The 112,665-nt window shown below is 65.0% G+C and carries 103 protein-coding genes, 1 tRNA gene and 2 pseudogenes (2 of these 106 cut by a window edge); 54 read left to right on the forward strand and 52 right to left on the reverse strand.

Annotation, left to right across the window (positions count from 1 at the left end; genetic code table 11):
• The 6 genes from PanNE5_RS10705 to PanNE5_RS10730 form a co-directional block, all read left to right on the forward strand.
• A protein-coding gene (locus tag PanNE5_RS10705) for a DUF2889 domain-containing protein (protein WP_017232936.1) crosses the window boundary here: on the forward strand, positions 1-22 show its 3' portion. Its footprint begins 665 nt before the window's first position; 22 of the gene's 687 nt are visible here — the last part of the coding sequence; its start codon lies off the left edge, out of view; the stop codon is at positions 20-22.
• Entirely contained in the window at positions 19-1,185 is a 1,167-nt protein-coding gene (gene sucC / locus PanNE5_RS10710) for an ADP-forming succinate--CoA ligase subunit beta (RefSeq protein ID WP_017232937.1), read from the forward strand. Before PanNE5_RS10705 ends, sucC begins: the two co-directional genes overlap by 4 nt.
• An 82-nt stretch (positions 1,186-1,267) precedes the next feature.
• Entirely contained in the window at positions 1,268-2,149 is an 882-nt protein-coding gene (gene sucD / locus PanNE5_RS10715) for a succinate--CoA ligase subunit alpha (protein WP_017232938.1), read from the forward strand.
• Positions 2,150-2,304: 155 nt separating this feature from the next.
• Complete coding sequence (locus PanNE5_RS10720) at positions 2,305-3,033, forward strand: TerC family protein (RefSeq protein WP_150563621.1); 729 nt, start codon at positions 2,305-2,307, stop codon at positions 3,031-3,033.
• Positions 3,034-3,262: 229 nt separating this feature from the next.
• Positions 3,263-3,787 carry a pilin gene (locus PanNE5_RS10725; protein WP_017232940.1) on the forward strand — a complete coding sequence of 175 codons (525 nt, stop codon included), beginning with the start codon at positions 3,263-3,265 and terminating at the stop codon, positions 3,785-3,787.
• 294 nt (positions 3,788-4,081) lie between these two features.
• Positions 4,082-5,878, forward strand: a complete 1,797-nt coding sequence (locus PanNE5_RS10730) for a PglL family O-oligosaccharyltransferase (RefSeq protein ID WP_261939731.1) — start codon at positions 4,082-4,084, stop codon at positions 5,876-5,878.
• Positions 5,879-5,960: 82 nt separating this feature from the next.
• On the opposite strand, the gene PanNE5_RS10735 is transcribed toward PanNE5_RS10730, so the two are convergent.
• Positions 5,961-6,803: a hydroxymethylpyrimidine/phosphomethylpyrimidine kinase gene (locus PanNE5_RS10735; protein WP_017232942.1), complete on the reverse strand. Its 843-nt coding sequence runs from the start codon at positions 6,801-6,803 to the stop codon at positions 5,961-5,963.
• Positions 6,804-7,020: 217 nt separating this feature from the next.
• Here PanNE5_RS10735 and PanNE5_RS10740 point away from each other — a divergent pair, with 217 nt between their 5' ends.
• The 7 genes and pseudogenes from PanNE5_RS10740 to PanNE5_RS10770 all read left to right on the forward strand — a co-directional run bounded on the left by PanNE5_RS10740 (position 7,021) and on the right by PanNE5_RS10770 (position 13,130).
• A complete protein-coding gene (locus tag PanNE5_RS10740) occupies positions 7,021-7,191 on the forward strand; it encodes a rubredoxin (RefSeq protein ID WP_006400971.1) in 171 nt (56 codons plus the stop codon).
• Positions 7,192-7,431: 240 nt separating this feature from the next.
• Positions 7,432-8,820, forward strand: coding sequence for a hypothetical protein (locus PanNE5_RS10745; RefSeq protein WP_261939732.1), 1,389 nt, complete (start codon positions 7,432-7,434; stop codon positions 8,818-8,820).
• A 144-nt stretch (positions 8,821-8,964) separates the two neighbouring features.
• Positions 8,965-9,534, forward strand: coding sequence for a YqgE/AlgH family protein (locus tag PanNE5_RS10750; RefSeq protein WP_017232134.1), 570 nt, complete (start codon positions 8,965-8,967; stop codon positions 9,532-9,534).
• The gene (gene ruvX / locus PanNE5_RS10755; RefSeq protein ID WP_017232133.1) at positions 9,531-9,959 is read left to right on the forward strand and encodes a Holliday junction resolvase RuvX; all 429 of its coding nucleotides are present in this window, start codon (positions 9,531-9,533) and stop codon (positions 9,957-9,959) included. Before PanNE5_RS10750 ends, ruvX begins: the two co-directional genes overlap by 4 nt.
• Before the next feature lie 98 nt (positions 9,960-10,057).
• Positions 10,058-11,011: pseudogene (locus PanNE5_RS10760) on the forward strand (aspartate carbamoyltransferase catalytic subunit); the annotation flags it as partial.
• Between the two features lie 7 nt (positions 11,012-11,018).
• A complete protein-coding gene (locus PanNE5_RS10765) occupies positions 11,019-12,287 on the forward strand; it encodes a dihydroorotase (protein ID WP_026131631.1) in 1,269 nt (422 codons plus the stop codon).
• Between the two features lie 12 nt (positions 12,288-12,299).
• Positions 12,300-13,130: a lysophospholipid acyltransferase family protein gene (locus PanNE5_RS10770; RefSeq protein ID WP_017232130.1), complete on the forward strand. Its 831-nt coding sequence runs from the start codon at positions 12,300-12,302 to the stop codon at positions 13,128-13,130.
• 124 nt (positions 13,131-13,254) lie between these two features.
• Here the strand turns inward: PanNE5_RS10770 and PanNE5_RS10775 are convergent, their stop codons facing one another.
• From PanNE5_RS10775 to PanNE5_RS10800, 6 genes are all read right to left on the reverse strand, one after another.
• Positions 13,255-14,262, reverse strand: a complete 1,008-nt coding sequence (locus tag PanNE5_RS10775; RefSeq protein ID WP_315973481.1) for a symmetrical bis(5'-nucleosyl)-tetraphosphatase — start codon at positions 14,260-14,262, stop codon at positions 13,255-13,257.
• A gap of 96 nt (positions 14,263-14,358) precedes the next feature.
• Positions 14,359-15,450: an MraY family glycosyltransferase gene (locus PanNE5_RS10780; protein ID WP_017232128.1), complete on the reverse strand. Its 1,092-nt coding sequence runs from the start codon at positions 15,448-15,450 to the stop codon at positions 14,359-14,361.
• Positions 15,444-16,586 (reverse strand): glycosyltransferase family 4 protein, encoded by a 1,143-nt coding sequence (locus PanNE5_RS10785; protein ID WP_017232127.1) that lies wholly within the window; start codon positions 16,584-16,586, stop codon positions 15,444-15,446. Before PanNE5_RS10785 ends, PanNE5_RS10780 begins: the two co-directional genes overlap by 7 nt.
• A 19-nt stretch (positions 16,587-16,605) precedes the next feature.
• Positions 16,606-17,736 (reverse strand): glycosyltransferase, encoded by a 1,131-nt coding sequence (locus tag PanNE5_RS10790; RefSeq protein ID WP_261939733.1) that lies wholly within the window; start codon positions 17,734-17,736, stop codon positions 16,606-16,608.
• Entirely contained in the window at positions 17,733-18,869 is a 1,137-nt protein-coding gene (locus tag PanNE5_RS10795; RefSeq protein WP_261939734.1) for a glycosyltransferase family 4 protein, read from the reverse strand. Before PanNE5_RS10795 ends, PanNE5_RS10790 begins: the two co-directional genes overlap by 4 nt.
• 4 nt (positions 18,870-18,873) lie before the next feature.
• Complete coding sequence (locus tag PanNE5_RS10800) at positions 18,874-20,091, reverse strand: oligosaccharide flippase family protein (RefSeq protein WP_261939735.1); 1,218 nt, start codon at positions 20,089-20,091, stop codon at positions 18,874-18,876.
• A gap of 358 nt (positions 20,092-20,449) precedes the next feature.
• Here PanNE5_RS10800 and PanNE5_RS10805 point away from each other — a divergent pair, with 358 nt between their 5' ends.
• From PanNE5_RS10805 to waaA, 4 genes are all read left to right on the forward strand, one after another.
• On the forward strand, positions 20,450-21,847 hold the full coding sequence (locus PanNE5_RS10805; protein ID WP_017232124.1) for a phosphomannomutase/phosphoglucomutase: 1,398 nt from the start codon (positions 20,450-20,452) through the stop codon (positions 21,845-21,847).
• A gap of 252 nt (positions 21,848-22,099) precedes the next feature.
• Positions 22,100-23,068: a lipopolysaccharide heptosyltransferase I gene (gene waaC, locus PanNE5_RS10810; RefSeq protein ID WP_232424512.1), complete on the forward strand. Its 969-nt coding sequence runs from the start codon at positions 22,100-22,102 to the stop codon at positions 23,066-23,068.
• A 5-nt stretch (positions 23,069-23,073) separates the two neighbouring features.
• Positions 23,074-23,961, forward strand: a complete 888-nt coding sequence (locus tag PanNE5_RS10815; RefSeq protein ID WP_026131630.1) for a Kdo hydroxylase family protein — start codon at positions 23,074-23,076, stop codon at positions 23,959-23,961.
• 3 nt (positions 23,962-23,964) lie between these two features.
• The gene (gene waaA, locus PanNE5_RS10820) at positions 23,965-25,272 is read left to right on the forward strand and encodes a lipid IV(A) 3-deoxy-D-manno-octulosonic acid transferase (RefSeq protein ID WP_261939834.1); all 1,308 of its coding nucleotides are present in this window, start codon (positions 23,965-23,967) and stop codon (positions 25,270-25,272) included.
• A 12-nt stretch (positions 25,273-25,284) separates the two neighbouring features.
• On the opposite strand, the gene PanNE5_RS10825 is transcribed toward waaA, so the two are convergent.
• Genes PanNE5_RS10825 through PanNE5_RS10835 form a run of 3 tightly spaced genes read right to left on the reverse strand, consistent with a single transcriptional unit; the run spans position 25,285 to position 27,057 of the window.
• The gene (locus PanNE5_RS10825; protein WP_017232120.1) at positions 25,285-25,608 is read right to left on the reverse strand and encodes a rhodanese-like domain-containing protein; all 324 of its coding nucleotides are present in this window, start codon (positions 25,606-25,608) and stop codon (positions 25,285-25,287) included.
• Between the two features lie 33 nt (positions 25,609-25,641).
• The gene (locus PanNE5_RS10830; protein WP_026131629.1) at positions 25,642-26,310 is read right to left on the reverse strand and encodes a protein-L-isoaspartate O-methyltransferase family protein; all 669 of its coding nucleotides are present in this window, start codon (positions 26,308-26,310) and stop codon (positions 25,642-25,644) included.
• 60 nt (positions 26,311-26,370) lie between these two features.
• Entirely contained in the window at positions 26,371-27,057 is a 687-nt protein-coding gene (locus tag PanNE5_RS10835) for a TetR/AcrR family transcriptional regulator (RefSeq protein WP_017232118.1), read from the reverse strand.
• Positions 27,058-27,155: 98 nt separating this feature from the next.
• Between PanNE5_RS10835 and PanNE5_RS10840 the strand changes: the two genes are divergently transcribed.
• The 4 genes from PanNE5_RS10840 (at position 27,156) to PanNE5_RS10855 (ending at position 29,847) form a co-directional block, all read left to right on the forward strand.
• Positions 27,156-27,938 carry an SDR family NAD(P)-dependent oxidoreductase gene (locus PanNE5_RS10840; RefSeq protein ID WP_261939736.1) on the forward strand — a complete coding sequence of 261 codons (783 nt, stop codon included), beginning with the start codon at positions 27,156-27,158 and terminating at the stop codon, positions 27,936-27,938.
• 5 nt (positions 27,939-27,943) lie between these two features.
• On the forward strand, positions 27,944-28,207 hold the full coding sequence (locus tag PanNE5_RS10845; protein ID WP_150563639.1) for a YkgJ family cysteine cluster protein: 264 nt from the start codon (positions 27,944-27,946) through the stop codon (positions 28,205-28,207).
• 68 nt (positions 28,208-28,275) lie between these two features.
• Positions 28,276-28,917 carry a DUF1439 domain-containing protein gene (locus PanNE5_RS10850; RefSeq protein ID WP_261939737.1) on the forward strand — a complete coding sequence of 214 codons (642 nt, stop codon included), beginning with the start codon at positions 28,276-28,278 and terminating at the stop codon, positions 28,915-28,917.
• A gap of 87 nt (positions 28,918-29,004) precedes the next feature.
• A complete protein-coding gene (locus tag PanNE5_RS10855; RefSeq protein WP_017232116.1) occupies positions 29,005-29,847 on the forward strand; it encodes an undecaprenyl-diphosphate phosphatase in 843 nt (280 codons plus the stop codon).
• Between the two features lie 48 nt (positions 29,848-29,895).
• Here the strand turns inward: PanNE5_RS10855 and trmB are convergent, their stop codons facing one another.
• The 11 genes and pseudogenes from trmB to PanNE5_RS10910 form a co-directional block, all read right to left on the reverse strand.
• Positions 29,896-30,696 carry a tRNA (guanosine(46)-N7)-methyltransferase TrmB gene (gene trmB / locus PanNE5_RS10860; protein ID WP_261939738.1) on the reverse strand — a complete coding sequence of 267 codons (801 nt, stop codon included), beginning with the start codon at positions 30,694-30,696 and terminating at the stop codon, positions 29,896-29,898.
• A 286-nt stretch (positions 30,697-30,982) separates the two neighbouring features.
• Positions 30,983-31,855 (reverse strand): DUF2894 domain-containing protein, encoded by an 873-nt coding sequence (locus PanNE5_RS10865; RefSeq protein ID WP_261939739.1) that lies wholly within the window; start codon positions 31,853-31,855, stop codon positions 30,983-30,985.
• The gene (locus PanNE5_RS10870; RefSeq protein ID WP_261939740.1) at positions 31,848-32,516 is read right to left on the reverse strand and encodes an OmpA family protein; all 669 of its coding nucleotides are present in this window, start codon (positions 32,514-32,516) and stop codon (positions 31,848-31,850) included. Before PanNE5_RS10870 ends, PanNE5_RS10865 begins: the two co-directional genes overlap by 8 nt.
• On the reverse strand, positions 32,513-35,539 hold the full coding sequence (locus PanNE5_RS10875; RefSeq protein WP_261939741.1) for a DUF802 domain-containing protein: 3,027 nt from the start codon (positions 35,537-35,539) through the stop codon (positions 32,513-32,515). The genes PanNE5_RS10870 and PanNE5_RS10875 overlap by 4 nt, the downstream gene beginning before the upstream one ends.
• Positions 35,520-36,317, reverse strand: coding sequence for a DUF3348 domain-containing protein (locus PanNE5_RS10880; protein ID WP_261939742.1), 798 nt, complete (start codon positions 36,315-36,317; stop codon positions 35,520-35,522). Before PanNE5_RS10880 ends, PanNE5_RS10875 begins: the two co-directional genes overlap by 20 nt.
• 73 nt (positions 36,318-36,390) lie before the next feature.
• Entirely contained in the window at positions 36,391-37,347 is a 957-nt protein-coding gene (locus tag PanNE5_RS10885) for an endo alpha-1,4 polygalactosaminidase (protein ID WP_261939743.1), read from the reverse strand.
• 136 nt (positions 37,348-37,483) lie between these two features.
• Positions 37,484-37,557: transfer RNA gene (locus tag PanNE5_RS10890), tRNA-Gly, on the reverse strand.
• A 486-nt stretch (positions 37,558-38,043) separates the two neighbouring features.
• Positions 38,044-38,751 carry a VIT family protein gene (locus PanNE5_RS10895; protein WP_261939744.1) on the reverse strand — a complete coding sequence of 236 codons (708 nt, stop codon included), beginning with the start codon at positions 38,749-38,751 and terminating at the stop codon, positions 38,044-38,046.
• Between the two features lie 103 nt (positions 38,752-38,854).
• Positions 38,855-39,200: pseudogene (locus tag PanNE5_RS10900) on the reverse strand (transposase); the annotation flags it as partial.
• Between the two features lie 91 nt (positions 39,201-39,291).
• Positions 39,292-39,879, reverse strand: a complete 588-nt coding sequence (locus tag PanNE5_RS10905) for a hypothetical protein (RefSeq protein ID WP_261939745.1) — start codon at positions 39,877-39,879, stop codon at positions 39,292-39,294.
• Positions 39,880-39,908: 29 nt separating this feature from the next.
• Positions 39,909-40,469, reverse strand: a complete 561-nt coding sequence (locus PanNE5_RS10910) for a hypothetical protein (protein ID WP_017234817.1) — start codon at positions 40,467-40,469, stop codon at positions 39,909-39,911.
• 437 nt (positions 40,470-40,906) lie between these two features.
• Here PanNE5_RS10910 and PanNE5_RS10915 point away from each other — a divergent pair, with 437 nt between their 5' ends.
• Positions 40,907-41,695 (forward strand): deaminated glutathione amidase, encoded by a 789-nt coding sequence (locus PanNE5_RS10915; RefSeq protein ID WP_017234818.1) that lies wholly within the window; start codon positions 40,907-40,909, stop codon positions 41,693-41,695.
• 99 nt (positions 41,696-41,794) lie between these two features.
• Here PanNE5_RS10915 and PanNE5_RS10920 read toward each other — a convergent pair whose 3' ends face one another.
• The 3 genes from PanNE5_RS10920 to PanNE5_RS10930 form a co-directional block, all read right to left on the reverse strand.
• On the reverse strand, positions 41,795-43,624 hold the full coding sequence (locus tag PanNE5_RS10920; RefSeq protein WP_261939746.1) for an EAL domain-containing protein: 1,830 nt from the start codon (positions 43,622-43,624) through the stop codon (positions 41,795-41,797).
• A gap of 446 nt (positions 43,625-44,070) precedes the next feature.
• Positions 44,071-44,262, reverse strand: a complete 192-nt coding sequence (locus tag PanNE5_RS10925) for a hypothetical protein (RefSeq protein ID WP_017234820.1) — start codon at positions 44,260-44,262, stop codon at positions 44,071-44,073.
• A gap of 380 nt (positions 44,263-44,642) precedes the next feature.
• Complete coding sequence (locus tag PanNE5_RS10930) at positions 44,643-45,419, reverse strand: NAD(P)H-dependent oxidoreductase (RefSeq protein ID WP_261939747.1); 777 nt, start codon at positions 45,417-45,419, stop codon at positions 44,643-44,645.
• 106 nt (positions 45,420-45,525) lie between these two features.
• Here PanNE5_RS10930 and PanNE5_RS10935 point away from each other — a divergent pair, with 106 nt between their 5' ends.
• Positions 45,526-46,419 carry a LysR family transcriptional regulator gene (locus tag PanNE5_RS10935; protein WP_261939748.1) on the forward strand — a complete coding sequence of 298 codons (894 nt, stop codon included), beginning with the start codon at positions 45,526-45,528 and terminating at the stop codon, positions 46,417-46,419.
• 3 nt (positions 46,420-46,422) lie between these two features.
• Here the strand turns inward: PanNE5_RS10935 and zapE are convergent, their stop codons facing one another.
• A complete protein-coding gene (zapE, locus tag PanNE5_RS10940; RefSeq protein WP_261939749.1) occupies positions 46,423-47,457 on the reverse strand; it encodes a cell division protein ZapE in 1,035 nt (344 codons plus the stop codon).
• 232 nt (positions 47,458-47,689) lie between these two features.
• On the opposite strand from zapE, the gene PanNE5_RS10945 reads away from it, so the two are divergent.
• Positions 47,690-48,547 (forward strand): arylamine N-acetyltransferase family protein, encoded by an 858-nt coding sequence (locus tag PanNE5_RS10945; RefSeq protein ID WP_261939750.1) that lies wholly within the window; start codon positions 47,690-47,692, stop codon positions 48,545-48,547.
• A 108-nt stretch (positions 48,548-48,655) separates the two neighbouring features.
• Here the strand turns inward: PanNE5_RS10945 and PanNE5_RS10950 are convergent, their stop codons facing one another.
• A complete protein-coding gene (locus PanNE5_RS10950) occupies positions 48,656-49,894 on the reverse strand; it encodes an MFS transporter (protein WP_017234825.1) in 1,239 nt (412 codons plus the stop codon).
• Positions 49,895-49,992: 98 nt separating this feature from the next.
• On the opposite strand from PanNE5_RS10950, the gene PanNE5_RS10955 reads away from it, so the two are divergent.
• Complete coding sequence (locus PanNE5_RS10955; RefSeq protein WP_083902361.1) at positions 49,993-50,973, forward strand: LysR family transcriptional regulator; 981 nt, start codon at positions 49,993-49,995, stop codon at positions 50,971-50,973.
• 6 nt (positions 50,974-50,979) lie between these two features.
• Here the strand turns inward: PanNE5_RS10955 and PanNE5_RS10960 are convergent, their stop codons facing one another.
• A complete protein-coding gene (locus PanNE5_RS10960) occupies positions 50,980-51,957 on the reverse strand; it encodes a LysR family transcriptional regulator (RefSeq protein ID WP_017234827.1) in 978 nt (325 codons plus the stop codon).
• Positions 51,958-52,098: 141 nt separating this feature from the next.
• On the opposite strand from PanNE5_RS10960, the gene PanNE5_RS10965 reads away from it, so the two are divergent.
• The 3 genes from PanNE5_RS10965 (at position 52,099) to mmsB (ending at position 55,981) form a co-directional block, all read left to right on the forward strand.
• Entirely contained in the window at positions 52,099-53,337 is a 1,239-nt protein-coding gene (locus tag PanNE5_RS10965; protein ID WP_410007575.1) for an ABC transporter substrate-binding protein, read from the forward strand.
• Positions 53,338-53,516: 179 nt separating this feature from the next.
• Positions 53,517-55,016, forward strand: coding sequence for a CoA-acylating methylmalonate-semialdehyde dehydrogenase (locus PanNE5_RS10970; RefSeq protein ID WP_017234829.1), 1,500 nt, complete (start codon positions 53,517-53,519; stop codon positions 55,014-55,016).
• Positions 55,017-55,051: 35 nt separating this feature from the next.
• A complete protein-coding gene (mmsB, locus tag PanNE5_RS10975) occupies positions 55,052-55,981 on the forward strand; it encodes a 3-hydroxyisobutyrate dehydrogenase (RefSeq protein WP_261939751.1) in 930 nt (309 codons plus the stop codon).
• 86 nt (positions 55,982-56,067) lie between these two features.
• Here mmsB and PanNE5_RS10980 read toward each other — a convergent pair whose 3' ends face one another.
• Entirely contained in the window at positions 56,068-56,490 is a 423-nt protein-coding gene (locus tag PanNE5_RS10980; protein WP_017234831.1) for a hypothetical protein, read from the reverse strand.
• Between the two features lie 188 nt (positions 56,491-56,678).
• Between PanNE5_RS10980 and PanNE5_RS10985 the strand changes: the two genes are divergently transcribed.
• The 4 genes from PanNE5_RS10985 (at position 56,679) to PanNE5_RS11000 (ending at position 59,579) form a co-directional block, all read left to right on the forward strand.
• Complete coding sequence (locus PanNE5_RS10985) at positions 56,679-57,593, forward strand: bestrophin family protein (protein WP_261939752.1); 915 nt, start codon at positions 56,679-56,681, stop codon at positions 57,591-57,593.
• 55 nt (positions 57,594-57,648) lie between these two features.
• On the forward strand, positions 57,649-58,005 hold the full coding sequence (locus PanNE5_RS10990) for an ArsR/SmtB family transcription factor (RefSeq protein ID WP_017234833.1): 357 nt from the start codon (positions 57,649-57,651) through the stop codon (positions 58,003-58,005).
• Positions 57,989-58,936: an SRPBCC family protein gene (locus PanNE5_RS10995; RefSeq protein ID WP_017234834.1), complete on the forward strand. Its 948-nt coding sequence runs from the start codon at positions 57,989-57,991 to the stop codon at positions 58,934-58,936. Before PanNE5_RS10990 ends, PanNE5_RS10995 begins: the two co-directional genes overlap by 17 nt.
• 235 nt (positions 58,937-59,171) lie before the next feature.
• Positions 59,172-59,579 carry a DUF4148 domain-containing protein gene (locus PanNE5_RS11000; RefSeq protein ID WP_017234835.1) on the forward strand — a complete coding sequence of 136 codons (408 nt, stop codon included), beginning with the start codon at positions 59,172-59,174 and terminating at the stop codon, positions 59,577-59,579.
• 94 nt (positions 59,580-59,673) lie between these two features.
• On the opposite strand, the gene kefC is transcribed toward PanNE5_RS11000, so the two are convergent.
• Complete coding sequence (gene kefC / locus PanNE5_RS11005; protein ID WP_017234836.1) at positions 59,674-61,593, reverse strand: glutathione-regulated potassium-efflux system protein KefC; 1,920 nt, start codon at positions 61,591-61,593, stop codon at positions 59,674-59,676.
• Positions 61,593-62,339, reverse strand: coding sequence for an NAD(P)H-dependent oxidoreductase (locus tag PanNE5_RS11010; protein WP_017234837.1), 747 nt, complete (start codon positions 62,337-62,339; stop codon positions 61,593-61,595). The genes kefC and PanNE5_RS11010 overlap by 1 nt, the downstream gene beginning before the upstream one ends.
• A gap of 272 nt (positions 62,340-62,611) precedes the next feature.
• Here PanNE5_RS11010 and PanNE5_RS11015 point away from each other — a divergent pair, with 272 nt between their 5' ends.
• A complete protein-coding gene (locus PanNE5_RS11015; protein WP_017234838.1) occupies positions 62,612-62,905 on the forward strand; it encodes a hypothetical protein in 294 nt (97 codons plus the stop codon).
• 57 nt (positions 62,906-62,962) lie between these two features.
• On the opposite strand, the gene PanNE5_RS11020 is transcribed toward PanNE5_RS11015, so the two are convergent.
• The 4 genes from PanNE5_RS11020 to PanNE5_RS11035 all read right to left on the reverse strand — a co-directional run bounded on the left by PanNE5_RS11020 (position 62,963) and on the right by PanNE5_RS11035 (position 68,813).
• Positions 62,963-64,378: an amino acid permease gene (locus PanNE5_RS11020; protein WP_017234839.1), complete on the reverse strand. Its 1,416-nt coding sequence runs from the start codon at positions 64,376-64,378 to the stop codon at positions 62,963-62,965.
• 612 nt (positions 64,379-64,990) lie between these two features.
• Complete coding sequence (locus PanNE5_RS11025) at positions 64,991-65,761, reverse strand: SH3 domain-containing protein (RefSeq protein WP_261939753.1); 771 nt, start codon at positions 65,759-65,761, stop codon at positions 64,991-64,993.
• A gap of 78 nt (positions 65,762-65,839) precedes the next feature.
• The gene (locus tag PanNE5_RS11030; protein WP_017231523.1) at positions 65,840-66,946 is read right to left on the reverse strand and encodes an S-(hydroxymethyl)glutathione dehydrogenase/class III alcohol dehydrogenase; all 1,107 of its coding nucleotides are present in this window, start codon (positions 66,944-66,946) and stop codon (positions 65,840-65,842) included.
• 145 nt (positions 66,947-67,091) lie between these two features.
• Complete coding sequence (locus PanNE5_RS11035) at positions 67,092-68,813, reverse strand: putative bifunctional diguanylate cyclase/phosphodiesterase (RefSeq protein WP_261939754.1); 1,722 nt, start codon at positions 68,811-68,813, stop codon at positions 67,092-67,094.
• Between the two features lie 495 nt (positions 68,814-69,308).
• Here PanNE5_RS11035 and PanNE5_RS11040 point away from each other — a divergent pair, with 495 nt between their 5' ends.
• The 4 genes from PanNE5_RS11040 (at position 69,309) to PanNE5_RS11055 (ending at position 73,366) form a co-directional block, all read left to right on the forward strand.
• Positions 69,309-69,863, forward strand: coding sequence for a YfiR family protein (locus tag PanNE5_RS11040; RefSeq protein WP_261939755.1), 555 nt, complete (start codon positions 69,309-69,311; stop codon positions 69,861-69,863).
• A 134-nt stretch (positions 69,864-69,997) separates the two neighbouring features.
• On the forward strand, positions 69,998-71,230 hold the full coding sequence (locus PanNE5_RS11045; protein ID WP_026131512.1) for a diguanylate cyclase domain-containing protein: 1,233 nt from the start codon (positions 69,998-70,000) through the stop codon (positions 71,228-71,230).
• 81 nt (positions 71,231-71,311) lie between these two features.
• Complete coding sequence (locus PanNE5_RS11050) at positions 71,312-71,902, forward strand: OmpA family protein (protein WP_261939756.1); 591 nt, start codon at positions 71,312-71,314, stop codon at positions 71,900-71,902.
• A 189-nt stretch (positions 71,903-72,091) separates the two neighbouring features.
• A complete protein-coding gene (locus PanNE5_RS11055) occupies positions 72,092-73,366 on the forward strand; it encodes an SGNH/GDSL hydrolase family protein (RefSeq protein ID WP_261939757.1) in 1,275 nt (424 codons plus the stop codon).
• A gap of 18 nt (positions 73,367-73,384) precedes the next feature.
• Here the strand turns inward: PanNE5_RS11055 and PanNE5_RS11060 are convergent, their stop codons facing one another.
• Entirely contained in the window at positions 73,385-74,047 is a 663-nt protein-coding gene (locus PanNE5_RS11060; protein ID WP_017231529.1) for a 2-hydroxychromene-2-carboxylate isomerase, read from the reverse strand.
• Between the two features lie 257 nt (positions 74,048-74,304).
• On the opposite strand from PanNE5_RS11060, the gene PanNE5_RS11065 reads away from it, so the two are divergent.
• On the forward strand, positions 74,305-75,357 hold the full coding sequence (locus tag PanNE5_RS11065; RefSeq protein WP_017231530.1) for a YeiH family protein: 1,053 nt from the start codon (positions 74,305-74,307) through the stop codon (positions 75,355-75,357).
• Positions 75,358-75,479: 122 nt separating this feature from the next.
• Positions 75,480-75,650 (forward strand): hypothetical protein, encoded by a 171-nt coding sequence (locus PanNE5_RS11070; RefSeq protein ID WP_157211307.1) that lies wholly within the window; start codon positions 75,480-75,482, stop codon positions 75,648-75,650.
• 93 nt (positions 75,651-75,743) lie between these two features.
• Here PanNE5_RS11070 and PanNE5_RS11075 read toward each other — a convergent pair whose 3' ends face one another.
• The 5 genes from PanNE5_RS11075 to PanNE5_RS11095 form a co-directional block, all read right to left on the reverse strand.
• Positions 75,744-76,637: a glycosyltransferase family 2 protein gene (locus tag PanNE5_RS11075; protein ID WP_261939758.1), complete on the reverse strand. Its 894-nt coding sequence runs from the start codon at positions 76,635-76,637 to the stop codon at positions 75,744-75,746.
• Positions 76,631-76,825, reverse strand: a complete 195-nt coding sequence (locus PanNE5_RS11080; protein WP_261939759.1) for a hypothetical protein — start codon at positions 76,823-76,825, stop codon at positions 76,631-76,633. The genes PanNE5_RS11075 and PanNE5_RS11080 overlap by 7 nt, the downstream gene beginning before the upstream one ends.
• A complete protein-coding gene (locus tag PanNE5_RS11085) occupies positions 76,816-77,373 on the reverse strand; it encodes a hypothetical protein (protein WP_261939760.1) in 558 nt (185 codons plus the stop codon). The genes PanNE5_RS11080 and PanNE5_RS11085 overlap by 10 nt, the downstream gene beginning before the upstream one ends.
• 126 nt (positions 77,374-77,499) lie before the next feature.
• Positions 77,500-77,847 carry a hypothetical protein gene (locus tag PanNE5_RS11090; RefSeq protein ID WP_017231533.1) on the reverse strand — a complete coding sequence of 116 codons (348 nt, stop codon included), beginning with the start codon at positions 77,845-77,847 and terminating at the stop codon, positions 77,500-77,502.
• 62 nt (positions 77,848-77,909) lie between these two features.
• Positions 77,910-78,122, reverse strand: coding sequence for a hypothetical protein (locus tag PanNE5_RS11095; RefSeq protein ID WP_017231534.1), 213 nt, complete (start codon positions 78,120-78,122; stop codon positions 77,910-77,912).
• A 285-nt stretch (positions 78,123-78,407) separates the two neighbouring features.
• Between PanNE5_RS11095 and PanNE5_RS11100 the strand changes: the two genes are divergently transcribed.
• The 3 genes from PanNE5_RS11100 to PanNE5_RS11110 all read left to right on the forward strand — a co-directional run bounded on the left by PanNE5_RS11100 (position 78,408) and on the right by PanNE5_RS11110 (position 81,644).
• Positions 78,408-79,361 carry a LysR family transcriptional regulator gene (locus tag PanNE5_RS11100; RefSeq protein ID WP_017231535.1) on the forward strand — a complete coding sequence of 318 codons (954 nt, stop codon included), beginning with the start codon at positions 78,408-78,410 and terminating at the stop codon, positions 79,359-79,361.
• Between the two features lie 214 nt (positions 79,362-79,575).
• The gene (locus PanNE5_RS11105; RefSeq protein WP_017231536.1) at positions 79,576-80,229 is read left to right on the forward strand and encodes a DUF4286 family protein; all 654 of its coding nucleotides are present in this window, start codon (positions 79,576-79,578) and stop codon (positions 80,227-80,229) included.
• A gap of 65 nt (positions 80,230-80,294) precedes the next feature.
• Positions 80,295-81,644, forward strand: a complete 1,350-nt coding sequence (locus tag PanNE5_RS11110) for an MFS transporter (RefSeq protein ID WP_150563672.1) — start codon at positions 80,295-80,297, stop codon at positions 81,642-81,644.
• 67 nt (positions 81,645-81,711) lie between these two features.
• Here the strand turns inward: PanNE5_RS11110 and PanNE5_RS11115 are convergent, their stop codons facing one another.
• The 4 genes from PanNE5_RS11115 to PanNE5_RS11130 form a co-directional block, all read right to left on the reverse strand.
• On the reverse strand, positions 81,712-84,474 hold the full coding sequence (locus PanNE5_RS11115; RefSeq protein ID WP_261939761.1) for a hybrid sensor histidine kinase/response regulator: 2,763 nt from the start codon (positions 84,472-84,474) through the stop codon (positions 81,712-81,714).
• The gene (locus tag PanNE5_RS11120; protein WP_232424480.1) at positions 84,471-85,235 is read right to left on the reverse strand and encodes a DNA-binding response regulator; all 765 of its coding nucleotides are present in this window, start codon (positions 85,233-85,235) and stop codon (positions 84,471-84,473) included. Before PanNE5_RS11120 ends, PanNE5_RS11115 begins: the two co-directional genes overlap by 4 nt.
• Positions 85,236-85,661: 426 nt before the next feature.
• Positions 85,662-86,963 carry a UDP-N-acetylglucosamine 1-carboxyvinyltransferase gene (locus tag PanNE5_RS11125; protein ID WP_017231540.1) on the reverse strand — a complete coding sequence of 434 codons (1,302 nt, stop codon included), beginning with the start codon at positions 86,961-86,963 and terminating at the stop codon, positions 85,662-85,664.
• Positions 86,964-87,170: 207 nt separating this feature from the next.
• Positions 87,171-87,971 carry a GntR family transcriptional regulator gene (locus tag PanNE5_RS11130; protein WP_261939762.1) on the reverse strand — a complete coding sequence of 267 codons (801 nt, stop codon included), beginning with the start codon at positions 87,969-87,971 and terminating at the stop codon, positions 87,171-87,173.
• A 314-nt stretch (positions 87,972-88,285) separates the two neighbouring features.
• Between PanNE5_RS11130 and PanNE5_RS11135 the strand changes: the two genes are divergently transcribed.
• From PanNE5_RS11135 to mdoH, 7 genes are all read left to right on the forward strand, one after another.
• Positions 88,286-88,510: a DUF3311 domain-containing protein gene (locus PanNE5_RS11135; protein WP_017234774.1), complete on the forward strand. Its 225-nt coding sequence runs from the start codon at positions 88,286-88,288 to the stop codon at positions 88,508-88,510.
• Positions 88,507-89,982 carry a sodium:solute symporter gene (locus PanNE5_RS11140; RefSeq protein WP_017234773.1) on the forward strand — a complete coding sequence of 492 codons (1,476 nt, stop codon included), beginning with the start codon at positions 88,507-88,509 and terminating at the stop codon, positions 89,980-89,982. The genes PanNE5_RS11135 and PanNE5_RS11140 overlap by 4 nt, the downstream gene beginning before the upstream one ends.
• A gap of 20 nt (positions 89,983-90,002) precedes the next feature.
• On the forward strand, positions 90,003-91,193 hold the full coding sequence (locus PanNE5_RS11145) for an amidohydrolase family protein (protein ID WP_261939763.1): 1,191 nt from the start codon (positions 90,003-90,005) through the stop codon (positions 91,191-91,193).
• The gene (locus PanNE5_RS11150) at positions 91,190-92,461 is read left to right on the forward strand and encodes an MFS transporter (protein WP_261939764.1); all 1,272 of its coding nucleotides are present in this window, start codon (positions 91,190-91,192) and stop codon (positions 92,459-92,461) included. The genes PanNE5_RS11145 and PanNE5_RS11150 overlap by 4 nt, the downstream gene beginning before the upstream one ends.
• A 184-nt stretch (positions 92,462-92,645) precedes the next feature.
• Positions 92,646-93,695 (forward strand): alpha/beta hydrolase family protein, encoded by a 1,050-nt coding sequence (locus PanNE5_RS11155; RefSeq protein ID WP_261939765.1) that lies wholly within the window; start codon positions 92,646-92,648, stop codon positions 93,693-93,695.
• Positions 93,696-94,020: 325 nt separating this feature from the next.
• Positions 94,021-95,580, forward strand: coding sequence for a glucan biosynthesis protein G (locus PanNE5_RS11160; protein WP_410007576.1), 1,560 nt, complete (start codon positions 94,021-94,023; stop codon positions 95,578-95,580).
• Positions 95,577-98,219, forward strand: coding sequence for a glucans biosynthesis glucosyltransferase MdoH (mdoH, locus tag PanNE5_RS11165; RefSeq protein ID WP_261939766.1), 2,643 nt, complete (start codon positions 95,577-95,579; stop codon positions 98,217-98,219). The genes PanNE5_RS11160 and mdoH overlap by 4 nt, the downstream gene beginning before the upstream one ends.
• A gap of 112 nt (positions 98,220-98,331) precedes the next feature.
• Here the strand turns inward: mdoH and PanNE5_RS11170 are convergent, their stop codons facing one another.
• Positions 98,332-99,096 (reverse strand): peptidoglycan DD-metalloendopeptidase family protein, encoded by a 765-nt coding sequence (locus tag PanNE5_RS11170; RefSeq protein WP_017232469.1) that lies wholly within the window; start codon positions 99,094-99,096, stop codon positions 98,332-98,334.
• Between the two features lie 338 nt (positions 99,097-99,434).
• Between PanNE5_RS11170 and PanNE5_RS11175 the strand changes: the two genes are divergently transcribed.
• The 3 genes from PanNE5_RS11175 to PanNE5_RS11185 all read left to right on the forward strand — a co-directional run bounded on the left by PanNE5_RS11175 (position 99,435) and on the right by PanNE5_RS11185 (position 101,535).
• Complete coding sequence (locus PanNE5_RS11175; protein ID WP_010805153.1) at positions 99,435-99,638, forward strand: cold-shock protein; 204 nt, start codon at positions 99,435-99,437, stop codon at positions 99,636-99,638.
• 222 nt (positions 99,639-99,860) lie between these two features.
• Positions 99,861-100,496, forward strand: a complete 636-nt coding sequence (locus PanNE5_RS11180; RefSeq protein ID WP_017232470.1) for a LysE family translocator — start codon at positions 99,861-99,863, stop codon at positions 100,494-100,496.
• A gap of 271 nt (positions 100,497-100,767) precedes the next feature.
• On the forward strand, positions 100,768-101,535 hold the full coding sequence (locus PanNE5_RS11185) for a flagellar brake protein (protein ID WP_017232471.1): 768 nt from the start codon (positions 100,768-100,770) through the stop codon (positions 101,533-101,535).
• Between the two features lie 78 nt (positions 101,536-101,613).
• Here PanNE5_RS11185 and PanNE5_RS11190 read toward each other — a convergent pair whose 3' ends face one another.
• The 7 genes from PanNE5_RS11190 to PanNE5_RS11220 all read right to left on the reverse strand — a co-directional run bounded on the left by PanNE5_RS11190 (position 101,614) and on the right by PanNE5_RS11220 (position 109,486).
• Complete coding sequence (locus PanNE5_RS11190; protein ID WP_085982673.1) at positions 101,614-102,963, reverse strand: hemolysin family protein; 1,350 nt, start codon at positions 102,961-102,963, stop codon at positions 101,614-101,616.
• A 144-nt stretch (positions 102,964-103,107) separates the two neighbouring features.
• Positions 103,108-104,019, reverse strand: coding sequence for a LysR family transcriptional regulator (locus tag PanNE5_RS11195; protein ID WP_017232473.1), 912 nt, complete (start codon positions 104,017-104,019; stop codon positions 103,108-103,110).
• A gap of 124 nt (positions 104,020-104,143) precedes the next feature.
• Positions 104,144-104,971: a dioxygenase gene (locus PanNE5_RS11200; protein WP_017232474.1), complete on the reverse strand. Its 828-nt coding sequence runs from the start codon at positions 104,969-104,971 to the stop codon at positions 104,144-104,146.
• Between the two features lie 47 nt (positions 104,972-105,018).
• A complete protein-coding gene (locus PanNE5_RS11205) occupies positions 105,019-105,423 on the reverse strand; it encodes a DoxX family protein (protein ID WP_017232475.1) in 405 nt (134 codons plus the stop codon).
• 183 nt (positions 105,424-105,606) lie between these two features.
• Entirely contained in the window at positions 105,607-106,857 is a 1,251-nt protein-coding gene (gene glcF, locus PanNE5_RS11210; RefSeq protein WP_017232476.1) for a glycolate oxidase subunit GlcF, read from the reverse strand.
• Positions 106,858-106,865: 8 nt separating this feature from the next.
• Positions 106,866-107,990, reverse strand: coding sequence for a glycolate oxidase subunit GlcE (glcE, locus tag PanNE5_RS11215; protein WP_261939767.1), 1,125 nt, complete (start codon positions 107,988-107,990; stop codon positions 106,866-106,868).
• Entirely contained in the window at positions 107,990-109,486 is a 1,497-nt protein-coding gene (locus PanNE5_RS11220; protein WP_150563709.1) for an FAD-linked oxidase C-terminal domain-containing protein, read from the reverse strand. Before PanNE5_RS11220 ends, glcE begins: the two co-directional genes overlap by 1 nt.
• A gap of 368 nt (positions 109,487-109,854) precedes the next feature.
• Between PanNE5_RS11220 and PanNE5_RS11225 the strand changes: the two genes are divergently transcribed.
• Positions 109,855-110,661: a FadR/GntR family transcriptional regulator gene (locus PanNE5_RS11225; protein WP_017232478.1), complete on the forward strand. Its 807-nt coding sequence runs from the start codon at positions 109,855-109,857 to the stop codon at positions 110,659-110,661.
• Positions 110,662-111,656: 995 nt separating this feature from the next.
• A protein-coding gene (gene oxlT, locus PanNE5_RS11230) for an oxalate/formate MFS antiporter (protein WP_150563682.1) crosses the window boundary here: on the forward strand, positions 111,657-112,665 show its 5' portion. It continues 317 nt past the right edge of the window; only the first 1,009 of its 1,326 coding nucleotides appear in the window; it begins with the start codon at positions 111,657-111,659; its stop codon lies off the right edge, out of view.

A 112,665-nucleotide genomic window follows, 5' to 3' on the forward strand; every position in this document is an offset into this window, starting at 1 on the left:
GCAAGAAGGGAATCACGCATGAAGATTCATGAGTATCAAGGCAAGGAAATCCTCCGAAAATTCGGAGTCGCGGTGCCCCGCGGCATTCCGGCGTTTTCCGTGGACGAGGCCGTGAAGGCAGCCGAAGAACTCGGCGGTCCGGTTTGGGTGGTCAAGGCCCAGATTCACGCAGGCGGTCGCGGTAAGGGCGGCGGCGTGAAGGTTGCCAAGTCGATCGAGCAAGTGCGCGAATACGCCGGCCAGATCCTCGGCATGCAACTGATCACGCACCAGACCGGTCCGGAAGGTCAAAAGGTCAACCGCCTGCTGATCGAAGACGGCGCCGACATCAAGAACGAACTCTATGTCAGCCTCGTGGTCGACCGCATCACGCAGAAGATTGTGCTGATGGGTTCGAGCGAAGGCGGCATGGACATCGAAGAAGTCGCCGAAACGCATCCGGAACTGATCCACAAGGTCATCGTTGAGCCGTCCGTCGGTCTGACCGACGCGCAAGCCGACGATCTGGCCAAGAAGATCGGCGTTCCCGACGCTTCGATCGCTCAAGCCCGCGCGATTCTGCAAGGTCTGTACAAGGCGTTCTGGGAAACCGATGCGTCGCTGGCCGAAATCAACCCGCTGAACGTGAGCAGCAACGGCACGGTCACCGCGCTGGACGCCAAGTTCAACTTCGACTCGAACGCCCTGTTCCGTCACCCGGAAATCGTCGCTTACCGCGACCTGGACGAAGAAGATCCGGCAGAAGTCGAAGCCTCGAAGTTCGATCTGGCCTACATCTCGCTCGACGGTAACATCGGCTGCCTGGTGAACGGTGCCGGTCTGGCCATGGCCACGATGGACACCATCAAGCTCTTCGGCGGCGAGCCGGCGAACTTCCTGGACGTGGGCGGTGGCGCCACGACCGAGAAGGTCACCGAAGCGTTCAAGATCATGCTGAAGAACCCGAACCTGACCGCCATTCTGGTCAACATCTTCGGTGGCATCATGCGTTGCGACGTGATCGCCGAAGGCGTGATCGCAGCCTCGAAGGCCGTCTCGCTGAAGGTGCCGCTGGTCGTGCGCATGAAGGGCACGAACGAAGACCTGGGCAAGAAGATGCTCGCCGAATCGGGTCTGCCGATCATCTCGGCGGACAGCATGGAAGAAGCTGCCCAGAAGGTTGTCGCGGCTGCCGCAGGCAAGTAACCAGAACAGTCGAAGCCGCAGCGGCGCGACCCCAAAGGGGTGTGCGAACGCTGCCCGGCAACCGGATGAAGGAAATCAAGCAATGTCGATTCTGATCAACAAAGATACAAAGGTCATCACCCAAGGTATCACTGGCAAGACCGGCCAGTTCCATACCCGCATGTGCCGCGAATACGCGAATGGCAAGAACGCGTTCGTCGCCGGCGTGAACCCGAAGAAGGCTGGCGAAGACTTCGAGGGCATTCCCATTTTCGGTTCGGTCAAGGACGCGAAGGCACAGACCGGCGCGACCGTGTCGGTGATCTACGTGCCGCCCGCAGGCGCGGCCGCCGCGATCTGGGAAGCCGTCGAAGCCGATCTGGACCTGGCGATCTGTATCACGGAAGGGATCCCGGTTCGTGACATGATCGAAGTGAAGGACCGTATGCGTCGCGAAGGTCGCAAGACCCTGCTGCTCGGCCCGAACTGCCCGGGCGTGATCACGCCGGACGAACTGAAGATCGGCATCATGCCGGGTCACATCCACAAGAAGGGTCGCATTGGCGTGGTGTCGCGCTCGGGCACCCTGACGTATGAAGCCGTGGGTCAACTGACCGCCCTGGGCCTGGGCCAATCGACCGCCGTCGGTATCGGTGGCGATCCGATCAATGGTCTGAAGCACATCGACGTCATGCAAATGTTCAACGACGATCCGGATACGGACGCCGTGATCATGATCGGTGAAATCGGTGGCCCGGACGAAGCCATGGCGGCCGAGTGGATCAAGGGCAACATGAAGAAGCCGGTCGTCGGCTTCATCGCGGGCGTGACGGCGCCCCCGGGCAAGCGCATGGGCCACGCCGGCGCGCTGATCTCGGGCGGTGCCGATACGGCTGAAGCCAAGCTGGAAATCATGGACGCCTGCGGTATCAAGGTGACCAAGAACCCGTCGGAAATGGGCCGTCTGCTCAAGTCGGTGCTGTAAATCCCGTCGGACGACCGGGTCGTGCGCGCCGGAACTGGCGCGCACGAGCGAGGTCATGAAAAGGGAGCCCGGGACATCGGGCTCCCTTTTTTGCTATGGCGTTTCACAAGCCATTCGTTTCCATCGTTGCATGCGTTCCCGAGGATATTCCCGCCATGCTTGCGTTTTTTGCCGAGCTGAACTGGGCTGCGGTCCTGCAGATCATCATGATCGACATCCTGCTGGGTGGCGACAATGCCGTGGTGATCGCACTCGCCTGCCGCAACTTGCCGGCCAAACAACGTTTGCAGGGCGTCGTATGGGGCACGATCGGCGCCATCGTACTGCGCGTGATCCTGATCGCGTTCGCCGTGACGCTGCTCGCAGTGCCGTATCTCAAGGCGGTGGGCGGCGCGTTGTTGCTCTGGATTGGGATCAAGCTGCTGGTGCCCGACCATGAGGCTCACGATAGCGTACAGCCGGCCGACAAGCTCTGGACGGCGGTCAAGACCATCATCATTGCCGACCTGGTGATGAGTATCGACAATGTCATCGCCATTGCCGGCGCCGCGGAAGGGGCCGCCAAAGACCATCAGTTGCCGCTCGTCATCTTCGGTCTGCTCGTGAGCATTCCGCTGATCGTCTGGGGCTCGCAACTGGTGCTCAAGGCCCTGGACCGGTTCCCATTCATCGTGATGGCCGGGGCGGCGTTGCTCGGCTGGATTGCGGGCGGGCTGATCGCGTCAGATCCGGGCATCGGCGACTGGTTGCATCTGCCGGGCGCCGCGGCCGAATATACGCATTACGTAGCGGCTGTGATCGGTGCACTGCTCGTGGTGGTGGTGGGGCGCGTGCTCAAGCGTCGGGCCGATGCACGTCAAATGCGTGCAACCTCTTCGGAATGATCGGGTCCATTCCCGGGGCCGATGTCGTCGGTCCGCGGTGGTTTTTCCATGAGCCACCGTGCTGTTCGGCCGAATCGTCCCGCTTCTGACTAGGACGATTCTCCTCACCCATACGGCCCCGCCCGATTTTGATCTACGGCAGGGCGCTGGCCGAGGGGGGTATGGCATACTCCGCCCACTTCCCCCCGATGTCCCTTTTGTTTTCATTGCTTTCGCAGGGAGTTACACAATGCGTCGTTTCGGCCACCGGACCTCCGGTATTGCCAAGTCTCGGGGTTTCACCCTGATCGAGTTGATGATCGTGTTGGCGATCATCGGTGTGCTGGTCATGGCAGGGGTTCCGTATCTGCAGAGTTATCTGGTACGTGCACGTGTTGTCGAAGGGCTGGGGGCTGCGGCGTCCGCCAAGGCACTCGTGAGCGAGAACGCCATGCACGGCGCGCCGTTCAACAGCGGCTGGCAAGCGCCGAGCGCGACGGACAACGTGAATGCGGTGAGTATCGATGCCGTGAGCGGCAACGTGACGGTCGCCTATACGCAACGTGCAGGCGACGGTGCCCTTGTGCTGGTGCCGACGAGCGCCGCTGCCGATGGCTCGCCCAAGGCGCTGACGGTCGGCAAGGCCCCCGAAGGCCAGATCGTCTGGACGTGTTACGCCCAAGGCCGCGAAGGGGCTCCGAATGGTGCGACGTTGCCGGGTAAGCTGGCGCCGCCGGAGTGCCGTGCGGCGGCGGCCACCGGCAAGTCGGGCTGAGGCCGGCGCTCGGCCGGACGGACTGCGTCGAGCTGTATCGGCGCGACATCCACGCAACGTCTGCCGACGCGGGCCCGGCGCGTGCGTAACGTCGAGCTTGCGTTGATTTGGGGGCGACCTGGCGTTGACGCACCGGCGGCGCAACCTTGACGTGCCCCTCCGCGTGGCGTGCCGAGATGGCGGATTTGTCGACGGCGCAGTCATACGCGTCCGCCGTGAAATGGCTGCCCCTGGGGCAGCCATTTTTCGTTATGCTTGCGCATCTTCCAACGGGTGCATTGCACGGCGGCAATCTTGTTTCCTCCTCTGCTTCTCTCAATGATCGGGCTCACGCTGACCCTGATCTGGGCCTTGCCCTATAACCTCGTCAGGCACACGTATCCGATTTCCACCTTCTATGCGGAAGCGCTGACATTCTCGCTGTTCGCGTTGCTCGGTGCGCTCTCGATGATCGCCGTGTGGCAACGCGACGCACGCGCGCTACGGATGCCTCGCGTCACCTGGATGCCGCTCGCTTTTGTGGCGGTCATCCTTGTGCAGCGTGCCACGATGCCGACCGAGCTGCCGCAACTGATGATGACTGCGCTGCTCTACGGCGTGGCGATGATCGTGGCCGTGAATGCCGGGTTCTGGCTGGCACAACTCGGGTGGCGCGACGTGCTCATGCGATGGAGTGCGATGGCGCTCACGCTGGGGGGGCTGTACGCCGTGGGCGCGCAGGTCTTGCAAGCGTTTCATCTGGAAGCCGACGTACCCTGGCTGGTGGCCAAGTACTCCGTGACGGTCGCGCGCCGACTGTTCGGCAATATGTATCAGCCGAATCACTTGGCAACATATTTGTCGCTTGCCAGCGCGGGGGCGTTCTATCTCTGGTATCAGCGCAAGCTGCCCGCCTGGCTGTGGCTTGTGGTGTGTGCGGCTTTCGATATCGGTATCTGCCTGACCGGCTCGCGTACACCGTGGCTGCAACTGGCGCTATTGTCGGCATTCGGGGCGTGGCTCGTGTGGGTGGCGCGTGCCGAGACGGCGCGCAACATGCGCCGGTCGACGCGCTGGTTCGTGCCCGTTGCCATCCTTCCGTTGCTCGCCCTGATGACGATGTTCGTCGGTTGGGCGAACGTTGCCTGGGGGTTGCAGCTCGACGGCAGTGCCGTGGCCCGCATGCAGCAGGCCGGCCAAGTGGCGGGGCGCTTGAACCTGTGGGAGTACGGTCTGGCGATCTTCCGTGAGCATTGGTGGTTCGGCGCGGGCTGGTCGAACTACATCGACGCACAGTTTGCCTTGGTCGACAAGCTCGGTCCCGTTGAGATGGCCGACAACGCCCATAACGTGCTGCTCGATCTGCTCGCGAAGACCGGCATCATCGGTGCGTTGGCGGTACTGGCGCCGCTGGCGTTCTGGTTCGCGCGCGCGGTGCGCGGCATCAAGGTGGCGTCTGTCGCGCTCGCCTTCGTTCTGCTGGGTATGCTCGCGGTCCACGCCATGCTGGAGTATCCGCAGCACTACGCATTCTTCCTCTTGCCCGCGCTGTTCCTGCTCGGTTTGTGCGAGACAAAAGCGATCGATAGCGTGTCACCCACCGCCGCCGGTGCCATCAATGGCGTGATCGTGCTGTTTGCATGCGTGGCGATTCCTTGGCTCTACCACGACTACCAACGCGTCGAAGTGGCTTATCGCGCCGGCAAAATCGAAGCCTATCGCACGGATCCGGCGCTCTTCTTCACCCCGTATGGCGACTACGCGGTCACGGGGGCGTTGTTCCTGAATCGCGATCAGCTCGACGAAAAGCTGGCGGCGCATCGTGAAGCGCTGGCGCTGGGTGCCGGGCCGACCATGATCAAGCGTTATATCGTGCTGCTCGCCCTCGCAGGGCGCGACGACGAAGCGCTCGAAGACATTCAGCGCCTGAAGAATTACAACTCGGCGATTTTCGATGGGCAGTACGCTGCGCTCGTCCGGATGTTGCGTGAGCAGGGCGATACGCTGAAGCCGTTCGTCAAACGGGTCATCGAGGCGTGGGGGCGGCCGAAGGGCGAGGCCGACGAGGACGCGAGCGCCGCACCGCAAGAGAAGACGTCATCGATGTCATAAAGGCAGTGGCGACTCTGCCCATGAAACACAACGCCCGTGAATTTCACGGGCGTTGTGTTTTGCGGCGCTGTCGCACAACGGCTCAAGCCTTGGGGGTATCGCCTTCGTCGTCTTGATCGGTCTCTTCGCTACGCGCCCAGAAGAAACGGTCGGGGAAATGGCGTCCCATGCCCGGGCGGAATGCGTTCTCCAGGACCTGCTGCAGATACTCTTGCGCTTCACTGACGGCTTCTGGCACGGCGAGGCCGTTGGCGAGCATCGCGGTGACGGCGGCCGCCAACGTGTCGATGGCGCCGGCGACGTTGTGCGGCGGCCGGTCCCACGCGTCCTCGCGCACGACGCCACCCTCGGTGTAGAGCGTGTGCGTGAATTGCGGTGCGTTATTGTCGCTCACCAGAATGAACTCGCAGCCGTTTTCCAACAGGATGGCAACCGCGTCGTCGAGCGAAAGGTTTTCGTTCTCCGTGACGGTCTGTGCCAGCGCGATGGCATTGGCTGGGCTCACCACGAGCACGCTGGCCTGCGGCACGAGCAGACTGGCCGTGGCCTCGCGCAACTCGTCGGCCGAGAGCAGGTGCTCGCCGGCCAGGCCGAAGTCGGGCGCGACCACCAGGGGCGTCTCGTCGTAATCGGCCACGATCTCGGCAATGGCCGCGACGTTCTCCGCATTGACAGCGCTTCCGACCTTGAACGCGGCGACCGGCATGTCTTCGAGCAGCATGCGGGCCTGATCGACGACCCAGTCCGGGTCGACCGGCTGTACGTCGTTGCACGTGCGCGAGTCCTGGGCGGAATAGCCGGTGAGCACCGACACGCCGTAGCCGCCCATGCTCGCGAACGTGAGCAGGTCAGCCTGGACGCCGGTTGCCGAAGTCGGGTCGGAGAGTCCGAAGGTCAGGAGAATGGGAGGGGATTCAGTTTGCATGGAGGCAGGATAGACGGCGATCTGGTCACGCCTTGGGTTCGTTGGTACCATCACGCCTTAAATGCCCGTTTCGGAGCGCTGGAAAGCGTCGTGGGCATCGCCCGCCGGAGAACGAATGCACCGGCAGGTTTCCACGCCACCGTACGACAATTTTGTCCGCGGGGCCCGAAGCGGTTGACAAAGCCATTGTAACGGAACGCTCGTCGCTGAAGAAAGCATGGAATACAAGAGCTGGATGTGCCTCATTTGCGGTTGGATTTACGACGAAGAGGCAGGTTTGCCCGATGAGGGCATCGCGCCCGGCACGCGCTGGGAAGACGTGCCCATCAATTGGACCTGCCCCGAGTGCGGCGCGCGCAAGGAAGATTTCGAGATGGTGCAGATCTGAGGACGGGCGGCCCAGCCGCCGCCTGCTCCTCAAGGTCCTTGCGCGTCCGCCGCATCCACTGCGGTTGTCGCGCGCTCCGAAGTATCGGATGCCCTCGATGCCTCTGATGTACCCGATCGCCGTTTCACCGTCGTTACGGCATGGCGCTCGACGATCTGCCCGGCCTTTGGCCGGGACGGTCACGCAGCGGACTTCCCGCCCAAATTCACGAAGACCGGCCGTATGGCCAGGAGATGGCCTATGGTGACGCCGCAAACGCCTTCCGACACCACCATCAACACGCCCCAAACGTCCGCGCGCGAGACTCGCGACACGCCCTTGTGGCGTTTGCCCGAAGTGGCAGACGCGCTGACCGAGGCATCCGACGCCTGGTCGAACGGTCCGGCGGCCTCGCTCGGCCCGCTGCGACGGGCCAACCGTTTGCTCCAGTCGAGCGGCCACGCCGATTGGGCGCTGCACGGCGAGCGCCTTGTGCAGGCGATCGCCGAAGCGGCCTATGGGCAGCCGGCCAGCCAGGACACCCAGCGCAATGCCCTGCGTCAGTTCGAACGCGACATCTGGCAGGCGGGGACGGCATCGGGTTCATCCCCTGTGGCGGCCGATGATGCCCCTCGCGCTTCCGAACATTGGCCAGGCGCGCCGTCGCTGGGTGAGCTTCGTATGGCAGGCTGGCCGGCCGCGCACCCACGCTTGGACGGTCTGCCGGCGGGCACGGCACCGTTGCGAGCGGACGTCGAGCGTGTGCTGTTGCGACTGCTGCGTCCCGACGCGCAGGCCACCGACACCACGGCGGCCCTCGGTGAACTGGCTGATCTGGCGGCCGATCTCCACCGTGCGGGGGGGACGGCGCCGCTCGACTACTGGCGTCTGGCGGCTGCATGGCTGCGATTTGCCCGTGCGCCGTTGAGTCTGGCCGACAAGCGCCAGATTGGCCGGATGAATATGGCGTTACGCAAGCAATTGACACGTGCTGTTGTGCCGGAGGGCGGGGCCCCTGCCGCAACGCCTTCGTCTGCCACGGCGGGCGTCGGCGCAAAGGGCGTGAACGAGGCCATTCCCGGCCACGATCTGCTCGAGGCGCTCGCCACGTGGCATGCACAAGCCCCGGATCGCTGGCTGGGCGCGCTGCTGACCGATTTCGGCGTACTGCGACATCCCGGCCATCTGCCCGAACCGCTGGTCGATGCCGCACAGGTCGGGCAGAAGCAGGGCACGGGAAGCAGTTCGCGCGATTGGCTGCGCATTGGGCCGCTGGCGGTACGGCAGGACGTCTGCCAGACGTTCCTGAGCCTGGCGGACGAGGCGCTGCCCAATCTGAACGATCCGGCGGTGGCGGCGAAGGTGGCGCAATACTCGGCGGGCATCGGGCTGGCACCGGTCGCGCGGCTCGCGGCGGCGGTGGCGGCCACCGGCGAGCGGCTTGCCGCCTCGCCGCCGGCGGAGCCAGGGGGGCCGGCGGCGCTGGCGATGACGGTCAAGGCGTTGCGCGGCATGCTGCATCAGTTTGCCGCCGATACTTATCCGGAGTCGCGGCCCGACCTGATCGCGGAAATGGCGATGTGGCGCGAGCGTGCGCTGGACGCCAGCGTATTCGGACAGCGGCTCGTCACCGGGCGCGACGTTCCGTGATAAAGTCGGCGCAAAGGCTGCCATTGGCAGCTGATGGCCGTATCACGATGCGGAAAAAGTTCGTCTGCTGACCCGCAGCACCCGCTGCGCAAGGCAACACCCGGGCAGCAGACCGTCAAACAGCTTCCGATAAACTTTGGCCCTATGCCGAACGACCGTATCAACCTCACGAATCAATTCCTCATCGCCATGCCGGGCATGGCCGATCCGACGTTTTCCGGTACCGTCGTGTACCTGTGTGAACACAGCGAAAAAGGGGCGATCGGGCTGGTCATCAATCGTCCCACCGACATCGATCTGCAGTCGCTCTTCGAGCGGCTCGATCTCAAGCTGGAAATCGATCCCCTCGCGCATCAGCCAGTGTTTTTCGGCGGGCCGGTGCAGACCGAGCGCGGCTTCGTGCTGCATGAGTCGACCGGCGCGCCCTATAGCTCCTCGCTGTCGGTGCCGGGCGGTCTCGAAATGACAACCTCGAAAGACGTGCTCGAAGCCGTCGCGAATGGTCAGGGACCGCATCGTTTCCTGCTGACGCTGGGACATTCGGGTTGGGGCGCCGGGCAGCTGGAAGACGAGATCGGCCGCAACGGCTGGCTGACGGTCGCAGCGGATCCGGGCATCGTGTTCGACGTGCCGCCGGCCGAGCGCTTCGATGCTGCGTTGGCGTTGCTGGGCGTTACCTCGTCGATGCTGTCCGCCGACGCGGGTCACGCATGACGGCTGGCAGTGCCACGGTCCTCGCCTTCGATTACGGCGAGCGCCGAATCGGGGTCGCCATCGGCAATCTGATGTTGCGCGAGGCCAGCGCATTGACCGTCGTGGCCAATCTCAATCGTGAAGTCCGGTTCGCCGAGACCGGTAGGCTCATCGCCGAATGGGAACCCGAACTCATCGTCGTCGGGCTGCCGTGCCATCCGGACGGCACGCCGCACGAGATGACCCAGCAAGCCAAGCGCTTCGGCAACCAACTCAACGGACGATTCAACGTGCCGGTCGTGTGGGTCGACGAGCGTTACTCATCGGTCGCTGCCGCCGCGGCGCTGGCCGAGGCGGGCGTCAAGGTTTCGCAAAAGACATCGCTCGACGCCGAGGCCGCTCGCATCATCCTTCAGCAATATTTCGACGAGCATGTTCCTGTCTGATATCCCGAGCGGCATTCCGCCCGCGCGCCGCCAATGCGACGCCACGCAACGCCGACTCGCCCCGGAGCCCCTGCATGGCTAACGGAATCCTGGGCCGGCGCGGCCACCCGCAGCTAAACCGCAACGGTGAGCTGAAGCATTTGCTGACGGTGGAAGGGCTGCCGCGCGCCGTATTGATGCACATTCTCGACACCGCCACGCAGTTCGTCGGCGTGAACGATGCCGATGTGAAGAAGGTGCCGCTGCTACGCGGCAAGTCGGTCTTCAATCTCTTCTTCGAGAATTCGACACGTACGCGCACGACGTTCGAGATTGCCGCTGCGCGTCTGTCGGCCGATGTGCTGAATCTGAATATCAACGCGTCCTCGACGAGCAAGGGCGAAACGCTGCTCGACACCATCGGCAACCTGTCGGCCATGCACGCGGATCTGTTCGTCGTGCGTCACGCCCAATCGGGCGCACCTTACCTGATCGCGGAGCATTGTGCGCCGCACGTGCATGTCATCAACGCCGGCGACGGGCGTCACGCGCACCCGACGCAAGGCTTGCTCGACATGTACACGATTCGTCATCACAAGGGCGAATTTCAGAATCTGACGGTAGCGATCGTCGGTGACATTCTGCATTCGCGCGTGGCGCGCTCCGACATTCACGCGCTCACCACGCTGGGCGTGCCGGAAGTGCGCGCCATCGGGCCGCGCACGCTGTTGCCCGAGGGCCTAGAGCAACTCGGCGTGCGCGTATTCCACGACATGGATGAAGGGCTGCGCGACGTCGACGTCATCATCATGCTGCGGCTACAAAACGAGCGAATGAGCGGCGCGTTGCTGCCGTCGGCGGCCGAGTATTTCAAATATTACGGCTTGACGCCAGCGCGTCTCGCTTTGGCCAAACCCGACGCCATCGTCATGCATCCCGGACCGATGAACCGCGGTGTGGAAATCGATTCGGCGGTTGCGGACGGTCCGCAGTCGGTCATTCTCGAACAAGTATCGTTCGGCATTGCCGTGCGCATGGCGGCGATGAGTATCGTTGCCGCAACGCACGGGTGAGGGCGCCATGAAACTGCATCTGAAGGGCGGCCGCGTCATCGATCCCTCGACCCGAACCGATCGTGTCCAGGACGTCTTCATCGCGGCGGGCAGCATTGCTGCGCTGGGCATGCCGCCGGCCGACTTCGTCGCTGACCGAACCTTCGACGTGACGGGGCTGGCGGTCATGCCCGGGCTGGTCGATTTGGCGGCACGTCGCATGACGGCGGCCAGCGAAGCCGCGGCGGCGCTGGCTGGCGGGGTCACGCGCGTCGTTTGCCCACCCGATACCAACCCTGTGCTCGACGCGCCGGATCTCGTCGAAATGCTGCAGTTGCGCGCCCGTGCCGTGCACCATGCGCAGGTGCATCCGCTGGGCGCCTTGACGGTGGGACTTGCCGGCCGAGAACTCACGGAAATGGCGCAGTTGGCGCGAGCGGGCTGCATCGGACTGTCGCAGGCCAACGCGTCGATCACGGACAACCGCACCTTGTTGCGCGCGATGCAGTACGCGGGCACGTTTGGGCTGACTGTCTGGTTGCGCCCGCAGGACGCCGCGCTGGCGGCCGGCGGCGTGGCGGCCAGCGGTGCCGTTGCCTCTCGTCTCGGACTGGCGGGCATTCCGGTGGCGGCCGAGACCATCGCGTTGCACACGATTCTGGAACTCGTACGTGTGACGGGCACGCGCGTGCATCTGTGCCGTCTGTCGTCCGCGGCGGGGCTGGCGCTCGTGCGCTCGGCCAAGGCCGAAGGGTTGCCGGTGACGTGCGACGTCGCCGCGCATCATCTCCATCTGAGCGATATGGACATCGGCTATTTTGATGCTCAGTATCGACTCGATCCGCCACTGCGAGGGCAACGTGACCGAGAGGCCATCCGCGACGCCGCGCGCGACGGCACGGTCGATGCCATTTGCTCGGACCATACGCCGCTGGCGGTCGACGCACGCCTCGTCCCGTTTGCCGAAGCCGAGCCGGGCGCGAGCGGCGTGGAGTTGCTCCTGTCGCTGGTGTTGAAGTGGGCCGACGAGTCGCGCGTGCCGCTGGTCGATGCGCTGGCGCGGGTGACGTACGGGCCGGGACAGCGGGTTGCGACGGTGGCCCCGGGGGCGGGCCGGCTTGCGCCGGGACAACCGGCAGACCTATGTGTGTTTGCACCGTCGGCACACTGGACGGTGTCCGCGCAGCAGATGCGCAGTGCCGGCCACAACACGCCGTTTCTGGGTTACGAAGTGCCGGGTCGTGTAGGTCTCACGCTGGTGGGTGGCCACGTGGCGCACGAAACCCTCGCCGTCTAGGATGCGATTGTCGTGCTGCTAATCAAAAAAATTCGTCTTGGCTTGCACCTCACACGCGGTCTGCTGACCGCGCTGCTGTTTTTCCCGTTCCTGTCGGAAGCGGCGAAGCATCGTCGCATACGCGCATGGTCGCAAAAGCTGTTGAAGCTGTGCGGCATGCGTCTCGAAGTCGAGCAGCGGGCACCGTTGCCGGACAGCGGCGTGATGCTGCTGTGCAACCACGTGTCGTGGATCGACATCTTCGCGATCAATGCGTGGCAGCCGGTGCGGTTTGTCGCCAAGGCCGAGATTCGCCACTGGCCGTTGGTCGGCTGGCTGTGCGTGCAGACGCGCACCATCTTCCTGCAACGTGAGCGCCGTGCCGACGCCCGCCGCATCATGCATTACCTGTCCGATTGCCTGCGCGATGGGGACATCATCACCGTCTTCCCCGAAGGCACGACCACGGACGGTCGAAGCTTGTTGCCGTTCCACGCCAATCTGCTGCAAGCGCCGGTGGCTACTTCCAGGCCGGTGCAGCCGCTGTGTCTGTTCTATACCGATGCCGAGAGCGGGCGCCATACGATGGCGCCGGCGTATATCGGCGAAACGAGTCTGATCGAGTCCATCGATATGATTCTGCGCGCGCCGCCCATGACGGTGCGCTTGTCGGTGGGCGAACCGCAGCATCCGCAAGACGGTCAGCACCGTCGCGAGTTTGCGCTCGGCGCGCAGCGGGCGGTTGGCGATGCCTTGCAAGGGTTTCTGCCCGAGGCAGTGTTGCCGCAGAGCGGCTCGGTCGGCTCGCGTGACTCGGCATTGGGTGACGAAGACGACGATACGGTGCGGGCCGTTCAGGTCTGACGCGTGTCGCGCGACACAAAAAACGGCGCCCGTGGGCGCCGTTATCGTTCGTCAGGGCGATGACCGTAGCGACGCAGACGTCACTCACGAGACGGGCCGCAAGACGTCGCCCACGCGCGATCAATCAATGGCCTTTGCGCTTCTCAGCTTTGTCCGCTTTCGCCGATTTCCCAGCCCTCTCCACCTTTCCAACCTTTCCGATTTTGCCTACGGCGCCTCTATCGGACTTCTCGGCTTTCGCGGCCTTGGGCGCGTCTTGGGTCCTGTCCACCTTTTTGACCTTGTCGCGCGTCTTGTCGTCAGCCAGTGCAAGCGGATCGCGAATCTGCGGGCAGTCGACCTGAACCAGCTCGCGCGCGGCGGGCGCGCTGGCGAGCTTCACCGCGGATAACTGCCCGCCCCAGACGCAGCCCGTATCGAGCGCGAGCAGATTGTCGCGCATGACCAGTCCGAGCGCGGACCAGTGACCGAACGCCACCGTGACATTGGCTGTGCGACGGTTCGGCGTGTCGAACCAGGGCTTCAACTCGTCCGTGGCCGCGTCGGCCCCTTCCTTGATCTTGAAGTCGATGCGCCCGTCCGCTGTGCAAAAGCGCATGCGTGTGAGGGCGTTGATCGTGAGACGTTGACGGTCTTCGTCGCTCAGATCGTCTTGCCACCGATCGGGCTGATTGCCGAACATGCGCGACAGGAACGTTCTCCAGTCCGGGCCACGCAACTGCCGCTCCACGTCGCGAGCGAGCGTGATGACCTGCGCGGCGTCCCATTGTGGGAGCACGCCGGCATGCACCATCAGATGACCCTGTGCGAAATGCGCGAGCGGTCGATGGCGTACCCAGTCGATGAGGGCGTCGCGGTCGGGGGCCTTGAGAATGTCGTCGAGGGTGTCGCTGCCGTGGGTCTGGCGCACACCGGCCGCCACGGCCAGCAGATGAAGATCGTGATTGCCGAGCACGGCCGTGACGCGATCGCCCAGCGCGATGACCTGGCGCAACGTATCGAGCGAGCGCGGCCCGCGATTGACGAGGTCGCCTGCCAGCCAGAGATCCGCGTCCTGAGGCAGGTGCGCGAGCAGTTGTTCAAACGACGTCTGGCAACCCTGCAGGTCGCCGATAGCATAGATGTCACGCATGGCGGAGGTGGCGCTGTCTCGTCTGTCTAGTTGTCCCGATCATGGGGATGGCGGGTGCCGCGGCTTCGCGTCTGCGATGCGTTGCCCTTGGGGCGTTCACTTTTTGAAAATCAGCCAGCGGGGTGCTTTGAAGCGAACGATGCGCAGATACAGCCAGACATACGTCACCATGAAGGCGACGCAGCACAGTGCGAGCACCAGACTGTGTCGCCAGAACACCGTCGCCGGGATCACTGCCAGCAAGCATAGCAGCCAGAGGTACGGAGACGTCAAGGAGTTGCGTTGCGTCAGCGCGCTTGCCGTGCGGGCGCCGACGGCCCAACGCATCAGCCGCTTGTAGACGAGCATGTGCAGGTGCACGCCATCGGGAATGCCGGGCGACATACCGCGCACGAAGCGCTTGCGATAGATTGAGAAACAGACCTCAAAGGCGGGGTAAATCACCATCAGTGCCGGGTACCACGGCGATACCTGCGGGTTGCGCATGACCAACAACACGGCAATTTCGGCCAGCATGAAGCCGATGAAATACGCACCGCCATCGCCGAGAAAGATCAGTCCGCCGGGAAAATTGAAGATGAAGAACCCGAGGATCGCGCCCACCATGATCATTGAGGTAGTGAGCACAACGGGGTCTTGCACCTGAAACCCGACATAGCCGAGCGAGGCGAACATGATCATCGCGACCATCGCGGCGAGCCCGTTGAACCCGTCGATGATGTTGACGGCATTGGCCATGCCGGCCACGCAGAGCACGGTGAGTGGCACCGACACGGCGGCGAGCATCAACGCGCGGTCGGCCAAGCCGATGTCGATGCGCGTGATATGGATGTCGAGCAGAAGCCAGGCCAGCAGCGCGGCGAACATCGTGCAGATGAGACGCACCGTCGGCGTCACTTTCTTGGTCAGGTCTTCGACAAAGCCGGCGAAGAACGCGGGCAGGCCGCAGGCAACGAGCAGGAGGATATTGCGCGAGACGACGGGATACGAGAAACCGAGCGCCGTGGCGGCCACGATCAGGCCCGCCAGAATGCCGACGCCGCCGATGCGCGGCACCGGACGCACGTGAAACTTCTGCACGCCGGCAACATCGCTATCGCCGGAGAAGCGGGCGTGAACGTGCGCATAGCGGACGATCAGGAGCGTCGCGATGAACGACACGAGCAGGGCGATGGCGAGACTCAGCATGATGCGGGGAGGGATCCGAGAATCCGAAAATACTCTGCAATGACGACATGTTCGTCGAATTCGCGCGCTACTTTAGCACGCCCGGCATCGCCCATCCGGACGAGCTGGCGCGCGGGTATCTGGGCCATGTCCCGCAGGCAGGCGGTCAGTGCGGCGGCGTCGCGTGCACGCACGAGCCGGCCGGTCACCCCATCGTTGATCACGTCGCGGCAACCCGGCACATCGCTCGCGACGAGCGGTCGCCCCATCGCGCTGGCTTCGAGTAAGGTGCGCGAGAGGCCCTCACGGTACGACGGCAGTACCACGCAATGCGCATTCGCAATGATGGGCCGGACGTCGCGGGTCGTGCCGAGATACTCGACGACGCCTTCGCGCTGCCAAGCGTCGACCTCGCTGCGTGTGACGGCCGAGGGATTCTCGACATCGGTCGCGCCGAGCATTTGAAAGGTCAGGTGCGGCATCTCGGCGCGTAGGGCACGCGCGGCCTCCACATACTCCAGCACGCCCTTGTCGCGAAGCAGACGGGCGATGAGGAGAAAGCGCATTGGTTCGGGCGGAGCGTCGGCGGGCGAGTTCGATGTCGGCCACGGCGCCTTGGCGAAGTGAGCGAGATCGACACCCTCTCCCGGCAGCAACCGGGTTTTGCCGATCGCAACAAGTCCGCCTTCGACAAACGCCCGATGGTCTTCGGCGTTGAGAAACCAATTCTCGAGCGTATGACGAAACGCGACGCGGTAGAGCTGTCGCGCCAGCCTCGTGGTCAGCGATTCGCGAATGAAGACGTATCCGAGCCCCGTGGTCATCGACACGCACGGAATATGGGCAAGGCGTGCGGCGATCGATCCGTAGATGTTCGGTTTGATCGTGTAGTGGAAGATCACCGCCGGACGAACTTGCCGGTAAAGACAAAAGAGCCGCCACATCAGCCCGAGATCCTGCAGCGGATTTTGTCCCTTGGCGGCCATCGGGACGCGATGGACGACGCAGCCCATTTCGGCGAGCTGCGTGGCGAACGCATCGTCTGGCGCCGCGACGTGCACCGGATGACCCGCCGCCAGCAGCGCGGCAATCGGGCCACGCCGGAAGTTGTAGATCGACCAGAAGGTGTTGGAGCAGAGCAGGACGGGCGATGTCATTGACAGGGTCGTGGTGTAATCAGGAGCGGTTGCGACGCGTTTCGCGCAGACGCGCATAGACCGCGATCCAGCGCGTCACGACTGCATCGAGAGAGTAATGGGTGATGATGCGCTCGCGATTGGCGACGCCGGTCGCGTGACGCGCGCTCGCGCCGGCGCGCAGGTGGCGAATCAGGGCGTCGCCGAGCGCCTGCGCATTGCCTACTGGCACGAGCGTGTTGCCCGAGACGGTGCCGAGGAGTTCACGCACCCCCCCGCAGTCAGTCGACACGACGGGCAAGCCGCTGGCCATCGCCTCGCCAATCACGAGCGGCAATCCTTCCCAGGCGGACGACATCGCGTAGACGTCCGCGGCACACATCCATTGCGCGATGTCGTTGCTACGCCCGAGCAGCGTAATCGCATGGGCCAGCCCGCGTGCGTCCACGAGCGCCTGCATAGCACCGCGTAGCGGCCCGTCTCCGGCGATCGCGAGGCGTGCTTCGGGCACCGCCAGGCGCACGTGCGAGAACGCGTCGATCAGCGTCGGATAGTCCTTCGCTTCAACCATCCGGCCCGCCGCGAAGACGATGAGCGTCGCCGTCGAGGGCAACGTGGACATGGCCGCGCGCCACTGCGACCGAACCTGCTCATCGGGACGGTAGCGATCCGTGTCGATGCCGTTGGGCACGCTCACGATACGTTCCGCCGGCGCGGCGCGTTGCGCAACGAAGGCGGCCACCGCGTCGTCGCTGACGTTCGTCGTCAAATCCGTCCACCGATCCGTCAGCCGATAGGCCAGCATCCGCAGACGTCCGCCTTCATTGCGGCTGTGCGCGCTCGTCACCAGCACCGGCACCGGGGCAAACCACCGAGCCATGCGAGCCAACAGGTTGGCATGCACCATGTGGGCGTGCACGACGTCGGGCTGCCACGCGCGCAGGTGCGCGACGAGGCTTCGCAACGCACACGCGAGGGACCACGGCGTCTTGCCCGCCTTCAATTCAATGAGCGTGAGCCGCGGCGATTCCGGCAAGGCGATGGCACAGGTGCCCGTGAGCGAGATGAGTGCGACATCATGCCCGCGCGCGAGGAAACCCCGGGCGAGATCGGCCACCTGCGTTTCCGCTCCCCCCAATTGCAGACCGGTGACGAACAGGACAATCTTCATCGCGCGCTCCGCGGTGTCGAACCGCCCTCGGCCCATAGCGCTTCCCAATGCGCCGCAATGGCATCCGCGCCGAAGTCCCGCGCGTGGGCGTAGCCCGCCAGGCCAAGTCTGCGTCGCAGGGAGGCGTCGCCGATCAGCCGTTTGAGCCCGCCAGCCAACCCCTCGATATCGCCGTCGTCAATGATCAGACTGTCGACCTCGTCATGCAACAGCGCGCGGGGCCCCGCATCGGCAGCGTAGGCCACGATGGGCACCGCATACGCCTTGGCTTCAATTAACACGAGTCCGAAACTTTCACGTCGCGACGGGAGACAGTAGATCGCCGCCCGCGCATAGTGCTGCGCGATGTCGGCCACGGCGGGCAGCACCTGCACGCTGTCGCCGACCCCGGTGTCGCGCGCTTGCGCGAGCAGCGCGTCGCGCAGCGGGCCATCGCCCACAATACGCACCTGCCAGCCCGGGGCGTCGCGGGCGATACGCGCCCAAGCGTCGATCAGGCGGTCGAAGCCCTTCTCCGGAACCAGGCGCCCGACGGCGAGAATGCCGCCCTCGCTGCTGGGCTCGGGAGGCGCGTCCGGGATCGCAAGGCCCAGCGGATTGGGAAGCGTGACGAACTGCGCCCGGGCGTGGGGATGATGCGTTCGCCACGCGTCGCGGTCGGCGTCAGTGAGCACGACCACGGCGTCGTACCGACGTGCCGCCAGCGCACGCGCCCATCGGCGGGCGCGTCGGCCGAGGTCGCTGGCGTAGGTGCTGTGCTCCCAGGCGATGCGTTGCAGCGGCAATCCGATCGTGGCGGGCACGGTGTAGAGCGCGAGCATCGGGTCGACGTCGATCAGCACATCGATGGCTTGCTCGCGCACGTAGCGCCGCACCTGCCGAACGATGGACACGTAGTGACGCTTGAACGCCAAGCGCTCGGCGAACATCGCATGGTGCGCGACACCGGGCGCCAACGGGAAGACGGGCTTATGGCCCCACAACGACAGCACGTGCACGCGATGCCCGCGCGCCGCAAGCGCGTTCGCGAGCGTGGCCGTCGCGCGTTCGGCGCCGGCGAAGGCCGCGAGCGTACCCGTGAACAGGCAGAGGGAACGGCCGACGTGGTTGTTCGGGGAATGAGACAGCGTCATCGCATCAGTCTCGCCGGAGCAACCAGACACCGAGCACCAGCGCGGCCGCATACCCCGCGCCGTAGCCAAATGCGCCGGCGAGCGCTCCGAAATGCGGGGCCAGGCCGCGCACGACCGCAAAGGCCACCACGGCCGCACATAGCCACTTCGCGATGACCCAGCGTCCGGCGCCGCGACGAATCAGCGTGAGGTTCAGGGCGGCGTCGGCGAACACCAGAATTCCCATGAGCGCCGAGACGCGAAGAATTTGCGCTGACTCCGCGAACCCGGCGCCATAGATCAGGTGCACGATCCAGGGCGCCAGCAGCGCTATCGGCATCGCCAGGCAAGCGCCGGCGGCGACCATCAGCCAAACCGCACGCACGGTATTGCGTCTCGCGGTGGCGTTGTCGAACGTCTGAAAGATCAATTGCGGCGCCAGCGAATTCGCGATGATCGGCGCCACGAGCACGAAGTTTTCCGTGATCTGCATGGCGGCGGCATACGCGCCGAGTTCCGCGAGCGGGATGAGCGGCTTGAGCACAAGCTGGTCGATGCGCTTGAAGAGGATCATGAGCATCAGGCCGCCCCAGAACGTCATGCCGCTCGAGAGCAGGTCGACCAGCAACGTGCGCCGCCAGATCACAGGCGTCTTCGGCGAATGCTTGAAGTAATACCGAACCAGCAGCGCGGCGGCCACGACGGCCTCGACAGCGTAGACGACCGCGAACGCGGCAACGCCCGCGTGCGTCACGAACAGGAGCGCCACGAGGGCGAGTTTGACGCCGAGCCCGCAGAGGTTGGCCGCGACGCTCGGCCGGTTGAACGTGCGTGCCTGCAACCATGCGATGACAATGCCCGCAGGCTCGCGGAACCAGAGCGCCACGCCGAGCCAGAGGGCAATGGCGACCAGCTCGGACTCGGCAAACCCGATGACGTAGATGGCCAACGCTGCGTAGGCGACGGCCGCAGCGGCCAGGCGCAGCACGAAAGCATGGGCGATGACCGTGCGTTGCTCCGCCTCGGTCTTGCCGACCAGTCGCGGCACCACGACCTCGCTGCCGCACAACAGCGTGAGGGACGCGGCGAGGAACACGAGCGATTGCGCGTACTGAAACAGGCCGAACTGCGCGGCGCCGAGACTGCGTGCCAGTAGGCCGGAGACGGCGATGCCACCGACGATCTGCGCGCCGCGCTCGGTCAGCATCCAGAGGATGTTGCGAATGATGGTGCGATAGGGCATGTGGCGCTCGCGCGGCTCACTCGTTCTCAAGTCAAGATAAGCAAAACCGGCCTCGCAAGGCCGGTGCTGGGGGACGTCACACGCTTGTCACGATGCGCGGACACTGATTGTAGGCGATCGCTGACAAGGGTTTGGAGGGAAATGCCGCAGTGCGGCGAAGTCCCGTATAATTTTAGCGTAATGCAGCCGATCCCGGCCGGTCTTCCTGCCGGGATTTCGCGTTTGCTGCGCGCTCGGCGCTGGCTTTCCGGCCGACGCCCCTCGACATTTCCGTTACGTATGGGTTCGCCCAGGCGATACGCCCGGCCCCTCGCGTCGGATGACGACTTTTTCCCTCGCTTCCGAGAGATCCTCCCCCATGACGCAAACCACGCAAGTTTCACCTGCGATTTTCAAGGCATACGACATCCGCGGTATCGTCGGCAAGACCCTGGATGCCAACGTCGCGCACCTGATCGGACGCGCGTTCGGCACGGCGGTGCGTCGCGAAGGCGGCAACGCGGTCGTGGTCGGTCGCGACGGCCGTCTGTCCGGACCCGAACTGGTCGGCGCGCTCTCAGACGGCCTGCGCGCCGCCGGTGTCGATGTGGTCGATATCGGCGTCGTCGTTACGCCGATGGTGTATTTCGCGACGAACGTCACACTGCATGGCCGCATCGTCGACTCCGGCATCATGGTCACGGGTAGCCACAACCCGCCCGACTACAACGGTTTCAAGATGGTCTTGCGCGGTCGGGCGATCTACGGCGATGCCATTCAGGACCTCGCCACGCTGATCGGCCAGCAGGACTTCGAGACGGGGCAGGGCACGTACACGGCCGACGAGATCGGTGAGTCGTATCGCGCGCGCATCGCGGGCGACGTGCATCTGGCGCGTCCGATGAAGATCGCGGTGGACTGCGGCAACGGTGTGGCGGGCGCTTACGCCCCGGCGCTGTTCCAGATGCTCGGCTGCGATGTCATCGAGCTGTTCTGCGAGGTCGACGGCACGTTCCCGAACCATCACCCGGATCCCGCCCATCCGGAGAACCTCCAGGATCTGATCCGCACGCTGCAGACGACCGATGCCGAGATCGGCCTCGCGTTCGACGGCGACGGCGACCGTCTCGGCGTAGTCACCAAGGACGGTCAGATCATCTATCCGGATCGCCAGTTGATGCTCTTCGCCGCCGAGGTGCTGAGCCGCCATCCGGGCGAGAAGATCATCTACGACGTGAAGTGCACCCGCAACCTCGCGGATTGGGTGCAAAAGCACGGCGGCGAGCCGCTGATGTGGAAGACAGGGCACTCGCTGGTCAAGGCCAAGCTCAAGGAGACGGGCGCACCGCTCGCGGGCGAGATGAGCGGCCACGTGTTCTTCAAAGACCGCTGGTACGGTTTCGACGACGGCCTGTACACGGGCGCGCGTCTGCTTGAAATCCTGTCGAAGGCAGCCGATCCGAGCGCGGTGCTCAATGCGCTACCCAACTCGATTTCGACGCCCGAGCTGCAGATCCCGCTGGCCGAAGGCGAGAACTTCGCGTTGATCGACAAGCTGCGCGAGACCGCCAAGTTCGACGGAGCGCGGGACATCGTCAAGATCGACGGCGTGCGTGTCGAATATGCGGATGGTTTCGGTCTGGCCCGTTCGTCGAACACCACGCCGGTCGTCGTGCTGCGCTTCGAGGCCGACAGCGATGCGGCCATCGCGCGCATTCAAGACGACTTCCGCCGCGCCATCCTGGCCGTGAAACCCGACGCCAAGCTGCCGTTCTGAGGCGAGGCCTGGGGGTCCCAGCGCCGGGCAACCGGCGCGGGACGTCTTAAGGGATACCTGATGGGCGTCGAGTGGACGCCACAAGATACGCCGTAAGGGGACCGCTGCAAGAACGGCGCAATCAACGCTGTTCGGCGGGCCGGGTCGGGGTAAAATCGCGGTTTTGCTCACGAGGCCCGGCCGAACCGCCGGGGCGTGCGGTTGCAGGTTCTGATCGTCAAAGTCTCGTCGCTCGGCGACGTCGTCCATAACATGCCCGTGGTGCAGGACATTGTGCGCCACCATCCCGACGCCCAGATCGACTGGGTGGTGGAAGAGGGCTTCGTCGACCTCGTCAAACTCGTGCGCGGGGTGCGCCGGGTCATTCCTTTCGCGTTGCGCCGCTGGCGCAAGCAGCCGCTCGCCGCACGCACGTGGCAGGAGATCGGCGCCTTTCGCCGCGCCTTGCGCGAAACCCCTTACGACTACGTGATCGACACGCAGGGTCTGATCAAGACTGGCTGGATCGCGCGCACGGCACGCGGCGCCGTGTGGGGGTTGGGCAACCGGACCGAAGGGGCCAGCTACGAGTGGCCGGTGCGTTACCTCTACCGGCATACCGTGCGCATCGAGCCGCACACGCATGTGGTTACGCGCTCGCGGCTGCTGGTGGCCGAAGCGATGGGGTTCAAGGTAACCGACGAGATCGACTTCGGCATTGCCACCGAGCGCGCCGACCACAGCCAGTGTCCGGACTATCCGTATGCGGTGTTCGTGCACGCCACGTCGCGCGACGACAAAACGTGGCCGGAAGACGACTGGATTGCGCTGGGTCGCGATCTGGCGTCGCAAGGGTTGCGGATCGTATTGCCGTGGGGCAGTGCGGCGGAGCGCGAGGTCTCGCTGCGACTGGCCACCGCGCTGGGTGACGACGCCTGGGTGCCGCCGAAGATGAATCTGTCGCAGGTCGTTGGCCTCATCGATCGCGGCGCGATCACCGTTGGCGTGGATACGGGGCTGGTGCATATTGCCGCAGCACTGAACCGTCCCACCATCGAGTTATACAATTTCAGCACCGCGTGGCGCACCGGCGGATTCTGGTCGCCGCGCATTGTCAATCTTGGCGACGCCGCGCACAAGCCAACGCTCGCGCAAGTCCGCGACGCCGTGCGCCAGCTCGCACCGTCGCTGCGGCCTGTGCCGAGCGGCGACGGCGCGCCCCGGGAGGACCGAAGCGCATGAGCCAAATGAATGAAAGCGGCCAGATCGTTACCGTGGAATCCGGCGACTGGCAGGCAGGGCAACTGTCGGTGCCGCGCGAGACGCTGGTGGCCGATGTCGAGGCCGGCAAGGTGCTGTATTTCCCGCACCTGGCCTTCGCGATCGATGCCGCGGAGCAGCGCCTGCTCGATCCGGCCATTGCCGATCCGAAGCGCAAGAACATCAGCCTCGATCCCAAGTCCGACGTGCTGGTCGGCGTGGCCGCCGACGACAGCACGCAGCGCGCCGTCCATGCGCTGGTCAAGCGTTACTACACGCAGGCGTGCAGCCTGATCGACGGTCTGTTGCCCGAGTATCGCGGCAAGTTGCGCGCGGCGCCCACGAGCCTGCGTCTGCATCGCGTTGAAACGCGCCAGACGTCGTGGCGCAAGGACGACAGCCGACTGCACGTCGACGCCTTTCCGTCGCGCCCGAACTACGGCGAGCGCATTCTGCGCGTGTTCACCAATGTCAACCCGGCAGGGCAGCCGCGCGTCTGGCGTGTGGGCGAGCCGTTCGAAACGGTGGCCAAACGCTTCCTGCCGAAAGTGCCTACCCAATGGCCGGGCTCCGCTTGGTTGCAGAACGCGGTAGGCATCACCAAGCGTGAACGCAGCGGCTACGACCACATCATGCTGCATCTGCACGACGGCATGAAAGCCGACATGGACTACCAGCGCGACGCCGAACAGCAGACCATGCCGTTCCCGCCGGGCAGTGTGTGGATCTGCTTCTCGGACCAGACGTCGCATGCGGTGATGTCGGGCCAGTTCATGATGGAGCAGACCTTCTTCCTTCCCGCCGAAGCGATGGTGCACCCCGAGTGCTCGCCGCTGGCGGTTTTGCAACGTCTCACGCATCGGGCGCTCATCTGAATGTTGCTGCGTCTCGTCTATCGCGCGCTCTGGTGGATCGTCGCGCCGCTGGCCGTGGTGCGGCTATGGTGGCGCGGCCGCTTCGAGCCCGGATACCGTCGTCACATCGGCGAACGCTTCGGGTTTTACGACGCGCCGCCCTACACCGGTCGCCCGCTGATCTGGGTGCACGCCGTCTCCGTTGGCGAGACGCGCGCCGCGCAGCCGCTCATCGATGCACTGCTCGAGCGCTATCCATCGCACGGCATCCTGCTCACGCACATGACGCCCACCGGACGCGCGACCGGGGAGACGCTGTTCGGCGATCGCGTGCTGCGCTGCTATCTGCCGTACGACATGGTCGGGCCGATCCAACGCTTCCTGAAGCAATGGCGGCCGAGTGTCGGCGTGGTCATGGAGACGGAAGTCTGGCCGAATCTGATCTTCACCTGCCGCGAGCGCGGCGTGCCGCTGGTGCTGACCAACGCGCGGATGTCGGCGCGCTCGTTCCGGCGTGCAGCGCGCTTCGGCGATGCGGCCAAGCCTGTCTTCGGCGGATTCAGCCGCGTGTTTGCGCAGAGCGATGCCGATGCCGAACGTTTGCGCATGCTGGGCGCGAACGACGTCGACGTGATGGGCAACCTCAAGTTCGACATGACGCCACCGCCCGCGCAGCTTGCGCTGGGGGCGCGCTGGCGCGAGCGTTTCGGCGAGCGCAAGGTCTGGCTGGCCGCGAGTACGCGCGACGGCGAGGAGTCGCTGGTGCTTCAGGCGCGCGCCATGTTGGCGGCGTCCTCGGAGGTGGGGCGGCGTTCGTTGCTGGTGCTCGTGCCGCGACATCCACAGCGCTTCGACGAGGTGGCCGAGATGCTGGATCGAGTGCGAATTCACTACGTTCGTCGCAGCACATGGGCTGACGACGACACGTCGCTGCCCGCGGATGTCGATGTGGTTCTCGGCGATTCGATGGGGGAGATGGCCGCGTATTTCTCGGCGGCGGACGTCGCGTTCATTGGCGGCAGCCTGCTGCCGCTGGGCGGTCAGAACCTGATCGAAGCCTGTGCGGCGGGCACGCCGGTCGTCTTCGGTCCGCACATGTTCAATTTCACGCAGGCCAGCGAGAACGCATTGACGGCGGGCGCCGCGCGACGGGTGAGCGACGCCGGTGACCTTGCGACGGCACTGGCCGAGTTGCTGGTCGACGACGACCGGCGGCTCGCGATGCGCACGGCCGCCATGTTGTTCGCGAAACAGCATCAGGGCGCGACCGCGCGTACCGTCACCGCGCTGGGGCGTTGGCTCGACGCGGGCCTTGCCGTCCCGCAGGACTGACGTCGCGCAGGTTCAGTAGGTCGGCATCGACGGGTCGACCTGGCGCGCCCAGGCATCGATTCCGCCGTCCAGATTAAACAGTTGGGTAAAGCCTTGTTGTTCCAGGAACATCGCGGCGCGAGCGCTGCGCATGCCGTGATGGCAGATGCACACGATCGGCGCTTCGGCGTCGAGTTCCGTCAGACGGGCGGGCACGTCGCCAAGCGGTACGTTCCGGCTCTCGGCGATGCGGCAGGTCTGCACCTCCCAATCTTCACGCACGTCGAGAAGCGTGGGTTGGCCGCGCTCCCCGTCAGCGAGCCACTGGGCCAATTGCGCCGGTGTAATGTTTTGCATGATGGTCGTGTGTCGTTTGGGTCGCGACCCGGCTCAGAACTTGAAGCTCGACGGCTTCGTCGCGACCAGATAGGCCACTTGCGTCTCGAACAGGTTTTCGCGGCGGTATTCGGTCTCGGACACGCGCGTGATGAGCACGGCTTCCATGACCGGGCTACCCCCGATGAACGCTGCCAGACGGCCGCCCACTTTGAGTTGATCGAGGAACGCCTGCGGCAGCTCGACCAGCGCGCCCGAAATGGCGATCACGTCGTAGGGCGCGGCGGCGCTCCAGCCTTGCGCGCCGTCGGCGTTGACGACTTCCACGTTGGTCACGCCATTGGCGCGCAGCGTCTGCTGGGCCGTCTGGGCGAGGTTGGCGTCGAACTCGACGCTCGTCACGTGGTGGGCATTGTAGGCCAGCAGTGCGGCCATATAGCCCGACCCCGTGCCGATTTCAAGCACGTTCTCGTGCTTCTTCGGCGCGAGCGCTTGCAGAATGCGCGCTTCCACACGCGGAAACATCATGTGCTGGCTCTTGTCGGCAATCGCTGCGCCCGGCAGCGGCAGTTCGACGTCGGTGAACGCGAGTGCGCGCTGGGCCGTCGGCACGAATTCCTCGCGCTTGACGAGCTTGAGCAGATTGAGCACTTCTTGGTCGAGCACATCCCAAGGACGGATCTGCTGCTCGATCATGTTAAAGCGGGCCTGTTCGTAATTCATTTCGATTACCGTGGGTAGTAGGCAAACACAACCCAGCATTTTACCAGTTCCGGGCGGTAGTCATGTGACTGCGTGAACTTTTGTCGCCTCGGCGTCGTCAGCCGCCCTGGCCACGCGATGCAGATAGGCGCCGCACATCGTCGCCATCTGATCGGCGATCTGGCTGGCGAGCGTCGCATAACAGGTACCTGCGGGCGCGCGATTCTCAAGAATCGCCTTGATGGGCCCGGTCATCGAGTTCAGGAACACGAACGCGACGGTCTCGGGATCGTCGAAATGCGCGTTTTGCGCTGTTTTCAGCATAGCGACGACGGCCACGTGCATGCGCGTGGACGCCCCCGCAAACACTTCCCGCCCATCGAGATCTTCCGAGAGCCGGTACAGCGCCTGGGCTTCTTCGATGTCCGTCATCTTCGCGCCGACATACGCCTTGGCGAGCGTCTGCGCCATCGTTTCCAGCGGCTGGGCGTGCGAGGCCAGACAGGTCGCCTCCACCGTCTCGACGATCCGGTCGATGTGCCGCCCGAGCACCGCATAGAGCAGTACCTGTTTGTTCTGGAAATACTGGTACAGCGTGCCCACCGACACGCCCGCCCGTTCGGCCACACGCGTCGTGGTCAATTGACGCCCGCCATCGAGCAGCAAAACCTGAAGCGCCGCTTCGAAAATGGCGTCGATGGTGACCCGCGAACGCGCCTGCTGCGGCGTCTTACGGGGCGTTGCGGGGCCTCGGCTGTCAGCTTTCATATGCGAATGGAAAAACTGAAGGATTCTTCATAAACTCGATGCTAACAAATTTGCGTGCGGCCGGGCGCAACACAACAGGTCAATCGACGGGAGCAGGGATGAAACGGGACGCCATCGAGAATACGGTGCGCGCGGATGCCGAACGCCATCTGGGACGTGTGGCGCTGGTCACGGGCGCGACCCGGGGTATTGGGCAGGAAGTCGCGCGCGGGCTGGCCGAGGTGGGCATGACGGTGCTGGTGGGCGCGCGCGAGCCCGCGAAGGGCGACGAGGTGGTCGAGCCGTTGCGCAAGGCGGGTTTTCAGGCAGAGACGCTCGTGATCGACCTGCTGCAGCCCGAGACGTTGCATGCGGCGGCCTATCGGATTGGCCGCTACTACGGTCGACTTGACCTGCTGATAAACAACGCGGCCGTGACCGATCCGCGCGACGACGCGCCTGAGAAAGCCTCCATCGAAGCCGTCGAGCGGGTGTTCGCGACCAATTTCTTCGGCACCTTGCGCGTTACGCAAGCCATGCTGCCGTGGCTCGCGCGCTCCGCGCGGGCGCATATCGTCAATGTGTCGAGCGGCCTGGGCTCGCTGGCGCACAACAACGATCCGGCGTGGGAGCATGCGGCGTTCCGGCAGATCGGGTTCAACGCATCGAAGGCGGCCTTGAACATGCTGACGGTGCAGCTCGCGCAAACCTTGCGTGAGACGTCGATTACGGTGAATTCGGTCGATCCGGGCGCGCCCGCCGATCTGACGGTCGACGCGGCCGGCAAGCGTGCGCGGCAGGGGGTGGCGCAAGGCGCGCGCAGTGTGCTGATGCTGGCGCTCGGCGAGCGCGGGCCGGTGACGGGCGGCTTCTTCGACGGCGCGGGCCGCTTGCCGTGGTGAGCGTCATGCAGTGTCGTCCTCACTGCGCGGCCTGCTGCATCGCGCCTTCCATCTCGACGCCGATTCCCGGCATGCCGAACGGCAAGCCGGCGAACACCCGTTGCGTGCAACTGGACGACGAAGACCGTTGCCGGATTTTCGGCAGCCCGCTGCGTCCGGCGGTCTGTGGATCGTTGCAGCCCTCGGCCGAGATGTGCGGGAACGATCGTGCGCAGGCCATCGCCTGGCTAACGCAGCTCGAGACGATGACCGCGCCGGCGACGCCGTAGTGGCGTGCCGTATGCGAATGCTATAGTCGCGCGTGTCGGGCGCCAGGCGCCCAGTCGCGGACTTTGTCATGCCGGGTAGTGCTCATCCAGATCAGCGAATTCGTCAGCAGTGCGACGGGCTTGCGTCGCAGGACGCCTTGCGCCTCCCGAGTCGCCTCACGCGCCGTCGTTGGCTGGCGCTGGCTGGCGCGACGGCGCTCGCCGCAGGGCTGAGCGCCTGCGCGGGGTTGCCTTTCGGCAACGACTACACCTTCTCCGAAAGCCAGTTGCAACGCGCGCTCGACCGGAAATTTCCGTTCGACCGTCGCGTGCTGGCGGTGCTCGACGTGAACCTCTCGCATCCGCGTCTGACCTTGTTGCCGGCACGCAATCGTCTGGCGGTGTCCGTCGACGCGACGGTGACGCACCCGTTCGGTGGTGCGCCGCTCACCGGCACGCTCGCCATCGAGAGTGCGCTGGCGTACGACCCGGCGACGATGTCGGTCGTGCTGCGCGATCCGGAGGTGGAGACGTTCACGGTCGACGGTCTGCCCGAACGCTGGTCGCGTCAATTGAACGCCGCCGGGGCATTGATCGCGACGCAATGGCTGCAGGGCGCGCCGCTTTACACGTTCAAGCCCGAGCAACTGAACATCGGCGGCGTGGCGCGACAGCCGGGCGCGATCACCGTGCGCTCACATGGCGTGAACGTCAAACTCGATGCGCGTTGACGCGGTCCGTCCGACGCGGCCTGGCGCATCGCTCTCGCTTCCCGTATTCCCCTATTCGCAATTCGCACCTTCTCAGGAACTCATTGCATGGACTTGTTGCTGGCGTTCAAAGCCCTCATTCTCGGTGTCGTGGAAGGTCTGACCGAATTTTTGCCGATCTCCTCGACCGGGCACCTGATTCTGGCGGGCAGCCTGCTCGACTTCAACGACGAGAAGGGCAAGGTCTTCGAAATCGTGATTCAGTTCGGCGCCATTCTCGCGGTGTGCTGGGAGTATCGCGAGAAGATCGCACAGGTCGTGGCCGGCCTCGGCAGCGATGCCAAGGCGCGCCGCTTCGCGGTGAACGTGATCGTCGCGTGCCTGCCCGCCATCGGGCTCGGCCTGTGGCTCGGCAAGCACATCAAGGCCGCGCTGTTCAACCCCACCGTGGTCGCCACGGCGTTTATCGTCGGTGGCGTGGTCATCCTGCTGGTCGAGCGGCATAACCGTCGCAACGCCGAAGCGGGCAAGCGCCCGCGCGTGAATTCGATGGACGACCTGTCAGTCGTCGACGCCCTGAAAGTCGGCCTCGCGCAATGTCTCGCGCTCGTGCCGGGCACGTCGCGCTCTGGGGCGACGATCATCGGCGGCATGATGTTCGGGCTTGAGCGCAAGGTGGCGACCGAGTTCTCGTTCTTCCTCGCCATCCCGATCCTGTTCGGCGCGACCGTCTACGAACTCTACAAGGCGCGCGCGACGCTCTCGGTCGACGACTTCAGCCTGTTCGGCATTGGCTTCATTGCCGCCTTCATCAGCGCCTTCATTTGTGTGCGCTGGCTGCTGCGCTACATCGCGTCGCACGACTTCACGGCGTTCGCGTGGTATCGCATCGTGTTCGGTCTCGTGGTGCTGGCGACGGGCTACAGCGGATGGGTGGTCTGGGCCGACTAAAAAAATGGGGCACCGCGTGGTGCCCCTTGTCGTCTCTGGCGACGCGTCTCAGCCGCGTTTGCGGAACACGAGATCCCACACGCCGTGACCGAGGCGCAGGCCGCGATTCTCGAACTTCGTCACTGGACGATAGTCGGGACGCGGTGCATAGTCGGCCGCCGTGTTTTCAAGCGTGGGTTCGCCGCCGAGCACTTCGAGCATCTGCTCGGCATATTCCTGCCAGTCCGTTGCGCAGTGCAGGTAGCCGCCTGGCTTCAGGCGCGACGCGAGCAGCGCCACGAACGGCGGCTGCAGCAGGCGGCGCTTGTGGTGGCGCTTCTTGTGCCACGGATCGGGGAAGAAAACGTGCACGCCGTCCAGCGAGCCTTCGGGCAGCATGTGCTGAACGACTTCCACGGCATCGTGCGCAATGATGCGTACGTTCGACAAGGGCGTTTCGCCGATGCGCTTGAGCAATGCGCCCACGCCCGGCTCGTGCACCTCGACGCCAAGGAAATCGTCTTCCGGACGCAGCTTGGCAATGTACGCCGTGCCGTCTCCCATGCCGAAGCCGATCTCGAGAATGCGAGGCGCATCGGCGCGCGCGAAGGCGGCGGGCCAGTCGAGCGGCTCAGGCGCGTAGGGCAGCAGGAACTGCGGGCCGAGGACGTCGAACGCGCGCTTTTGCGCCTCCGAGCTGCGCCCTGCGCGACGCACGAAGCTGCGAATGCGGCGCGGGTGCGCCACGTCGTTCGGATCGACGTGCGTGGCGTCGTTGCCCGTGGCATTGGATTGCGACGCGCCCAAGTCGGCGTCGTCGTCGTGGGCCGGTGGCGCGTCGTCAGCCGGCGGTTGTCCGTGGTTCGTCATGGAAACAAAAAGCCGTCTGGGCGACGGCTTGTCGAGGAATGCTGCGGCGGGCGGCACATCCGGCATTGCGGCCTGAGTCGGCACCCAACACGATGATTTTTCGAAAGTTTTTCCCGTGCCATGGCGGCGGGAACGGGCCCGATTATCTCCCGGAACGTCCTTCACTGGCAAGTTGACGTCGTGCACAAGCCAGGCAAGCGGCCCGCAATGAGCGTAGACGCATGGCACGAGGGCCCGGAATCTGTGCCTGCGAGGGCAACCGACGCGGGCTATGTCCGCGCAGGCGTTAGCGCGTCTTCGTGCGCGACGGCTTGGCCGCCACGCGAGCCGCCGGCTTGTTGCCAAGCACGCCGGTGGTCTCCATATCTTCGAGCCAGGAGAGCGCGTCGGCGTGGCGCAGGAAGTGCCGCAGATAGTCGGGCGAGATGTCGTGCATCAGCGACAGTGCGCGGTGCACCAGATGACTGGAGTTGAGCGGTCCGGCGTTCTCCGGCACCTGGGCAAGCGACTGACGCAGATTGCCGTCGGTGCTCACTTTCGACCACGTCTCGCGGAAATATTCGAGGACGTCGAGGTCGTCGAAGGCATCTTCAGTGGCGATGACCGTCGGTGTAAGCGCCACGGGGGCGGGCGGCGCGACGGGGCGTTTCGGCAGTGCGGTGGTCCCGCTGACCGGCTGAACGGTATCGGTGGTGCTGGTGCTGGAGCCATCGCGCAGCGTCTGGCCTGGCGGCGTTGCGGCTTTAACGGTGTGAGACGTCGTCGGCGGCGCGGACCGTTCACGGGTGGGGGCCACGCGTTGCGCAATGCTCGCCGTCAATTCCGCAAGCGGTGAGGCGAGACATTGTGTCGTCGGGGCGGCCGCATCGGCGGATGCGGGCGATGCGGGTGATGCGTCAGATGCGTCAGATTCGGCGCCGGCCGCGCCAAGCGACTGCGTAAACGCGTCGACGAGTGCCGTCAAACGTTCGTCGAGCACGCGTCGCACGTCGCCACGAAAGGCACGGCTGCGCAGCGCCAACGCTTCGATGCGATGAAAGCGCACCGGGTCGCGTTTGTCGGCCCCGTGCGCCCGCCATGCGGCGAGTTGCTCGGACAACGTGTCCGTTGCCTCGTGCGCCTGCGCGGCGCCAGCCTCGGCGGGCATCGCGTCACGCATGGGGCTTGCCCGCGTTGCTGGCGCTGCTGCGTGGCATCGGCGCGATTTCCACGCGGCGGTTCTTCGCGCGACCGGCCTCGTCGCGGTTCGACGTAACGGGCTGTTCCGAACCAAACGCCGCGGAGAAGACCGACGACGGCGGCACGCCCGCAGCGATCAATTCGCGCGTCACGGTGAGCGCACGCTGGGCCGACAACTCCCAGTTATCGGCAAATCGCCGGTTCGTTTCGCGCACCTGTTGATCGTCGGTGAAGCCGCTGACCATGAGAATCTCATCGCTCGCACGGAGATAGGCGGACAGCGGGGTGGCCAGGCTACGCAGCACTTCACGCCCCTGCGGTTGCAACTGGTCCGAGTTCAGCGCGAAAAGCACATTGCCGCTGATGCCGATACGACCGTTCACCAGTGTGACGCGCCCGCCTGCGAGGGGGCCGGCCAGCGCTTTCTCGAGCGTCTCGCGGCGTTGTGTTTCGGCCCGGCGCTCCTTCACTTCACGATCGAGCTTGGCGGAGAGTTCAATTTGCACGCCGATCACACCGAGCATGATGAGCACGAACGCGCCGAGCATCACCGACATCAGGTCGCCGAAGACGGCCCATGTCGGCGCTGCCGCACCGACCTCGCCGCTGTCCCCGATGTCCGCGTCGAAATCGTCTCTCATGCTGCCGCGCTACCCGGTTGTGAGCGCGTTTGCGCCAGTTCCTGAAGGTTTTCGAGGATCTGCTTTTGCGACATCACGCTCAGCTCCACGACTTCGCGTGCCTGCGCAACGTAGTAGCCGAGTTGTTCGTCGCTGCGCGCCATCGACTTGTCGAGCGCGGCTTCGATGCGTTGCAGATGGTCGAGCAGTTGCGCGTTCGATTCGCCGAACGATTGCACGGCGGCGCCGAAAGCGTCGCCCAGGCTCGCGATTTCCACCGCGCTGCCGGTGACCTGCGCCGACGCGGCGGTGAGCTTCTCCGTTTGCGCGGCGATGGCGTCGCCCAGATGCGTGCCGGCACGTTCGAGCAGTTGTGCGGACGTCGTCACCAGGTCGTCGACCGCGGCGCGTTGCTCGTTGCCCGCGTGCTTGACGGTGTCGAGAAGCGTGCCCAGCGTGTCGAGCAGACGCGAGCGCTCTTCGAGCATGGCATTGTCGCGCACCATGCTGTCCGAGAGTTTCTGGCGCAGCTCGCCAATGATCTCGGCGGCGGCCTTCGGCGCCTCGGACGCGGTCTGCACCAGACGCGAAATTTCGGCGAGCGTGTCGCTGGCGTGGGCGCGCGTCTGTTCGGACATCTCCAGCGCGGTGCGCGCGAGCGTGTCGCAGATGGCCTGTTGCTGGCTGGCGCTGTGCTCACCGACCTGCTGCCATTCCGAGCGCAGCGTGGCGAGCGTGCCTTCGAGCGTTTGCGTCCACGCCGACAGGCGTTGCGTTTCGCGCTCGGCCGTGGCGTCGTGATGGGCCGCGTTGGCTTCCTGAAGCGCTTGCAGCAATGACGCGCTGTGGTCCGTGAAGACGCTGGTCGTCGCGGCCACGAGTTGCTGGTTGCCGTCGGCCAGCCGTTCGCTCGTGCGCGCGTGCTCCGCGATCGCGTCGCGCCACGTTTGCGCGACGTGGGTCGACGTTGCATCCATCTGCGCCGAGACGCTTTGCAGCAATTGCGACGCGCGTGCCTCGAAGGTGTCCGCAAAGCGGGCAAGCGCGCTTGCCAGATCGCGGGCGAGTGCGTCATTGGCGGACTGTTGCGCGGTGAGGGCTTGCTTCCACTCGCCGGACACGACGCTGGCCGTCTCCGACACGCTGTGCATCGCGCCTTCCGTGCGCAGGCTCACGCCATCGATCAGGTGCGCCGAGCGTTGCTCGAAGGTGTCGGTGAAGCGCGCGAGTGCGGCGCCGAGTTCGGTATTCAGGGCGGCGTTGGCTTGCTGTTGCAGCGCGATCGATTGATCCCACGCCTGGGCGACGCGCTCGTGCGCGCCGCTGACGTTTCCGCTGGCGGCGTCGAGCTTGGCGGCCACGTCGCCGAGCAAGGCCGTGGAGCGGGCTTCGAACGTCTGGGCGAAGCTTTCCAGCGCAGTGCCGAGGTCTTGCGTCAGGGCGTTGTGCGAACGCTGCTGCTGGGCGAGGGCTTGCTCCCATGCCTGGGCGACGGTCGTCTGCGCCGTGGCGATGCTGCCGGTCGCATTGTCGAGACGCGAGGCGACATTGGCCAGCAGGTCGGTGGAGCGGGTCTCGAAGGTCTGGGCGAATTGCGCAAGCGTAGCGCCGAGATCCCTGGCGAGCGCATCGTTGGTCTGATGCTGTGCCGCGAGCGAGGTTTCCCACGTTTGCGCAACGCCGGCGTGCGAGGCGCTCACTTGCCCGGCTGTGGTTTCGAGACGCGTGGCGACTTCGTCGACGAGTTTGGCCGAACGGGCCTCGAAGGTTTGTGCGAACTGGGCCAGTGCGCTGCCGAGTTCCTTGGCGAGGGCATCGTTGGTGCGCTGCTGCGCGGCGAGCGACGTCTCCCACGTTTGCGCGACACCCGCATGCGCGGCGCTGACGTGTCCGGTCACGGTTTCGAGCCGGGCGGCGACGTCGTCGACCAGTCGGGATGAGCGCGTCTCGAAGGTTTGCGTGAATTCGCCCAGCGCGGCGCGCAGATCGGTGGCAAGCGATGCGTTGGTGCGCAACTGAGCGTCGAGCGAATCCGTCCAGACATTTGCCACGCGGGCGGTGGTGGCCTCGAAGCGATCCGACAGACCGTCCATTCGATCCTGCATGGCGGTGGACACGGTCTGGTGCCACGAGGCCGACTCGCGCGCGAGGCTGGCCATCGTCGCCTCGACCTCGGGGCGGATGGCGGCACTGGCCGCGTTGGCCGTCGTTGCCACGCTGTCCTTCAGGTACTGCTGCATGGCGTTGGTGAGTTGCGCGTACGAGGCGTCGGTCTTGGCGTGCAGGGCGTCTTGATTCGCGACGAGCCGTTCGCCAAGCGACTGACTCTGGCGCTCCATGGCGGCCATCATGTCTTGCAGACGGTCGACGAGGGCGGGCATGACCGTCGCCTGCTGTTGAAGCAATTGCAGCGTGGTGTCGCGCTGATGCTGTCGCGAGAAGCCGCGCAGCGTCGTGACGATGCGCGCGTCGAGCGATTGCACGACCTGGGCGCGTTGCTTGCGGGCGAGCGCGGCGAGCAGGCCGAGCATCGCCGACGTGGCGACCCCGGCCACCGACGTACCGAACGCAAAGCCGAGGCCTCGGACGGGCGATGCGAGCGAGGCGCGGATGGCTTCGAGATCGGTGGCGCCTTCGAGCGCGAGACCGGTGCCGCGCAAGGTGGCGGCCATGCCGAGGAAGGTGCCGAGCATACCGAGCAGCACGAGCAAGCCGACCAGATAGGGCGTGAGGGCGGGGCCGGGCAGGCCGACGCGTTCCCCTTCGACGCGCAGACGCACGGCGGTGCGCAGGCCGGCCGGCAGCGTGTCGAGCCACGACGGCAGCGACGCGGGGGGTGAATTCAGGCCGGAGACGGCGTTGGCGAGAGCGTCCGTGGCTTGATGGAAGCGTTTGAGTTCGAGGGCGCCGAAGAGATAGACGGCGGCGATGAGCAGGGCGACGGCCAGCGCGAGCGGGTTGGTGCCTGCATAGCCGATGGCGATCCAGCCGACGACGGCCAGGCCTGCGACAAAGGCGACGAGATCAACGAGGTAACGGGTCATGTTGTCCGGGTTCACTAACGTTTTCGCCGGGGGGCGCCGAGGCGAGGGCGGCGATCAGCCCTTCGATCGGTTCGAGGCGTATATCCAGTTCTGCGAGCAGGATGCTCTGCATGTCCCGGTGAAAGGTGTCGAGCCATGTGCCGGCGGGCGCGAGTGGTGGCGCGCCGGGCACGCGCGGGGCGGCCATGGCGGCTTGTTCCGTATCGCGCAGTCGCACGAAGTGCCCTTCGAGCAGATTCGGTACACCGGCGAGAAGTGTGCGCTCACGGGCGGCCATCACACGTTCCATGACGGCGTCGACGCTGGCGAGTCGGGCGGCGTGCGGCGCACGCCGTGCCAACTGGCCGCGCAGGCGGGTGCGCAGGGCGCTGATCGCCGTATCCATCGTCTGTTGCGAGGTCGCGTAGCGCTGACGATAGGCGGGGAATTCCGCGAAGGACGCGGCTCGTTGACGCTCGGCGGCGCTCGGGGCGCGGATCTGCCCGCCGGGCGCGGCGGCCAGGCCGCAATCGCGGGCGATGGCGGCGGCGAGGTCTGCACGCACGCGTGCCAGTTCGCTGGCCGGATCGTGCGCAGCCGCGTGCGCGCCGGGCGTTGCGGCCGGCGGGGCGGATTTGAGGGCCGACGACAGGGCGATGGCGTCGGTCCAGCCCAGCCACTGGCTCATGCGGTCCGAGAGCGACGGCGCGGCCTCAGGTGGCGCGAACGTGCTCAGACGGGCCAGCGAGCGTATGAGTGTCGGGGCGCTGATAACGGGACGCCGGGGCACTTGCACCATTTCACTGGGGGGTCGAAAACCCAGCAGTTTACACTGCGCGCGCCCTTCGCTTGCCCTTTGCCCGTCCGTTGCCTCAGAAGCCCCAGTAGCACACGACGTTCTGGCCTGCGCTGGCGTCGCTCACGGACGGGCTGAAGCCATGCGTCCGGCTGCGGGCGAAGACGATTTTCGCCTGGCGCGCGTTGCCGCATCCACCGACGTAGTCGAGCGTGCCGATCCAGAGCTTGCGACCTCGCGCGCCGGGGTGCTCCCGTGACCACGTCAGCAATTCGCGCTCGACGGCGGCGTCGTACGTTGGCGCGTAGACCTCCTCGTGCGCAATGCCGTCAAGCAGCGACGTGAATGCGACGCCGCCGGTGATGCCTTGACGCGTTGCGGGGCCGGTGGCGTTCTGCATGACGAGGATCTTGTCGGGGAAAGCTTTGCGAAGTTCGCGCACCAGATCGAGCGCGCCTTGCTGGCAAGCGGCGTCGCAGGGGCCGTTGCGGGTTCGCACGCCATGCTCGATCAGTTCGAGATTGTCGAGATAGAAACCGTCGACGCCCTGCGCAATCAACCGTGGCGCGACGTACGACACGATGAGCTTGCGGTACGCCGGGTCGGACGGGTTCATCCAGGTCTCATCACGGTAGCCGTCATAGCGGCCCAGATGCGCGCGGCGGTTGCGGCCGCAGGGGAGGAAGCCGGCGGGGGCGTGCTGCCAGTACGAACGAAAGCGCTCGCAGGCGCCGAGATTGAGATAACTGATGACGCGGTTCGTGTCGTCGGCCTTGAGTGTGGCGATTTGTGCTGGCGTGACGTTGCCTTGATCAGGGTCGGCGTCGATATCGATGAGCCGGAAGGTTTTCGCCACGCGGGCGAGGTCGAGGTGGGCGACGTTGCCGTAGTAGCTGACCCATGGGGCACCGATGCCGATATCGCGCCCGGTCGGAAGGGGGGCTGCGACGGGGGCTCGCGTGTGGGGTTGCGCGGACGACACGAGGGCCGTGAGCGCGAGGAGAAAGCACAGAACGCAGCGCAGCCATGACATCGGGGCTCGCGCGCGCTGTGGGGATCCGTGTAGATTGACCTGCCGGGCGTGAGTCGTCATGGATGCGATGGACGCAAAAAAGCCGTCTGCAAGACGGCTGATCGATGAGTGCTACGAATGCTGCTGAAGAATTCAGTGGAGCGGGCGATGGGAATCGAACCCACGGCTCTAGCTTGGGAAGCTAGGGTATTACCATTATACGACGCCCGCGAAGATCGCTATTTTACGCGGGGATTGGGGTTCTTGGCAATCAGCGTGTTTCGTAAGTGTGTACGATTCTGGGGGGAGAGTCTTGGGATCGATTCCCATCGCTGGCGCTTTGGACCGACCGGCCTTTCGTAGACATCTTCGAGCCATAATTTATGGCATCCGATGAGGTCAGCATGAATGTAATGACCCAGCGAAACCTGCACAGGTTAAGCGGCTAATGCAAATGCCTCAGCCGGGGGTTTGATCCCAAGCGCCTGATGTGGGCGCCAGTGGTTGGAGAAGCGTATTGACGTCCCCTCAAAAAAACGAAGCGGCGAGAATTGCCTTTTTCCTTCCATCGCGTCCGCCATCGGAAAGTCAACACGCGCGTCAACGGATTCGTTCACGGTCTTGCGAGATATCCTCGGGACAGGATGGGGAATGTATCCACACGACAAGTCGCACGGATACACCGGCCCCCAATTCCTGGCCGCCGCTGCTCTGAGATCAAACAGTGGTCCCGAACACGGCCCCCACGCCCGCTGTCACTGCCATCGCAAAGGTGCCCCAGAAAGCCACGCGCAGCGCACTTTTGAAGAGAGGAGTTCCGCCAACGGCAGCAGCGGCAGCGCCGAGCAGGGCCAGGAAGATAATCGCCGTCGCCACGATCCAATAGAGCAGGCTCTGCTCCGGCGCCAGCAAAACCACGGCTAGCGGCATGGCCGCGCCCACGGCGAAGCTCCCAGCAGACGCCATTGCGGCTTGCAGCGGGCGCGCGCTCAACGTTTCCGAGATGCCCAGTTCATCGCGCGCATGCGCGCCCAGCGCATCGTGCGCCATCAACTGCGTGGCGACTTGATCCGCGAGCTGCTGATCCAGGCCACGCCGCACGTAGATGGCCGTCAGTTCCCGATGCTCTGCCTCCGGGCTGTGCCTCAGTTCCTCACGCTCCCGCATCAAATCCGCCGTTTCTGTGTCGGCCTGTGAATAGACCGATACGAACTCGCCGGCAGCCATGGACATGGCGCCTGCCACCAATCCCGCCACGGCCGTGGTCAGGATGCTGGCGTGGCTTGCATGGGCCGCGGCCACACCGGCGACCAGACTGGCCGTGGAAATGATGCCGTCATTGGCCCCAAGGACGGCGGCGCGCAGCCAGCCGATATGTTCAGTGCGGTGTCTTTCAGGATGGGCACGATGGTGAAACTTTGTCATTGAAGATTCCGATCCATGTGAAGTAGCTTTGGGCAATCCGTTCAGGCGCGACGCCTCGGGAATCCTACGAACCCGTGTGCTGTCGCGCATGACGTCGTCGGCAATGCCAGCGCCCCTGAGCCCATAAATACGTAATGTCGCCGCACCAGACTTGATTCGACGCCACCACATTGAACTCGCAATTTAATACGTTCGGAATGTCGATGCGCTCCAGCGTAGCGCGCATGTATGCGTGGTTGCCAGGTTGCTTTCATCATGGCCAGCAGATATCTACTGCGCGGCGTGATGCCTCGGCGTTCCTGGTGCAGTTGTTGAACCCGGCGGCGCAGAACCGACTCCGCGCCGCCGACCGACCGGCTGGCATTGACGTGACTATAGTGCTGGTCGAGGACTAGAGACGCAGCACTGTGCTTGAACTCAGGGGGAAACGTACGACGTTGCTTGCTTATCAGACACCTCTCCATGGCGAGTATTCTCGCCTAAATGGGTGTCCGGAGGCGATTAGACCGCTACAATCGACCACCACGACCCGCCAGCGATTTAGCGCAGTTCCGGCATTTTCAGCAGGGTGTCCTGTAGCTTGAGCATCGCGTCTGCGGCAGCTCGACGACCGGAGAGCGAAAAGTCGCTCTTGAATTCGCTGAAGTCTGCATGGCCGGTGCCGGTCACGGTCCGCGTGGCGAAAATCGTGCCATCCAGGTTGCGAATTTCGCACTTCAGATTCACCGTGAAATCCGTTGCGGGCCACGTGACCAAGCTTGCCGACGAGGAATCCGTCGTTATCGTCGGCACAATGACGTAGGCGAGCGCGCTTTCCTTCGTCGAGACAGCGACATCGACAGACTTCAGGCGTGTCACGTTCGTGAATACGTTCGAAAGCACCTTGTAGAAGGCGGTTTCGGCATCAGCGTACGGCTTGTAGCGGACCTTGTCGCCACCACCGCCGGGGGTCGTCACGATCAGTGCACGTGACTGATCGGTGATCACGTAGCCGACGTGCTTTTCAATGCGCGTGGCGCCTTCCGGTGCATCGATCGCCGCAATGTCGGGACTCATGCTGACCTGATGAGCGCAACCCGACGCCAGTGTCACGGCAAATACGACGCCCAACCATTTGAAAAATTTCATCTTTCATCTTCCCCAGTAGCTTGGCTTGTTTATTGGAGTGCTTTCAGAAACGCATCATCATCGAGCAATGACGTGAGCAGCTTCTGCACAAGCTTGGGGTAGGCCTCGGTGGCTCGCGGAATGGCAATGGCCGCAACGAAGTTCGACGACCACTCCGTCTCCACCGACTTTACCTGGTCGTAGCGCGTTTGATCGCCACGCGTCACGACAAAGCGTGCTTGGATGGTGCCCTTGCCTGTGGCGAGGCCGGCGTCGATGTCGTTCTCCAGCAAGGTGCCGGTAATGCGAACAGGCGAATCGGGTGAGAGCTTGCCCGCCAACGACAGCTCCTGCTTGATCGCTTCGGCGAGATACTGACTATAGGAGTCGCCATAAGGCGACGACATCGTCATCGCTCTCAGTGAAATACCGGTTTCGGTCTTCAAGCCGGGCGCCGGCGTGAATTTCCCGACTGCGGCCTTGTAGTCGCCGCCGATCTTCAGCTTGTCGACGTTATCCAATGACGCGCTGTAGTTCGGTGCAGTAGTGGAACATGCGCACAACATTGCGGTGAAGATCACCGCAACGGCAACTCCGATCTTCTTGAACATGAATCTCCCCGAAATACTGACGAACGCCCGAATACCTTGATGTGGCATCGTGGCGAGTTTTTAATTTATTTGTAATGCGAACAAATAATATTGGCTTGAATAATGTGGTGTCAATGGCATTTCACATGAAAACAGATCGATATGCGAACGATGCAACAAGCGACAATAGCGTGTGCTGTCAACCTGTGCCTGATGGATAGCACCTGGGGCGATCGAGACGCTTGAGGGGGGGGCTTGGCATTAGACTCGTGCAACGCCAGGCCCGCCGTAGGCGATGCCGAGCGAGTGCCCCGTTTGCGTGCGAGGTGCAAACTGTCGAACTGGCATACTTAAGCAAAGTTGAGCTACGTCCCCCGTTTCCACGCTCTGGAATTCAACCGAGCCACGCCCCATCCTCCGATTGGGCCTGAGTCGCATCCGTCTTGAGAGAGAAAGTCATGAAAGCAGCCATTGGACAATTCGCCGTTGCCGCAGATGCGTCTATCAACGCGCAGACCTGCCTGCAATGGATGGCCAAGGCACGCGCCGCCGGTGCAGACCTGCTGGTACTCCCCGAGGGCGTGCTGGCGCGCGACATCGCCGACCCTGACCTGGTGCGCCGCGCCGCGCAACCGTTGGACGGCGAGTTCGTGACCGCCTTGCGCGAAGCAAGTCGAGGCAACAACCTCACGACGATGATGACGGTGCACGTGCCCGCGACCGCCGACGGCAAGGTGTGGAATGTCCTGATCGCACTGCGCGACGGCGAAATCATCGCCGAGTACAAGAAGATCCACCTTTACGATGCGTTTTCGGTGAAGGAGTCGACGAACGTGGTCCCCGGTAACGAGGTACCGCCGCTGGTCGACGTCTGCGGCCTCAAGGTTGGCCTGATGACGTGTTACGACGTGCGCTTCCCCGAGCTGGCGCGACGCCTCACGCTTGATGGCGCGGACGTGTTGGTGTTGCCGGCCGCGTGGGTGAGGGGGCCGCTCAAGGAGGCGCATTGGGAAACCCTGTGCACCGCGCGTGCGCTGGAGAACACGTGTTATCTGGTGGCGTCGGGGGAATGCGGGCCCCGCAATATCGGCGCAAGCATGGTCGTTGACCCGTTGGGCGTGATTGTCGCGCGCGCGGCGGAAGCGCCCGCATTCCTGCTTGTCGACCTCGATCCGGCCCGCATCGCCGAAGCGCGTCGCGTGCTGCCTTGCAACGAGAATCGTCGCTTCGCGGCGCCGCAACTTTAGGGCGTGTCGGCCCGGCTCAGCGCATGGCAGAACGGCTGACGTGCCGGGCAAGCCGAGTGACGATGTCGGCCATGTCGGCCATGTCGGACGAAGCCACCATTACATCAACCGATTGCGCGCTTCGAGCAGCAACTGCGCCGCCAACTTGCCCAGCACCGTACTTGGCGCGTGTGTATCGGGCACGCTCGGCACGCACGCCATCCATTCGGTCAACGCTTCGGCCGGCATCGGGCGCGCAATCGCATACCCTTGGGCGATATCGGCGCCGAGAATCACGACCGCCTCGAGCATGCCCTCGTCTTCGATGCCTTCCACCACGACGGCCTTGTTCAACGAGTGTCCCAACTGGATCAACTGATAGGTGAAGCGCAGGGTCTCCAGGGGATCCCGACCGACAGCGCTCACGATGTCCCGGTCGATCTTGACCAGGTCGAACGGCACTTCGCGCAGGCGCGTCAGACTGCTATAGCCCGAACCCAGATCGTCCTCTGCCAACTGGATTCCCAAGGCTTTGAACTTCGCCAGCTCCTGCGATACGTCCACGCCGAGCGGGAAGGCATCGGTTTCCAGCACTTCCAGCGTCAACTGGTTTGGCGCGGCACCGCTCTTCTTGAGCGCCCGCTCCGTGACTTTGAAATAGCGGATGTCGCCAAGTGCGCTCGATGGCAAGTTCACGGAGACGCTCAGCGGGAAACCCGCCCGCAGCCAGAGGCGGCGCTGCGACAGTGCTTGCTCGAGCCCGCGCTTGTACAGCGTCAGGAAGTCCTCGGACGACAGTGCCGGGAAGAATTCGCCAGGTGCCAGAAGGCGATCGCCATCCTGCAAGCGGGCCAATGCCTCCACCTTGGTCACTTGCCCCGTTTTGAGATCGAGCAGCGGTTGATAGTGGATCTTCAGCGCGTCAGTCCCGAGAAGCTTGGACCAACGCTGCCGAACGGTATAAGGCACGGTGCGGGTATGGCCGGCCAGGCGCTCGGTGCCGGCAATGGCGAAGCCCAGAATCGTCTGCAACAGGGAAACGAAGGCAATCTGATCGGCGCCGGTCAGTGCGCCGGGCAAGGGGCTGTACAGGTTCAGTATGGCGGCCGTGGGTTCGCCCGGCTGGTGCAGGGGAATCGCAATGCAGGAATGAAAACCGACCGGCAAGGCCGCGGCCCGCCACGGCACCATCTTCGGATCGTTCGCAATATTGAGCGAGCGCACCACATGGCCACTGCGCCAGGCACGCCCCGTGGGCCCCTGACTGCCGGACGAATTGCCTACCGTGATGGGCGCCGTTTTTTCGATCCCGGCGAGATAGCGCTCGATGGTGCCGCCAGCCGCCAATTCGAAGCGAAACACCCCCTGACGATCCGGCCGGCCCACCGCACAGCCGGCGATCTCGTCGTGTTCACCCAGAATCTGGACTACCTGGCTAATCAGGTCGGTATAACTTTCCGTTCTCCACGCCAGCAACGTGACCCGCTGCAATACTGCATGACGGGAGATCTGCAGGCGCTGATAGGCCTCGGCCTGCCAGGCGAGATCCTGGTTCATGCGCCGGCTCAGCAGACATAGCGCCTCGCCATGCGCCGCTGTATCGATGTATTTGACGATGGCTTCGCCAAGGACCCCTCGGGCTCGAACCAGATCTTCCCAGTTGAGCCCGACAATGGCATGCGTACGCCCGGCCCTGATGGCTTGCGCACGATGATCGGCAGCCGTCAGCGAAGGCGCCGAAAGCGCGCATAGTCGCTGGGTTTGGCGCGATTTGGCGTACCGCATTTCCGCTGGCGTCAGGTGATTCAGAATACGCTGGGACGCCGGCAGGCATGCAAGTCCATCGTGGAACTGGCTGACGATCGCTGCGGCGTGGCGTTGCACCTCGGCGAAGAGCGCCGCGAGTTGTGGCGTCCCGGCCATGCCGTACATCTCTCGTCCCTCGCTCACGGACGCAGGATCCTGAAGCGGGTGCCAGAACTTTTCGACGTTCGCTGAAACACCGGGAGATTGCATCTCGTCGTCTTGCGTGACCATGAACGTCGGCGGATCTGTGGTTTGCCTTGAAGGAATTAACGACCGGCAGTTGGAAATCCGCAGGCCGCGTCCAGCGACGAGCATACTGCACGGCCGGCCGCCATGCTACCGTGGTTTCACCTGACGATCCCAGCGGGGATCGTCGACAAATAGATAGCGCACGGAGATGGATTGGCGAGAGCGCATCGGGCATGGAGCGCTGATGGCCGCGGAGAGAGGGTGCCGACAAAGGGTGCCGACAGAGCGCGCAGACACCTCGACACGCCGGCACGCTGACGTGCGGCAAGTCCTGGAGGCCGGCCGCGGCGATGAGCGGCCGCATTGTCGCGGTAAGGCGCTAACGCGTTACCGCGTTTCGATCAGCACCAGGCGGGGACGTAGGCGGACCGGCAGTACGATCTGCCATACGGCGTCAATTCGAGACGCTCGCCCACTCGGCAGACCAGTTCACGCGCCAGCAGCGCGTTAATGATGGCATCCGACGGGGGGTCGTCATTGCGAATGACGCGATAAATGGCAGCGACTATGGCCTGCTTCGACAGCGTGAGCATTCGTGCTCCTGACATGGATGAGATAACTGCGAGCCGCGTTGACCGACGCACATTTCGCGTCGGGCCTGAGATACCCGCACATGGCTCACGAACAAGATCGGTCGCGTAGCGATGGGCTATTGAGTTGGGTTGGTTTGTCGATGCCTGCAACGCTTTTGGACCGTGCACCCCATCAAACGACGTAGGTCGGTTCTCGCGAAGTGATCGAATTCGCTTCGATCGACTGATTGGATCTCGCAAGGATCGAGGAGATTGACGCGGTGTGGACTAGCGTCAGACTTGAGATTCTCTTTGTCACTTATACGCGTGTTCCGCGCATCGCGCAATGCTTTGTGCCGCCGAACGCCCGCCGACTGTGGCATCCGACGACACGCCCCCTGTCAGCCGATATGCGCGGCAAACCCCGTCTGTCCGGTGGCGACGTTGTCCTTGAGCGTGAGCGCCGGAATGTCGTATGCGCCGTGGTTCTGCTGCCGATAGGGAATCGGCGCCGTCGTGGCGAGTGTATCGAGACGCTCGCCCAGCTCGCGCTGAATCTGTGCAAAGCGCTCGGCGTCGATGCGTCCCGTACGGAAGGCGACGTAGGGCGGCAACACGTCGAACCCCGGGTAGAACAACATGCCGTGCTGAATCGGGAACAGCACATCGTCAATGGGACCGTTGATGCCGCGATCGCTGTAGTGCGAGTCCCAGCCGCCGGTCGTCACCACGAGCATTGCGCGCTTGCCCGCCATCGACCCTTCGCCGTAGCGGTCGCCCCAATGCGTATTCGAGTGCTCGCCAACGCCATACGCGAAGCCGTAGGCATACACGCGATCAAACCATCCCTTCATGATCGCGGGCATCGAGAACCACCACAGCGGGAATTGCAGGATCACCGTGTCCGCCCAGCGCAGCTTCGCCTGCTCGCGGGCGATGTCGGCGCGCTGCGTGCCGCTCGCGAACGCATGCTTCGAGTCGAGCGACGCATGGAACGGCTCGCGCGCATTGCGTTGCGGCGCGTCGTCCTCGTCGATGGTGCTCTTCCACTGCATTGCATACAAATCCGAGACTTGCACGTGGTGCCCGGCCGCTTCGAGTCGCTGCACAGCAAAGTCGCGTAATGCGCCGTTGAGCGAGCGCGGTTGCGGGTGGGCATAAACGATCAATACATTCATTTTTCAAACTCCGTTGCGATTGGGTTCATTCGACTCAGGGAACACAGGCAGGTTAGGCGCACGCAAGGTATATTGGAAATGAATTCCTGATATGCCAGGTATAACCATGAATAATTTGCGACGAATCGATTTGAATCTGCTGGTCACGCTCGATGTCCTGCTTACCGAACAAAACGTGACGCGTGCCGCCGAGCGGCTGTATATGTCTCAGCCGGCGGTCAGTGTGCATCTTGCGAAGTTGCGCGATTTGCTCGGCGATCCACTTTTGCTGCCGGGGCCGCGCGGCATGCGCCCCACCGCGCGCGCAGAGGCGCTGCGCGGGCCGTTGCGCGATGCGCTTGAATCGCTGTCACGTGCCGTCTCACCCGCTGCGGCTTTCGATCCGGCCAACGCCGACTTGACCTGGCGTATCGCCGCCACCGATTACACGGAGTCGACCCTGGTACTGCCAGTGCTTCAGCGCCTGCGAGCGGCGGCGCCACGCACGCGGCTGGCGGTGTTCGATCTGTCGCCGTCGCGCGTTGCCCGGCAGGCGGAGCAGGGTATCGTCGATATCGCGTTTCACACAACGGATGGCGCACCACAGGGCTTGCGTCGCAAGGCCCTGTTCGCGGAGCGCTATGTTCTGGTGGGACGGCGCGGGCATCCGAAGCTCAAACGACGGCCCACGCTCAAGCAGTTCTGCGAGCTGGAGCACGTCATTGTGTCGCAGGACGGAGGCGGCTTTCATGCGAGCACTGACGATGCCCTCGCGGGGCTAGGGGCATCGCGGCGCGTCGTCCTGTCCGTGCCGCATTTTCTCTTCCTGCGGTCCGCGCTCGCCAGCACGGATCTGGTGGCGATGGCCCCCGAACGCCTCGTTCGCGACGATCCGGCGTTGCAGGTGACGACGCCGCCCGTCGACGTGCCGGGCTTCGAGATCTCGATGTACTGGCACGAGCGTGTGCATCGCGATCCGTCGCATCAATGGCTGCGGGAATGCATCGCGAGCGTCGTGTGACGCTCAGCTCGGGCGAACGAGCGTGCGGCGCTCGTAGTCGCGCGATCCCATCTCGGCCAGTCGACTGATCGTGCGCGACAGATCGCGCCAGTCGCGCAGCGCATCGAGCGCGGGAATGAGCGGCATGTCGGACGCGATCAGCAACGTGCGTTGGCGGTCATAACAAATGTCGATCAGCCACAGGAATCGTTGCAGCGTGTCGGGGCGCTGGAGCCGTTCGACGTGCAGATCGCCCACGATCAAGGAGGGCCAGCGCTCGGCGAGCGCGAGGTAATCCAGATGCGAGCGATGTGCGACGCAAAGGTCGTCGAAATTGGCCCATAGCACGCGCGCGCCTGCGCTTTGTGCCGGCAGTGCACGGCCGGCGATCGTCACCGTCGACGGATTTGACGCGGGTCGCCCCTCCAATTCGGCATAACGCAGCGGCAAGAACTCGCGGGCGTCGTCGGGGGGCGCGATCCAGCGTGGTAGCTGTGCCGCTTCGCCGCCCATGCGGTAGTCGGTGGCGCCGTCGAAATGCACGACCGCGAAGCGTTGCAGAATCACGGCGATGGTCGGTTCGAAACGCTCGTGAAACTCGGGGTCCGGCAACAACTGCTGCGGCGCATAGTTCGACGTCAGCACCAGCCGCACACCCCGCGCCAGCGCGATGTCGAGAAATCGCCCGATCAGGAAAGCATCGGCAATGTCGTGGACGTGAAATTCGTCGAAACACAGTAACGCAACGCCGTGGAGCCAGCGATTCGCCACCGCCGAGAGTCGGTCGTCGCATGCCGGCTCGCGCACGAGTTGCCGATGGATGTCGCGCAGGAATTCGTGAAAGTGCACGCGCCGCTTCTCGCACTCGGCGACGGCGAAGGCGGCGTCCACAACGAGGCTCTTGCCGCGCCCGGGAAGTCCGTAGCAGTACACGCCGTCGAAGGCCGGCCTGGCGGTCGCCAGCAGCGCGGTGAGAGCGGCGAGGGCGTCGCGTTGACGAAGGTCGGGACGGACGTGGCGCTCAGCCAGCGCCCGCGTCACGCGCTCAATGTCGATCATGTAAAGCAGACTCCGGATAGCAGCAGCCGGCGTACCCGGCCGGCCAATGGGGGCCACTATACCGACGCTGCGCGGTTCCGGCTAATTTGGACTGCGGTGCGAAATCCGCGCATTTCGGCGTCGCCTGATCGCCCGCTCACCTCGTCGCCGCGATGGCATTGCGCAAAGACGCGGCGGATGCGCTAACGTATGGGCTCTGCGTAGGTCCGCATCCCTCAAGAGGACGTCAGGCATGTCTCACCCCTTCGATCCGGAACGCTATTTTCAGCGCATCGGTTACACCGGCCCGCGTGAAGCAACGCTCGATGTTCTGCGCGCCATCCACTCGCTACATCCGCTGGCCATTCCGTTCGAGAATCTCGATCCGATTCGTAGCCAGCCGGTCGACGTCGAGCTGCCGTCGGTCGTTGCCAAGTTGCTCGATGGCGGACGCGGCGGCTACTGCTTCGAGCAGAACGCGCTGTTCGCCAACGCGCTGACCCATCTTGGGTTTGTCGTCACCCCGTTGATCGGACGCGTCGTGTGGGGGCGTTCGTTTGATGGGGAAGCGCCGCTCACGCACATGCTGCTGCGCGTCGATCTCGACGGCGAGGCCTGGCTGGCCGATGTGGGTTTCGGCTCCGTCACGCTCACCGCGCCGCTGCGCCTGCATTCGGCGCAACCCCAGTCGACCCTGCTGGAAACGTTCCGACTGGAGACGGTTCGCACGGAGGACGGCGGGCCACCCAGCGAGTACCGCCTGAGCGTGCGCTCCGCCGACAAGTGGTTGCCTGTTTATCGCTTCGCGCCGAAACCCGCCGAGTGGATCGACTACAAGCTGGGCAATTGGTACACGTCGAGCGCGCCCGATTCCATCTTCCGAAATCAGCTCATCGTTTGCCGTGTGCTGCCGCTCGGACGCATTGCGCTACTCAACACAACGCTGACGGAGCGCTCGGCGCAAGGCGACGTCGTGGCGGAAACCGACATCGCGTCGGCGGCGCAACTCGCGCAAGTGCTGCGGGAACGCTTCGGCCTGAGGCTCGACGGCATCGACATCGATGCTTTGTACGACCAGGTGCGCGCCTGTGCCGCCAAGGCTGCTGGCTGAACGTTGTGGGCGCCATGCACTTGCCCGGCGTGTCAAACGACAAGGCCGCCTCCCGAGGGAGGCGGCCTGCGTGTCTTTGTCCTGTCGTCGTCAGCGGCGGGCTACGCGTCAGTGTGCTGACGTCGTGCCGGGCCACAGTCGCACAGCGAGCGCGGCGAGGGCCGCCAGCGTGGCGAGCGACGCGACGCCCGTCCAGCCCCAGTGCGCCAATGCCTGAGCACCGAGTGCCGCGCCGATCGACATGCCGATGAAGACGCCGACGAAAAGCACGGCGTTCAGACGGCTGCGGGCGGCGGGTTCGATGCCGTACACGATGGTTTGATGCGAGACCAGCGCGACCTGCACGCCCAGGTCGAAGCCGATGGCGGCCAGACCGATCAGCCACAGTTGGGCATGGGCGCCGAGCATGGGCGCGAACAGCATCGCGGCGAATGACACGGCCACCAGGCTCGCCCCAAGACGGGTGACGATCTGCGGCCCCTTGCGATCCGCGATGCGACCGGCCAGCGGTGCGCCGAGTGCCCCGGCCGCGCCTGCCAGACCGAATGCCCCCGCCGCCGCCGCGCCCAGATGGAACGGGGCGTCGTGCAGCATGACGGCGAGCGTCGACCAGAAGGCGCTGAAGCCGACCGACAGCAGGCCCTGCGCCAATGCCGCCCGGCGCAGCGCCGGATGACGACGCCATAGGCCGGCCACCGAACCGAGCAATTGACGATAGGTCATCTGCGTCGTCGGATGGAACGACGGCAGGGCGCGCCACGCCACCACGCCGAAACCGGCCACGCTGATGGCGGCGACGACATACATCGCCCGCCAACCGAAGTTCTGGGCCACGAAGCCGGACACGACGCGGGAGAGCAGAATGCCCAACAACAGTCCGGTCATCACGGTGCCGACGACTCGGCCCCGGATCGATTCGGGCGCGATCGCGGCCGCGGCGGGTACGATGTCCTGTGCCATCGTCGCGGTCAGCCCGATGGCCAGACTCGCGGCGAGCAGCGTGCCAATGCCCGGCGCAAAGGCGGCCAGCAGCAGCGCGAGCGTGAGAATCGCGCCCTTGACGAGCACGATACGACGCCGGTCGATAATGTCGCCGAGCGGCACCAGCAGCAGAATGCCCAGCGCGTAGCCGAGCTGGGTGAGCGTCGGCACCCAGCCTACGGTCGTGTTGGCGGCGTGGATGTCGTCGGTCATGATGCCGAGCATCGGCTGGGCGTAGTACAGCGAGGCGACCGTCAGGCCGGTGCCCGTCGCGAGCAGCAGGATCAGCCGGGCAGACAACTCGGGCTGCGGCCGTGCGGTGGCTTGACTCGCGCCGGCGGCGTTGGAAATCTGAGCAGAACTCATAAGGTGAGGCTCCAATAGCAAGGTACGGGGCGTAGTGTCGCGCTTGGTGCAGTGCGGTGGTAGGCCTATAATCCGTACAACCTTTATACGTGCTGCGTATGACAGAGCCCCCTCATCCCCCTGCCTTTGGTACCGATGCGCCCGCCGGCCGAGGCGGCGGCGCCGACCGCGTCGAGCTGATGCAGACGTTCGTGCGCATCGTTGAGGCTGGCAGTCTGTCGGCTGCCGCAGCGCTGCTCGGCACCACGCAGCCGACCGTCAGCCGGCGTTTGCAGATGCTCGAACGCTCGCTGGGACTTCGCTTGCTGCAACGCTCGACGCATCGCATGAAGCTCACCGAGGACGGTGAGCGTTGTTTCGTCCGGGCGAAGGAACTGGTGACGAGCTGGGAGGCGTTCGAAGCCGATCTGCGCGGCACCGGCGACGACCCGGAGGGCACCTTGCGCGTGCTCGTGCCCCACGCGTTCGGTCAGGAAATGATGATCGGCCCGCTCGCGGACTTTCTAGAGCGCTATGCCGGGATGAAGGTGCATTGGTTCTTGCAGGACCGCGAGCCCGATTTCATTGCGGAAGGCATCGACTGCGCGATTCACGTGGGCGAACTGCGCGACCCGTCGAATGTGGCGATTTCATTGACCGACGTGCCGCGCATCGTCGTGGCGTCGCCCGACCTGCTGCGCGGACGTGCGTTGCCTTCGCACCCCTCGGACCTGGCCTCGTTGCCGTGGCTCTCGCTCACCACGTTCTACCGCAACGACATCACGCTCACGCACGAGCAAACGCACGAGACGGCCCGCGTCACATTCGATCCGCGCATGAGCACGGACAACCTCTACGCATTGCGCAGTGCCGCATTACGCGGGTTGGGTGTGGCAGTTTGTTCGGCGTGGTTGATGGCCGAGGACGTGGCGCAGGGGCGCCTGATCCAGCTCATGCCGCCATGGCGCTCGACGGCCTTGCCGATGTACCTCCTCTACCCGTACGCGAAGTACTATCCTGCCCGGCTGCGCCGTTTCATCGAAGCGATGCGCGCAGCCATTCCCGCCGTGATCGACGCCGAGCAACGCAAGATTCGCTGATCGCGGTCAGACCAGCCGCAATTGCCCGGATTGGCCTTGCAACAGGGCGTCATTGCGCTGGGCGGCGTCGCGTAAATAATCCCACAGCACCGTAATGCGCTTGAGCGAGCGCAGTTCCTCGTGGCAATAGATCCAGAAACTGCGCGTGACGACCACGTCGTCGACGAGCAGCGGTACCAGCCGGGCGTCCTGCGCGGCCATGAAGCACGGGAGGATTGCCAGCGCCTCGCCCTGCAATGCCGCCTGATACTGGGCGATGACGCTCGTGCTGCGCAGCACGACATTGCCCCCGGGCACGATGTCCTCCAGATAACGCAACTCGTTGCTGAACGTCAGTTCGTCGACATAGCTGATGAACCGGCGTCCGGACAGATCCGCGAACGTCGCGACGTCGCCGTATTGCGCGAGATAACCGGGCGTTGCATACAACTGCAGACGGTAGTCGCACAGCTTGCTGCACACATACGGCCCGCGCTGGGGGCGTTCGATGGTGATCGCCAGATCGGCCTCGCGTTTCGACAGGCTCACGAAGCGCGGCACGGGCAGCACGTCGAAGGCGATGGCCGGGTATTCGCGCTGAAAGCGTGAGAGGACCGGCGTGACGAAGTACGTGCCGAACGCTTCCGTCGAGCCGATACGAACGTGGCCCGAGAGCGTTTGCCCGAGCCCCGCCACCTGCTCGCACGCCGATTGCAGCGTGGTCTCCATTTGCTCCGCGTAGACGAGGAGCTGCTGCCCCTCGGGCGTCAGGGCAAAGCCCGCGTTGCGCGATTTGTCGAACAACAGCGTGCCGAGCGAGTGCTCCAGCGCGCGCACCCGTCGCGAAACCGTCGTGTGATCGACCCCCAGGCGTTGCGCCGCCGCACTCACGCGCTGTGTGCGCGCGACCTCCAGGAAGTAGCGCAAGTCGTCCCAGTCGGGACGCGGCTCCGCCCCCGAAGCGCCAGCGATGCCCGACGGTCGTGCCGCGGCGGTGCGAACCATTACGCTCTCTCCTATGTGTATTTGTGCACAAAGTAGATGCATATATTCGCTATGTAAAGCAAATTCGCACAAATACAATTCATGAGCGCCGCGCATAGACGGCGACGACGAACGCATACAAGACCTGAAGGAGACAAAGCGATGAAGATCAAGCCGTGGTTGCTCGCGCTGGGATTCGGCGCGAGCTTGGGGTTGATGTCGATGGCCGGGATGGCGCAGTTGCCGGACCGCCCGGTGAAGGTGGGCGTGCTCACCGACATGTCGGGACCGTATTCGGCGATGGGCGGTGCCGGCTCGGTCGCGGCCGCGCAAATGGCGATCGACGATTGTCTGGCGGCCGAGTGCAAGGGCATGAAGATTGCGCTGGTGTCGGCCGACAACCAGAACAAGGCCGACGTCGCCGCCAACAAGGCCCGGGAATGGTTTGATCGCGACAATGTCGATGCGATTGCCGATCTCACGAACTCGGCGGCCGCCCTGGCGGTGCAGAAGATCGCCATGGACAAGCAACGCGTGACGTTGTTCTCGGGGCCGGCGACCACGCGACTGACGAACGAAGACTGTTCGCCCACGGGCTTTCACTGGATGTTCGACACCTACTCGCAGTCGGCGGCAACCGCGCGCGCCGTGGTCGGTGACGGTGGCAAATCGTGGTACTTCATCACCGTCGACTATGCCTTCGGGCACTCCCTGGAGAAAGACGCCGCCGACATCGTGAAGACACTCGGCGGCACGGTCCTGGGACAGTCGCGACATCCGCTCAATGCGTCCGACTATGCGTCGTTCCTGTTGCAGGCGCAAAGCTCGAAGGCACAGGTCGTGGCGCTCGCCAACGGCGGGCAGGACACCGTCAACGCGCTCAAGCAGGCACGCGAATTCGGCATTGTGCAACGCGGGCAGAAGTTGGCGGCGCTGCTGGTCTTCCTGTCGGATGTTCATGCGCTCGGCCTGAACACGGCGCAGGGCTTGATGTTTACCGATGGCTTTTACTGGGATCAGGACGATGCCTCGCGTATCTGGTCGGCCCGCTTCCAGAAAAAGTACAAGGATCTGAAGCCGACGATGGTGCAGGCGGGCGTGTACTCGAGCGTGTTGCATTACCTGCGCGCGGTGGCGGCGTCTCAGAGCGTGGATGCCAAGGTGGTCGCGCAGAAGATGCGGGAAATGCCGATTCGCGATCCGATCATGCACAACGCCTCGATCCGTCCGGACGGGCGCGTGATCCACGACATGTACCTATTCCGCGTAAAGTCGCCGGCCGAGTCGAAAGGCCCGTGGGACTACTACACCAAGGTCGCCACGGTGCCCGCGACGGAAGCCTTCCAGCCGTTGTCGAAATCGACATGCTCGCTCGTGAAGACGAGCACGGCGGCAAAGTGAGCGACGCTTGATCGTCATGGGATCGTCGCGGCGCAGGCCTCGCTGCGATTGCCTATCTTGTAATTGCCGGCGGCGCTGCGTGGTCATTCACCGTAGCCCGCCTTCCACCGAACCCTGAAGTCATTCGCAGTCTTTTCGCCCCCGAATCCTCGCATTCGTTTCCATCAGGAGAGCATGTCATGTCCCTACCCACCATTCCGCTGCTGATCGACGGCAAGCGCGTCGAGTCGAAGTCCTCGCAGTGGCGCGACGTTGTGAACCCGGCCACGCAGGAAGTCGTCGCACGCGTGCCGTTTGCCACGACGGAGGAACTCGATGCCGCTGTGGCGTCGGCCAAGGCGGCCTACAAGGGCTGGCGCAATACGTCGCAAGCCAACCGCATGCGCGTGATGTTGCGCTTCCAGCAGTTGCTGCGCGAGCACACCGGCGAACTCGCCGAATTGATCACGCGTGAGCACGGCAAGACGCTGCCCGACGCCGAAGGCGAAGTCGGGCGCGGCCTCGAAGTCGTCGAACACGCATGCTCGATTGCCTCGCTGCAGTTGGGCGAGTACGCGCAGAACGCCGCGGGCGGCGTTGACGTCTACACGCTGATCGAGCCGCTGGGGGTGTGCGCCGGGATCACCGCGTTCAACTTCCCGGTGATGCTGCCGTGCTTCATGTTCCCGCTGGCGGTGGCCACCGGCAACACGTTCGTGCTCAAGCCGTCGGAGCAGGATCCGAGCGCGTCGCTGCGCCTGGCCGAACTCGCGCTCGAAGCCGGCCTGCCGCCGGGCGTGCTCAATGTCGTGCATGGCGGGCCGGACATCGCCAACGGCATTTGCGATCACCCGGACATCAAGGCTGTGTCGTTCATCGGCTCGACGCATGTCGGCACGCATATCTATCGTCGCGCCTCGGAGGCGGGCAAGCGTTGCCAGGCGATGATGGGCGCGAAGAACCACTGCGTGATCCTGCCCGACGCGGATCGCGAGCAGGCCATCAACCACCTGCTGGGCGCGGCGTTCGGTGCGGCGGGGCAGCGTTGCATGGCCACGTCCGTGGCGGTGCTCGTGGGCGAAGCGCGCGCGTGGGTGCCTGAGCTGGTGGCGCGTGCGCGCGCACTCAAGGTGGGTCCGGGCTCGGACCGCACGGCGGATCTCGGCCCCGTGGTGTCGAAGCAGGCGCGTGCGCGCGTCGAGAAGCTCATCGGCGCCGGCGTGGAGGAGGGCGCGAAACTGCTGCTCGACGGCCGCGGCCACACCGTCAAGGAAGCGCCCGATGGCAACTTCGTCGGTCCGACGATTTTCGACGATGTCACGGCCGACATGTCGATCTACCGCGACGAGATTTTCGGACCGGTGCTGTGCATGACGGGTGTCGATACGCTCGATGAAGCGATCGCCTTCGTCAACGCCAATCCCAACGGCAACGGCGTGGCGCTGTTCACTCAGGATGGCGGAGCGGCACGCCAGTTCCAGAACGAGATCGACGTTGGGCAGGTCGGGATCAACCTGCCGATTCCGGTGCCGGTCGCCTGGTTCAGCTTCACCGGCTCGCGTGCGTCGAAGCTGGGCGATCTGGGGCCGAACGGCAAACAGGCGATTCTGTTCTGGACGCAGACCAAGACCGTGACGGCACGCTGGCAAGCGCGCGGCACGGGCCCGGCGGGCGTGAACACGACGATCACGTTGAAGTAACGCGCACGACGCTTTCGGAGATTCGGAGACAGACGATGGCTACGGAAACGCAACAAAATGCTTGGCGTGTCGCCTTCATCGGGCTCGGCAACATGGGCGGGCCGATGGCGGCGAATCTGGTGAAGGCGGGGCACGCGGTGCGCGGCTTCGACTTGTCGGACGCGGCGCTCGCGCGACTCACGGCGGCCGGTGGCACGGCGGCCACTTCGATTGCCGACGCCGTGCGCAACGCTCAGGTGGTCATCACGATGCTGCCCGCCGGCGAACATGTGCTCGCGGCGTACGATGGCCCGGACGGTGTGCTCGCGCACGCCGCGCCGGACGCCGTGCTGATCGACAGCAGCACGGTGCCGCCGGAAATTCCACGCCAGTTGGCGACGCTCGCGCGTCCGGGCACACCGTTGCTCGACGCGCCGGTCTCCGGCGGCACGGCGGGCGCGGCCGCGGGCACGCTCACGTTCATGGTGGGCGGCGATGCGGTGCTCGTCGAGCGCATGCGGCCGCTGCTCGGCAACATGGGACGGGCGATTCATCACGGCGGGCCGCTGGGCGCGGGGCAGACGCTCAAGCTGTGCAACAACATGCTGCTGGGTATTCTGATGGCGGGCACGAGTGAGGCGCTGCGTCTGGGGATCGCCAACGGACTCGACCCGAAGGTGCTCTCGGCCGTCATGCAGCAAAGCTCCGGGCGAAACTGGACGCTGGAGGTCTACAACCCGTGTCCGGGCGTGATGGAGAATGCGGCGTCGTCGCGGGGTTACACCGGTGGTTTTGCCACGGATCTGATGGCGAAAGACTTGCGTCTCGCCCACGGGGCGGCGGCGGCCGCCGACGTGGCGACCCCGCTCGGCGATCTGGCGCGGCGCATCTTCGAGGTGCATCGGGCCAACGGGCACGGCGCGCTCGACTTCTCGAGCATTTTCCAGGACCCGGTCACGCTAGCGCAGGCATTGGCCGTGAAGTAACGGTTGTCCGGCATGGCCATTGAAACGCCCGTCGGCTTAGCGGCCGACGGGCGTCGTCTTTGCGGATCACGGCAGCCGTGTCGACGTCAGCCAGCGATCATGCGATGCAGTTGGTCGAGTTCCTGGTTGACGGCGCGTTGCTCGTCGCCCGACAGGCCGCCGCCGTGTTGCGCGGCCATGTCGCGGGTTTCCTGCGCAATGGCGTCAAGGCGGCGGTGCAACGCATAGCCGCGCGGCGGCGGGTAATAGCCTTGGTTGACGTGATTGTCGATGTCGCGCGATTCATTGCCGATACGGCGGTCGATCTGCTCGCGACGTTGCACGGCCACGGTATGCGGGTCCGGCGCCACGATGACGCGCGCCGCAGGCGCTTGACGCGGCGGTTCGACCACGCAGCCCGACAGACTGCCGAGCACGCCGGCGAGTCCGGTCAGCAGCGCGATGGCCGCCAGTCCGCGTAGCTTGCCGGTCCCCCCGGCGGTGTGAGGCGTGAGGTATGGGACGTTCATGATCGTTATTGAGTCCTGGTGTACGCCAAGGCGGCGTAATGCGATTTTCGCCAGCCGTCCGGGCGGCGCACAGCGATGTTGCAATCGGTTGCAACCATTTCAAACCGGCCGATATGGGCGTATCATCCCGGCGCAACGGCTCCCCCCACAGCCAGTCCTTCCGCGCTTGCGAGCGCCTCCATTCCCCCATGATCGTCCGACCCAATCTGAACTGGCTGCGCATGCTCTTTGTCGTGCGCGGCTCGATCGTTCCCAAGATTGCCCCGCAGCTCATTTTCACCACCCTCATCTCGATCGCCGTCACGTTGGCCCACGGACGCGTCTTCGAATGGAAGATTCCGCTCACGTTCGTGCCGTTCTCGCTGATCGGCATCACGCTCGCGATTTTCCTCGGCTTTCGCAATACCACGAGCTACGCCCGCTACTGGGAAGCCCGGATGCTCTGGGGCAGCGTGCTCAATGAGACGCGCGCGCTGGCCCGTCAGTCGATGACGCTGGTGTCCGATACCTCGGAATCGTCGCGCTTCGTCGCCTATCTCATCGCCTTCGTACACGGCATGCGGCATCAGTTGCGCGGCACGGACCCGCAGGCCGACTTCGAACGGCTGCTCGACAAAACGGACGTAGTCTGCCTCGCCCGCAAGCAGTTCAAGCCCATCGCGATCCTGCTCATGGCGGGCGAATGGCTCCGGGAACGCCGCGCGCGCGGGCAGATCGAAGCGCCGCTCGCGCAGGTCATGGAGATGCATCTGGATCGGCTCGGCGAAGCCATCGGCGGCTGCGAGCGCATCGCCACCACGCCGATCCCGTTCACTTACGGTGTGATCCTGCACCGCGTGACCTATCTCTACAGTCTGCTGCTGCCCTTCGGTCTGGTCGATTCGATCGGCCCGATGACGCCGGTGGTCGTGGCCTTCCTCTCGTACACCTTCTTCGCGCTCGAAGCGGTCAGCGCCGAAATCGAAGAGCCGTTCGGACTGGAGCCGAACGACCTCGCGCTCAACGCCATGTCCGAGACCATCGAGCAATCGCTGCGGGAAATCCTCCATCGCCAGCACACGGCCCGCCTGCGCCCGCGCAACGAGCATCACATTATTACCTGACGATTCTGATACTAAAGTCCTTGCTTTACTTTTCTGAGCGCCTATACTCAAGTACATGCTTGACCATGACATCACCCTCGATCTGACCTTTCAGGCGCTGGCCGACGCGTCACGCCGCGCGATGCTTGCGCGGCTGGCGCAGGGGCCGGCGTCGGTGAGCGCGCTCGCGCAGCCGCTGGCGATGTCGTTGCAGGCGGTCATGCAGCACCTGGCCGTACTTGAGAGTGCGGGGCTGGTGCGAACGGAAAAGGCCGGACGCGTGCGAACGTGCCGGATCGAACCCCAGGCGCTGAGCCTTGCCGAGCGATGGATTCATCAGCGCCGTCACGAGTGGGAGGGCCATCTCGACCGATTGGGCGAGTATCTGGCCAGCCTGCCGCCCGAAGGAGGAGTTCATGAGGACAGCCAGTGAAGCCATACCCGAAACGCAGCCGAGTCCGCTGAGCGTTGGTCGGACTTACGCAACCACGCGCGAAACCGTATTTCTCGCCTGGACCCGTACCGATGCCGTGAAGCGCTGGTTTTGCCCGACCGGCTACACCGTGCCCGAAGCGAAGATCGATGCCCGCGTGGGTGGCGTTTTCGACCTGCGCATGCAATCGCCAGAAGGGGAGTCGCATTGGATTCGCGGGCGTTTCATCGAGATCGACGCTCCGGCACGTCTGGTGATCGACATGGAAGTGACCGACGCGAAGGGACAGGCGCTGTTCGGCGCGCGCACGACGGCGCAATTCACGGAAGTGGGGCAAGGCACGCGGTTGGATGTCGAGCAGCGCTACACCGTTCACGATCCCGCGTTCGCCTGGATGCCCGCTGGTGCCGGTCAGGGTTGGGCACAGACGCTCGATAAGCTGGGCCGCGAGGTCATGCGCGACGCGGAGGCGCCAACGCAACGCAGTGTGGTGCATGCGACCTTTCGCATCGAGCGTCAGTACGCCGCGTCGCCTGCGCGCGTGTACCGTGCGCTGACCGAGCGCGACGCCAAGGATCGCTGGTTCGCCAGAAGCGATGGCCTGACGTTGCTCGAGCGCTCCATGGATGTGCGCCCCGGCGGCCGCGAGGTGGCGAAAGGGCAGTGGGCAAGCGGCATGGTGTCCACGTTCGACGCGCTGTACTTCGATGTCGTGCCCGATGCGCGGCTTGTCTACACCTACGAGATGCATCTGGATACGCGCAAGATCTCCGTGTCGCTCGCGACGATCGATCTTCGTGCGCATGATGGCGGCACGCAACTCGTCATGACCGAGCAGGGCGCGTTCCTGGACGGCTACGACGACGCGGGATCGCGCGAACGCGGTACCCAGCAGTTGCTCGATGCCCTCGGCGCCTCGCTCGTCGACTGAGCCCCCACCCGCACGTTTGCCCAGCGCTTACGACGCCGCTGCGCCCCGTTTCCCGGGGGCAGCGGTGTTCGTCGCAGCGCGATTGCCCCATTGTGGTGCGTCGATTCTCATCGAAAGCCGCAATAGTTCCTCGACAAATATCGCGTTTTTCATCTCGGCGGCGAGTTCTAGACTTCCTTCCATCGACGGCGCAATTGAAAACTAAGTCGTCGCAAACTAGACAGGAGTTAAGAAAATGAACCGCAAGAACATCGCAATCGCCCTTATCGCCGCCGTGGCTTCGTTCGGTGCTGTGGCCAGCAACGCTGCCGAGAACGGCAACAACTACCCCGAGATCGCCTCGCAAGGTCAGCCGCTCACGCGTGCCGCCGTGCTCGCTGATCTGGCACAAGCCCGCGCTCAAGGGCTGATCCCGAACGGTGACGCCGACTATCCGGTCTATGTCGCTTCGGCCTCGACCAAGAGCCGCGCCGACGTGAAGGCCGAACTGGCCCAGGCACGCGCGCAAGGCCTTGTGCCGCAGAACGACGTCGACTACCCGATCGTCGCCTCGCAAGGCCCGAGCGCCACGCGCGCTGGCGTGAAGCAGGAACTGGCGCGTGCCCGCGCCGCAGGTGAGCTGAACGTCAGCCAAGGCAGCTGATCGCCGGCCGGCTGTCGCCGTAACGTCAAAAGCCGTCCCGAGGGAAAATCCTCGGGACGGCTTTTTGTTCGTCCGACGAATCGAGATCGGGCGATCAGGCGCGGCGGTCTTCGGCCGCGGGCGTGTCCGGGGTTCGTGACGCCAGTGCGTCGGTGGGCGTCGGGGCAGGGGCCGCGTCAGGCGCGCGCTCGCCGTCCCAACCGAACGTGACGTGCCGCCGCGCATGACGCTGCTCGCGCTCGCGTGCCATCTGCTCTTCGAACTGGCGGCGGCCTTCCTTGGCCGCGGCGACCATTGCCTTGCGATCCTGGTAAGCGGGATACATCTCGTCGGTCAGTTGCAAATTGGCGCGCCGGAAGGCCATCGCCGCCTCTCTCGCCTCGGCCGCCGGCCAGCCCAGGGTTTCAAGCACCGACCGCGCACTGCGCAACGACGACTCGAAGACTTCCCGTTCAATGTGTTCGACGCCACGATCGCGAAGCTGGAACAGATGGCCGACGTTGCGCGCCCGCGCCACGATGGGCACGTCGGGGAAGTGTTCGCGCAACAGGTCGACGATTTCCAGGGACTGATCGACGTCGTCTACGGCGACGACCACCGCGCGGGCATGTGCCACGCCCGCGATACGCAGCAGATCGAGCCGTGTCGCGTCGCCGTAGAACACCCGGAAGCCAAACTGGCGCAGGCTCTCGATGGTGTCGGGATCGTGATCGAGCACGGTCACCGAAACGCCCTGCGGCACCAGCGTGCGGCCAACGATTTGCCCGTAGCGTCCAAAGCCGCAGATCACGACGCTGGCAGACTGCGGCTCGTCGATCTCTGCCATGCGGGGCGATCCCGTCACGCTGTAGCGCGGCAGCAGCCACTTGTCGATGCCCACGAGCAGCAGCGGCGAGACCAGCATCGAGAGCGCGACGGCGCCGATGAGGAACGACGACACCGCCGGAGGCAGCACTTGCGGTCCGGCCGACTGGAACACCACGAAGGCGAATTCACCGCCCTGTGCCAGCAGCAGCGTGAAGATCGGCCGTTCTTGATAGGGCAGTTGCATCCACCGCGACACCCCGTAGATGGCCAGTCCTTTGAGCGCCATGAAGCCGATGACGACGGCGATCATGCGCAGCGGTTGCGCGAGCAGCACACCGAAGTCGATGCTCATGCCGACGGCAATGAAGAACAGCCCGAGCAGAAGCCCCTTGAACGGTTCGATGTCGGTTTCCAGCTCCCGCCGGTATTCGCTCTCGGCAAGCAGCACGCCGGCGAGGAACGCGCCGAGCGCCATCGACAGGCCGACCCATTGCATCAGTGTCGCGATGGCGACGACGAGCAACAGCGACGCCGCCGTGAAAATCTCCGGCGTGCGGCTGTTGGCGATCCAGCGCAGCAGCGGGCGCAACGCCAGCCGCCCGCCAAGGATGATCGCCGCAATCACGCCGACGATTTTCAGGGCTTCGAGCGCGCGCGCCGTCCCGGTCATCACGTGGCTGTCGAACGAATTGGCCAGCAAGGGCAGCAGCGCGAGGATCGGGATCGCGGCAACGTCCTGGAACAGCAGGATCGAAAAGCCCGCCTGACCGCTCGGGGTGCCGAGCAGATTGCGCTCGGCCATCACCTGCAAGGCGATCGCGGTCGACGAGAGCGCGAGGCCCAGGGCCGCGACGAGGGCGATGCGCCACGGCGCGCCGAGTGCGACGCCCGCCGCGAAGAGCAGCACCGCGCACCCGACGACCTGCGCCGAGCCCCATCCGAAGATCGGCCGTCGCAGATTCCACAGGCGTCGTGGTTCCAGTTCGAGGCCGACAAGAAAAAGCATCAGCACCACGCCGAATTCGGCGAAATGCAGCACGTCTTCGACGCGCGCGACAAGACCGAGTCCCCAGGGACCGATGGCGATCCCGGCGGCGAGATAACCGATGATCGCGCCGAGTCCCAGCGCACGCGACAGCGGTACGACAATGACCGCCGCGGCGAGGTAGATCAGGCTGGCAAGCAACCAGGCCGGTACGTGTTCCATCAGGCGGCCCTCCCTGAGCTTGCATTCGTGGTGCCGGCCACGTCGGCGACGCCGGTTGCGCAGCGCGGACGATCCGCGACCGGAATGTCCTGACACTCGGGCGCGTCCGCCATGGAAATCAGCTCGGGCCATTGCGGGTACGTGGCGAGCTTGCCGGCAAACGCGCTCACGTGGGCATCGAGTGCGGCATCGTCGCTGCGTCGCGCGCCAAAGAACACGTGCGGGGGCAGGAAGCGCATGTTGCACAGGCGCGCCATCTGCTCGTAGGGCGGCAGGAACGCCGAGAACTCGTGCTCGTTGTAGCCCTCGGGGCGATAGCTCGCCTTTGGCCCGCCGGCACTCGCCACGAGCCAGAAGTCCTTGTTCGCGAGCGCATGTCCGTCATGGCCGTACGCCCAGCCCCACGACAGCACTTCGTCGAGCCAGAGCTTCTGCAGCGGCGGCATGCTGTACCAGTAGATCGGATGGACGAGCACGACCAGGTCGGCACGCGCCACGCGCCGTTGTTCGGCCGCAATGTCGATGCTGAAGTCGGGATACGTCGAGTACAGGTCGTTGACGTCGACACCTGCGATGCTGCGAGCGGCGTCGAGCAGGCGGTGATTGACGCGAGAGTCGCGCCAGCGCGGGTGCGCCACGATGACATAGACGGCTCGCGTCGGCGCATCGTGACGGGGCGCGCCGTCGATGTCCGGGACGGCGGTGGGGAGAGGGGAAGGCGCGGGGGCAGTCATGCGGGGGAGCATACCGCATTCGTCTGGCGCCCGACATCACGTCGGGCACCGCCGGGCGTTGCCTGCGGCAGTCCATTCGAGATCGCGTCCGATACTGCTGCGTGGCGAACACAGACGCGATGTCAGGCTAAAGACTGCGGTCGCGAAGGCCGTTAAGGCAGGATAAGCGCTGCGCAGATTCTGCAGGCGGCGGCAGGCCGAACGGCATACCGCACGTCACACGACGAATAACCAGAACCCTGACGCCGGTGGAGCATCCGTGCTCACGCCGGCGCAATACCGACATGTCGCCGCAATCCTTTCGTACTACCGTCAATCTGATCTATCACGGCCGCAACGTCGCGCTGGCGCTTTTGCTCGTCGCGCTGATGTACAACCAGACGTTCTGGATCGTCGTGAGCGTTGCTGCGGCGGCGCTTTGCACCGGTGCGTTGCGCGAAGCGGCGCGGATGCCGGAGGAAGACGATCTGCCGCCGCGTCCGCTGGTCATCCAGGTACTGCGCATCTCGGTGCCGCTGCTGCTCACCATGTTCGCGCTAGGCTACGGCGCCGTGTGGATCAATCGCAATTTCGGCTGAGCCGGGCCTGCCCGCGCGCTCGCGCCTGGGCGCGAGGGGGGACAGCAAGCGGCGCGCTTACGACTGCGCCGGAAGCGCGTCGCGCGACTTGTGCAGCAGCGCGTTGCGGCGCGCATACGTGAAATAGATCCCCAATCCGATGACGAGCCACACCACGAAGGCGACCCATGTGGTCGCTTGCAGGTGCGCCATCAGGAACAGGCACAGACCGGCGGAGATAAGCGGCACGACCGGGGCGCCGGGCACGCGGAACGCGCGCGGCAGGTCCGGGTGCGTGCGACGCAGCACCAGCACGGCGACCGACACCAGCGCGAACGCCGACAGCGTGCCGATATTGATCAGCTCGGCGAGCACGCCCAGCGGCACAAAGCCCGCGATGACGGCGAACACCACACCAATGATCCACGTGCCGGCGAATGGCGTTTTGTGCGTCGGATGAATGCGCGAGAGCAGCGGCGGCAGCAGGCCGTCGCGCGACATGGCATACGTAATGCGGGTCTGGCCGTAGGTCATCACCAGGATCACGGTCGTCATGCCGAGAATCGCGCCCAGATCGACGAAGCCCGCGATCCAGTTCTGACCGGCATATTGCAGCGCCAGCGACACCGGGTGGTCCACGCCCGCGAACTTCGCGAACGGCACGATGCCGGTCATGATCGCGGCGACCGCCACATACAGCAGCGTGCAGACGATGAGCGAGCCAATTATGCCGATGGGCAGATCGCGGCCCGGATTGCGGACTTCTTCCGCTGCCGACGTCACGGCGTCGAAGCCGATGAACGCGAAGAACACGAGCGCGGCGGCGTTGAACATGCCGCCGGTGCCGAACGGCATGAACGGTGTCCAGTTGGCCGGTTTGACATGCCATACGCCCACCGCGATGAACAGCAGCACGACGCCGATCTTGATCGCCACCATCAGATTGTTGATGCGCGCGGACTCACGCACGCCGTACGACAGGACCCACGTGATGAGCAGCATGATGACCACGGCGGGCAGGTTGATGAAGGTCGTGACGCCGGGCACGCTGCCGGGTGCTGCCGTGATGGCGGCGGGCAAATGCAGACCGAAGCCTGCCGTGAGCGACTGGAAGTAGCCCGACCACCCGACCGAGACGGCCGACGAGGCCAGCCCATACTCGAGCATCAGATCCCAGCCGATGATCCACGCGACGATCTCGCCGAGCGTGGCGTAGCTGTAGGTGTAGATCGATCCCGAGACGGGAATCGTCGACGCGAATTCCGCGTAGCACAGGGCCGCGAAGCCGCAAGCGGTGGCCGCGATGATGAACGAGAGCGTGAGCGCAGGGCCGGCGGTGAGGGCGCCGGTGCCTGTGAGCACGAAAATGCCGGTGCCGATGATGGCGCCGATGCCCATCAGGACCAGATCGACCGGGCCCAGCACCTTTTTGAGACTGCCGGTACGGCTCGCGACCAGCATGTTCTCGATGTTTTTGGTTCGAAAAAGACTCATGACCTGCAAAAGGTTCCTGCAACGTATGCCCCTGGCGTTCGCGTGGCGCGCCGTCGGGGAATCCACGGGAGAGGTCTCCCGCGACCTGGCTGCAAGGGCACCCCGGGCTTGTGGCCGCTCGTTCCCATGCCTGGCGGAACACCACAGGGTGGGTCGAACCTCCTCGTTGCGCTAACGTCGCCGGTGCGCACGGCACCGATCTGTCGGCCGTCGGTAGCGTGCATGGGGATGCGCGCCGGATGCGGCAAGACGATAGGCAACCACGGCGCGCGCTACGCGCACCGGGGCGGGACGAACACGATCGAGACTTACGGAGGATCCTGCCGGACTGCCGTGTGCGTGGCGACTGTCGCCGTGGCACATCGGAGAAGGGTGGGTCTGCAAGGTGGGGGCCCGTTCGACGCCGTGGCGTCGTTCGGGCGAAGGCTCGCTGTCCTGCGGTCCGGCCATCGGTGCCTGATCGGCGCCTCCGCCTGGCCGGAATTGCTCATATTTTAAGCGATTTTTCCCAAGGTGCGTACAGCGTCTGCTGAATTGGGGGCACATCGATGGGCGCGCCGCGGCGCGAGGGCCGCCGCGTCGCAGACAGGGCGACGCGCGCGGTTGGCGGGGTCAGTGGTTGGAACCGCCGGGGCCACCGCCCCCCGGACCGCCGCCGGGCGGACGTCCACCGTGTCCACCGCTCTGTCCGCCTGCGCGTCCCCCGCCTCGCCCACGATCATAGTCTGCGCGATTCCCCCCACCAGGCGGACGCGGACCCGCACTACCGCCGCCTCCCTGTGGACGCGGCCCTGGGCTGGCGCCGTGGCCCGGAGGACGCGGCCCGGGCCCCGGGCCCGCACCGTGTCCGGGCGGGCGGTTCCCCGGTCCGGCCCCCGGTCCCGGCGGGCGAGGCCCTGCGCCGGGATAGTGGCCCCCGGGCGGACGCGGTCCGGCACCTGGATAGTAGTGCCCCGGCGGCCGCGGTCGCGGAGGCGGGCGTTGCCAGTAGCGCTGATCGTGATACCACGGCCGGCCACGATAATAGTTGCCCCAGTACGCGCCGATCGAGAACGTCACGATGGGCAGCCCGATCATCGGGCCGTAGTTGAGCACGGGCACCGGGCTGCCCTGATACGGATAGCTGAGCAGCGCCGCGTAGATCCAGCCGCGCGCGCCCGGCAGGCCGATGTCGCACCACGAGTAATCGGATAGACAGCCGTAGACCGTCACGGGCATGCCCGCGCCGGTCTGGGCGACAACCGGGTAATCGACGGCCGGACCGGCGCGCACGTTGGCCGGCGCGTTGATCACCGCCTGCCCGGACTGCGCCGACGCCGCCTCCGGCAGCGCGACCAGCATCATGGCGCCCGCGAGCACGAGCGGCAAAGTCCATGTCTTCATGTCCGTCTCCTTGTCGTGACGGCGGTGCGTCCGGCACCCGTGACGCGCGGGAGGAACAGCGCCTTCGAAACGTGTCGATCAGTACAGCACGACCGAGCGGATCGACTCGCCGCGCTTCATCAGATCGAAGCCTTCGTTGATCTGGTCCAGACGCAGCGTGTGCGTGATCAGGTCGTCGATGTTGATCTTACCCTCCATATACCAGTCGACGATTTTCGGCACGTCGGTGCGACCGCGCGCCCCGCCGAACGCCGACCCCTTCCACTCGCGGCCCGTCACCAGCTGGAACGGACGCGTGCTGATCTCCTGACCCGCGGCGGCCACGCCAATGATGAACGACTGGCCCCACCCCTTGTGGCAGCATTCGAGCGCCTGACGCATGGTCGTCACGTTGCCGATGCACTCGAACGAGTAATCGGCGCCGCCGTCGGTCAATTGCACGATCGTGTCAACGACGTTTTCGACCTCATTCGGATTGATGAAGTGCGTCATGCCGAACTTCTTGGCGAGTGCCACGCGCCCCGGGTTGATATCGACGCCAATGATCTTGTCGGCACCGACCATCTTCGCGCCCTGGATCACGTTCAGGCCAATGCCGCCGAGGCCGAACACCACGACGTTCGCCCCCGCCTCGACCTTCGCCGAATAGACCACGGCGCCCACGCCGGTCGTCACGCCGCAACCGATGTAGCAGACCTTGTCGAACGGTGCGTCCGAGCGGACCTTCGCGACGGCGATTTCCGGCACGACGATGTAGTTAGAGAACGTGGACGTGCCCATGTAATGGAAGATGGGCTTGCCGTCGAGCGAGAAGCGCGACGTGGCATCCGGCATCAGGCCGCGGCCCTGCGTGCTGCGGATCGCCTGGCACAGGTTGGTCTTGCGCGACAGGCAGAACTTGCACTGGCGGCATTCGGGCGTGTACAGCGGAATGACGTGATCGTCTTTCTTCAGGGTGGTGACGCCCGGACCAACGTCGACGACGACGCCCGCGCCCTCGTGCCCGAGAATGGCGGGGAAGATACCTTCCGGATCGGCGCCGGAGAGTGTGTAGTAGTCCGTATGGCAGATGCCGGTGGCCTTGATCTCGATCAACACCTCGCCGGCGCGCGGCCCTTCCAGATCGACTTCCTCGATGGTCAGGGGTTTGCCGGCTTCCCAGGCAATGGCGGCTTTGGTCTTCATGGCGATAATCCTCGTTGCAACGTCGTTCGGGGGAGTCCCTTCGCGACGTAACATACCGCGTTCTCAAGACGCGCGCGAGTCTTGACACGCCATGTCGGCGCAAATAGCGGGGCCGGGGGCAACAATCGCGGCTCGGCGGCGAGCGTCAGCGTCGCGCGCCGCTGCCCAGCGGTGCCACGATGTGATAAAAGCCGCCCATGTCGACCGGCCGAGCGAACCAGAATCCCTGCGCTTCGTCGCACCCCAGCTCGGTGAGCCGCTGGGCCTGCGCCTGCGTCTCCACGCCCTCGGCCGTCACGCGCATGCCGAGCGAGTGGGCCATCGCAACAATCGCGCTCACGATGGCATGGCTGTGGGCATGCGTGAGCATGTCGCGCACGAAAGTCTGGTCGATCTTGAGGCGATTGACGGGGAAACGGGTCAGATAGGCGAGGCTGGCATACCCCGTGCCGAAGTCGTCGACGGCGATCTCGACACCCATGTCGTGCAGTGAGCGCAGACAACCGACCGCGGCGCTCGAGTCCCCGAGCAGCACGGTTTCCGTGATCTCGATCTCCAGGTGGCGAGGTTCCAGCGCATGCGCGCTCAGGGCACGCTCGACCATGCCCACGACGTCCTGCCGTGCAAACTGCTGCGCCGACACGTTGACGGAGATGCGCGGCAGATGGCCGCACCGCCGCAGCAGACGGCTCGCCTCGCGGCAGGCCGTTTGCATCACCCATTCGCCCAGCGGCAGGATCAGTCCCGAGGTTTCCGCGATCGGGATGAATTCTGCCGGCCCGATGACCCCCAGCGCCGGGTGACGCCAGCGCAGAAGCGTTTCCGCGTGGCGGATCTCGCCGTCGGACAGACTGACTTGCGGCTGGTACACGAGATGCAGTTGCGTGTGCGCCTGCTCATGCACCGCGACGCGCAACAGACTCTCGAGTTCGTTGCGCCGCCGCGTCTGCGCGTCCATCTCGCTGCTGAAGACGCGCAATCCGCCACCGGCGGCGCTGGCGATACCCAGCGCAATGTGGGCTCGGCGCAGCAGCGTGTCGGGGGTATGGCCGTGTTCGGGATAGCTGACCAAGCCGATGCTCGCGTCGAGCGCGACGGCATTCTGGTCGACGTCGGCCCATTGGGCGAGCCGTGCCTGAATTCGAGCGGCGAACAGACGCGCGCCGTCGCCCGTTTCGTTGGTGACGATGACGAAACGGCTGCCGCCGAGGCACGCGAGGGCGTCTTCGGGGCCGCTGGCTTCGCGCAGGCGTTCGGCGGCGATGCGCAGCGCCAGCTCTGCGGTCGGTGGACCGAAGGTGCTGCGCAATTGGCGCAGGTGATCGAGTTCGACCAGCAAAACCGTCAGCCCGACCTGCTGGCGCGCGCACCGATGAATCGCCAGTTCGAGCCGTTCGTTGAGCAGCGTCTGGTTGGGCAACTGGGTGACCGGGTCGTGATGCGTGACGTACCAGAGCCGGGACGCCACCTGCACCTGTTGCGAGAGGTCGAGCACGATGCCCACCCAGCGTCGTTCGCCGGGGGCATGTTCGACGCAGGAAAGCGCCAGCCGTACGGGCAGCCAGCTGCGCACATGTGTGAGCAGATGCCATTCGTCGTCGTACGGTACCGCTTCGGTGGCCGACAGACTGGCCAGCGCTGGCAGGCGACGACGCGTCAGCTCGGACGGATCGAGCAACGACAGGAAGCTGCGCTTGCCCAGCAGGTCATCGGGGCGATGGCCCGTCAGCCGCGTGAACGCGCCGTTCATTCGCTCGAGCATGCCGTCGTCCGTGCAAACGAACATGGCATAGGGCGCACTGTCGAGCGCGGCGCGGCTCAACTCGGCTTGTACGTCGGGCACCCGACGAGGCACGGGATCGTTCATGCCCGGTCCCCCCGAAAGCCGGCCAAGCCGGACTTCAGGAACGTCATGCAACACCTCCCTGGCGTCGCGATTTTTATCTCGAAAATCGAGAGATCGGATCGCCAAATTTCTTTTGTTTTTCAAATGGTTGTGCGTACCATTCTGCCATGAGGAGCGCGCGCGCGGGCAAGGGAAAACGCGGGGGCGATGGGGGTTCCGAAAATGCGTGGGCACGCGCATGCTGTGGGCTGCGATCCGCCGCAGGCGCGCCTTGAATCGCGGCGGCCAGCGACGGCAAAACACCGCCCACGGCGGGGGCGACCGGGGCATTGCTATGGCCCGAGCGCGATCCCTTCGGTATGATGCGGCCTGATTCACGCGGGTTTGCGCAGCACGCCGGTCAAGCCTCGCGTGACGTGCCCGCCACCACCGACATTCGGCAAAAGGAAGAGAGCGTTGCATAACGCGTGCACATCAACGAGCGGTATGACCCGGGGCCTCTGGCGAGAACGTCGGATGCCGCTTCGTCTGCGCGCGCCCCTGGCGTGTTTTCTGTGGCTCGTGTGCTGGGCCACGTTCGGCAGCGCATTTGCACAGACGCCGGAGCCCGCCGCTGCACCCAACGTGCGGGACGCCAACGTGCGACAGGTGGTGCTCGGCATCATCAGTTTCACCCGCTGGCCGACGGACCCCGCCAAGGTGCGACTGTGTGTGGTCGGCAATACCGACTACGCGCGCGATCTGCTCGCCGGGCCGTTGCCCACCCTGGGCTTGCCGGTCGAGGCGAAGCGTGTTGCGGTGACGGAGCCTGCCATTGGTTCGTTGTGCGACGCGTTGTATCTGGGTGCCGCGAGTGACACCGAGCGTCGGCAATTGCTGGCGAACCTCGCCGGTCACCCCATCCTGACGATCAGCGAGCGGAACGACTCGTGCACGCTCGGGGTCATGTTCTGCCTGAACGTCGATACGGAGCGAGTGACGTTCGACATCAACCTCGACACCGTTGCGCGGAGTGGCGTTCGTGTCCACCCCAACGTGCTCAAGCTGGCACGAAAGCCGGGGACACCATGACGACCCATCGTCCTTCATCCCCGCCCATGCCGCCCGGCGGCTCGTCGGTCGCCGGCCTGCTGCCTGCCGATGCGTCGGCCGAAGGCGAACGTGAGCTGCCGTTGGCGACATCGCATGTCGCGGCGCCCGACCCGATGCGCGGTCGCCGGCCGTCGTTGCAGGGCATGCTGCGCCGTACCCACTTGCGCCTGGCCGTGTCCGCCGTCGTGCTCGCAGCGGTCTCGCTGTCGCTGGTGGCATGGATCGCCTTGCGCGCGTATGCCGAGAACAATCTTCTGCTGATCGGGCGCTCGCTTGCCTACACTACGGAGGCCGCGGTCGTGTTTGGCGACCGCCTGGCGGCTCAGGAAGCGATTGCGCTCATCGCGAGCGACGAGGACCTTGCTCAGGTGCGGGTGTTCGATGCGAACAATGCGCCGTTCGCGCAGTGGCGTCGTCCGGACGGCGGCGCCCTGACACAAGTCGAGCGCGTGATCGCGAACGTCGCGCTGCCCGGACCCGTGACAATGCCGATTCGTCATGACGGAAAAGTCGTCGGCACTATCGATGTGCAGGGGCAGGGGCATCAGTTCTTCCTTTTCCTGCTGAGCGGGGTGGGCGGCGTGCTCGCCTGCCTGCTGGTGACGTTCGCCGTGGCGAACGTCCTGGCCAAACGGATGCACCGCGATATCGTCAAACCGTTGCGGGCACTGGCGGAAGTGGCGCACGCGGTGCGCCGCGAGCGAGCGTTTCATCAGCGCGTGGCGGCGACGCCACTGGCCGAACTGAAGGAACTCGGCGATGACTTCAACGCACTGCTCGACGAATTCGAGGGGTGGCAGAATCACTTGCGCGCGCAAAATGCCACGCTCGCGCACCAGGCCAATCACGATCGGCTGACGGGGCTGCCGAACCGGGCGTATTTCGAATCGCGCCTGATGCAGGCGCTTGCCGACGCGCGCGAAATGGGCACGCACGTCGCGCTGCTCTATCTCGACAGCGACCGTTTCAAGGAAATCAACGACCAACGAGGGCACGGTGCGGGTGACGTGGTGTTGATGACCATTGCCGAGCGTCTGCGCCAGCCGCTGCGCGAGGGCGATCTGGTGGCGCGTCTGGGCGGCGACGAGTTCGCCGTCATGCTCGTGGGCGTGCGACAGACGTCGAATGCCGTGCGTCTCGCGCAGAGCCTGCTCGTGGCGATGGAAAAACCGATTGTGCTGCCGGATGGCGGCGAAATCGTCACATCGATGAGTATCGGTGTCGCGTTGTACCCGACCCACGCCGAGGACGCCGCCGCGCTGCTGCGCACGGCGGACGCGGCCATGTATCAGGCCAAGCGTGCTGGCGTCGGCACCTGGTTTGTGGCGGGGAGTCCCAAAGGGTGAACCAACGTGAATTGCGCCATGCTGGATGAACACCATAACCATAATTGACGACCGGATGACACACTGCCATGGGGATCTGCTTTGGACTTCGCTGTTGAAACGCACGACACGCACGACTCGCATTCTGACCTTTCGCACCGCGCAATGGTGGCCCATGGCGCTCGCGCCCTCGCTCGATGGAAGGCGTTGGCTCGCAGGCTGATGGGGCTGGTGTGTCTGGTGGGATTTGCCGCCCTGGCGGGCTGCCAGACCACGCCCGTGCACGGCCTGACGGCCGAGCAGATCGCGGCGCTGAAATCTGAAGGCTTTACGCAAACCGAAGACGGTTGGGAGTTCGGCTTGTCCGACAAGGTGTTGTTCGATACCGACGAGTTTGTGATTCACGATGCGGCGCGCCAGACAGTGGCTCGCATCGGCCGCACGCTCCTGAAGGTTGGCCTGAACAGCGTGAGTGTCTATGGTTATACCGATTCAGTGGGCAGCGATACCTACAACGAGCAGCTTTCCGCCCGCCGCGCCGACGTGGTGGCCAACGTGCTGGTCGAGGCGGGCATGCAGCGTGCAGCCATTCAGACGATCGGGGCAGGCAAGCGCAATCCCGTTGCGGATAACAGCACGGCGACCGGCCGCGCCCAGAACCGGCGTGTTGCCATCGTGATCTCCACGCGCTGAGCGACGACACATCCCGTTTCGCTCTGCCAAACCTGGGGGGCCGTGGTCCCCTCGGTAGTGACGTCAACCTTTGCCAGCGACCACAATCAGGCACAATGGCGGCTGCCGCCGGGCGATTCCGGCTGAACTGCCCACGTTGTCCCGATGCTCCCGACGTTTCTGATTTCCCGGTCTTCCGCTGCCGACGGTATGCCTGCCCGCCTGCGCCGTGCGCGACCTGTTGTCCTGATCCGTGCACTGCTCGCTATCGTGGCGATGGCTGCGGCGACGACGGTCTTCGCGCAGAACGCGCGCGTCGGCGTGTGGGCGACGGCACCGCAAGCGGTGGCGCAACATCCAGCGGCGCCGTCGTTCAACCGAGCGCCGGCCGTGGGCGGGCGTACCGTGCGTCAGATCGTCTATCCAACACTCTCGGGCAGTGAAGTCCGCGTGCGTTTTTCGAACGCTTACGGCACGCAGCCGCTGGTGATCGAGCGGGCGAGCCTCGCTGTGGCACTACGCGGCGCGGCTGTCGATGCCGGTAGTCTGCGCGAGATGACGTTCGGCGCTCAGCCGACGGCGCGGATCGCACCGGGGGCCTCGCTCGAGAGCGACCCGTTGCCGTTCGCAGTTCGCGCCGGAACGCCACTGGCGGTCAGCCTGTTCACGCGCGAAGCCACCCCCCCGACGACTTGGCACAAGATTGCGCAGGAGACGGCGTTTCTGAGTGGCGCCGGTGACTTTGTCGATGCGGCACAGGCATCGGCTTATCCGAAGCGCTTCACGAATACACTTTGGCTGGCCGGCGTCAGCGTGGTGCCGGAGCGGCCCGCACAAGCGATCGTCGCCATCGGCGACTCGATCACGGACGGCATGCGCAGCACGCTGAATGCGAATCGGCGTTGGCCGGATGGGCTGGCGCGGCGGCTCGAGAATGCCGGACGGCGCGATATTGCCGTGCTCAATCTCGGCATCAGCGGCAATCGCCTGCTGCACGATTCGGCCTGCTACGGCGAGCGGCTCGTCGCTCGCTTCCGGCGCGACGCGTTGGAACAGCCCGGCGTGCGAACCGTCGTCGTGCAAATCGGCATCAACGATATCAATTTCGGTTACGTGCCGCCCCATGCGGGGCTCGACTGCGATGTGCCGCATGTGATCGTGACCGCACCCGAGATGATCGCGGGGTATCAATCGCTGATCGCCGCCGCGCGCTCGCGCCACGTTCGCATCCTCGGCACGACCATCCCGCCGGGCAAACTGCCGCCCGAGCGCGAGGCGGTGCGTGACGCCGTCAACCAATGGGTGCGAACGAGCGGAGCCTTTGACGGCGTCATCGATTTCGACGCCGCGCTGCGCGATCCCGCCCAGCCCACGCGCATGTTGCCGCGTCTCGATAGCGGCGACGGCACCCACCCCAGCGATGCGGGCTACGCCGCCATGGCCGACGCCGTGCCCCTGCCGCTGGTCCTGGGCGGGGCGAAGTAAGCGCAAGACAGCGCGTTGTCAGCCCTCACGCCTTACGCCGATCGTGATGTGTTGCAAGCGCTCGACATCGGGCGAATGCAACCACGCCGGATGAGCGAGGCAGTGGCGGAACAGCGCAGTCGCGTCGTCTCCCCAATACAGCACCCCGTCGAACGCGAACGTCGGCACGCCAAACACGCCTGCGGCCATCGCGGCGTCAGTGTTTTCGCGCAAGGCGGCCTTGACCGCCGGAGCTTCCGTCAGGGCGACGGCTTCGTCGGCGCGCAGCCCAAGGCGTTCGCTCAGATCCTGCCAGCCCTGCGGGTCGGTGACATCGCGCCCTTCGGCCCAGATGAAACGGTAGATCGTACGCACCACGTCATGGGTCGCGCCGAGCGCTATCGCCAGGCGCAGTACACGGATCGGATGAAATGGGTGTACGGGCGGCATTCGGTAGGCAATGCCGTCTTGCTCGGCGCGGAACTGCGCCATGCGGTACGTGAAGAGACGTTTGTGCGGTGTTTCTGCGGGCCCCTGCGTTTGCAGATGGGCAAGGATCGCGCCGAGCACGATCGGCTTGAGGTCGATGTCGAGCCAGCGCGGCAGCGTGTCGAACCGCTCGAATTGCAGGTACGAGAAGGGAGACGCGAAATCGAAATACCACTGTGCGCGGCGCGCGGGGGTGTTGGCAGCTTGCGACATGGGGCTCGGTCTCCGGGGTAGGGGGTCTGATCGACGCTTCTCGGGTTTCGGAGAGTGTAGCGGCTCACGGCAGGGGTTGGCTTGCGGTGTCATGCGCCAGTGCAGGCGCAAACGCGGGGGGAACAGCGCCTTCGATTCGGACGTGACGTGCGGCGGGGATAATTATCGTAATTTTAGATAATTCGTATCCGATATAACGATTTTTATTATTGAATCGACGTTCGTAGACTTGTAGTCATTCCAGAAGAGAGGCTGCGATGACAACAAAAACCGATACGACTCACCCCCCCACGGCCAGCCGTCCCAACGCGCTGGTACCGGATCGTCAGAATCCGTGGGCAGGTCTGATTCTCTCGACCGTCATCGCATTTGTCGCGCTGTTGCTGGGGCGTCAGATGCCGTTGGTCGGCGGCCCCGTGTTCGGCATTTTGCTGGGCATCGTCGTTCGAAACGTGTTCTCGCCCGGTGCACGCTATGAAGCGGGTATCCGGTTCGCCTCGAAGTATGTGCTTCAGTGGTCGATCATCGCCCTCGGCTTCGGCCTGAGCCTGTCGCAGGTCGCCCATACGGGACTGGAGTCCCTGGCAGTCACGGCCGTGACGGTCACCGCCGCCGGTCTGTCGGCCTGGGCGCTGGGCCGCGCACTGGGCGTGGGCGGCAAGCTCAAGCTGCTCATCGGCATCGGCACGGCGATCTGCGGCGGATCGGCCATCGCGGCCGTCACCCCCATCATCAAGCCGGACGACCACGAAACGGCGTTCGCGATCTCGACGATCTTCCTGTTCAATATTGCGGCCGTGGTGCTGTTCCCGATGCTCGGTCACCTGTTGCATCTGTCCGATCTGGGATTTGGTATGTGGGCGGGTACGGCGATCAACGATACCTCGTCGGTGGTCGCTGCCGGTTACAGCTACAGCAAGACCGCAGGCGACTACGCGACCATCGTCAAGCTCACGCGTGCCACGCTGATCATCCCTATCTGTCTGGCGCTGGCAGCGATTGTGGCGTACCGCGCCAAGCGTGCCGGGGCCGCCAACTTCAGCCTCGCCCGCATCTTCCCGTGGTTCATTCTCGGCTTCCTGGTCGCATCGGGGGCGCGCACGGCAGGGTTTGTGCCGGCTGAACTGCAACCCTGGATTCACGATGCGGCCGAATTCCTGATCATTGTCGCCCTCACGGCCATTGGCCTGTCATCGAACCTGCGTCGCATGGCATCGACCGGCCTGCGTCCTATCCTGCTGGGGCTGGGCGTATGGGCCGCCGTGTCGGTGAGCAGTCTGGCGGTGCAGCTGGCCATGGGGCAGCTCTGACGCGCCGGCAGACGGACGTCATGCTCAAGTAGGGCGGATCCGGCGGTCGAGCCGGGTTACGTCGCCTAGAATGGAATCACGGACGGCCGCGGGTCGTCCGTGATGCCTTTCGGGAGGCCGTCATGACAACGTCTTTTGGTGAGATGTGGTACACGATCGGTGCCCTGGCCGTGATCGTGCTGCTGGCCGGGATGGTGTGGGAGTTGGGGCTGTGGTGGACACGTCACCCCAATCATCGCGCGGTGCAGCGAGTCGAGCACGCGTGGGCGAGAATTCGTCACCCTCGGCATTGATGGTCGGACATTCGGTGTTTCGGACCATTCGCGCTGGATTCACGCCATTCGGCTGACGTGCGTCGGCCGACGGGCGGGCGTTGGCTGCGCCGCTCAGTCCTGCTTCAAATGCTGCGGCACGTTGGGGTCCCAGCGTTCGAGATCTTCGAGCGGATAAGGCTTGCTGCCATGCAGCGCGCGCTTGATGCGGCTCTTGCCGCTGGGGCGGGGGACGTTAGGCAGCGCGGCACCGGCCGGCGTGCCTGCCAGATCGAGGTAGTCGCGCTTGAACTCGGCCTGCGTCATCCCCCACTTCATCAGAAACTCGCGACTGCCGCGATTCTTCACCACACGTCCGGTCGAGCGGCAGCCGAAGTGATACACGACGCTTTTGCCCACGATACGGAAGGTGCGGCAGCCGACGAGCCACAACTTCATCAGAAAGTCGTCGTCGCTGCTCATGCCCGGCCCGAATTCGATGCTGTAGCCGCCGACCAGATGCCATAGCCCGCGGCTCACCAGCGTGGGCTGCGTGGGCACGCCGTTCACGTCTCCGCGGTTCAGCGAGGCGGCGAAGGCCAGCAGGGCGGTTTCGTCAAACGTCTGCGGGGTCGTGCCGAAGTCGTGCGATACCACTTGTTTGCTGACGCCGGCGTTCGGTTCGATCATTACCGACGAGAGGTAATAGATCGGCGTGTCGAGCGTACGGGCCGCATCGATGAGCGCGGCGTCCCAGCCGGGGGTGACGAACATGTCGTCGTTCAGGAAGAGCAACTGATCGTGCGATGCAAGTGGCGCAAGCTGATTCAGCGCGAGGCAGACCCCCACGTTGCCGACGCTGTGCGTGTGACGCAAGCCCTGTTCGCGCACCCACGCCAGCGTGCCGTCGCTCCCATCGTTGACGTGCACTAGGATTTCATGCGCCTCGCCGGAATGACGGCGAACGCTATCGATGCAAAGCTTGAGGAACGGCAGGTTGTTCCAGGTCGGGATCAGGATGCTTAGCATGAGGGAGGGCGTGAATGCCGGGCGACTGAGGCCTTGTCGTCGGCCGTGTCGACCGAATGCTCGACAGGATAGGCGAAGGCTGCGAACAACGCCAACACCGTCGAGTAGAAACCGACGGTGACCTTCAGATTGAACGTCTCGACGGTCAAGCCGAAGACGGCAAAGGCAACGGCAGTCATCAGTCCCATGAGGGCGGCGCGAATGAAGAAATAGGCAGGGCCAAGGTAGACGCCGAGAATGCGAGAATGCACAACACACCCAGCAAGCCGTAGTCCACGGCGTAAGCCAGGATCTGATTGTGAACCTCGCCCTTGCCGTAGTCAGCCGCCAGCGGTGTCAACGTACCCGCCGCTGCCATCGCGGGCATGACGTCGACAATTCGGCGCAGTCCGAAAAAAACGATGGCTGCGAGGAGAAAGCGCACGGGAGAGTCGAGCGTATTGGCGACGACCTTGCCGTGGAGCGTTTCGACGATCAGGACGGCGAAGAACGGCAGGCACAGCGAGAGGACGAACACGCGAACCGGGCGGTTCGTCTTGATAAGCGAGCAAACTTCCCCTCGCTGACGAGCCGTCATGAGGGTGACGGCGCCCAATGCCACGGTCAGGAACATGATCGTGTTCCCGCCACGCTGAATCGCGAGCGCTGCGGCGGGGAAAAGCACAATCAGCGCGCCGAAAATCTTCGCATAAAGATGCCGGTTCGCGAGAGGCTCCGGCGCTACGGACTTGCTCATGGGATAACTGGCAGACTTCGGGAATTTGCTTTGCACGAAGTATGCCAGAAATGCTCGGCCGGCCCCATTTTCGTCGACGGTGCCGAGCCTCCCGGGCGCAAATGGGAGGTGACGGAAACACGAGCACTACAAATTCATCGCCCCCAGCACGCCGCACAGATGCAGCGCCACGTGAGTCCAGGCGGCTTCATCGTACGACTGGCCTTCGCGGGCCAGCCGCTGTGCCTCGTGAAAGGCGCGCCAGAGGGCGGCGGCGCTCGACGGGGTGCCGCCGGCCAACTGATATTGGCGTTGCAGGGCCTCCGCCAGCCATGGCTGCTCATGGGCACAAGCCTCGGCGTACGCCTCGACCGCGACACGGGCATAAGGGTCGCCTGCGGGATCCAGCACGACCGGCTGGCGGGGGGCCGAGCGCGGGATAGCGGACAGGATGTGGCGCTCGACGGTGCTGTGGCGGGTGGCGTGATGTTTCATCAATGAAGATCTCGTCTCGTTGACCGCGCCAAGGCCGCTGGCGCGGAATCGCTTGCGCGGACTCAGTCGCTTTCCATCTCTCGGATGAACAGCATGGCGGCATGCTTGGCCTGATCGATGCTAGTGAAGGTCCGGCCGTCCATGGGCCAAACGTCGACCAGCACCGCATAATTGCCGGGCTGATCGGCCTGCATGATGCGTATGTAATGCTGCCGGAACACGCAGCGAGCAAGTTCCACGGTCGGATGCGGTCGGTGGAAATGGGCGATGGCCATGACAGTCTCCAGAAATTCGGCCCTCCGGCCTCGACGGGCCGTTGCAAGACATCCAGCAAATCTCGTGCCAAGCCTCTCGAGACGATTAAGTGCATGATTTGTAAGGGACGCGGTGCCGCTTGCCACCGACGCCCAACGTAAAACGTTACGGAAACGAAACACGGCGGGAACGCTCGGCCGTAACAACCTTTCCCGGATGTCGCATGCCAGGCCATTTCGGGTGCCGGTTTTCTGTTCCCGCTAGAATCAGGGACTCCCGGCACTCACGACCGCCCATCACACCGCATGAACCTGCGATTTCTCGAAACCTTCGTCTGGCTCGCCAAGCTGCGTAATTTCCGTCTGACGGCTGCACGTCTGCACACCACGCAGGCGGGTGTGTCGAGCCGGATCGCGTCGCTGGAGCAGAGCTTCGGGGTGCGTCTGTTCGACCGCAGCGCCCGGGAGGTCACGCTCACGGCGGCCGGGCAGAAGGCGCTGGCGTATGCGGAGCGCATCGTCATGCTCGGGCAGGAGATGAAACGCGAGTTGACCGATCCCGACATGCCGCCGGGGGTGCTCAAGATCGGTGTGGTCGAGTCGATCGTCCATAGCTGGTTTCCGGATCTGGCCGCGCGAATTCGCCATGAATACCCGCAACTCGAGATCGAAGTCACCAGCGAGACGACCATTCGTCTTTGCAAGCAACTCGAAGCCGGTACGCTCGACCTCGCGTTGCAAACCGACGTTCTGCACGGTGCCGGTATCGAGAATTTGCCGTTGGCCGAATTTCCGATGCGCTGGGTGGCGAGCCCGAAGCTCAATCTCGAAGGCGAAACGCTCGATGTGGCCGATCTGGCGGCGTACCCGCTGGTGAGCTTTTCGCGCAACTCCGGCCCGCACAAGACCCTTGAACGCATGTTCTCGGTGGCGGCCGAGCGGCCCGTGCGCGTGAACTGCATGACCTCGGTCGCGGCCATCATCCGGCTGGTCGTGGACGGCTTCGGCGTGGCGATGCTGCCGCCAGCCATCATTCAGCGCGAACTGGGCGAGCACAGCCTGCATTTGCTGCGCGTGAACGCCCATTTCCCCAATCTCTCGTTCGTCGGGTCGTTCCGCCAGGGCGCACTGCTCGCCGAAAACGTGGCGCGCCTCGCGCAACGCACGGCCAGCGAGTTTGCCCTGAACATGGGGCCGGATATCGCCATCCCGCCCGCTGCCGCCATGACCGCCCCGGCCTGGGGCGCCATCGAATCCTGAGCCTTGCGCGCTTGGCGCTGACCGTCGCGATGCCGGGTGCGCACCTGCCCCGCGCAACCGGCGTCCGACATCAGTCATAAGAATTTGCTGTCGCGGCGAATTTGATTTCTTGTTGGACGCGTTTTCCCCCGTTTTGCACACTCGGCGAGACGGTCGACCCGCTTGTATGGCGTGTTGGCCGGCCTCCCGATTGTTGAAACCGATGGAATGCCTCATGACTGCGACTGCTCCCCGCGCCCAACTCTGCATCTGGACGAATATCGATCCGGCGTTCGACGCTGACTTCAACCGCTGGTACGACCGCGAACACATGCAGGAGCGTGTGGCCATCCCGGGCTTCCAGTTCGCTCGTCGCTTCAAGGCCCTGCACGACTGCGCGCGTCCCTACCTGGCGCTCTATTGCACGCAACACGCCGCCGTCTTCACCAGCGACCCTTACGCCCAAGCTTTCCAGCATCAGACCGAATGGTCGCTGCGCAACTTCGCGCGCATGCAGGGCACGCAGCGCCGTGTCGGCACGCTCGACGTCGAGGCGGGCGAAGGCCAGGGGGGCATGCTGGCCATGTTCGTGCTGAGCGAGGCGGTCGTCGCCCAGGCACATGCGCGGCTGGGCGCGCAGCTCGCCGAGCTCGCTCAGGGCGACGGTATTGTCCGCGCCACGCTGCAGGTCACCGTGCCGAGGCTGTCCGTCTCGCTCACCGCCAAGGACGCGCCGCTGCCACCTGCCGATGCCGTCGTAATGATCGAAGGCACGGACCAGGACGCGGTGCGCACCGCCGCGCAAACGCTCGCCGCCGCCTACGGGGTCCCGGCCGGTGAAGTCACCTGCTTTGCCATGTTGTGGCGTCTCGGCGCCAACGACGACTGACGTCCCGCCATCCTCTCGCGGGATCCGTCTGTCCGGTGGATCCCGCAGACACCCTGGAGCCATCCATGACAACGTATTCCGATACCCGCGACGCTCGGCAAACCGACGCCGTCACCGCCTCCACCGCTGCCGCCACCGGCCATGCGAGCCCGAAAAAAGGGCGGCTCGCGACCGCCAGCATGGTGGGTACCACGCTCGAGTGGTACGACTTCACCGTCTACAACACGCTGGCGGCGCTGGTGTTCAACCATTTGTTCTTCCCGTCGGTCGACCCGCTGGTCGGCACCATTCTCGCCCTGTCGACCTATGCCGTGGGTTACGTGTCGCGGCCGCTTGGCGGCTTCGTGTTCGGCAACCTCGGCGACAAGGTCGGACGGCGCGCGGTGCTGGTGCTCACGCTCGTGGTGATGGGCCTGACGACCGGCCTGATGGGCGTGCTGCCCACGTACGCGTCGATCGGTATCTGGAGCCCCGTGTTGCTCGTGGCCCTGCGCTTCGTGCAAGGCGTCGCGCTCGGCGGCGAGTGGGCGGGTGCGGTGTTGCTGTCGGTCGAGCATGGCGATCAGCGCAAGCGCGGCTTGAATGCGTCCTGGACGCAAGTCGGCCCATCGTTCGGCACGCTGATCGCGACGGGCCTCATCGCGCTCATCACGCTGTCGATTTCACCCGATGACTTCCTCGCGTGGGGTTGGCGCCTGCCGTTCCTGCTGAGCCTCGTGCTGGTCGGCTTCGGTCTGTGGGTGCGTCGCGGTGTGGAGGAAACGCCGATGTTCGAAGCGATGCAGCACTCGGCGCGTCAGGCGGACATGCCGATTGCCGAAGTCTTCCGTTCGCACTGGCGTAACCTGCTGGTGGCCGGCGGCTCGCGCATCGGCTCGGACGTCCTCTACGCGATGCTGGTCGTCTTCACGCTGACGTATGTCACGGGAACGCTGCACCTCTCGCGTCCGCTCGCGCTCACGGCCGTGCTGGCCGGCACGGCGTGCAACGCGCTGACGGTGCCCCTGTTCGGCGCACTGTCCGATAAGCTGGGTCGCCGCCCGGTGTATGGCTTCGGTGTGCTGTGCGCGGTGATCTGGGCATACGGCTTCTTCGTGCTGCTCAATACGTCCCACCCGGCACTGATCGTGCTGGCGGTGGTGATCGGATTGGTGATTCACGCGATCATGTACGGGCCGCAGGCGGCCTTCGTCACCGAGCAATTCCCGACGCGGGTGCGCTACGCCGGTTCGTCACTGGCCTATACGCTCGCGGGGATTCTCGGGGGCGGCTTCGCACCGCTCATCATCGTGACGCTGTACAAGACATACGGCACGACGATTTCGGTGTCGCTGTACGTCACGCTGGCGCTCGCCGCCACGGCCGTCGCGCTCCTGGCCGCGCGCGAGACGGCACACCAGCCGCTCAAAGACTAAGGGGACCGGCTTCCCGAGTCAGGCTCACGGCACGCCCTCGGGCGTGCCGTTTTCGTTTGGCGGGCGCCTAGTGGAACGTCGATGCCGCAGGGGCCTGGCACAGCGCGGTCAGTCCGGCCAGATCGCCACGCTGCGCGAGTTGATGGACCTGCCGCGCAAAGCCATCGAGTGTCGGTACGTGATCGCTCAGTTCGCGTGCCCATTCCATCAGGTCGGTCATGGCGCCCATCGCAATCAACTGCCGGGCCTGATGCAGATGCTCGCCTGACGGACGCGCCCAGGACGTATCGCGCATCGGGCTCGCCTCGTCCCGGTCCGCGCCGCCTTCGTGCGCATCGGTACGCGCCAGACCGAGCAGGCGCGCGAGCGCGTTGCGCAGGTCGGCGAGTTCGATGGGCTTGAGCAGGCACGCGTCGTAACCGCTGCCCTCGACCATCTGCGGCGAGGCGGAAACGGCCAGCACGGGCACGTCGGGCCAGCGGCGGCGCGTGGCATGCGCCACGGCCAGCCCGTCGGCGTTGGGCATCATGTGATCGGTGAGCACGAGGTCCGGCGCCGTCTGATGCGCATTGCCCAGCGCGGCGATGAGCGCCACGCCATCGCCGAACGTGCGCACCGTGAAGCCCAGGCTCGCGAGTTCGTCATGCAGGAATTGCCGGATCTCCGGTGAATCTTCGGCGAGCCAGACGTGGCGCCCATGACCGTCGATCGGGGGCAGCGTATGGGGCGCGCCGGTGGGCCATGGCGGCACGAGATCGGCCTCGCGCGCCACGCGCAACGGCAACGTAAACGCCACACGCGTACCGACATCGGGCGTGCTGTCGACGGTGATCGTGCCACCCATGCGTTCCACCCATTGGCGCACGATGGCAAGCCCGAGGCCCACGCCGGGCAGGCGTCGCGCCCGGTCGAGTCTCGCGAACGGTTCGAAGACGCGCGGCAGGTCGTGCTTGGCGATGCCACAGCCAGAATCCTCGACGCCGAAACAGACCTGCATGAGATCGGCGCGCGTCGCGTCCGGCGTTGCTGAAAGCGAGAGGGTGATCGTTCCGTTGGCGGTGTACTTCGCCGCGTTGTCCAACAGATTTCCGAGCACCTGACGCACGCGCTTGGCGTCGAACGCGAGCAGCGGCGGCAGCGGCGCACGCACGTCGAGCAGGAAGGCGTTACCGTGCTTGCTGGCGAGACTCATGCCCTCGTGCGCCACGCCGTCGACGAACGCATGGGTGTAGACCGGCGCGACATGCAGCGGGTCGGCCGCGCCGCCGCTCGCGTATTCGATCAGGTCGTTGATCATGGCAAGCATGTGATGCGCGCTGCGGCGGATGATGCGTCCGCGGTCGGCGTCTTCGCGCCCGCCCGACTGCACCAGGTCGGCAAAGCCGATGATGGACGTAAGCGGCGTGCGCAGATCGTGACTGATGCGTGCAAGGAAGTCGCTCTTGGCGCTGTTGGCTTCGTCCGCGGCGATCAGGGCGGCCTGCAACTCGCGCGTGCGTGCGTCGACGGCGTTGGCGAGCCGCGCCTGCTCTTCGCGACGCGTCTGCAACACTTCGCGCTGCGCTGCGCGCTGTTCGCGCACGAGTTCGCGCGAACGTCCCGCCACGAGCATGGTGAGCATGAGCAGCACGGAGATGTTCGTGCTCCACGCCATCGCGGTATTGGCCAGCCAGTCTTCCGGCAGCAGGCCGTTGATGATCGCCAGCCGCCAGAACAGCACGAGGCAACCCGGCGAGAACGACAGCAGGCACAGCCGCGCGTTGGCGAAGCCGCGTCGCCAACCGTCTGCCAGCGACGCGACCCAGATGACGTTGAAGACCATGAGCAGTTGCAGGTGCGTGAACGCCGCCGCCCGATGATCGCCAAGTGCGACCCAGACGGCCATGACGGCCATGAGCCCGATCATGACGCGATACGTCCAGCGCCAGAGCCGCACGCGGTTCAGTCCGGCGAAGATGGTCACCATGGCGCTGAAGCACGCCACGGTCAGCGTCGAGAAGAAACTCGGCGCCCGCACGACGCATTCACCCCCTTGCGGCAGGAGATAGCGATACAGGAAGCCCTGAAACGCCATGTCCTGCGCGACCTGCGTCATCGTCGTGAGCGCGAGCAGCACGAACACGGGATCGCGTCGCGCAATGCCGAGCACGAGGGCGTACATCGCGACGGAAAGCATTGAGCCCACCAGCAGCATGGCGATCATCGCATTGCGCGATTCGGCCAAGCGAAAGTCGTCCGGCCGCCAGAGCTGCGGCACCATGCTCACCGACGATCGCGATTCGACGCGCACAAGGAATGTCAGATGCTCGCCCGGCGCAAGCGTGATGGGGAAGACGGAGGTCTCCGACGTGATCGGGTGTCGGTCGAGCGGGACGGTGTGACCGGCCCGCCACCGGATCTCCGGCTCACGGCTGCCGACCGGCATCGCGTAATAGCGCACGTCTTCGAGCCGCACGATGCCGACGCTCAACCAACGCGTGAGCGGTGCCGCGCCGCGATTCTCTACACTGCCCGTCAGCCAGAACGCCGAGCGGCTGTAGCCCGGATTGAGCATGCGCGGAACGACCTGTCGCCAACCGGGCGCGGCCAGTGCCTGCGCGGCGTCGAGGCGATCGGACGGGTCTTCCAGCAAGCGCAATTGGGTGTCGAGCGCCAGCGGCGACGCCGCGTGCGCGAGATCGATGGGCGCGCTCGACGCAGGGGAGGGCGGTGCGGCCATGCTGGCACTGGCACGCAGTACCAGGGCGACGAGGATAGCCGTCAGGGCCAGCCAGACGACGACTGTCCGGCGCAGCCCATGCGTCGGCAGGCGCAAGGGCAAGACGTTCATGGGGCGGGCGGTGCCCCCGCGGTCTCGGACAGGTGTGGGACTTGCGCGGCCTGCTCGCGAAAGCCGCTTGGCGGCATGCCGAAGCGCTCGCGAAACGCGGTCGCGAAATTGGCGGCGCTCGCGAATCCGACGGCGGCGGCGATGTCCTGCACGTCGAGCGACGTCTCCGACAGCAAGCGGCGCGCTTCCTTCATGCGCTCCTCGCGCAGAAAGTCGAACACGGTCACGCCGACGCACCGTCGAAACGCCAGGTTGAGCCGGCGCGTGTTGGTGCCCACCGCGCTGGCGAGGCCGGCGAGTTCGGGCGTGGCGTCGAGACGGTCGAGCAGCAACGCGCGCGTGGCGCGAAACAACACGGCGTCGAGCGTATGCGCTTGCACGGGCAGCGGCGCGAGCTTGCTGCCGTCGCCGGCCGCGCTCGGCACTGGAACGGGCGTCGTTGCCTTCAGGTGGATCGACAGACGCAGGCGCACCTCTTCGAAATCGTAAGGCTTGGTGATGTAATCCACCGCGCCGGCCGTCAGTCCCGCCACACGTTCGCCGGGCAGGGCGGCCGCAGTCAGGAAGATCAGCGGAATGTGCCGGGTGCCGGGGTCGGCTTTGAGCAGGCGGCAGGCGCCAAGCCCGTCGCACACGGGCATGCGGATATCCATGAGAATCAGGTCGGGCTGCACGGTGCGGGCCTTGGTGTAGCCGTCGCGTCCGTCGTGCGCGATGTAGACGCGACAACCCTGCTGGCTGAGGAAGTCCATCAGCAGCATGCGGTCTTCCTGGTTGTCGTCGACGATGAGCACGCGCGCGCCCGACAACTGACGGGCATGCGGTGTGGCCGGCCATGCGTCGGCCGAAGGAAGGGCGACATGCGTGGCAAGCGGCTGTGGGGGCAGGGGGCGATCGCTCATGATGGCCGCCATTCTTTCACATTCGTCGATCGCGCTGCGCCGGGGTGGCGTGCGTGTCGGCGGGGGGTAAATAAATTTCCGTCGGGCAAACGTCATGTGCCGTCGGGCAAAGGTGCGATGATCGCCTGCGCGAGCGGCTCAGGTAAGGTCATTCGTCGGGTTCGTCGGGGCGAAGACCGGTGTGGGGCGATCGGGGGGTCGTCTACCGCCGGCGTGTCCCGTAGGGCGAGCCCGGCCCCCCCGGGGGGGCCGGCAAACGACACGAGCGCACACCCAAGGGCGGGCTTACTCCTGCGGCGTCCAGACGACGTTCGCGCCCACCGAGCACAGGTTCTCGACGAAGCGCGGATGCGCGCGCCGGATCGGATCGGCGTTCTTGATCGTCGATTGCCCGTCGATGCTGGCCGCCACCATCAGCAGCGCAATCGCCACGCGGATGATGTACGGACTCTCCACGACGGCGGGCGAGAGCGGCACGCCACCGAACGTGATCAGGCGGTGCGGATCGGACTGGAACACATGGGCGCCGAACTTCGACAACTCGGTCGACCAGCCCATCGCCCCGTCATAGACCTTGTTCCAGAACATGGCGCTGCCTTCGGCCTTCACCCCCAGCGCGATAAAGATCGGCAGCAGGTCGACCGGGAAATACGGCCAAGGCGCAGCTTCGACTTTCGTGAGGATGTTCTGCGTGAACGGCGCTTGCACCTTGAGCTTGCCCTGCGCGGTGGCTGTCGACCAGCCGTCGCGATGCTCGACTTTCACCCCGAACTTCGCGAAGGTGCGGTCGATGAGCGGGAACTGGTCCGGCGCCGTGTTCTTGACCGTGATTTCGCCGCCGGTGATGGCGCCGAGCGCCAGAAACGTCGTGATTTCATGAAAGTCTTCGGCGAAGCGGAATTCGCCGCCGCCGAAGCGCTCCACGCCTTCGATCGCGAGCTGCGACGTGCCGACGCCCTCAATGGGCACGCCCAGCATCTGCATGAAGCGGCAGAACTCCTGCACGTGCGGTTCCGACGCCGCGTTATTCAATTGCGAGCGGCCCCTGGCCGTTGCCGCGCACAGCACGAAGTTCTCCGTGGTGGTCACCGACGCGTAATCGAGCCAGTGATGGATCGCGGGGCGCGCCTCGTCCGCATGGATGAGCAGCGAGCCTTCGGTGCGCTCGACACGTCCGCCGAAATGCCGCAGCACTTCGATGTGCGGATCAATCTCGCGTACACCGAGCGTGCAGCCCTTGATGTTGTCTTCGATGCGCGCGACGCCAAAACGCGCGAGCAGCGGCGGCACGAGCATGATCGACGAGCGCATCTCTTCCGGCAGATGGTCCGTGCGCGGATCGAAGCGGGTATCGCGATGGTGGATGTCGAGCGTGCCGGCGCCGAAATCGACGTTCACCTCGCTGCCGAGCTGACGGAAGATGTCGAGGATCTTGCGAACGTCGGTGATCTCGGGCACGCCGATGAGGCGCACCGGCTGATCGGTAAGCAGCGTGGCGCACAGCACCGGGAGAACGGCGTTCTTGTTGGCGGAGGGGGTGATGCGGCCGCGTAGCGGCTGGCCGCCGTGGACTACCAGATGGGACATGGGCTTCCTTCGGGCTTCGTGCTTGAGTGTGTCAGGCGGGGGCGAAAGTAGCGTGCGGGCGCAGGCCCGTCGCGAACAGGCGCAATATACCCCCGATTCAGGGGAGTGTGCCAGGCGACCCCCATGCCCGTGGCGGGATTGCCGCGCCGCTTGACGGGCGACGGCTCGACGTGTCGTGGGGGGCGCCATCGCGGCGCCGGGGAAAGCCTATGCCCCCGTGCCCGCGAACGCCTCGGCAAAAATGGCGCGGAAGTCAGGCGTCTCCGCGGCGGCGGCGCGGGTGAGCACGCGTGCTTCGAGTTCGTCGAGGTGCGCCGTGGCGATCGCAATCGCCGCCTGCGTCTTGCCGTCACGCAACTGGCCGACGAGTTGGGCGTGCTCCGTGGGCGCGCAATGCATGAATTCCGCCGGATCGTACAGCGCCTTGTAAAGCTCCGTCTTGGCCACGAGCTGGCGCGCAAACGTATCGAGTTCGACACTCTGCGCCATGCCGATCAAGGTCAGATGAAACTCGCCCGCCAGGCGAATCGAGCGCTCGTGCGTGCCCTGCGCATGCGAACGGGCTTCCAACGCGACGTGCGCGTCGAGCGCCGCGAGCTGCGACGCACTCAATTGCCCGCAAAGGCTCGCAATCACACCGCTCTCCAGCACGCGGCGGGCGCGGTAGGTCTGCCGGATGGCGTCGAGCGACGGTTGCGGGACGAACGCGCCCCGGTTGGGTTCGAGCACCAGCTTGCCTTCGAAGCCGAGCCGGGCGAGCACCTTGCGCACGGCGCCGCGGGTGCAATCGAGCGCCTGCGCCAGGTTGCGCTCGCGCAGCGGCATGCCCGGCCGCAGCTTGCCGGAGAGCAGCGCCTGCGAAATGGCCGTGTAGACGCGCGCCTCGATCTGCTGTCCCGCGCTGCCCGACGTGCCGTCGTCGCCGGCCGCCAGGCCCGTGGCGGTCTCGGTCGCGGCTTTGGGGCGTGACGCGTCGCGCGGCGACGCCGGTGCTGCAGTGCGGCTCAAGCCTCATCTCCTGAATAGACGCGGTTCGCGTGGGTGTGGGGCGCATTGTACCCGGCCCCCTTCGCCTGTCGGCGCTGCCTCCCGGAAAACCCTCGGTTTCGGCTGTGCCGCGATGGCAACCTTGCATTTCGGTAGATCGTTGCCGATAATGGTCAACAAAAATGGTTAACCATTTGTTTGTGTGTGGTTGATAATATGGCGAATCGATCTACTGCGCCATGACACCGAACACCACCGAATTGGCCAAGCCAGCGGGGCGCCCACGGCGACGTGTGTGCGGCCGACCATTGAATTCCCTAGGGTCTGGAGACGTCATGAAACCTGTGCATTGCCTGGCCGCGCTTCCCATCGCGGCGTTTTACAGCGGCGGTTGGCTGGCCGAACATTTGGGCACCCGTTTGGCGGGGCTGCCTTTCCTGATGGCGTGGAATATCGTCTGGCTGCTGCTCACGTCGGCGGTCATGGTCGTGATGTTCCGCTTCGACGGTTCGCGCGAGTCTGCGCAGGATGCGCGCGAACACGACGGAGCGACATCATGAACGCCGCCCTGACCGTCATTGCGGCGTTCCTCGCCTTTGCGCTCTTCATCGGACTGCGCGCGCGGCGCGGTCGCACGATGAGTCTGGAGCAGTGGGCCGTGGGTGGCCGCGGCTTCGGCACGCTGCTTGTCTTCCTTCTGATGGCCGGCGAGGCGTTCTCGACCTTCACGTTCCTCGGCGCGAGCGGATGGGCGTACAGCAAGGGGCCCCCCGCCTTCTACATCCTCGCTTACGGCGCGCTCGCCTATCTGCTCGGCTACTGGATGCTGCCGGCGGCGTGGCGTCACGCAACGCGACACGGCTGCGTGTCGTTCTCCGACTTCTTCGCGACGGCCTACCGCTCGCGCGCGCTGGGTGTCGTCGTCTCGGTAGTCGCCGTGCTCGGCATGAGCGCGCTGCTGATCATTCAGTTGCGCGGACTGGGCATCATCGTGTCGGAGGCGTCGTACGGCACGGTTCCGCCGGTGGTCGCGATCTGGTGCGGCGCGATCGCGATGGTGGTGTACATCACGGTGTCGGGCATTCACGGTTCCGCGAGCATTGCGATCTACAAGGACATCCTGATTCTCGTCATTGCCGTGTTCCTCGGCGTCTATCTGCCGCTGCATTACTTCGGCGGATTCGGCGAGATGTTCGACCGCATCGAAGCGGCGCGGCCGGGCTTTTTGCAGATGCCCACAAGCGGCCTGACGCTGTCCTGGTACAACTCCACGATTCTGCTCACGTCGCTGGGTTACTACCTGTATCCGTACGTGTTCACGTCGGTGTACGCGGCCAAGACCGAGAACGCCGTGCGCAAGAACACGATTTTGATGCCGCTGTACCAGATGGTGATCGCGTTCATGTTCTTCGTGGGCTTCGCGGCCATTCTGCAAGTGCCTGGCCTGACCGGCGCGGATTCGGATCTGGCGTTGCTGCGCATCGTCAAGCAGACGTTTTCGCCGTGGTTCGTGGGCGTGATCGGCGGCGTCGGGGTATTGACCGCGCTCGTGCCCGGTTCGATGATCCTGCTCAATGCGTCGACGCTGATCGCGAAGAACATCTACCGCGACGGCTTTGCGCCGCATGCGAGCGATGCCTTCGTGGGCAAGCTCGCCAAGCGTGTGCTGCCGGTCTTCGGGCTGGTGGCGGTGGGCTTCGTGTTGCGTGGCGGGGCGACGTTCGTGGCGCTCGCGCTCTTCGCGTCGAGCCTGCTCACACAACTGTTCCCGTCGTTCGTGTCGAGCTTGTTGCCGCGTCCATTCGGCAACAAGTACGGTGCCTTCGCGGGGATCGGCGCCGGCGCTGTCGTGCTGGCGGCGGCGGTCGGGTTCGACGTCACCCTGCGCACGTTGATGCCGGGCGCATCGGATACCGTCGGATCGATCAACATGGGGCTGGTGGCGCTGGCGGTGAACGCGCTGACGTTCGTGGTCGTGAGCTTGCTCACGCGCTCGCGCAACGTGGCGGCAGGCGTCCCGCAGGGCACCTGACAGGAAGCATTGAGGAAGGCATGACAACACTGGACATTCGCAACGCGCGCGGCCTCGATGGCGCGCCGCTCGACGTACGCGTCGAGAACGGACGGATTGCGGCACTTGCGCCGTCGTTGCCCGGCGCGCCGGGCAGCGGCATCCGTCTGATCGATGCGGGCGGTGCGCTGCTGCTGCCCGGTCTCGTCGAGGCACACACGCATCTGGACAAGACCGTCTGGGGCATGCCGTGGTACGAGAACGCGTGCGGCTCGCGGCTGATCGAGCGCATCGACAATGAACGTCGGTGGCGTGCCGAGAGTGGGCATGACGCGGGGGCCGCGTCGCTCGCCCTCGCGCGAGCATTCCTCGCGGCGGGCACCACGCGGCTGCGCACTCACGTCGACATCGATACCGACGCGGGCCTGCGTCATCTCGACGGCGTACTCGCCACGCGTGAAGCGCTGGCGGACACCCTCGACATGCAGATCGTGGCGTTTCCGCAGTCGGGCGTATTGGATCGCGAGGGCACCGTTGCCTTGCTCGACGGCGCGCTCGCGCGGGGCGCGGACGTGCTCGGCTGGCTCGATCCGTGCGCCATCGATCGCGACCCGAAGGCGTCGCTCGACGCCATGTTTGCGCTGGCCGACAAACACGGTTGCCCCGTCGACATCCATCTGCACGAGCCGGGCGAGATGGGCGTGTTCTCGCTCGAACTGATGCTTGAGCGCATTGCCGCGCTTGGCATGCAAGGCAAGGTCGTGGTGTCGCATGCGTTTTGCCTGGGCGAGTTGGACGCCGCGCGCGCCGAGACGATGCTCGCGCGCCTGGCCGATGCCGGCGTCGCGCTGATCACCACCGCGCCGCCGTCGCGTATCGTGCCGCCGCTCATGGCCTGCCGGCGAGCCGGTGTGCCGCTGGCGGGCGGCAACGACGGCATTCGCGACACGTGGACGCCCTATGGCTCGCCCGACATGCTCGAGCGCGCCATGATGATCGGGCTGCGCTACAACCTGCGTCGCGACGATGAACTGGACATAGCGCTCGATTGCGTCACCGATCAGGGGGCGAGGGCCTGTGGGTTCGACGACTACGGCCTGCGCGTGGGCGCGCGCGCCGACCTGGTGCTCGTCGATGCCGTGAATGCTGCGCAGGCCATCGTCACGCGTGCGCCGCGCCGCTGGGTGGTGGCGAACGGGCATGTGGTGGTCAGCGACGGTGTGGCGGTATGACACTCTGGCTGGCCATCGTCGCGGTCGGGCTGACGCTCCGGCCGACGCTCACGTCCATCAGTCCGCTGCTGCCCCAAATCCGCGAGGCTACAGGGATGACCTATCCCGTGGCGGCGTTGCTCACATCGCTGCCGGTGCTCGCAATGGGCGCGGGTGCCTTTGCGGCGAGCGGGCTGACGCGCCGCTGCGGTGAGCGGCGCGGGGTGCTGCTCGGACTGGCGGCGCTTGCGCTCGCCTGCGGCATGCGTTTCGTGGCCGACGATACCGCCACGATGATCGCCACGGCGCTCGCGTCGGGCATCGGCATCGCCGTCATCCAGGCGCTGCTGCCCGGCGTGGTGAAGGCAAACTACAGCGCGGCGCGCATGACGGCGATGATGGGTTTGTACTCGGCGGCGCTCATGGGCGGTGGCGGACTTGGCGCCGCAATCAGTCCGTGGGCGGCGTCCGAGGCGGGCGACTGGCGTGTCGGGCTGGGGATGTGGCTCGGCGTTGTCTGCGCGGCCGCGCTGGCCTGGTGGCGTGCGCCGCTGGTTCAGGCGGTGGCGGCACCACCGGGGGCCGTGACGTCGGCGGCGGATCTGCGCGCGGCGTGTCGGGCGGCGGGCGAGCGTGTTGCGTCGGCGACCGGCGCTGCGCCGTCGATGTTTGCGTTGCTACGCAAGCGTCGCGCCTGGACACTGGCCGTGTACTTCGGTCTCATCAACTGCACCTATACGACCATGGTCGCTTGGCTGCCCCCGTTCTATCAGCAACACGGCATGAGTGCGACGCGCAGCGGGGCATTGCTGGCCGGGCTGACGGCCTGTCAGGTCGCCGCCGCACTGACGCTGCCCTGGCTGGCGCGCCGTCACGCCGATCGCCGTCGCTGGCTCACGCTCGCGCTTGCGTCCACGCTTGGCGGACTCATCGGGCTGGCGCTCGCACCGGTCGCCGCCGCGTGGGCGTGTGTCGGCGCCGTCGGTTTCGGGTTGGGGGGCACCTTCTCGCTTGGACTCGTGCTTGCGCTCGATCATCATGCGCATCCGCGTCATGCGGCGGCGCTGGCGGCGTTCATGCAGGGCGTGGGCTTTTGCATCGCGGCGCTGGCGCCGTTCGCCGCTGGCGCGGTGCTCGATCGCACGGGCAGCTTCACGCCGTCGTGGATCGGACTCATCATGCTCAACGTGGCGTTGATCGCGCTGACGTGGCGCTTCGATCCCGCGGGCTATGCGTCGGCGCTTCGCTTGTCGCGCGACACGCCCGGCGGTCACCCTCAGCGCGCATGAGGCGCGCTGAATGCGCGCTCGACGCTCACTCGAAGCGCGCGCCCGGCGTATGCGCCGCACCTCTCGCGCGTTGCGCACGCGAGACACGTATCCCTTAGGCAAAATTCCTGCGGAGTCCCTACGCAATCCGCGCTAAGATGGTTCGTCGTGTGATGTCGCAGCGGGACGTCGGCGCGAGACCGTGATGCCTGGCCGATCGGCTGGATTCGGCCGGGCGCGTGCACCGCTGGATACCAAGGGAGAACGGATGCTCGGAATGTCGCGCGGGGCCGTGGGTCGATCGTTCGGGACGATGCTCGTCGCGCTCGGTGCCTGCAGTGTCGGCGTGGCCTTGCTCGCGTCGTTTCCCTCTCTGGCTGCGGCGGCGGACACGATCGTGCCGCAGCATCCGACCCTCGACGCCGCACCGACCGCGGCGCCTGTTTCCACGCCGAAAGCTTCCTCGCCGCCGACCGGCATCGACCAGCGCGTGCCGCGCAGCGATGGGGCGTATGCCAATCTTCATGTCTTCCGGCCCTCCTTGGCCTGTCGTGGCGTCGCGGTGCTGAGTCCCGGGGCGGGCGACGACCGCGACGCGCTTTCCTGGTTGGGCCGCGCGCTCTCGCAATACGGGTGGCTGACCGTGACCATGGCTCACAAGGAAAGCGGGCACGACTCCTTGCGCGATCGGGTGCGCAGCGGTGGATTGCGCGACGGTTTGCTGGCACTCACTACGGATCCCGAAGCTTACGGCGACCGTCTCGAAGACACCGGGGCGGCGCTGCACTGGGCGCGAACGCAGTGCCGCGCGGGACCGGCCGTCTTCGCGGGGCACTCCATGGGGGCGGCCACCGTGATGATCGAGGCCGGTGCGAAGAACAAGCTCGGGCTCGACAGCAACGACCGTTTCGATGGCTACATCGCGCTCTCCCCGCAGGGGCCCGGCCCGATCTTTCCGTCGGGCGCCTGGCATGACATTCGCAAGCCCGTCCTGTTGGTGACCGGCACACGTGACGCACCACTCGATGGCAAGTGGCAGACGCGCACCGAGCCCTACGCGGATCTGCCTGCCGGTTGCCACTGGCTAGCGGTCGTCGACAGCGCCACGCATTTCAATTTCGCCGGTTTCGGCTATGGTCACGGTGACATCGAGGCCAAGGTACTGCCGCTGATCCAGCGGTTTCTCGACAACGTGCGCACGCAACGGTGTGCCGTCCCCACGCCGGCGACCGGTGTGAAATTCGAGGCGAAGTAACGCGGGTCCGTGCCCGCCCGAGGGCGAGCCGCTACCGGATGCCGTCAATCGAAGCACCGCTGCGGCATCGGCCGTGTGGGCAGGGGGAATGGGTGGGAGAGGGCGGGAAAGGCGGTGAAAGCCTTCCGTTTTGCCTATCGGTCACAAATCGTCACAAATTTGTGATGCGCCTGGAGCAGTGTCCCAGCGGACGATTGAGATAATGTGAGTGCCCGCTTCGAAGCTTTTGCGGATGTATCTTTCGTCAATCGGTAAATGAGCGGGTAAAATTGCGCGTTCGGCGCAAGCTGGCTACGGTCGGCACGCGCGTTTCACGCTATCTCCAATGCCGATGGAATTCCTGCTCAATTTCGTTTCCCGCATGATTTCCCGCCGTGCCTTGCGCCTGGCGCTCGCCGGCGTACTCAGTGGGTGCGCTCTGGTCAGCGGCGCCGCGCATGCCTTCTCGTTCGACGACGTTGCCAAGCAGGCGCGCACGCTTGCGAACAGCCGCTACAAGCCGAAGGATCCGAATCTGCCGAAGGCGCTGCAGAACCTCTCGTACGATCGCTATCGCAATATCCGCTTCAAGCCCGAAAAGGCGCTGTGGCGTGCGCAAAAGCTGCCGTTCGAGCTGATGTTTTTCCATGAGGGCTCGTACTACGACCGTCCGGTGAAGATCCACGAATTGGCCGGCAACAGTGTGCGCGAACTGCGCTACAGCCCCGACATGTTCGATTTCGGCGCGCTGAAGGTCGATCCCAAGCAGTTGCGCGGGCTCGGCTTCGCGGGGTTCCGCATCCACTTTCCCGTGAACACCCCGAAATACAAGGACGAAGTGATGGTCTTCCTCGGTGCGAGTTATTTCCGCGCGCTGGGCAAGAATCAGACCTACGGCTTGTCCGCGCGCGGGCTGGCACTCGACACCGCGCTCAATTCCGGCGAGGAGTTTCCGCGCTTCACCGAGTTCTGGATCCAGCGTCCGGCCCCTGGCGCCAAGGAGCTGACGATCTACGCGTTGCTCGATTCGCCGCGTGCGACAGGCGCCTATCGCTTTACGCTGCGTCCGGGCGTCGATACGACGGTGGACGTGAAGGCCGAACTGTTCCTGCGTGAGAACGTCACCAAGCTGGGCATTGCGCCGCTCACGAGCATGTTCTTCTTCGGCGAGAACCAGCCCGCGGCGGTGCCCGACTATCGTCCGGAAGTGCATGACTCGGATGGCCTGTCCATCGAGTCGGGCACCGGCGAATGGATCTGGCGTCCGTTAGTCAATCCGAAGCGCCTGCTCGTCTCTTCCTTCGCGTTGACGAACCCGGCCGGATTTGGGCTGCAGCAGCGCGACCGTGACTTCGGCGACTACCAGGATCTGGAGGATCGCTACGAATCGCGCCCGAGCGCCTGGGTCGAGCCCAAGGGCAAGTGGGGGCCGGGCCGGGTGGAGTTGGTGCAGATCCCGACCCCCGACGAGACCAACGATAATATCGTGGCGTATTGGGTGCCGGATGCGCCGCCCAAGCCCAAGCAACCGTATTCGATCGAATACCGGCTGTCGTGGCAGAAGGACAACGACAAGCGCCCGCCGATGGCGTGGGTGTCGCAAAGCCGGCGGGGGCACGGCTACCGGGGAAAACCAGACGACAGTCAGCTGTTCGCGCTCGATTTCGAAGGTCCGGCGCTCAAGAAACTGCCGGAAGATGCCAAGGTCGAAGGGAACGTATCCATCGATGGCAATGGCAAGATCCTCGAAGTGCAGACGCAGCGCAATGACGTCACGGGAGGCTATCGCGTCATGCTCCGCATGCGCCGCCTCGATGCCGAGAAACCCGTCGAAATGCGCGCTTACCTGCGCAACGGCAGTAATACCCTATCCGAAACGTGGAGCTACCTGTTACCCCCCGAATGAGCGACCGTTCCGACATTCCGGTCGACGAGTTGTACGTCGACCGGCTGCCACTGCCCGCCGAGAAGCGCCGCGCCCTGTTGGCTCAAGCCAGGCGTGACGGCGGCGATTCGCTTGACGTCCTCACACGCTTGCAGCGTTTGCTCGCCGCGCGCGCTGTGAACGGCGCGGGCGATGTGCCGCCTGATGCCGACGATGCCACGGCCGATGCCGCCAGCGCGGCGCTCGCCGAGGCCGCGGGGCAGACCGCCGCGCAGGCCGACATACCCGTTGCCACGGTCGGCGTGGCGACGGCCGCGTGGCATGCGCACAATATCGAGGAGATCGAATCCGGCAGCGACGCGGTGCTTGCCTCGCAATCGGTGCGTCTCGCGCTCACCGACGGCGGATCGCTCGCCGCCGCTGCCGGATTGAACGAAGTGCGTGGCGTACAAACCTTGTGCACCGCACCGCCGGTGCGCCGCACGTCACTCATTCCGCGCGCCTGGTCACTCAATCCGCTCGCGCGACTGTGGCGCAAACTGACCGGCCGCGAAGATCCCGATCCGCTCGTGCGCGACGCCCCGGATCCCAAAGGACGATGGTCGCAAGCGGGCCGGCGCCGTCGCTGGACGCTGCTCGTGCTGATGATCGCGCAGACGGCGCTGGCTACACATTTCATGGCGTCGGTGCTGCCGTATCACGGGGCCGATCCGCTCGAATTCTCCGTGCTCGTGCTGTTCGTGCTGCTCTTCGGCTGGGTTTCGGCCGGGTTCTGGACGGCGATCTTCGGCTTCTTCGTGCTGCTGTTCGGCGGCGAACGCCACATGATCTCGAAGATGGCCGCAGGCGATGCGCCGATCGCACCGGAGGCGCGCACCGCGCTCGTGATGCCGATATGCAACGAAGACGTCGGCCGCGTGTTCGCCGGGTTGCGTGCGACCTACGAATCGCTGGCCAAGACCGATTCGCTCGAACGCTTCGATTTCTTCATCCTGTCCGATTCGAACGAGGCCGACAATTGCACGGCCGAAGTCGACGCGTGGCAGGCGCTATGCCGCCAGGTGAACGGCTTCGGCCGTATCTTCTATCGTCGCCGTCAGCGTCGCGTGAAGCGCAAGAGCGGCAACCTCGACGACTTTTGCCGCCGCTGGGGCAGTGACTATCGCTACATGCTCGTACTCGACGCCGACAGCGTGATGAGCGGCGAATGTCTGACGAAACTGGTGCGCATGATGGAAGCGCACCCGAGCGCCGGCCTGATTCAGACCGCGCCGCTCGCCGCCGGACGCGAAACGTTTTACGCGCGCCTGCAGCAGTTCGCCGGTCGCGTGTACGGCCCGCTGTTCACGGCCGGCCTGCACTATTGGCAATTGGGCGAATCGCACTACTGGGGCCACAACGCGATCATTCGCATGGCGCCGTTCATGGCGCATTGCGCGCTTGCCCCGCTGCCGGGCAAAGGCGCCATGTCGGGCGCGATTCTCTCGCACGACTTCGTCGAGGCGGCGCTGATGCGACGCGCCGGCTGGGGCGTGTGGATTGCCTACGACCTGCCCGGCAGCTACGAGGAAATGCCGCCGAACCTGCTCGACGAACTCAAGCGCGACCGCCGCTGGTGCCAGGGCAACCTGATGAATTTCCGGCTGTTCCTGGCCGAGGGCATGCACCCGGTGCACCGCGCGGTGTTCGTCACCGGGGCGATGGCCTACGTGTCAGCGCCGTTGTGGTTCATCTTCCTGATCCTCTCGACGTGTCTGCTCGCCAAGCACACGCTGGTCGTGCCCGAATATTTCACGGCGCCGCGACAACTGTTCCCGGTCTGGCCGGAGTGGCATCCCGAGCGCGCGCTCGCATTGTTCTCGGCGACGGCCACGCTGCTCTTCCTGCCGAAGATCCTCGCCGTGGTGCTGATCTGGGTAAAGGGCGCGAAACGTTTCGGCGGGGCATTCGCGGTGACGGTGAGCATGTTCATCGAACTCGTGTTCTCGGCCGTGCTCGCCCCGGTGCGCATGCTGTTCCATACACAGTTCGTGCTGGCGGCGCTTACCGGCATTGCGATTCAATGGAAGTCGCCGCCGCGTGAAGACGCCGAGACGCACTGGGGCGAAGCGATTCGCCGCCACGGCCTGCATACCCTGATCGGGCTGGGGTGGGGGGGCATCGTCTACTGGCTCAACCCGGACTTCATTTGGTGGCTGATGCCCATAGTCGGATCGATGGCGATCTCGATTCCCGTGTCGGTGTTCTCCAGCCGGGTGTCGCTGGGGCGCGCGCTCAAGCGTGCGCGGCTGTTCCTGATTCCGGAAGAGTCATGGCCGCCCAAGGAGCTGCGCATGACGGAAAAATACACGGAGGACGCGCGCCAGCATGTCACCTTTGTCGACGCCGTCGTCGACCCGATGGCCAACGCCCTCGTGGCCGCGAGCGTGGTGCCGACCCTTGACGACGCGAAGCGCGACGCCCGGCGTGCCGGCCGTGTCGAGACCGCGTTGCTCAAGGGACCGGCGAAGCTGACGAACACGCAGAAGTGGGAGTTGCTCAACGACCCGCGCGCGCTCGCAGCACTCCATCTGCTCGTGTGGACGGACCCGCGTGCGCATCGCGATTGGCGCGACGCGCGCACCGATGGGCTGTCGCAGGGCTTTCTCGCGTCGGCCTGACCGGCAGACAGGCAGAGGCTGGCGGCAAGGAAAAAACGGCAAGGCATCGCGCCTTGCCGTTTTTTTCGTTTGCGGTACTCGCCCGTCGGGAGAGACGGGCCGCAGTACTGAACTATCGCGAGGGCAGGAAGTCGCGGGGGTTGAACGGCGTGCCCTTCTGGCGCACCTCGAAGTGCAACTTGACCGTGCCATGCGAGTCGGTGTCGCCCATCTCGGCGATCTTCTGGCCCTTGCTGACCGACGCCCCTTCCTTGACCAGAATGGCGCGGTTGTGCGCGTAGGCGGTGAGGTACCCGTTTTCGTGCTGCACCATTACCAGGTTGCCGTATCCGCGCAACCCGCTGCCTGCATAAACCACCTTGCCGGCGGCTGCCGCATAGATCGGGTCGCCCGCTTTGCCGCCGATATCGACGCCCTTGTTGCTGCTGCCATTGAAGTTTGCCAGCACCGGGCCATTGGCGGGCCAGACCATCGGAATCCGGTTGGTCGCCGTGCGTGGGGCAGCGGGCGCGGGAGCCGGCTTCGGGGTCGGGCGGGCTTGCGGCGCGGGTCTGGCGGCGCCGGACGCGGCGGCCGCCGCACCGGCCGGCGGCACGACACGCAGCACCTGACCGACTTCGATCTTGTCGGGATCGGTCAGGCCGTTCCAGCGCACCAGATCGGCGGCACTGGTATTGTTGGCGCGCGCGATGCCATAGAGGGTGTCGCCGGACTGCACGCGATAGCTTCCGGCGGGCACCGGGCCATAGGTCGGTGACCCGGCGCAGGCGGCGAGCGTCAGGCAAATGGCCAGACTGAGCGCGTGCGTGCGGCAACGGGACACCCAAGCCGGTTGGCTTGGCGTACGAGCGTCAGACGGCGACGGCGAGGGGCGCATGAGGCGAGTAGACTCCATCCGTAGGCGGGTATGGGGGTTGAGTGGCGCGGGCGCGGGAAAAAACGCCCATTGTACGGGCAGCAACCCTGGCTCGAACACCCGAAGCCCGCCCAAATCTCCCGCGAGGGCGAGAAATTGTTACGAGATTTGCAGGCCTTACCCTGTTGACAAACGACGCGTCTACACGTATAAAACCAACTGCAGATTGTCAAGCCGCGAAGTTGTTGTCAGACGTAGTTTTCCTGCTTCTCGCTGGTTTCTAGTCCTTCATTTTCCCTTGATTGTCAGCGCTCACGGGGTTATTTCGACCTCAAGCTATTGTTTTATTAGGAAAAAATATGGAAACCGGTATTGTTAAGTGGTTCAACGACGCAAAGGGCTTCGGCTTCATTACCCCGGACGCCGGCGGTGAAGACCTGTTCGCTCACTTCTCGGAAGTGAAGGTTGACGGCTTCAAGTCGCTGCAAGAAAACCAACGCGTGTCGTTCGAAGTCAAGACTGGCCCGAAGGGCAAGCAAGCTGCGAACATCAAGCCCATCTAATTGGCTTGAACGCATTCCCGTGATGCCGCGCCAGCCTTAGGCGAGGCGGCGTCCCGAGATCAGCAGGCCCGATGACGAAAGTCATCGGGCCTGTTTGTTTTTTGGCGTCTTTTTCGATTCGCATGGGACGTGCACGCGGACGATGCGACTGTCGCGGTTCGACGCTACAATGCCTGATCGAATTCGCGTGAGCCCTCGCGTGAGCCCTTTTCCGAGGCAATCATGAGCTTGCAAACATGGTGGCTGTATGTCGTCACCGTTTTTTTCGTCTCGGCGACGCCGGGACCGAACATGTTGCTCGTCATGACGCATGGCGCGCGTCACGGGCTGCGTCCGTCGCTCGGCACGATGGCCGGCTGCATGACGGCACTCATCGCCATGATGTCGGTTTCCGCGGCCGGACTGGGCGCCGTGCTCCGCGCGTGGCCGATGTTGTTTGACACGCTGCGCTACGTCGGTGCGGCATATCTCGTCTATCTCGGCTACAAGAGCTGGCGCTCACCCGTGGACGCGAATGCCGCGGCGCCGTCCGACGTGCCCGCCACGGCCGTGGATTCGAGCTTCGGCAAACTCTTCAAGTCGGGCTTCCTGGTCGCGGGCAGCAACCCGAAGGCCATTCTCTTCGCCGCGGCGTTCCTGCCGCAGTTCATCGACCCAACTGCCGCCAAACTCCCGCAGTTCTCGATTCTGCTCGGCACGTTCGCGGTGATCGAGGTGAGCTGGTATCTGGTCTACGCCACCGGCGGGCTACGCATCGCGCCGTACTTGCGCGAAGCGCGTGTGCTCAAGGCATTCAATCGCATCAGCGGCGGCGTGTTCATGGGTTTCGGCGCGTTGATGGCCGCGGTACATCGCTGATCCGACGGTAGCGTGCGGCAAAGGTCCGAGGGCGCGTCCGGGGTGTGGCGCGCGACACGGGACACCGCAAGTTTGTGGGCCGGAGCCCTCAATATTCCGGCCCAGCGACCGTTAACGTTTTTGACCAGATACATGAGACGGTGCACCAGCGCTGACAGAGACACGCATTCGCACAGTGACGTCGTGAGGCGTCACGTGTTGCCGAGACTTTAATACGTACGGCTTGCGCCGCCCGGCGCGGTCCGTCACGGGGACAATTAGAAGATCAGGTATGGAAATGACAGAACCGCAGGTGACACCGGCGCCCACGGACAACGAAACGCAACTGCATGATTCGTATCGCATCAGCAATCCGCTGGAAATTGGCGGCGTGCTGCGCCATCTGGCGACCCGTGGCGATTTCATGACGGTGTACTTCGCGAACGGGCAGCGGCAACTCGTCACGCGCCTGCTCAAGGTCGAGCCGCAAGTGCGCGGCTTTTATTTCGACTGGGGCGGTGTGGAGGCGGAGAACCGGGCGCTGCTTGCCAACAAGCGCGCGCTGTTCGTTGGCGTGCCCGAAGGCATTCAGGTGCATTTCCCCATTGGCGATGTCGAGGAGCGCGAGTTCGAAGGGTATCCCGCCTTCTACGCCTCGTATCCGGAAACGCTCGTGCGTTTGCAGCGCCGCGATTACTTTCGCGTGAAAACGCCGATCCTTGATCCATACCCGTGCACGGTCAAATTCCCCGACGACACGCCGATGCGCCTGTCGGTGTTCGACCTGTCACTCGGTGGCGTTGGCTTGCGCACGAAGGCCGATGCGGCGGCCGAAATTCCGAAGGGCTCGATGCTCATGCACGTCGAGATCGAATTGCGCGACTACGGCACCGTCCAGGTGGACCTGGAAGTCTGTGCCATTCGCACGGTGCCGTTGGCGAAGGACGTCGAGTATCACATCGGCTGCCGCTTTATCGCGCTCTCGCGTACCGCCGAGTCGCGCCTGCAAAAGCTCATCACGCAGCTCGAACTCAATCGCAAGGCATTCGCGCGCGGCTAAGCGTTCGGTGTAATGCGATCCAACCGGCGCGTGCCTCTGCGGCGCCGGTTCGGTTCGCCGAGCGCCGCTGCGGGCGCGTCAATCGTCGCGTTGCCGGGTGACAGCGTGGGGCGGTTCGCCACGGGCTTCTCGTACCCCGTCGGGATAGATGCGTACCAGCACGATACGCGGCCCCTGCATCTTCTTCACGACAACGGAGAAGCCTTCGAAGTCGACCTTCTGGCCCTCGTGCGGCAAGTAGCCCAGCACGTCCATGATCAGGCCACCCACCGATTCCGCGTGCTCGCTCGGGATCTCGATGCCCAGCGAGCGTTCCAGCGTCAGGATGGGTAAGCTGCCCCGGCCGATAAGCGTGCCATCTTCCATGTGGGTCCAGTCGTCTTCCGTCTGGCGGAATTCGTCGCGGATCTTGCCGACAAGCGCCGAGAGCAGGTTGTCGAGCGTCAGGAAGCCGATAGGCTTTTGGTCCGGCCATCCCACGATCGCGAAGTGGGGTGCGCCCCGGCGAAATCGGCGGAACAGCTCACGCGCCGGCATGTCGGGTTTCACGCGCTCCACGGGCCGCGCCATACTGCCCAGATCCTCGATCGATTGACCATGATGCTCCGCGAGGAACAGATCTTTCAGGTGCACCACGCCGAGCACGGTTTCGCCATCGTTGTCGAAGAATGGGTAGCGGCTGTAGCGGTGACGATAGGCCGTATCCATGTTCTGCGCGAACGTTGCATTGCGCCGGAAGCTGGCCACTTCGCTCATCGGATGCATGAGATCGGAGACGGTCAGATCGCTGAAGTCGATGGCGTAGGCGACCACATTCCAGTCGTCGCGCGACAGTTTCTCGCTCGATGCCCCCCGGCGCATGATCAGCTTGATTTCGTCGGCCGAGTAATGGGCATCGGTGCCGTGCGACGGATCGAGACCTGTCCAACGCAGCAGGCGGTTGGCGCTGTGGTTGAGAATCCAGATCGCCGGATACATCAGCCAGTAAAAGCCATAGAGCGGGGCGGCTGTCCAGACGGAGACGATTTCCGGCATGCGCAGGGCCATCGACTTCGGTGCGAGTTCGCCCACGACAATGTGCAGGTACGAAATCGTGAAGAATGCGATGAAGAAGGCGAGCGCATGAATCAGCTCCGCCGAGTTGACCCCCAGCGCGGCGAACAGCGGCGTGAGAATGCGCGCAAACGCGGGCTCACCGATCCAGCCCAGACCGAGCGAGGCGAGGGTGATGCCGAGCTGGCACGCGGAAAGGTAGGTATCGAGCTGGCTGTGAACCTTGGCCAGGATACGGCCGCGCCAACCGCGTTGGCGGGCGATGACATGAACGCGCGTCTGGCGCAGTTTGACGAGGCCAAATTCCGCCGCCACGAAGAAGCCGTTGAGCAACACCAGCAGTATCGCAGCGACGATCAGTAAAAAGTTTTCCAAAATATATGAAATGGGACATCAGGCCCGTCAGTATAAGTGACATTCGCCCGCGGAAATCAATTGCCGTGACGTTCCGGTGTGTTGTCGGTCAATTGCGTGGGATTCAAGGGGCTTTCGCGGTGGATGTCGGCAAGGCTGCGCGACTCAACGGCGGTCGATGGCCCGCCAGCCGGGCATGGCAAAGGCGTCGACGAGAAAGTCGATGAGGGCGCGGACCTTTGCGCTCAGGTACTTGCGCGAAGGATAGACGACGTAGACACCCATCTCGCCCTGCGTGTATTCGGGCAGGAATTCGACGAGCCGGCCGTCGCGCAAGGCGTCTTGCACGAGAAACGCCGGTTGCAGGATGATGCCCGCCCCGGCAACGGCGGCGGCCAGGCAGGTATCGCCGTTGTCGGCGATCAGCCGCGCGCGCGTGCGCACGGAAACCGGGCCGTCAGGGCCGTCGAAGCGCCATTCGCGCCGATGCGAGAAGTAGCTGTAGCCGACGGTCTCATGATGGGCCAGTTCGCTGGGATGCGGTGGCGTGCCATGCTGCGCGAGGTAGCCGGGCGAGGCGCACAGCACCAGCCGGGTACCCGCGAGCCGCCGATGCACCAGCGACGAATCGGGCAGGCGCGTGATCCGAATGGCCAGATCGTAGCCTTCGTCAACGATATCGACGAGGCGATCGCTCAGCGTGATATCGAGCGAGACTTGCGAATGTCGCGAGAGAAACGTGGGCCAGAGCGGCGCGAGATGCAGCACACCGAAGGTGTGCGGGGCGTTGATGCGCAGCGGCCCGGCCGGCAGACCGTCCTGCTCGCCCGCCATGGCATCGGCCTCGTCGAGTTCGGTGAGGATCTGACGGCAGCGCTCGACGTAACGCTGGCCCGGCTCGGTGAGCGACAGGCGTCGCGTGGTGCGTTGGAGCAAACGCGTGCCCAGACGCGCCTCGAGATCGGCCACGTAACGCGAGATGGCCGTCTTGGAGATGCCCAACGTTGCGGCGGCCTTCACGAAGCTGCCCGACTCGACCACGGCAATGAAGCTCTCGATCTCGCGAAGTTTGTTCATGCCGGGGCGGGGCTCCTCAGGAATGCGCACCGCGATGCGCGATCAGGCCGGTGGCCGGACAGGCGACGGCGCCGACGATGCCGCGACGGACAGGCCTGTCGCGACACCCCCGGTGCCGATGTCGTTATTGTGCCAGCGCGCTCACTTCGGCGAGCGACGGGGCGGCGTTGCCGAACGCGAACGCGTCCATGCGCAGCGCGCCGTAGGTGGCGCCGGTGTCGAAGTGCGTCTGACGGGCGGCATTGTCGGCTGCGCCCAGGGCAATATAGAGCGGTAGCAGATGCTCATCGGTCGGATGAGCGCGCTCGGCGTACGGTGCGCGGGCGCGATAGTCGAACAGGGCATCAAGGTCCATCGCCGCGAGATGCTCGGTGAACCAGGTGACGAATTCGGCCAGGTAGGGCGCGTCGGCACGGTCCTCCGACGGGGCGCGGAACACCTCGTGCAGGTTGTGGGTGAAGCTGCCCGACGCGAGGATGAGCGTGCCGTCCTGCGCGAGCGGCGCCAAGTGCTGTCCGAGCCGATATTGCTGCTCGGGACGTTCGTGCCGTTGCAGCGACAACTGGGTGACCGGGACATCCGCATCCGGGTAGAGGTAGCGCAGCGGCACCCAGGCGCCGTGATCGAGACCCCACTGGTCGTCGGTCGTCGCGGGCAGACCCGCGTCGCGCAGCATTTGCACCGTGCGCTCGGCGAGCGCGGGCGCTCCCGCGGCCGGGTACTCCAGTGCGTAAAGCTCGCGCGGGAAGCCGCCGAAATCGTGGATCGTGCGTTGTTGCGCCAGACTGCCCACGCGCAGGGCCGGCGTCGACCAATGCGGCGAAATCACGAGGATCTCGCGCGGACGCGGCACCGCACGCCCCAACGCCGTCAACAGTGGGCCGGTACGGCCCGGATCGACCGCGAGCAACGGCGAGCCGTGGGAGACGAAGAGGGTAGGAAGGGCAGACATGGCAATGACTCCAGCAAAAGAACGCTAACGAGAACCTGACGAGGCTATCAGGCGGTGCGAGCGCGGCGTACCGCGCAAGCGCCGTCCCCGAGCAGGGCCAGAACCAGCAGCGCCACCAGCCAGAACGCGGGGAATTCCCAGCCGCCGCCCTTGTTGGTGAACATCCAGCCGTTGTGGCCGTGCACCGATACGATGGTGCCGAGCATCAACGCCGCCAGCGGCAGCGCCGCCCAGCGCGCATAGAAGCCCGTGATCAGCATCAGGCCGCCGATCAGTTCCAGCGCCATCGTGACATACGCGACGAACGGCGGCAGGCCCAGCGAGCCCATGAATCCGACAAATCCGGGCACGGTAAATACGAACACCTTGAGCGACAGATGGGCGAGGAAGAGGATACCCAGCGATACGCGCAGCAACAGTGCGGCGTAGGGGGCGGTTTTGTTGTCGATCATGACAGGCTCCGGCAAAGGAATCGAAGTAAGGGTCGGCTCAGCCATCAATGCGATGACTGACTTGGCTTCGATTTTAGGGAGTGCCATCGTTTAGATAAACGGGCATATTGGGGATTGATTGTCCCTTGCATGGGGACAATCAATCGTTGCCGCGGAGGTGAATCGGGATGATCGCGCCGGCGCTCAGGCCGACGCGATCATCCGGTCGAGCAGTTCGATCCAGTGTTGAACCGGCGCGTGATCGCGCGCGTGCTCGCCCTTGGCGGTCGCCTGCAAATGACAGATGCAGCCGACGTTGGCGGAGACGACCAGTTCGGGCTCGAGGGCGTCGAGCGCCTTCCACTTCGCGTCGCGCAGTTGATGCGACAACGTTGGCTGCGTGACCGAATAGGTGCCCGCGGAGCCACAGCAGATATGGCTGTCCTGCGGCAGCATGACGCTCACGCCAACCCCGGCGAGCACCTTCTCCACCACGCCCTTGAGTTGCTGGCCGTGTTGCAGCGTGCAGGGGGGATGGTAGGCAATCTTGCCGGTTTTGCGGCTCGGCACGCGCTGTTGCAGGGCTTCCAGGTTATCGAGCAGCACTTCCGACAAATCTCGTGCGAGTTCCGAGACGCGTTGCGCCTTGCCTGCGTATTGCGGATCGTGACGCAGCAGATGGCCGTACTCCTTGACCGTCGCGCCGCAGCCCGACGCGTTGATCACGATGGCTTGCACACCCGCTTCGATCTCGGGCCACCAGGCATCGATGTTGCGGCGCGCATCGTCGAGACCGTCGTCCTGATAGTTCAGATGCAGGCGGATCGCGCCGCAGCAACCGGCGGCCGCCGGACGCACCATTTCGATCTCGAGTGCGTCGAGCACGCGGGCGGTGGCCTTGTTGACGTTCGGCAGCATGGCGGGCTGCACGCAGCCTTCGAGCATCAGCATGCGACGGGTGTGCGTGCCCTGCGGCCAACTGCCCGAGCGCTGGCGATGCGGCACCTTCTCGCGCAGCGAGCGCGGCAGCAGTGACCGGAACTGCTGGCCCAGGCGAAGGGCAGGCGAGAACAGCGTACGATTGGGCAGCACGCGGGCGAGCGTCCAGCGCAGCGCGCGCTCACCGGCGGGGCGACAGACCTTGGCGTCGACATGACGGCGGCCGATGTCCACGAGCCGGCCGTATTGCACCCCCGACGGGCAGGTTGACTCACAACTGCGGCAAGTCAGGCACCGATCCAGGTGGCGCTGCGTTTCACGCGTCACGGGCTGGCCCTCGACCATCTGCTTGATGAGATAGATGCGCCCGCGCGGGCCGTCGAGTTCGTCGCCTAGTAATTGGTAGGTCGGGCACGTGGCGGTGCAAAAGCCACAATGCACGCATTTGCGGAGAATGGCTTCGGCTTCGTCGCCGTCTGGCGTTTGACGGAGAAAGTCTGCGAGGTTCGTTTGCATCGTCGTCTTTAGCGGTACAGCCGATGGCGGTTGAAGATGCGGCTCGGGTCGAACGTGTGCTGCAAACGCTTGCCGATAGCGTGCAGCGCGGCCGATGGCGGGGTAAATACGCCAGCCGACTTGTCGCCGTGGCGAAACAGCGTAGCATGCCCGCCCACCGCTGCGGCAATCGCGCGCACATCGGCGGCGGCGCGCGGTGTGATCCACCAGCGTTGCGCGCCCCCCCATTCGATCAGGTGCTCGTCGCCGTGGGCGAGTGGCGGCGTGGTCGAGGGCACCGACAGACGCCAAAGCGGTTGGCCGTCTCCCTTGATCGGCGCGCTCGCGAAGAACGGGTGCGTCTGCTCGCGCAGGGTCTGCCAGAACGCATGCGCTTCGAGGGCATCGACAGGTTCGCCACCCATCGTGGCGCGCGCTGCGGCGATGGCCGCCGCGGCACCGCCAAGGCGCACGCGCAGCACGCCGTCGTGCCACGCCGAACCCATCAGGGGCAGCGGCTGAGCGGCCCAGCGGTTGAGTTGCTCGATGGCTTGTGCCTGCGGCAGTTCGAACTGCAGCGTGGCCTCGGCCACCGGGCAGGGCAATACTTTGATCGAGAGTTCGAGCAAGACGCCGAGCGTGCCGAGCGCGCCGGCGAGCACCCGGGAGATGTCGTAACCCGCGACGTTCTTCATGACCTGCCCACCGAAATGCAGCACTTGGCCCTGACCGTTCATGACGACGGCGCCGAGGACAAAGTCGCGCGGTGCGCCGACGTGCGGCCGGCGAGGGCCGGCAAGGCCGGCCGCAATGCAGCCGCCGAGCGTTGCCCCTGACCCGAAATGGGGCGGCTCGAACGGCAGAATCTGCCCGCGCGCGCCCAGCGCCGATTCGATCTCGGTCAGTGGCGTGCCCGCGCGGGCGGTGATCACCAGTTCGGCCGGATCGTACGAAACGATGCCGCGATATGCACGCATGTCGAGCGGCTCGCCCGTGGGCGTCTGGCCGTACCAGTGCTTGGTGCTGCCACCCTGGATGTCAAGCGGTGTGCCGCTGGCGGTGGCGGCGAGCACGCGCTCGCGTATCGCGGCGAGCACTTGCGCCGCCGCTTGCGTATCCACGTCGGGCAACGCGAGGGAAGGGGCTTGCGACATCAGAACCTCGGCAATTCGGGATGGGGCAACAGGCCGCCGCGCACGTGCATCTTGCCGTACTCGGCGCAGCGCGCACGTGTGGGAATGCCCTTGTCGGCGTTGAGCAGGCCGGCGGGGTCGAAGGCACGCTTCACGCCAAAGAAGGCATCGCGCTCTTCCGGCGAAAATTGCACGCACATCGCGTTGATCTTCTCGATCCCCACGCCATGCTCACCGGTCACCGTGCCCCCCAGCGCCACACAGGCTTCGAGAATGTCGCTGCCGAACGCTTCGGCGCGGTGCCACTCGTCGAGATCGTTGCCGTTGAACAGAATCAGCGGGTGCATGTTGCCGTCGCCGGCGTGAAAGACGTTGATACAGCGCAGGCCGTATTGCACTTCCATCGCTTCGATGCGCTTGAGCAGCGTGCCGATGGTCCGGCGCGGGATCGTGCCGTCCATGCAGTAATAGTCCGGCGAGAGTCGTCCGGCGGCGGGGAAGGCGTTCTTGCGTCCGGACCAGAAGCGCAGACGTTCGGCTTCCGATGTGGACACCTGGATGCGCGTGGCGCCCGACGCCCGCAGCACCGCCGAGACCCTTGCGATTTCCTCCGCGACTTCTTCGGGCGTGCCGTCCGACTCGCACAGCAGAATGGCGGCCGCGTCCAGATCGTAGCCTGCGTGAACGAACGCCTCCACTGCCTGGGTGGCTGGCTTGTCCATCATCTCCAGGCCGGCCGGGATGATGCCCGCCGCGATGATGGCGGCGACGGCGTTGCCGCCCGCCTCGACATCATCGAAGCTGGCCATGATGACTTGCTGCACCTGCGGCTTCGGCACGAGCTTCACGGTAATTTCCGTGACCACGCAGAACATTCCTTCGCTTCCGATGAACACGGACAGCAGGTCGAGTCCCGGGGCGTCGAGGGCGTGCGAGCCGAATTCCACGATCTCGCCGTCCATCGTTACGGCGCGCACACGCAGGACGTTATGCACCGTCAGGCCGTATTTCAGGCAATGCACGCCGCCGGAGTTCTCTGAGACGTTGCCGCCGATCGTGCAGGCAATCTGCGACGATGGATCCGGTGCGTAGTAAAGCCCATAAGGCGCGGCCGCTTCGGAGACGGCGAGGTTGCGCACACCGGGCTGAACGGTGGCGGTACGTGCGTAGGGATCGACTTCGATAATGCGTTTGAATCGGGCGAGCGACAGCACGATGCCGTCGGTGATCGGCATGGCGCCGCCCGACAGCCCCGTGCCGGCGCCGCGCGGCACGACGGGCACATTGTGCGCGTGGCAGGCCCGCAGGATGCGGCAAACCTGATCCTCGTCGGCAGGCAATACCACGGCAAGCGGGAGCTTGCGGTAGGCCGCCAAGCCATCGCATTCGTACGGCGTGATCTGTTCGCGGTCGGTCAGCCACTGAGCGTCGGGCACGGCGGCACGCAGTGCCGCCAGCCGGGCGGCGCGCGTGGTGTCGTCAATCGTCTCGAAGACCGGCTCGTCGTCGACGCGCATGGGCACCGGCGGCGAAGCTGACGACGACGGGACCGGGCGCGGCGGACTCAGCGGCGCGGAGGGAGGCGGGGGCAACGCATTCGATGTCATCAGGCGGGCTCTCGGACCATCGTTAACGTGGGGCGACGTTTCGCGGATTGTTGGTCTACTGGTAGACTGGTCGACCAGTTGTCGAATGATGCTATCGTAAAGGGAATGATCCGATTTCGACTACAGGGTAAACCCTTGGTATGAGGGGCATCCCTGAGCGAAGCCGGGCATCTGGCTGCGCGCCTGCCCTGAGCGAAGCGTCATCCTGTATCGTCGTGTCTGTGATTTTTCCGTCGAGAACCGAAGCCGACATGTCGTCCAACGAGTCGTCCTTGCCTATGTCTTCCTTCCCTGCCAGCGAATCTTCGGGCACCGCCGCGAGTTTTGCGCCGGTCACGCCGCCGCCGCGTCTGCGTCTGTCCGACATGGTGTACGAACAACTGGAGACGATGGTCGTCGAAGGCCGGCTCGCCCCCGGCTCGGCGCTGCCGTCCGAGCGCGATCTGGCGCAGCAGATGGGCGTGTCGCGCCCGTCCCTTCGCGAAGCGCTACTGCGACTGGAGTCGCGTGGCCTGATCGTGGGGCGCGCCGGTGGCGGGTATCTGGTCGCCAATGCCAGCCAGCCGCTGCTCGCGGAACCGTTGTCTCAATTGATGTCGCGACACAGCAAGACCGTCGACGACGTGCTGGAAATGCGCGAAGTGCTCGAAGCCAAGGCGGTCGAGCTGGCGGCCGCACGGGCAACGCCCGAGGACATCGCGCGGCTCGCACAAGCGCTGGAAGCGCTCGAAGCGGCCTATGCCGCAGGGCGCGATGGTCTGGACGGCGAGGGCGAGGCCAAGGGACAGTCGTTGCTCACCCGCGTACCCGAACTCGACGCGCATTTCCATCTGGCGCTGGCGGAAGCCACGCACAACCTTGTGCTGGTGCACCTGATGCACGCGATCTTCGAGCTGTTGCGCGGCTCGGTGGTCGACAACTACCGCGCCATCGTCGGCCATGGCGCGGATCTGGCCGAGCTGATCGAACAGCACCGTCGCATCTTCACCGCCGTGGCGTCGCACGACGCCACCGTTGCGCAACGTTCGCTGCGCGAACATCTCACCTTCATTCGCAACCACTCAGGCGACGTCGAGCCGGTCTAACGCAATTTTTCTTGCCGGCGAGTCACCTCGCCGACGGTTGGCGGCCCCCCCCTAAAACATCATCGTTTTCCCTGAGCCTGCACCCGGCGGTGCGATACCGCCTGAGGGGGTGTCACGCCTCGTTCCGGCGCGCAATGTCCTGCAAGGCCCCGATTTCCGTGCGTTTGCCGGTTATCGGGCGCTTACCCCGACGCCGTCCAGGCGTCCGAATCGGGGCCGACGGCAACCGGAATGTGGGCGCTCTCGGGTTGACAGTGTCCCGGTCATGGACTACTTTTGGAACCATAAAAATACTTAATTCGATATATTGAATCTTGTATATCAGATGAAGAGCGTCAAAATGGTCCCGATAAGACTCGTGAATTCCTTCGGGCAAGGGCTGAATTGACGCCGTATTTTCTGGAGACATTCGTTGGGTAAGCACGCATTTCCTTTCGGGCAGCATTCATGCGACGGTTTATCCGCACCGGCTGCCCTGTCGTATCCGCCGTTGGCGTCTGAGTTGGTGGTTCAGCGCTACGGTCTTCCTCATCTCCCTGCCGCCCGTTGTGGGCAGGCGATCCGGCGATCACGCGTCTGCGAGGCGCGCTCGCCTGAGTGATGGGACGTGGCCTGCGATGTGACTCATGGGAATCCATCGCGACCCGCTGACAGCGCAGGCCGTTTCCCACTCGAATTGATTCACCCGTCACCCTTCGGCAGCCGGCAACTTGCCGGCGCGGGCCTAAAGCCTGCGTCGCCGCGCCGAAGTGGGGGCCGGAAGCGTCCTTTGGCGCTTCCGAAAGTCAGTCAGCCGGGGCTCAAGCCCTGCGAGCGCGCCGCCAGGCAGCGTTCCGTGATCAAGCGGCCACGCATGAGCCGCATGTAGCGCCAGGAGGCGTGTCGTATGCGCGATTCCCCCACGTTGGGGCGCGAGACGGCACGCGATGACGGCGGGTACCGCACAACGAAGCGCGGGCCGGCGTCAATCGTCTGACAGGAACAGGAGGCAAGTCATGCAAGCAAATGGACAACCGGAGGAGAAGACCTCTTTTCTGGGAGGGCGCTGGTCACAACTGGTGATCGGCATCATCTGTATGGGCCTGGTGGCCAATCTGCAATATTCGTGGACGTTGTTCGTCGAGCCGATGCAGGCGAAGCATCACTGGGGTGTCGCGGCCATTCAGGTGGCGTTCTCGATCTTCATCGTGGTGGAAACCTGGCTCGTGCCGATCGAAGGCTGGCTGGTTGACCGCTTCGGGCCTCGGCCGGTGGTGGCGGGTGGCGCGATTTGCGTTGGCCTGTCGTGGATCATGTACTCGTACGCCGAAACGCTCGCCGTGCTGTACACGGCGGCCGTGATCGCGGGTATTGGCGCTGGGTGCGTGTATGGCACCTGCGTGGGTAACGCACTGAAGTGGTTCCCGGACAAGCGCGGTCTGGCCGCCGGTCTGACCGCCGCCGGGTTCGGCGCCGGTGCCGCGATCACGGTGATTCCGATTGCCAATATGATCCGCGGATCGGGTTACGAGGCAGCGTTCTTCAACTTCGGCATCGTGCAGGGCGTGGCGATCTTCATCCTCGCGTTGTTGCTCGTGAAGCCGCGTGCGCCGAAGGGCCTGACCGTGTCGCGCCGCACTCTGTCGACGAAGGTGGACTACAGCTCGGGGCAGATGATTCGTACGCCGGTGTTCTGGGTGATCTATGTTTGCTTCGTCGCCGTGGCCGCTGGCGGTCTGATGGCGACGGCGCAGATCGGCCCGATCGCGAAGGATTTCGGTATTGCATCGATGCCGATGACCCTCTTCGGTGCGACGCTGCCGCTGCTCACGATGACGCTGTCGATCGACAATCTGTGCAATGGCTTTACACGCCCGCTGTGCGGCTTCGTCTCGGACAAGATCGGACGTGAGAACGCCATGTTCATCATCTTCCTGGGTGAAGGGCTGGCGATGCTGGGCTTGATGCACTTCGGTCAGAACCCGTACATGTTCGTGTTCTTCGCCGCGATGACGTTCCTGTGCT

The organism is Pandoraea sp. NE5 (assembly GCF_024363545.1).
Classification (GTDB): domain Bacteria; phylum Pseudomonadota; class Gammaproteobacteria; order Burkholderiales; family Burkholderiaceae; genus Pandoraea; species Pandoraea cepalis.

Excerpts from the sequence above, each read along its gene's own strand:
- PanNE5_RS11135 (WP_017234774.1), top strand. The coding sequence starts at position 88,286 with ATGAAACCTGTGCATTGCCTGGCCGCGCTTCCCATCGCGGCGTTTTAC.
- PanNE5_RS11105 (WP_017231536.1), top strand. The coding sequence starts at position 79,576 with ATGACTGCGACTGCTCCCCGCGCCCAACTCTGCATCTGGACGAATATC.
- PanNE5_RS11100 (WP_017231535.1), top strand. The coding sequence starts at position 78,408 with ATGAACCTGCGATTTCTCGAAACCTTCGTCTGGCTCGCCAAGCTGCGT.
- PanNE5_RS10785 (WP_017232127.1), bottom strand. The coding sequence starts at position 16,586 with ATGACATCGCCCGTCCTGCTCTGCTCCAACACCTTCTGGTCGATCTAC.
- PanNE5_RS11195 (WP_017232473.1), bottom strand. The coding sequence starts at position 104,019 with ATGAACAAACTTCGCGAGATCGAGAGCTTCATTGCCGTGGTCGAGTCG.
- PanNE5_RS11010 (WP_017234837.1), bottom strand. The coding sequence starts at position 62,339 with ATGCTCCCCCGCATGACTGCCCCCGCGCCTTCCCCTCTCCCCACCGCC.
- PanNE5_RS11125 (WP_017231540.1), bottom strand. The coding sequence starts at position 86,963 with ATGTCCCATCTGGTAGTCCACGGCGGCCAGCCGCTACGCGGCCGCATC.
- PanNE5_RS11160 (WP_410007576.1), top strand. The coding sequence starts at position 94,021 with ATGCCGATGGAATTCCTGCTCAATTTCGTTTCCCGCATGATTTCCCGC.
- PanNE5_RS10795 (WP_261939734.1), bottom strand. The coding sequence starts at position 18,869 with ATGACGCTGTCTCATTCCCCGAACAACCACGTCGGCCGTTCCCTCTGC.
- PanNE5_RS11080 (WP_261939759.1), bottom strand. The coding sequence starts at position 76,825 with ATGGGACTGATGACTGCCGTTGCCTTTGCCGTCTTCGGCTTGACCGTC.
- PanNE5_RS11155 (WP_261939765.1), top strand. The coding sequence starts at position 92,646 with ATGCCTGGCCGATCGGCTGGATTCGGCCGGGCGCGTGCACCGCTGGAT.
- PanNE5_RS10765 (WP_026131631.1), top strand. The coding sequence starts at position 11,019 with ATGAAACTGCATCTGAAGGGCGGCCGCGTCATCGATCCCTCGACCCGA.
- PanNE5_RS10980 (WP_017234831.1), bottom strand. The coding sequence starts at position 56,490 with ATGAACGTCCCATACCTCACGCCTCACACCGCCGGGGGGACCGGCAAG.
- PanNE5_RS10885 (WP_261939743.1), bottom strand. The coding sequence starts at position 37,347 with ATGTCATGGCTGCGCTGCGTTCTGTGCTTTCTCCTCGCGCTCACGGCC.
- PanNE5_RS10905 (WP_261939745.1), bottom strand. The coding sequence starts at position 39,879 with ATGAAATTTTTCAAATGGTTGGGCGTCGTATTTGCCGTGACACTGGCG.
- PanNE5_RS10880 (WP_261939742.1), bottom strand. The coding sequence starts at position 36,317 with ATGGTGCAAGTGCCCCGGCGTCCCGTTATCAGCGCCCCGACACTCATA.
- PanNE5_RS10805 (WP_017232124.1), top strand. The coding sequence starts at position 20,450 with ATGACGCAAACCACGCAAGTTTCACCTGCGATTTTCAAGGCATACGAC.
- PanNE5_RS11110 (WP_150563672.1), top strand. The coding sequence starts at position 80,295 with ATGACAACGTATTCCGATACCCGCGACGCTCGGCAAACCGACGCCGTC.
- PanNE5_RS10835 (WP_017232118.1), bottom strand. The coding sequence starts at position 27,057 with ATGAAAGCTGACAGCCGAGGCCCCGCAACGCCCCGTAAGACGCCGCAG.
- PanNE5_RS11055 (WP_261939757.1), top strand. The coding sequence starts at position 72,092 with ATGCCTGCCCGCCTGCGCCGTGCGCGACCTGTTGTCCTGATCCGTGCA.
- PanNE5_RS10960 (WP_017234827.1), bottom strand. The coding sequence starts at position 51,957 with ATGGTTCGCACCGCCGCGGCACGACCGTCGGGCATCGCTGGCGCTTCG.
- sucC (WP_017232937.1), top strand. The coding sequence starts at position 19 with ATGAAGATTCATGAGTATCAAGGCAAGGAAATCCTCCGAAAATTCGGA.
- trmB (WP_261939738.1), bottom strand. The coding sequence starts at position 30,696 with ATGACGAACCACGGACAACCGCCGGCTGACGACGCGCCACCGGCCCAC.
- PanNE5_RS11020 (WP_017234839.1), bottom strand. The coding sequence starts at position 64,378 with ATGAGTCTTTTTCGAACCAAAAACATCGAGAACATGCTGGTCGCGAGC.
- PanNE5_RS10985 (WP_261939752.1), top strand. The coding sequence starts at position 56,679 with ATGATCGTCCGACCCAATCTGAACTGGCTGCGCATGCTCTTTGTCGTG.
- PanNE5_RS11060 (WP_017231529.1), bottom strand. The coding sequence starts at position 74,047 with ATGTCGCAAGCTGCCAACACCCCCGCGCGCCGCGCACAGTGGTATTTC.
- PanNE5_RS11170 (WP_017232469.1), bottom strand. The coding sequence starts at position 99,096 with ATGCGCCCCTCGCCGTCGCCGTCTGACGCTCGTACGCCAAGCCAACCG.
- PanNE5_RS10800 (WP_261939735.1), bottom strand. The coding sequence starts at position 20,091 with ATGCCCTATCGCACCATCATTCGCAACATCCTCTGGATGCTGACCGAG.
- ruvX (WP_017232133.1), top strand. The coding sequence starts at position 9,531 with ATGACGGCTGGCAGTGCCACGGTCCTCGCCTTCGATTACGGCGAGCGC.
- PanNE5_RS10845 (WP_150563639.1), top strand. The coding sequence starts at position 27,944 with ATGCAGTGTCGTCCTCACTGCGCGGCCTGCTGCATCGCGCCTTCCATC.
- sucD (WP_017232938.1), top strand. The coding sequence starts at position 1,268 with ATGTCGATTCTGATCAACAAAGATACAAAGGTCATCACCCAAGGTATC.
- PanNE5_RS10865 (WP_261939739.1), bottom strand. The coding sequence starts at position 31,855 with ATGCGTGACGCGATGCCCGCCGAGGCTGGCGCCGCGCAGGCGCACGAG.
- PanNE5_RS10875 (WP_261939741.1), bottom strand. The coding sequence starts at position 35,539 with ATGACCCGTTACCTCGTTGATCTCGTCGCCTTTGTCGCAGGCCTGGCC.
- waaC (WP_232424512.1), top strand. The coding sequence starts at position 22,100 with ATGCCCGTGGTGCAGGACATTGTGCGCCACCATCCCGACGCCCAGATC.
- PanNE5_RS11070 (WP_157211307.1), top strand. The coding sequence starts at position 75,480 with ATGACAACGTCTTTTGGTGAGATGTGGTACACGATCGGTGCCCTGGCC.
- PanNE5_RS10745 (WP_261939732.1), top strand. The coding sequence starts at position 7,432 with ATGGTGACGCCGCAAACGCCTTCCGACACCACCATCAACACGCCCCAA.
- PanNE5_RS11085 (WP_261939760.1), bottom strand. The coding sequence starts at position 77,373 with ATGAGCAAGTCCGTAGCGCCGGAGCCTCTCGCGAACCGGCATCTTTAT.
- PanNE5_RS10950 (WP_017234825.1), bottom strand. The coding sequence starts at position 49,894 with ATGAGTTCTGCTCAGATTTCCAACGCCGCCGGCGCGAGTCAAGCCACC.
- zapE (WP_261939749.1), bottom strand. The coding sequence starts at position 47,457 with ATGATCGACATTGAGCGCGTGACGCGGGCGCTGGCTGAGCGCCACGTC.
- PanNE5_RS10995 (WP_017234834.1), top strand. The coding sequence starts at position 57,989 with ATGAGGACAGCCAGTGAAGCCATACCCGAAACGCAGCCGAGTCCGCTG.
- PanNE5_RS10840 (WP_261939736.1), top strand. The coding sequence starts at position 27,156 with ATGAAACGGGACGCCATCGAGAATACGGTGCGCGCGGATGCCGAACGC.
- PanNE5_RS11040 (WP_261939755.1), top strand. The coding sequence starts at position 69,309 with ATGCCGCTTCGTCTGCGCGCGCCCCTGGCGTGTTTTCTGTGGCTCGTG.
- PanNE5_RS10780 (WP_017232128.1), bottom strand. The coding sequence starts at position 15,450 with ATGCTGAGTCTCGCCATCGCCCTGCTCGTGTCGTTCATCGCGACGCTC.
- PanNE5_RS11205 (WP_017232475.1), bottom strand. The coding sequence starts at position 105,423 with ATGATCGACAACAAAACCGCCCCCTACGCCGCACTGTTGCTGCGCGTA.
- PanNE5_RS10790 (WP_261939733.1), bottom strand. The coding sequence starts at position 17,736 with ATGAAGATTGTCCTGTTCGTCACCGGTCTGCAATTGGGGGGAGCGGAA.
- PanNE5_RS11180 (WP_017232470.1), top strand. The coding sequence starts at position 99,861 with ATGAGCTTGCAAACATGGTGGCTGTATGTCGTCACCGTTTTTTTCGTC.
- PanNE5_RS10825 (WP_017232120.1), bottom strand. The coding sequence starts at position 25,608 with ATGCAAAACATTACACCGGCGCAATTGGCCCAGTGGCTCGCTGACGGG.
- PanNE5_RS11220 (WP_150563709.1), bottom strand. The coding sequence starts at position 109,486 with ATGCGCGTCGACGACGAGCCGGTCTTCGAGACGATTGACGACACCACG.
- PanNE5_RS11095 (WP_017231534.1), bottom strand. The coding sequence starts at position 78,122 with ATGGCCATCGCCCATTTCCACCGACCGCATCCGACCGTGGAACTTGCT.
- PanNE5_RS11225 (WP_017232478.1), top strand. The coding sequence starts at position 109,855 with ATGTCTTCCTTCCCTGCCAGCGAATCTTCGGGCACCGCCGCGAGTTTT.
- PanNE5_RS11115 (WP_261939761.1), bottom strand. The coding sequence starts at position 84,474 with ATGAACGTCTTGCCCTTGCGCCTGCCGACGCATGGGCTGCGCCGGACA.
- PanNE5_RS10965 (WP_410007575.1), top strand. The coding sequence starts at position 52,099 with ATGAAGATCAAGCCGTGGTTGCTCGCGCTGGGATTCGGCGCGAGCTTG.
- PanNE5_RS10750 (WP_017232134.1), top strand. The coding sequence starts at position 8,965 with ATGCCGAACGACCGTATCAACCTCACGAATCAATTCCTCATCGCCATG.
- PanNE5_RS10910 (WP_017234817.1), bottom strand. The coding sequence starts at position 40,469 with ATGTTCAAGAAGATCGGAGTTGCCGTTGCGGTGATCTTCACCGCAATG.
- PanNE5_RS10775 (WP_315973481.1), bottom strand. The coding sequence starts at position 14,262 with ATGCGTGACATCTATGCTATCGGCGACCTGCAGGGTTGCCAGACGTCG.
- PanNE5_RS11025 (WP_261939753.1), bottom strand. The coding sequence starts at position 65,761 with ATGAAGACATGGACTTTGCCGCTCGTGCTCGCGGGCGCCATGATGCTG.
- PanNE5_RS10935 (WP_261939748.1), top strand. The coding sequence starts at position 45,526 with ATGAATAATTTGCGACGAATCGATTTGAATCTGCTGGTCACGCTCGAT.
- PanNE5_RS10990 (WP_017234833.1), top strand. The coding sequence starts at position 57,649 with ATGCTTGACCATGACATCACCCTCGATCTGACCTTTCAGGCGCTGGCC.
- PanNE5_RS10945 (WP_261939750.1), top strand. The coding sequence starts at position 47,690 with ATGTCTCACCCCTTCGATCCGGAACGCTATTTTCAGCGCATCGGTTAC.
- PanNE5_RS11090 (WP_017231533.1), bottom strand. The coding sequence starts at position 77,847 with ATGAAACATCACGCCACCCGCCACAGCACCGTCGAGCGCCACATCCTG.
- glcF (WP_017232476.1), bottom strand. The coding sequence starts at position 106,857 with ATGCAAACGAACCTCGCAGACTTTCTCCGTCAAACGCCAGACGGCGAC.
- PanNE5_RS10815 (WP_026131630.1), top strand. The coding sequence starts at position 23,074 with ATGAATGAAAGCGGCCAGATCGTTACCGTGGAATCCGGCGACTGGCAG.
- PanNE5_RS10930 (WP_261939747.1), bottom strand. The coding sequence starts at position 45,419 with ATGAATGTATTGATCGTTTATGCCCACCCGCAACCGCGCTCGCTCAAC.
- PanNE5_RS10720 (WP_150563621.1), top strand. The coding sequence starts at position 2,305 with ATGCTTGCGTTTTTTGCCGAGCTGAACTGGGCTGCGGTCCTGCAGATC.
- PanNE5_RS10830 (WP_026131629.1), bottom strand. The coding sequence starts at position 26,310 with ATGAATTACGAACAGGCCCGCTTTAACATGATCGAGCAGCAGATCCGT.
- PanNE5_RS11140 (WP_017234773.1), top strand. The coding sequence starts at position 88,507 with ATGAACGCCGCCCTGACCGTCATTGCGGCGTTCCTCGCCTTTGCGCTC.
- PanNE5_RS10725 (WP_017232940.1), top strand. The coding sequence starts at position 3,263 with ATGCGTCGTTTCGGCCACCGGACCTCCGGTATTGCCAAGTCTCGGGGT.
- PanNE5_RS10925 (WP_017234820.1), bottom strand. The coding sequence starts at position 44,262 with ATGCTCACGCTGTCGAAGCAGGCCATAGTCGCTGCCATTTATCGCGTC.
- PanNE5_RS11175 (WP_010805153.1), top strand. The coding sequence starts at position 99,435 with ATGGAAACCGGTATTGTTAAGTGGTTCAACGACGCAAAGGGCTTCGGC.
- PanNE5_RS11145 (WP_261939763.1), top strand. The coding sequence starts at position 90,003 with ATGACAACACTGGACATTCGCAACGCGCGCGGCCTCGATGGCGCGCCG.
- PanNE5_RS10955 (WP_083902361.1), top strand. The coding sequence starts at position 49,993 with ATGACAGAGCCCCCTCATCCCCCTGCCTTTGGTACCGATGCGCCCGCC.
- PanNE5_RS10915 (WP_017234818.1), top strand. The coding sequence starts at position 40,907 with ATGAAAGCAGCCATTGGACAATTCGCCGTTGCCGCAGATGCGTCTATC.
- PanNE5_RS11030 (WP_017231523.1), bottom strand. The coding sequence starts at position 66,946 with ATGAAGACCAAAGCCGCCATTGCCTGGGAAGCCGGCAAACCCCTGACC.
- PanNE5_RS11120 (WP_232424480.1), bottom strand. The coding sequence starts at position 85,235 with ATGCTGCTGATGGACTTCCTCAGCCAGCAGGGTTGTCGCGTCTACATC.
- PanNE5_RS10895 (WP_261939744.1), bottom strand. The coding sequence starts at position 38,751 with ATGACAAAGTTTCACCATCGTGCCCATCCTGAAAGACACCGCACTGAA.
- PanNE5_RS11065 (WP_017231530.1), top strand. The coding sequence starts at position 74,305 with ATGACAACAAAAACCGATACGACTCACCCCCCCACGGCCAGCCGTCCC.
- kefC (WP_017234836.1), bottom strand. The coding sequence starts at position 61,593 with ATGGAACACGTACCGGCCTGGTTGCTTGCCAGCCTGATCTACCTCGCC.
- PanNE5_RS11000 (WP_017234835.1), top strand. The coding sequence starts at position 59,172 with ATGAACCGCAAGAACATCGCAATCGCCCTTATCGCCGCCGTGGCTTCG.
- PanNE5_RS11200 (WP_017232474.1), bottom strand. The coding sequence starts at position 104,971 with ATGTCTGCCCTTCCTACCCTCTTCGTCTCCCACGGCTCGCCGTTGCTC.
- PanNE5_RS11045 (WP_026131512.1), top strand. The coding sequence starts at position 69,998 with ATGCGCGGTCGCCGGCCGTCGTTGCAGGGCATGCTGCGCCGTACCCAC.
- mdoH (WP_261939766.1), top strand. The coding sequence starts at position 95,577 with ATGAGCGACCGTTCCGACATTCCGGTCGACGAGTTGTACGTCGACCGG.
- PanNE5_RS10740 (WP_006400971.1), top strand. The coding sequence starts at position 7,021 with ATGGAATACAAGAGCTGGATGTGCCTCATTTGCGGTTGGATTTACGAC.
- PanNE5_RS11150 (WP_261939764.1), top strand. The coding sequence starts at position 91,190 with ATGACACTCTGGCTGGCCATCGTCGCGGTCGGGCTGACGCTCCGGCCG.
- PanNE5_RS10850 (WP_261939737.1), top strand. The coding sequence starts at position 28,276 with ATGCCGGGTAGTGCTCATCCAGATCAGCGAATTCGTCAGCAGTGCGAC.
- PanNE5_RS11015 (WP_017234838.1), top strand. The coding sequence starts at position 62,612 with ATGTCGCCGCAATCCTTTCGTACTACCGTCAATCTGATCTATCACGGC.
- PanNE5_RS11035 (WP_261939754.1), bottom strand. The coding sequence starts at position 68,813 with ATGAACGATCCCGTGCCTCGTCGGGTGCCCGACGTACAAGCCGAGTTG.
- PanNE5_RS10970 (WP_017234829.1), top strand. The coding sequence starts at position 53,517 with ATGTCCCTACCCACCATTCCGCTGCTGATCGACGGCAAGCGCGTCGAG.
- PanNE5_RS11075 (WP_261939758.1), bottom strand. The coding sequence starts at position 76,637 with ATGCTAAGCATCCTGATCCCGACCTGGAACAACCTGCCGTTCCTCAAG.
- mmsB (WP_261939751.1), top strand. The coding sequence starts at position 55,052 with ATGGCTACGGAAACGCAACAAAATGCTTGGCGTGTCGCCTTCATCGGG.
- PanNE5_RS10855 (WP_017232116.1), top strand. The coding sequence starts at position 29,005 with ATGGACTTGTTGCTGGCGTTCAAAGCCCTCATTCTCGGTGTCGTGGAA.
- PanNE5_RS10870 (WP_261939740.1), bottom strand. The coding sequence starts at position 32,516 with ATGAGAGACGATTTCGACGCGGACATCGGGGACAGCGGCGAGGTCGGT.
- glcE (WP_261939767.1), bottom strand. The coding sequence starts at position 107,990 with ATGTCGCAAGCCCCTTCCCTCGCGTTGCCCGACGTGGATACGCAAGCG.
- PanNE5_RS11185 (WP_017232471.1), top strand. The coding sequence starts at position 100,768 with ATGGAAATGACAGAACCGCAGGTGACACCGGCGCCCACGGACAACGAA.
- PanNE5_RS10735 (WP_017232942.1), bottom strand. The coding sequence starts at position 6,803 with ATGCAAACTGAATCCCCTCCCATTCTCCTGACCTTCGGACTCTCCGAC.